The 112723-nt window shown below is 59.3% G+C and carries 110 protein-coding genes and 4 pseudogenes (2 of these 114 running past the window's edge); 66 read left to right on the top strand and 48 right to left on the bottom strand.

Features of this window, described 5'->3' with window-relative positions; all coding sequences use genetic code 11:
* Positions 1-12: the final stretch of a GNAT family N-acetyltransferase gene (locus tag ACA059_RS11935; RefSeq protein WP_497633940.1), read on the top strand. The gene continues 669 nt to the left of window position 1, outside the view; only the last 12 of its 681 coding nucleotides appear in the window; its start codon lies off the left edge, out of view; it ends in the stop codon at positions 10-12.
* A gap of 382 nt (positions 13-394) precedes the next feature.
* On the opposite strand, the gene ACA059_RS11940 is transcribed toward ACA059_RS11935, so the two are convergent.
* The gene (locus ACA059_RS11940) at positions 395-1075 is read right to left on the bottom strand and encodes a TetR/AcrR family transcriptional regulator (RefSeq protein ID WP_497633941.1); all 681 of its coding nucleotides are present in this window, start codon (positions 1073-1075) and stop codon (positions 395-397) included.
* Between the two features lie 86 nt (positions 1076-1161).
* On the opposite strand from ACA059_RS11940, the gene ACA059_RS11945 reads away from it, so the two are divergent.
* Positions 1162-1821 carry an NAD(P)H-dependent oxidoreductase gene (locus ACA059_RS11945; RefSeq protein ID WP_497633942.1) on the top strand — a complete coding sequence of 220 codons (660 nt, stop codon included), beginning with the start codon at positions 1162-1164 and terminating at the stop codon, positions 1819-1821.
* Here ACA059_RS11945 and ACA059_RS11950 read toward each other — a convergent pair.
* Both ACA059_RS11950 and ACA059_RS11955 read right to left on the bottom strand, forming a co-directional pair.
* On the bottom strand, positions 1778-2899 hold the full coding sequence (locus ACA059_RS11950; protein WP_497633943.1) for a DmpA family aminopeptidase: 1122 nt from the start codon (positions 2897-2899) through the stop codon (positions 1778-1780). The genes ACA059_RS11945 and ACA059_RS11950 overlap by 44 nt on opposite strands.
* A 176-nt stretch (positions 2900-3075) precedes the next feature.
* Entirely contained in the window at positions 3076-4179 is a 1104-nt protein-coding gene (locus ACA059_RS11955) for a polyamine ABC transporter substrate-binding protein (RefSeq protein WP_497633944.1), read from the bottom strand.
* Positions 4180-4290: 111 nt separating this feature from the next.
* Between ACA059_RS11955 and ACA059_RS11960 the strand changes: the two genes are divergently transcribed.
* A complete protein-coding gene (locus tag ACA059_RS11960) occupies positions 4291-5064 on the top strand; it encodes a helix-turn-helix transcriptional regulator (RefSeq protein WP_497633945.1) in 774 nt (257 codons plus the stop codon).
* Positions 5065-5161: 97 nt separating this feature from the next.
* Here the strand turns inward: ACA059_RS11960 and ACA059_RS11965 are convergent, their stop codons facing one another.
* The gene (locus ACA059_RS11965; RefSeq protein WP_497633946.1) at positions 5162-6100 is read right to left on the bottom strand and encodes a class I SAM-dependent methyltransferase; all 939 of its coding nucleotides are present in this window, start codon (positions 6098-6100) and stop codon (positions 5162-5164) included.
* 166 nt (positions 6101-6266) lie between these two features.
* Here ACA059_RS11965 and ACA059_RS11970 point away from each other — a divergent pair, with 166 nt between their 5' ends.
* The 5 genes from ACA059_RS11970 to ACA059_RS11990 all read left to right on the top strand — a co-directional run bounded on the left by ACA059_RS11970 (position 6267) and on the right by ACA059_RS11990 (position 9370).
* Positions 6267-6887, top strand: a complete 621-nt coding sequence (locus ACA059_RS11970; RefSeq protein WP_497633947.1) for a cytochrome b/b6 domain-containing protein — start codon at positions 6267-6269, stop codon at positions 6885-6887.
* Positions 6884-7669 (top strand): molybdopterin-dependent oxidoreductase, encoded by a 786-nt coding sequence (locus ACA059_RS11975; RefSeq protein ID WP_497633948.1) that lies wholly within the window; start codon positions 6884-6886, stop codon positions 7667-7669. Before ACA059_RS11970 ends, ACA059_RS11975 begins: the two co-directional genes overlap by 4 nt.
* Before the next feature lie 71 nt (positions 7670-7740).
* A complete protein-coding gene (locus tag ACA059_RS11980; protein WP_497633949.1) occupies positions 7741-8022 on the top strand; it encodes a pentapeptide MXKDX repeat protein in 282 nt (93 codons plus the stop codon).
* Positions 8023-8204: 182 nt separating this feature from the next.
* Positions 8205-8612 (top strand): response regulator, encoded by a 408-nt coding sequence (locus ACA059_RS11985; protein ID WP_497633950.1) that lies wholly within the window; start codon positions 8205-8207, stop codon positions 8610-8612.
* An 89-nt stretch (positions 8613-8701) separates the two neighbouring features.
* Positions 8702-9370, top strand: coding sequence for an HAD-IA family hydrolase (locus ACA059_RS11990; protein ID WP_497633951.1), 669 nt, complete (start codon positions 8702-8704; stop codon positions 9368-9370).
* 106 nt (positions 9371-9476) lie between these two features.
* Here ACA059_RS11990 and ACA059_RS11995 read toward each other — a convergent pair whose 3' ends face one another.
* Together ACA059_RS11995 and ACA059_RS12000 are read right to left on the bottom strand one after the other, a co-directional pair.
* Positions 9477-10136, bottom strand: coding sequence for a methyltransferase family protein (locus tag ACA059_RS11995; protein WP_497633952.1), 660 nt, complete (start codon positions 10134-10136; stop codon positions 9477-9479).
* 135 nt (positions 10137-10271) lie between these two features.
* Positions 10272-11219, bottom strand: coding sequence for a GlxA family transcriptional regulator (locus ACA059_RS12000; RefSeq protein WP_497633953.1), 948 nt, complete (start codon positions 11217-11219; stop codon positions 10272-10274).
* Positions 11220-11342: 123 nt separating this feature from the next.
* On the opposite strand from ACA059_RS12000, the gene ACA059_RS12005 reads away from it, so the two are divergent.
* Positions 11343-12134 carry an SDR family NAD(P)-dependent oxidoreductase gene (locus ACA059_RS12005; protein ID WP_497633954.1) on the top strand — a complete coding sequence of 264 codons (792 nt, stop codon included), beginning with the start codon at positions 11343-11345 and terminating at the stop codon, positions 12132-12134.
* A gap of 67 nt (positions 12135-12201) precedes the next feature.
* A complete protein-coding gene (locus tag ACA059_RS12010; protein WP_497633955.1) occupies positions 12202-13131 on the top strand; it encodes a pyridoxal-phosphate dependent enzyme in 930 nt (309 codons plus the stop codon).
* 52 nt (positions 13132-13183) lie between these two features.
* Here ACA059_RS12010 and ACA059_RS12015 read toward each other — a convergent pair whose 3' ends face one another.
* Positions 13184-13501 (bottom strand): DUF2388 domain-containing protein, encoded by a 318-nt coding sequence (locus tag ACA059_RS12015; RefSeq protein ID WP_462051406.1) that lies wholly within the window; start codon positions 13499-13501, stop codon positions 13184-13186.
* Positions 13502-13616: 115 nt separating this feature from the next.
* A pseudogene (locus ACA059_RS12020) lies at positions 13617-13817 on the bottom strand (RidA family protein); the annotation flags it as partial.
* 5 nt (positions 13818-13822) lie between these two features.
* Here ACA059_RS12020 and ACA059_RS12025 point away from each other — a divergent pair.
* The 5 genes and pseudogenes from ACA059_RS12025 (at position 13823) to ACA059_RS12045 (ending at position 17812) form a co-directional block, all read left to right on the top strand.
* Positions 13823-14200, top strand: a complete 378-nt coding sequence (locus ACA059_RS12025) for an amino acid ABC transporter permease (RefSeq protein WP_497633956.1) — start codon at positions 13823-13825, stop codon at positions 14198-14200.
* Positions 14201-14794: 594 nt separating this feature from the next.
* Complete coding sequence (locus ACA059_RS12030) at positions 14795-15163, top strand: DUF6124 family protein (protein ID WP_497633957.1); 369 nt, start codon at positions 14795-14797, stop codon at positions 15161-15163.
* Positions 15164-15490: 327 nt separating this feature from the next.
* Complete coding sequence (locus ACA059_RS12035) at positions 15491-16429, top strand: cyclase family protein (protein WP_497633958.1); 939 nt, start codon at positions 15491-15493, stop codon at positions 16427-16429.
* Positions 16430-16666: 237 nt separating this feature from the next.
* A pseudogene (locus tag ACA059_RS12040) lies at positions 16667-16810 on the top strand (hypothetical protein); the annotation flags it as partial.
* 72 nt (positions 16811-16882) lie between these two features.
* A complete protein-coding gene (locus tag ACA059_RS12045; RefSeq protein WP_497633959.1) occupies positions 16883-17812 on the top strand; it encodes a LysR family transcriptional regulator in 930 nt (309 codons plus the stop codon).
* Here the strand turns inward: ACA059_RS12045 and ACA059_RS12050 are convergent.
* From ACA059_RS12050 to ACA059_RS12060, 3 genes are all read right to left on the bottom strand, one after another.
* Positions 17805-18788 carry a cyclase family protein gene (locus tag ACA059_RS12050; RefSeq protein ID WP_497633960.1) on the bottom strand — a complete coding sequence of 328 codons (984 nt, stop codon included), beginning with the start codon at positions 18786-18788 and terminating at the stop codon, positions 17805-17807. The genes ACA059_RS12045 and ACA059_RS12050 overlap by 8 nt on opposite strands.
* A 167-nt stretch (positions 18789-18955) precedes the next feature.
* Positions 18956-19270, bottom strand: coding sequence for an NIPSNAP family protein (locus ACA059_RS12055; RefSeq protein ID WP_046055817.1), 315 nt, complete (start codon positions 19268-19270; stop codon positions 18956-18958).
* Positions 19271-19283: 13 nt separating this feature from the next.
* Positions 19284-20450, bottom strand: a complete 1167-nt coding sequence (locus tag ACA059_RS12060) for an iron-containing alcohol dehydrogenase (protein WP_497633961.1) — start codon at positions 20448-20450, stop codon at positions 19284-19286.
* Between the two features lie 154 nt (positions 20451-20604).
* Between ACA059_RS12060 and ACA059_RS12065 the strand changes: the two genes are divergently transcribed.
* The 4 genes from ACA059_RS12065 (at position 20605) to ACA059_RS12080 (ending at position 25006) form a co-directional block, all read left to right on the top strand.
* Positions 20605-21393 (top strand): SDR family oxidoreductase, encoded by a 789-nt coding sequence (locus tag ACA059_RS12065; RefSeq protein WP_497633962.1) that lies wholly within the window; start codon positions 20605-20607, stop codon positions 21391-21393.
* A 327-nt stretch (positions 21394-21720) separates the two neighbouring features.
* On the top strand, positions 21721-23034 hold the full coding sequence (locus ACA059_RS12070) for an MFS transporter (RefSeq protein WP_497633963.1): 1314 nt from the start codon (positions 21721-21723) through the stop codon (positions 23032-23034).
* Between the two features lie 16 nt (positions 23035-23050).
* The gene (locus tag ACA059_RS12075; protein WP_497633964.1) at positions 23051-24166 is read left to right on the top strand and encodes an NAD(P)/FAD-dependent oxidoreductase; all 1116 of its coding nucleotides are present in this window, start codon (positions 23051-23053) and stop codon (positions 24164-24166) included.
* A gap of 243 nt (positions 24167-24409) precedes the next feature.
* Positions 24410-25006 carry a DinB family protein gene (locus ACA059_RS12080; RefSeq protein WP_497633965.1) on the top strand — a complete coding sequence of 199 codons (597 nt, stop codon included), beginning with the start codon at positions 24410-24412 and terminating at the stop codon, positions 25004-25006.
* Here the strand turns inward: ACA059_RS12080 and ACA059_RS12085 are convergent.
* On the bottom strand, positions 24927-25847 hold the full coding sequence (locus tag ACA059_RS12085) for a LysR substrate-binding domain-containing protein (protein ID WP_497633966.1): 921 nt from the start codon (positions 25845-25847) through the stop codon (positions 24927-24929). The two genes, ACA059_RS12080 and ACA059_RS12085, sit on opposite strands and share 80 nt — an antisense overlap.
* A gap of 186 nt (positions 25848-26033) precedes the next feature.
* Entirely contained in the window at positions 26034-26939 is a 906-nt protein-coding gene (locus tag ACA059_RS12090) for a LysR substrate-binding domain-containing protein (RefSeq protein WP_497633967.1), read from the bottom strand.
* Positions 26940-27057: 118 nt separating this feature from the next.
* Here ACA059_RS12090 and ACA059_RS12095 point away from each other — a divergent pair, with 118 nt between their 5' ends.
* The 3 genes from ACA059_RS12095 to ACA059_RS12105 are packed head-to-tail and all read left to right on the top strand — an operon-like array spanning position 27058 to position 29312.
* Entirely contained in the window at positions 27058-28074 is a 1017-nt protein-coding gene (locus ACA059_RS12095; RefSeq protein ID WP_497633968.1) for an aldo/keto reductase, read from the top strand.
* 2 nt (positions 28075-28076) lie between these two features.
* Positions 28077-28874: an SDR family NAD(P)-dependent oxidoreductase gene (locus ACA059_RS12100; protein ID WP_497633969.1), complete on the top strand. Its 798-nt coding sequence runs from the start codon at positions 28077-28079 to the stop codon at positions 28872-28874.
* A 27-nt stretch (positions 28875-28901) separates the two neighbouring features.
* Positions 28902-29312, top strand: a complete 411-nt coding sequence (locus ACA059_RS12105) for an SRPBCC family protein (protein ID WP_497633970.1) — start codon at positions 28902-28904, stop codon at positions 29310-29312.
* A gap of 50 nt (positions 29313-29362) precedes the next feature.
* Here the strand turns inward: ACA059_RS12105 and ACA059_RS12110 are convergent, their stop codons facing one another.
* Together ACA059_RS12110 and ACA059_RS12115 are read right to left on the bottom strand one after the other, a co-directional pair.
* Entirely contained in the window at positions 29363-30664 is a 1302-nt protein-coding gene (locus tag ACA059_RS12110; protein ID WP_497633971.1) for an ATP-binding protein, read from the bottom strand.
* On the bottom strand, positions 30661-31401 hold the full coding sequence (locus tag ACA059_RS12115; RefSeq protein ID WP_033060285.1) for a response regulator: 741 nt from the start codon (positions 31399-31401) through the stop codon (positions 30661-30663). The genes ACA059_RS12110 and ACA059_RS12115 overlap by 4 nt, the downstream gene beginning before the upstream one ends.
* Before the next feature lie 305 nt (positions 31402-31706).
* Between ACA059_RS12115 and ACA059_RS12120 the strand changes: the two genes are divergently transcribed.
* The 3 genes from ACA059_RS12120 (at position 31707) to ACA059_RS12130 (ending at position 33663) form a co-directional block, all read left to right on the top strand.
* Positions 31707-31970, top strand: a complete 264-nt coding sequence (locus ACA059_RS12120) for a DUF2790 domain-containing protein (RefSeq protein WP_497633972.1) — start codon at positions 31707-31709, stop codon at positions 31968-31970.
* A 48-nt stretch (positions 31971-32018) separates the two neighbouring features.
* Positions 32019-32231 (top strand): hypothetical protein, encoded by a 213-nt coding sequence (locus ACA059_RS12125; protein ID WP_497633973.1) that lies wholly within the window; start codon positions 32019-32021, stop codon positions 32229-32231.
* A gap of 220 nt (positions 32232-32451) precedes the next feature.
* The gene (locus tag ACA059_RS12130) at positions 32452-33663 is read left to right on the top strand and encodes a cytochrome c biogenesis protein DipZ (protein ID WP_497633974.1); all 1212 of its coding nucleotides are present in this window, start codon (positions 32452-32454) and stop codon (positions 33661-33663) included.
* A 9-nt stretch (positions 33664-33672) separates the two neighbouring features.
* On the opposite strand, the gene ACA059_RS12135 is transcribed toward ACA059_RS12130, so the two are convergent.
* Positions 33673-34665, bottom strand: a complete 993-nt coding sequence (locus ACA059_RS12135; protein WP_497633975.1) for an AraC family transcriptional regulator — start codon at positions 34663-34665, stop codon at positions 33673-33675.
* Positions 34666-34848: 183 nt separating this feature from the next.
* Here ACA059_RS12135 and ACA059_RS12140 point away from each other — a divergent pair, with 183 nt between their 5' ends.
* Together ACA059_RS12140 and ACA059_RS12145 are read left to right on the top strand one after the other, a co-directional pair.
* On the top strand, positions 34849-35118 hold the full coding sequence (locus tag ACA059_RS12140) for a DUF4242 domain-containing protein (protein WP_033060295.1): 270 nt from the start codon (positions 34849-34851) through the stop codon (positions 35116-35118).
* A 37-nt stretch (positions 35119-35155) separates the two neighbouring features.
* Complete coding sequence (locus tag ACA059_RS12145; RefSeq protein ID WP_497633976.1) at positions 35156-35971, top strand: class I SAM-dependent methyltransferase; 816 nt, start codon at positions 35156-35158, stop codon at positions 35969-35971.
* Between the two features lie 136 nt (positions 35972-36107).
* On the opposite strand, the gene ACA059_RS12150 is transcribed toward ACA059_RS12145, so the two are convergent.
* Positions 36108-37034, bottom strand: a complete 927-nt coding sequence (locus ACA059_RS12150; protein ID WP_497633977.1) for a universal stress protein — start codon at positions 37032-37034, stop codon at positions 36108-36110.
* Between the two features lie 337 nt (positions 37035-37371).
* Between ACA059_RS12150 and ACA059_RS12155 the strand changes: the two are divergent.
* Positions 37372-37977, top strand: a pseudogene (locus ACA059_RS12155) (type 1 periplasmic-binding domain-containing protein); the annotation flags it as partial.
* Between the two features lie 6 nt (positions 37978-37983).
* Positions 37984-38748, top strand: coding sequence for an ABC transporter ATP-binding protein (locus tag ACA059_RS12160; RefSeq protein ID WP_497633978.1), 765 nt, complete (start codon positions 37984-37986; stop codon positions 38746-38748).
* Between the two features lie 14 nt (positions 38749-38762).
* Here ACA059_RS12160 and ACA059_RS12165 read toward each other — a convergent pair whose 3' ends face one another.
* The 3 genes from ACA059_RS12165 to ACA059_RS12175 all read right to left on the bottom strand — a co-directional run bounded on the left by ACA059_RS12165 (position 38763) and on the right by ACA059_RS12175 (position 41272).
* Positions 38763-39203 (bottom strand): hypothetical protein, encoded by a 441-nt coding sequence (locus tag ACA059_RS12165; RefSeq protein WP_497633979.1) that lies wholly within the window; start codon positions 39201-39203, stop codon positions 38763-38765.
* A gap of 147 nt (positions 39204-39350) precedes the next feature.
* Complete coding sequence (locus tag ACA059_RS12170) at positions 39351-40250, bottom strand: carbohydrate kinase family protein (RefSeq protein ID WP_497633980.1); 900 nt, start codon at positions 40248-40250, stop codon at positions 39351-39353.
* A gap of 71 nt (positions 40251-40321) precedes the next feature.
* Positions 40322-41272, bottom strand: coding sequence for an AraC family transcriptional regulator (locus tag ACA059_RS12175; RefSeq protein ID WP_497633981.1), 951 nt, complete (start codon positions 41270-41272; stop codon positions 40322-40324).
* Between the two features lie 287 nt (positions 41273-41559).
* Between ACA059_RS12175 and ACA059_RS12180 the strand changes: the two genes are divergently transcribed.
* The 5 genes from ACA059_RS12180 (at position 41560) to ACA059_RS12200 (ending at position 46926) form a co-directional block, all read left to right on the top strand.
* Complete coding sequence (locus ACA059_RS12180) at positions 41560-42867, top strand: ABC transporter substrate-binding protein (protein ID WP_497633982.1); 1308 nt, start codon at positions 41560-41562, stop codon at positions 42865-42867.
* A gap of 224 nt (positions 42868-43091) precedes the next feature.
* Positions 43092-44018: a carbohydrate ABC transporter permease gene (locus tag ACA059_RS12185; protein WP_497633983.1), complete on the top strand. Its 927-nt coding sequence runs from the start codon at positions 43092-43094 to the stop codon at positions 44016-44018.
* 10 nt (positions 44019-44028) lie between these two features.
* Positions 44029-44859 (top strand): carbohydrate ABC transporter permease, encoded by an 831-nt coding sequence (locus ACA059_RS12190; RefSeq protein WP_033055010.1) that lies wholly within the window; start codon positions 44029-44031, stop codon positions 44857-44859.
* A gap of 130 nt (positions 44860-44989) precedes the next feature.
* Complete coding sequence (locus ACA059_RS12195; RefSeq protein WP_497633984.1) at positions 44990-46087, top strand: ABC transporter ATP-binding protein; 1098 nt, start codon at positions 44990-44992, stop codon at positions 46085-46087.
* Positions 46088-46152: 65 nt separating this feature from the next.
* A complete protein-coding gene (locus ACA059_RS12200; protein WP_497633985.1) occupies positions 46153-46926 on the top strand; it encodes an L-iditol 2-dehydrogenase in 774 nt (257 codons plus the stop codon).
* Between the two features lie 113 nt (positions 46927-47039).
* Here ACA059_RS12200 and ACA059_RS12205 read toward each other — a convergent pair whose 3' ends face one another.
* Positions 47040-47237 (bottom strand): hypothetical protein, encoded by a 198-nt coding sequence (locus tag ACA059_RS12205; RefSeq protein ID WP_497634659.1) that lies wholly within the window; start codon positions 47235-47237, stop codon positions 47040-47042.
* A 196-nt stretch (positions 47238-47433) separates the two neighbouring features.
* Here ACA059_RS12205 and ACA059_RS12210 point away from each other — a divergent pair, with 196 nt between their 5' ends.
* The 3 genes from ACA059_RS12210 to ACA059_RS12220 all read left to right on the top strand — a co-directional run bounded on the left by ACA059_RS12210 (position 47434) and on the right by ACA059_RS12220 (position 50274).
* A complete protein-coding gene (locus ACA059_RS12210; protein ID WP_008155471.1) occupies positions 47434-47664 on the top strand; it encodes a hypothetical protein in 231 nt (76 codons plus the stop codon).
* A gap of 262 nt (positions 47665-47926) precedes the next feature.
* On the top strand, positions 47927-49081 hold the full coding sequence (locus ACA059_RS12215) for a GNAT family N-acetyltransferase (RefSeq protein WP_497633986.1): 1155 nt from the start codon (positions 47927-47929) through the stop codon (positions 49079-49081).
* Positions 49082-49155: 74 nt separating this feature from the next.
* Positions 49156-50274 (top strand): glycosyltransferase family 61 protein, encoded by a 1119-nt coding sequence (locus ACA059_RS12220; RefSeq protein ID WP_497633987.1) that lies wholly within the window; start codon positions 49156-49158, stop codon positions 50272-50274.
* A 32-nt stretch (positions 50275-50306) separates the two neighbouring features.
* Here ACA059_RS12220 and ACA059_RS12225 read toward each other — a convergent pair whose 3' ends face one another.
* Both ACA059_RS12225 and ACA059_RS12230 read right to left on the bottom strand, forming a co-directional pair.
* Positions 50307-51524 carry a DUF3422 domain-containing protein gene (locus ACA059_RS12225; protein ID WP_497634660.1) on the bottom strand — a complete coding sequence of 406 codons (1218 nt, stop codon included), beginning with the start codon at positions 51522-51524 and terminating at the stop codon, positions 50307-50309.
* A 256-nt stretch (positions 51525-51780) separates the two neighbouring features.
* The gene (locus tag ACA059_RS12230) at positions 51781-53460 is read right to left on the bottom strand and encodes a thiamine pyrophosphate-binding protein (RefSeq protein ID WP_497633988.1); all 1680 of its coding nucleotides are present in this window, start codon (positions 53458-53460) and stop codon (positions 51781-51783) included.
* Positions 53461-53808: 348 nt separating this feature from the next.
* Between ACA059_RS12230 and ACA059_RS12235 the strand changes: the two genes are divergently transcribed.
* Positions 53809-55818 carry a putative bifunctional diguanylate cyclase/phosphodiesterase gene (locus ACA059_RS12235; RefSeq protein ID WP_497633989.1) on the top strand — a complete coding sequence of 670 codons (2010 nt, stop codon included), beginning with the start codon at positions 53809-53811 and terminating at the stop codon, positions 55816-55818.
* A 12-nt stretch (positions 55819-55830) separates the two neighbouring features.
* Here ACA059_RS12235 and ACA059_RS12240 read toward each other — a convergent pair whose 3' ends face one another.
* On the bottom strand, positions 55831-57084 hold the full coding sequence (locus tag ACA059_RS12240; RefSeq protein WP_497633990.1) for an MFS transporter: 1254 nt from the start codon (positions 57082-57084) through the stop codon (positions 55831-55833).
* Positions 57085-57290: 206 nt separating this feature from the next.
* Between ACA059_RS12240 and ACA059_RS12245 the strand changes: the two genes are divergently transcribed.
* From ACA059_RS12245 to map, 3 genes are all read left to right on the top strand, one after another.
* The gene (locus ACA059_RS12245; protein WP_497633991.1) at positions 57291-57761 is read left to right on the top strand and encodes an Lrp/AsnC family transcriptional regulator; all 471 of its coding nucleotides are present in this window, start codon (positions 57291-57293) and stop codon (positions 57759-57761) included.
* A 133-nt stretch (positions 57762-57894) separates the two neighbouring features.
* A complete protein-coding gene (locus ACA059_RS12250) occupies positions 57895-58158 on the top strand; it encodes a ParD-like family protein (RefSeq protein WP_497633992.1) in 264 nt (87 codons plus the stop codon).
* Positions 58158-58949: a type I methionyl aminopeptidase gene (map, locus tag ACA059_RS12255; protein ID WP_497633993.1), complete on the top strand. Its 792-nt coding sequence runs from the start codon at positions 58158-58160 to the stop codon at positions 58947-58949. Before ACA059_RS12250 ends, map begins: the two co-directional genes overlap by 1 nt.
* A 103-nt stretch (positions 58950-59052) precedes the next feature.
* Here map and ACA059_RS12260 read toward each other — a convergent pair whose 3' ends face one another.
* Both ACA059_RS12260 and hisD read right to left on the bottom strand, forming a co-directional pair.
* A complete protein-coding gene (locus tag ACA059_RS12260) occupies positions 59053-60444 on the bottom strand; it encodes a GntP family permease (RefSeq protein WP_497633994.1) in 1392 nt (463 codons plus the stop codon).
* A 119-nt stretch (positions 60445-60563) separates the two neighbouring features.
* The gene (hisD, locus tag ACA059_RS12265) at positions 60564-61871 is read right to left on the bottom strand and encodes a histidinol dehydrogenase (RefSeq protein ID WP_497633995.1); all 1308 of its coding nucleotides are present in this window, start codon (positions 61869-61871) and stop codon (positions 60564-60566) included.
* A 216-nt stretch (positions 61872-62087) separates the two neighbouring features.
* On the opposite strand from hisD, the gene ACA059_RS12270 reads away from it, so the two are divergent.
* Positions 62088-63161, top strand: coding sequence for a LacI family DNA-binding transcriptional regulator (locus tag ACA059_RS12270; RefSeq protein ID WP_497633996.1), 1074 nt, complete (start codon positions 62088-62090; stop codon positions 63159-63161).
* A gap of 163 nt (positions 63162-63324) precedes the next feature.
* Entirely contained in the window at positions 63325-64308 is a 984-nt protein-coding gene (locus ACA059_RS12275) for a GlxA family transcriptional regulator (RefSeq protein ID WP_497634661.1), read from the top strand.
* A 72-nt stretch (positions 64309-64380) separates the two neighbouring features.
* On the opposite strand, the gene ACA059_RS12280 is transcribed toward ACA059_RS12275, so the two are convergent.
* Positions 64381-64821, bottom strand: a complete 441-nt coding sequence (locus tag ACA059_RS12280; protein WP_497633997.1) for a hypothetical protein — start codon at positions 64819-64821, stop codon at positions 64381-64383.
* 780 nt (positions 64822-65601) lie between these two features.
* Here ACA059_RS12280 and ACA059_RS12285 point away from each other — a divergent pair.
* Positions 65602-66477, top strand: a complete 876-nt coding sequence (locus tag ACA059_RS12285) for an alpha/beta fold hydrolase (RefSeq protein WP_497633998.1) — start codon at positions 65602-65604, stop codon at positions 66475-66477.
* Here ACA059_RS12285 and ACA059_RS12290 read toward each other — a convergent pair.
* The 5 genes from ACA059_RS12290 to ACA059_RS12310 all read right to left on the bottom strand — a co-directional run bounded on the left by ACA059_RS12290 (position 66451) and on the right by ACA059_RS12310 (position 69610).
* The gene (locus ACA059_RS12290) at positions 66451-67218 is read right to left on the bottom strand and encodes a metallophosphoesterase (RefSeq protein WP_497633999.1); all 768 of its coding nucleotides are present in this window, start codon (positions 67216-67218) and stop codon (positions 66451-66453) included. The genes ACA059_RS12285 and ACA059_RS12290 overlap by 27 nt on opposite strands.
* A gap of 10 nt (positions 67219-67228) precedes the next feature.
* Entirely contained in the window at positions 67229-67732 is a 504-nt protein-coding gene (locus tag ACA059_RS12295) for a GNAT family N-acetyltransferase (RefSeq protein WP_497634000.1), read from the bottom strand.
* 85 nt (positions 67733-67817) lie between these two features.
* Entirely contained in the window at positions 67818-68204 is a 387-nt protein-coding gene (locus ACA059_RS12300) for a DUF488 domain-containing protein (protein ID WP_497634001.1), read from the bottom strand.
* A gap of 16 nt (positions 68205-68220) precedes the next feature.
* The gene (gene pcsA / locus ACA059_RS12305) at positions 68221-68937 is read right to left on the bottom strand and encodes a phosphatidylcholine synthase (RefSeq protein ID WP_129436727.1); all 717 of its coding nucleotides are present in this window, start codon (positions 68935-68937) and stop codon (positions 68221-68223) included.
* A gap of 247 nt (positions 68938-69184) precedes the next feature.
* Positions 69185-69610 (bottom strand): GNAT family N-acetyltransferase, encoded by a 426-nt coding sequence (locus ACA059_RS12310; protein ID WP_497634002.1) that lies wholly within the window; start codon positions 69608-69610, stop codon positions 69185-69187.
* A gap of 171 nt (positions 69611-69781) precedes the next feature.
* Here ACA059_RS12310 and ACA059_RS12315 point away from each other — a divergent pair, with 171 nt between their 5' ends.
* Positions 69782-70507, top strand: a complete 726-nt coding sequence (locus ACA059_RS12315) for a tellurite resistance TerB family protein (RefSeq protein ID WP_497634003.1) — start codon at positions 69782-69784, stop codon at positions 70505-70507.
* 192 nt (positions 70508-70699) lie between these two features.
* Here ACA059_RS12315 and ACA059_RS12320 read toward each other — a convergent pair whose 3' ends face one another.
* Positions 70700-71152, bottom strand: coding sequence for a cupin domain-containing protein (locus tag ACA059_RS12320; protein WP_497634004.1), 453 nt, complete (start codon positions 71150-71152; stop codon positions 70700-70702).
* 194 nt (positions 71153-71346) lie between these two features.
* Here ACA059_RS12320 and ACA059_RS12325 point away from each other — a divergent pair, with 194 nt between their 5' ends.
* Genes ACA059_RS12325 through ligD form a run of 3 tightly spaced genes read left to right on the top strand, consistent with a single transcriptional unit; the run spans position 71347 to position 76326 of the window.
* Complete coding sequence (locus ACA059_RS12325) at positions 71347-72732, top strand: iron-containing redox enzyme family protein (protein WP_497634005.1); 1386 nt, start codon at positions 71347-71349, stop codon at positions 72730-72732.
* Between the two features lie 10 nt (positions 72733-72742).
* Positions 72743-73738 carry a methyltransferase gene (locus ACA059_RS12330; RefSeq protein ID WP_497634006.1) on the top strand — a complete coding sequence of 332 codons (996 nt, stop codon included), beginning with the start codon at positions 72743-72745 and terminating at the stop codon, positions 73736-73738.
* A complete protein-coding gene (gene ligD, locus ACA059_RS12335) occupies positions 73735-76326 on the top strand; it encodes a DNA ligase D (RefSeq protein WP_497634007.1) in 2592 nt (863 codons plus the stop codon). Before ACA059_RS12330 ends, ligD begins: the two co-directional genes overlap by 4 nt.
* Positions 76327-76443: 117 nt before the next feature.
* On the opposite strand, the gene ACA059_RS12340 is transcribed toward ligD, so the two are convergent.
* The 3 genes from ACA059_RS12340 to ACA059_RS12350 form a co-directional block, all read right to left on the bottom strand.
* Positions 76444-77118 (bottom strand): DUF3313 domain-containing protein, encoded by a 675-nt coding sequence (locus tag ACA059_RS12340; protein ID WP_497634008.1) that lies wholly within the window; start codon positions 77116-77118, stop codon positions 76444-76446.
* 47 nt (positions 77119-77165) lie between these two features.
* Positions 77166-78434: an OmpP1/FadL family transporter gene (locus tag ACA059_RS12345; RefSeq protein WP_497634009.1), complete on the bottom strand. Its 1269-nt coding sequence runs from the start codon at positions 78432-78434 to the stop codon at positions 77166-77168.
* Between the two features lie 69 nt (positions 78435-78503).
* The gene (locus tag ACA059_RS12350; protein ID WP_497634010.1) at positions 78504-80117 is read right to left on the bottom strand and encodes an arylsulfatase; all 1614 of its coding nucleotides are present in this window, start codon (positions 80115-80117) and stop codon (positions 78504-78506) included.
* Positions 80118-80467: 350 nt separating this feature from the next.
* On the opposite strand from ACA059_RS12350, the gene ACA059_RS12355 reads away from it, so the two are divergent.
* The 3 genes from ACA059_RS12355 (at position 80468) to ACA059_RS12365 (ending at position 83004) form a co-directional block, all read left to right on the top strand.
* Entirely contained in the window at positions 80468-81286 is an 819-nt protein-coding gene (locus tag ACA059_RS12355; protein WP_497634011.1) for a DUF2092 domain-containing protein, read from the top strand.
* 16 nt (positions 81287-81302) lie between these two features.
* On the top strand, positions 81303-82118 hold the full coding sequence (locus tag ACA059_RS12360; RefSeq protein WP_497634012.1) for a hypothetical protein: 816 nt from the start codon (positions 81303-81305) through the stop codon (positions 82116-82118).
* A gap of 67 nt (positions 82119-82185) precedes the next feature.
* Positions 82186-83004 carry a transporter gene (locus ACA059_RS12365; RefSeq protein WP_497634013.1) on the top strand — a complete coding sequence of 273 codons (819 nt, stop codon included), beginning with the start codon at positions 82186-82188 and terminating at the stop codon, positions 83002-83004.
* 38 nt (positions 83005-83042) lie between these two features.
* On the opposite strand, the gene ACA059_RS12370 is transcribed toward ACA059_RS12365, so the two are convergent.
* The 6 genes from ACA059_RS12370 to ACA059_RS12395 all read right to left on the bottom strand — a co-directional run bounded on the left by ACA059_RS12370 (position 83043) and on the right by ACA059_RS12395 (position 89400).
* Positions 83043-83498, bottom strand: coding sequence for an outer membrane lipoprotein (locus ACA059_RS12370; RefSeq protein ID WP_497634014.1), 456 nt, complete (start codon positions 83496-83498; stop codon positions 83043-83045).
* Positions 83499-83687: 189 nt separating this feature from the next.
* Positions 83688-85274: a class I adenylate-forming enzyme family protein gene (locus ACA059_RS12375; protein ID WP_497634015.1), complete on the bottom strand. Its 1587-nt coding sequence runs from the start codon at positions 85272-85274 to the stop codon at positions 83688-83690.
* A 42-nt stretch (positions 85275-85316) separates the two neighbouring features.
* Positions 85317-86093, bottom strand: coding sequence for an SDR family NAD(P)-dependent oxidoreductase (locus tag ACA059_RS12380; protein ID WP_497634016.1), 777 nt, complete (start codon positions 86091-86093; stop codon positions 85317-85319).
* A gap of 72 nt (positions 86094-86165) precedes the next feature.
* On the bottom strand, positions 86166-87323 hold the full coding sequence (locus ACA059_RS12385; RefSeq protein ID WP_497634017.1) for an acyl-CoA dehydrogenase family protein: 1158 nt from the start codon (positions 87321-87323) through the stop codon (positions 86166-86168).
* A gap of 10 nt (positions 87324-87333) precedes the next feature.
* Positions 87334-88581, bottom strand: a complete 1248-nt coding sequence (locus tag ACA059_RS12390) for a thiolase family protein (protein ID WP_497634018.1) — start codon at positions 88579-88581, stop codon at positions 87334-87336.
* Between the two features lie 33 nt (positions 88582-88614).
* Positions 88615-89400 (bottom strand): enoyl-CoA hydratase/isomerase family protein, encoded by a 786-nt coding sequence (locus ACA059_RS12395; protein WP_497634019.1) that lies wholly within the window; start codon positions 89398-89400, stop codon positions 88615-88617.
* Positions 89401-89745: 345 nt separating this feature from the next.
* Between ACA059_RS12395 and ACA059_RS12400 the strand changes: the two genes are divergently transcribed.
* From ACA059_RS12400 to ACA059_RS12415, 4 genes are all read left to right on the top strand, one after another.
* Positions 89746-91896, top strand: coding sequence for an alkyl/aryl-sulfatase (locus tag ACA059_RS12400; RefSeq protein ID WP_497634020.1), 2151 nt, complete (start codon positions 89746-89748; stop codon positions 91894-91896).
* 10 nt (positions 91897-91906) lie between these two features.
* Complete coding sequence (locus tag ACA059_RS12405) at positions 91907-93376, top strand: coniferyl aldehyde dehydrogenase (RefSeq protein WP_497634021.1); 1470 nt, start codon at positions 91907-91909, stop codon at positions 93374-93376.
* A gap of 179 nt (positions 93377-93555) precedes the next feature.
* Positions 93556-95328 (top strand): arylsulfatase, encoded by a 1773-nt coding sequence (locus ACA059_RS12410; protein WP_497634022.1) that lies wholly within the window; start codon positions 93556-93558, stop codon positions 95326-95328.
* Positions 95329-95883: a DUF2889 domain-containing protein gene (locus tag ACA059_RS12415; RefSeq protein ID WP_497634023.1), complete on the top strand. Its 555-nt coding sequence runs from the start codon at positions 95329-95331 to the stop codon at positions 95881-95883.
* A 49-nt stretch (positions 95884-95932) separates the two neighbouring features.
* On the opposite strand, the gene ACA059_RS12420 is transcribed toward ACA059_RS12415, so the two are convergent.
* From ACA059_RS12420 to ACA059_RS12430, 3 genes are read right to left on the bottom strand one after another with little or no spacing between them, the layout of a single operon-like run.
* Entirely contained in the window at positions 95933-97060 is a 1128-nt protein-coding gene (locus tag ACA059_RS12420) for a CaiB/BaiF CoA transferase family protein (protein WP_497634024.1), read from the bottom strand.
* A gap of 39 nt (positions 97061-97099) precedes the next feature.
* Positions 97100-97459 (bottom strand): hypothetical protein, encoded by a 360-nt coding sequence (locus tag ACA059_RS12425; protein ID WP_497634025.1) that lies wholly within the window; start codon positions 97457-97459, stop codon positions 97100-97102.
* The gene (locus ACA059_RS12430) at positions 97428-99095 is read right to left on the bottom strand and encodes a GMC family oxidoreductase (RefSeq protein ID WP_497634026.1); all 1668 of its coding nucleotides are present in this window, start codon (positions 99093-99095) and stop codon (positions 97428-97430) included. Before ACA059_RS12430 ends, ACA059_RS12425 begins: the two co-directional genes overlap by 32 nt.
* A 209-nt stretch (positions 99096-99304) precedes the next feature.
* Here ACA059_RS12430 and ACA059_RS12435 point away from each other — a divergent pair, with 209 nt between their 5' ends.
* The 5 genes from ACA059_RS12435 to ACA059_RS12455 all read left to right on the top strand — a co-directional run bounded on the left by ACA059_RS12435 (position 99305) and on the right by ACA059_RS12455 (position 107658).
* A complete protein-coding gene (locus tag ACA059_RS12435) occupies positions 99305-100354 on the top strand; it encodes an AraC family transcriptional regulator (protein ID WP_497634027.1) in 1050 nt (349 codons plus the stop codon).
* A gap of 391 nt (positions 100355-100745) precedes the next feature.
* Positions 100746-102575 carry a DUF1302 domain-containing protein gene (locus ACA059_RS12440; protein ID WP_497634028.1) on the top strand — a complete coding sequence of 610 codons (1830 nt, stop codon included), beginning with the start codon at positions 100746-100748 and terminating at the stop codon, positions 102573-102575.
* Between the two features lie 32 nt (positions 102576-102607).
* Complete coding sequence (locus ACA059_RS12445) at positions 102608-103972, top strand: DUF1329 domain-containing protein (RefSeq protein ID WP_497634029.1); 1365 nt, start codon at positions 102608-102610, stop codon at positions 103970-103972.
* A gap of 152 nt (positions 103973-104124) precedes the next feature.
* The gene (locus ACA059_RS12450) at positions 104125-105201 is read left to right on the top strand and encodes a WD40/YVTN/BNR-like repeat-containing protein (protein ID WP_497634030.1); all 1077 of its coding nucleotides are present in this window, start codon (positions 104125-104127) and stop codon (positions 105199-105201) included.
* Between the two features lie 27 nt (positions 105202-105228).
* Positions 105229-107658 carry an efflux RND transporter permease subunit gene (locus tag ACA059_RS12455; protein WP_497634662.1) on the top strand — a complete coding sequence of 810 codons (2430 nt, stop codon included), beginning with the start codon at positions 105229-105231 and terminating at the stop codon, positions 107656-107658.
* A 46-nt stretch (positions 107659-107704) separates the two neighbouring features.
* On the opposite strand, the gene ACA059_RS12460 is transcribed toward ACA059_RS12455, so the two are convergent.
* Together ACA059_RS12460 and ACA059_RS12465 are read right to left on the bottom strand one after the other, a co-directional pair.
* Positions 107705-107986 carry a DUF3303 domain-containing protein gene (locus ACA059_RS12460; RefSeq protein WP_497634031.1) on the bottom strand — a complete coding sequence of 94 codons (282 nt, stop codon included), beginning with the start codon at positions 107984-107986 and terminating at the stop codon, positions 107705-107707.
* A 229-nt stretch (positions 107987-108215) separates the two neighbouring features.
* A complete protein-coding gene (locus ACA059_RS12465) occupies positions 108216-108617 on the bottom strand; it encodes a hypothetical protein (RefSeq protein ID WP_497634032.1) in 402 nt (133 codons plus the stop codon).
* 117 nt (positions 108618-108734) lie between these two features.
* Here ACA059_RS12465 and ACA059_RS12470 point away from each other — a divergent pair, with 117 nt between their 5' ends.
* The 6 genes and pseudogenes from ACA059_RS12470 to ACA059_RS12495 form a co-directional block, all read left to right on the top strand.
* Positions 108735-109505 (top strand): DUF2092 domain-containing protein, encoded by a 771-nt coding sequence (locus tag ACA059_RS12470; protein WP_497634033.1) that lies wholly within the window; start codon positions 108735-108737, stop codon positions 109503-109505.
* A gap of 1 nt (position 109506) precedes the next feature.
* Positions 109507-110100, top strand: a complete 594-nt coding sequence (locus ACA059_RS12475; protein WP_497634034.1) for a hypothetical protein — start codon at positions 109507-109509, stop codon at positions 110098-110100.
* A 47-nt stretch (positions 110101-110147) separates the two neighbouring features.
* Entirely contained in the window at positions 110148-110540 is a 393-nt protein-coding gene (locus ACA059_RS12480) for a GFA family protein (protein WP_497634035.1), read from the top strand.
* Positions 110541-110573: 33 nt separating this feature from the next.
* Positions 110574-111032 (top strand): metallophosphoesterase family protein, encoded by a 459-nt coding sequence (locus ACA059_RS12485; RefSeq protein ID WP_497634663.1) that lies wholly within the window; start codon positions 110574-110576, stop codon positions 111030-111032.
* 85 nt (positions 111033-111117) lie between these two features.
* Positions 111118-111498: a RidA family protein gene (locus ACA059_RS12490; protein WP_497634036.1), complete on the top strand. Its 381-nt coding sequence runs from the start codon at positions 111118-111120 to the stop codon at positions 111496-111498.
* A gap of 209 nt (positions 111499-111707) precedes the next feature.
* Positions 111708-112004: pseudogene (locus tag ACA059_RS12495) on the top strand (winged helix-turn-helix transcriptional regulator); the annotation flags it as partial.
* On the opposite strand, the gene lipA reads toward ACA059_RS12495, so the two are convergent.
* Positions 111979-112723, bottom strand: partial view of a lipoyl synthase gene (lipA, locus tag ACA059_RS12500; protein ID WP_497634037.1) — the 3' portion only. Its footprint extends 272 nt past the window's final position; only the last 745 of its 1017 coding nucleotides appear in the window; the start codon falls outside the window, past its right edge; its stop codon occupies positions 111979-111981. The pseudogene ACA059_RS12495 and the gene lipA overlap by 26 nt on opposite strands.

Genomic DNA, 112723 nt, shown 5'->3' on the forward strand with positions numbered 1-112723 from the left:
CGACTGGGGTGAAGTGAAACGTTAGACCGCATTCGTCCAGGCAACTCGGTCAATTGTGGGAGCGAGCTTGCTCGCGATAGCGGTTGATCATTCAACATCAATATGGACTGATCCGCCGCCATCGCGAGCAAGCTCGCTCCCACAGGGGATTTTTTTTGTCTTTTAGATAGCGCAAAGCCCGGCCAAATGCCGGTTTTTTTTGTGTCTGGAATTCGTGCAGATAAAAAAGAGCCTCAAAGCTCTTTGATGGGGAGGAAGTAGAGCCCTCGAGGCTCAAGATGCGCATGAAACAAGTGGTGAGCTTGGTAGGGGTTCATTTCACTCACCTCTTACGCAACGGCTTGAGCAAACAAGCGGCTGCGTAGAATCATCGTAGAAAGTTGGGGGTTGGCGCTCAAGTACCGCTAGTCGAATCCATCATTGCGGCGTCAGTTTCCGCGATGTTTCCAGCGTCGCCACGGGCACTTCTTTCGACCATCGCGATGATGGTTTCATACAGTTCGTCCTGTGCCTGCACGGCGCTGATTTCTCCATTCGCCGCGGCGTGTGACAAGGCTTCCGCCGCACCGAGCATCGCCCGCAATCCCGCTGCCTTGATCTCACCCGCGCCAGCAAAGGGGGCGAGGGCGGCTCGGCATTTGTTCAGGAAAATCGCTTCGTATTCACGCTTGATCTTCTCCAGTTCCGGGGAGCTGGCCAGTGCCGCGATGACGCCGGGAATCTCGTTGCCCTGAAGCAGCACGCAGTCGACATATGACGAAGCGATCACCCTGGCGGTGCCGGGTAAAGTCGGTTCGCTGCTCTGAAGCGCAGCATCCATCAGCGCTGTCTGTCGAGCGTCAAAGTCCTGATAGAGCGCCGCCAGTAACCCGGGTCGTGTCGTGAAGTGATCGTACACCACCGGTTTGGTGATCCCGGCTAGCTCGGCAAGGCGCCCCAATGTCAGCGCGTCCGTACCTTCTTCCCGAACGAGTTGCCAGGCGACGTCCAGCAACTGGCGTTGGCGGTCCTCCCGGGACATTCGTCGTCGCGGTTGCGGCGTGGAATCTTGCGCGTCTGTTTCGGTGGTTGACATGGCTATGTACCAAAAGTAACTTAATGATCGTAACTTACCAGGAGTATATAAGGTCCGCCTTGTGCTCTCAATCAGGAGTTTCCAGCATGCACGCGCTTATCGTTGTGGCTCATCACGATCCTCGTTCGCTTACCCATAGCCTGGTTGCGCAAGTCGCTCAGGGCATAGCCCTGGACGATCCCGGTCATACCGTTGAAATCGCCGACCTCTCAGCCGAAGGGTTCGATCCGAGGTTCAGCGTCGCTGATCTGGCGGTGCATCACCGGGAAGCGCCGCCCCCTGCTGATGTGATTGTCGAGCAAGCGCGGGTAGACCGCGCCGATGCGCTGGTGCTGATTTATCCGGTCTACTGGTGGTCGATGCCGGCGTTGCTCAAGGGCTGGATTGATCGGGTGTTCGCCAACGGCTGGGCGTTCGATTTCACGGCGGATGCCAAGCTGGAGAAGAAGCTTGGTCATCTGCGGGTTCACCTGATCGGTGTGGGCGGTGCCGACGCTGCAACCTACGCCCGGCACGGTTATGCCGAGGCTATGAAGACGCAGATTGACCATGGGATTTTTGATTATTGCGGTGCTCAGGTGGTGACGTCCGAGCTGCTGCTCGAATCGGAAATTCAGGACCCAGCGGTGCACCTGGACGCCGCGAAAAGCCTCGGTCGCGAGCTCTTTGCGGCATCCAGACACCTCCATCCTGTTAGCCCTGTTAGCCCTGTTCACCCGGCCAGCCCGCCCGACGCAAGGCGTTGAGCAGCGTCCCGGCGTCCAGTCCTGGCGCCGCATGGCCATTGCCTTCGGCGGTGTCGGAGGCCAGCAAGGCATTGATGATTGCTTCTTCTACGGCTTCGGTGGCGGCCAGGAACAACTCGCTGATGTGGTCGTTGTTGACCATGCTCAGGTTGTCGGTGGTCGGCGCACGTTTGCTCTCGTAAGCGGCGGGCGGCACGTGCTGGTTGCCGGTGGCGAAGGCGATGAAGATGTCACCGCTGTGGTCTTCATTGCCGCCGCCGGTGCGGGCAAGACCGAGGCTGGCGCGCTGCGCGAGGCGCGTGCACTGGTGCGGCAGCAACGGTGCATCGGTGGCCAGGCAGACGACAATCGAGCCCATGCCCGGATGCGGCAAGGACGCCTTGAGGAACGGCGAGTCGGCCTTTTCCATGTAGCGCCCGACCGGGTAACCGTCAACGCGCAGTTCGTTGCGGATGCCATGGTTGGCCTGGACGATGGCGCCGACGGTCCAGCCGCCCTGAGCACGGTTCAGCTGCCGCGAAGCGGTGCCGATTCCACCCTTGAATTCGTGGCAGATCATGCCGCTGCCACCGCCGACGGCGCCTTCGATCACCGGACCGCCCACCGCCGTGCGCAGGGCTTCGGCCACATGTTCAGGCTTCACGTGGAAACCGTTGATGTCGTTGAGCAGACCGTCGAAGGTTTCCAGCACCACTGGCATGTTCCAGTAGAGTCGCCCGTCATCGGGCTGGTTCTGGCGATCCAGTGTCACCAGCGCATCGCGCACCACACCCAGGCTGTGGGTGTTGGTGAAGGCGATCGGGCTGGTCAAAAGGCCTGCTTCGCGAATCCATTCAAGACCGGTCGCGTCGCCGTTGCCGTTGAGCACATGGACGCCGGCAAAGCACGGTTGCAGGCTGGTGGAACCGGCACGCGGCTCGATCACGGTGACGCCGGTCAGGATGTCGCGGCCGTTGGCGGTGCGTCCTCGCACATTGCTGTGGCCGACCCGTACGCCGGGCACATCGGTGATGGCGTTGAGCGGGCCGGGTTGCAGTTGGCCGAACTGGATACTCAGGTCGCGGGCACGTGGCTTCATCGTTTCTCTCATCTTCAATTCGTGGCAGAAAAAAGGGGTACTAACCCTATCCAATCAAGGCGCGAACCCTGTGGGAGCGAGCTTGCTCGCGATAGCGGTGGATCAGTCGCCATCAGTGTTAAATGTGATGGCCTCATCGCGAGCAAGCTCGCTCCCACAGGTGTCTCACATCAGGCTTACTGACCGTTTTTGACTTTGCTCCAGATTCGCGTCCGCACGCGTTCGGTGGCGGGCGGCAGAGGCTGAAGGGTGAATAACGTGGCCATGGCTTCGGCCGACGGATACACGGCAGGATTGTTGCGGGTCGCTTCGGCCACCAGTGGCGTCGCGCTGCGGTTGCCATTGGGGTAGGAGAGGTGATCACTGACCGGCGCGATGACTTCGGGGCGCATCAGGTAGTCGATGAAGGCCAAACCCTGTTCCGGGTGCGGCGCGTCCTTGAGCAACACCAGGGTGTCGAACCACACCGGCGCGCCTTCCTTCGGCAGGCTGTAGGCGATCTTCACGCCGTTGTTCGCCTGCTCGGCATTGGTCTTGGCTTCCAGCATCGCGCCGGACCAACCCACCGCCACGCAGATGTTGCCGTTGGCCAGGTCGCTGATGAACTTGGACGAGTTGAAGTAGGCGATGTGCGGACGCAGCTTGAGCAGCAGCGCTTCGGCCTTCTTGTAGTCCTCGGGGTTGGTGCTGTTAGGTGGCAGACCAAGGTAGTGCAGGGCGACCGGCAGCATCTCGGCCGGCGAGTCGAGCATGGCCACGCCGCACTCGCCGAGCTTGGCCAGGTTCGCTTCGTTGAACACCAGGTCCCAGGAATCCACCGGCGCCTTATCGCCCAGCGCGGCGCGGACCTTGTCGATGTTGTAGCCTATGCCATTGGTGCCCCACAGATACGGCACGGCGTATTGGTTGCCCGGATCGTTGTTGGCCAGTTTCGCCAACAGATCAGCGTCCATGTTTTTGAAATCGGGCATCTGAGCGTGGGGCAGAGGCGCAAGGGCACCGGCCTTGATCAGCGTCGGCAAGCTGAAGTTGCTGGCCACCACCACGTCGTATCCGCTGCGGCTGGTGAGCAATTTGCCCTCCAGAACTTCGGCACTGTCGAAGGTGTCGTAGACCGGCGCGATCCCGGTGTCACGCTTGAAATCCTGCAGGGTCGTGGGGCCTATGTAGTCATACCAGTTGTACACGTGAACCGTCGGGCCGTCGGCGGCAACCGCCGATAGCGAGACTGACAAACAGGCGCCCAGTCCAAGATTGAAATGCGAACGGTGACGACTCATGATGCGGCACTCCTGGCCTGCTGCAGGCCGGTGATGATCAGGTGCTTGCAGCGTATCGGCAGGGAGTGGACTCACCCATTCCCATCATGGGTTACTCGAAAGGGGTAGGGCGTGGACGCGTTGTTGAAAGAGTTACCGGTGCACCAGGGGCTGGCGCGGGTATTTGGTGCCTTGGGGCAGGACGGGTTCTGGCGTGCGCTGGTCGACACGCTGCGGCTGCTGGTGCCGATGGACAACGCACTGGTCGCGGTAATGCGGGCCGGGCGGGTGCCGCGTCTGCTGATCGATTTCGACTCAAAGGGCGGTGCCAGCGAGCATGAAGAACTGGCGGATTACAGCGCCGGCATGTACCTGCTCGATCCGTTTTATCAGGCCGCCTGTGCCGGCATTGCCGACGGTTTGCACAGCCTCGAATCGGTGGCCCCCGACCAGTTCCAGCAGAGCGAGTACTACCTGAGCTACTTCCGCACCGTGGTAGGCGGTGATGAGTTGCAGTTCATGGTCAACATCGATGGCGCCGTGCTCGGTTTGTCGTTGGGACGCTCGACTCGATTCACGCTTGAGGAACAGGGCCGCCTGCTTTGCGTGCGCGATTGGGTGCTGGCGGCGATGCGCCGTCACCTGCAATTGATGCCTCTGGAAGGACCGGCCGCCGAGGCGGTGGCCGGGGATCTGGCGACCCTGCTGGATCGTTTCGACGCGCGCCTGTCGGTGCGGGAAATCGAAACGGCGCGCCTGATTCTTCAGGGGTTCTCAAGCAAGGCCATCGCCCAGCAGATGGGCATTTCCCCGGAGACGGTGAAGGTGCACCGGCGCAATCTCTATCACAAGCTCAATGTGAATGGGCATGGTGAGTTGTTTGCGTTGGTGTTGCAGCCGCGTTGAGATCAAGATCAACAGATCGCAGGTTTCGCCAGCTCCTGCGTTGGGATGGCGTACACCCTGTAGGAGCTGGCGAAGCCTGCGATCTTTTGATTTTCAGCTAACCCAGCCTGAACACCAACGCCTTCAACCCGCATTCAACATCGGCGTCCGGAAACTCCGGCGGATTGTCCAGCCGTTGCTCGAAACGCAGGCTCGGTGCTTCGCGGGTGACGCCGTCGATAAGGAAGTCCGCACCGAACGCCGGATCGTTCATACACGCCAGAACCGTACCCTGAGGGCTGAGCAATTCCGGCAGTCGGCGCAGCACGCGCTGGTAGTCCTTGGTCAGCAGAAAACTGCCTTTCTGAAAGGACGGTGGGTCGATGATCACCAGGTCGTAAGGGCCCTTGCCGATCACCTTGCCCCAGGATTTGAACAGGTCATGACCGAGGAACGTCACCTTGCTCAGGTCGTGGCCGTTGAGCCGGTGATTGTCGCGACCACGACTCAGGGCCGGGCTGGACATGTCCAGATTGACCACGTGCGTCGCACCCCCTTCGATGGCCGCCACCGAGAATCCGCAGGTGTAGGCGAACAGATTCAGCACGCGCTTGCCCTGAGCGTTAGCCCGCACCCAGTCGCGGCCGTAACGCATGTCGAGGAACAGGCCGGTGTTCTGTTTGCGACCCAGGTCCACGCGGTAATGCAGGCCGCCCTCGGTGATCGTCATCTCGTCGATCGCATCCCCCAACAGCCACTCGGTGGTGCTTTGCAGCAGGTAGCGATGTTGCAGCAAGAGCGTATGCGCGCCGGATTGCGTCCACGCAGGCGATTGCGTGAGGTCCATCAGCTTCTGTTTCAACGCTTCCAGCTGCGACGCTTCGGGTTCCTTGAACAGCGACACCAGCACCACGCCCTGCAACCAGTCGACCGTCAATTGCTCCAGCCCCGGCCAGCACCGGCCCCGGCCGTGGAACAGCCGGCGGGTTTCTGCGGGGGCAGTTGCCAGGGCCGTCAGTAAATGGTCGTGGAGGGTGGAGAGGGCGTCTGAGTTCATCGGGCAACGTCGGCAATTTGGAGGGGCGGCATTTTAACCACAATTGCGCTGCAAGGACCGCTGCAGGGCGCAGAGAGTTATCACGTTTAATTTAACTTTACGTGAGGATTTGGCGATCTGTCGGCTCGCATAATCGGCTCCAACGATCAACCGCCGGGAGCCCATCATGTCGCAGTTACCTGCCTCACCCGCCGTTAGCAGCCATCCCCGCTGGCTTCGGCTGACCCATTGGCTGAACGCCCTGGCGGTGCTGGTCATGGTCACCAGCGGTTGGCGAATCTATAACGCTTCACCGCTTTACGACTTCAGTTTTCCCAAAACGATCACCTTGGGTGGATGGCTCGGTGGCGCGTTGCAATGGCATTTCGCGGCGATGTGGCTTCTGGCCGTCAACGGTCTTGTCTACCTGATCATCAACCTCGTCAGTGGTCGTCTGAAACGGCGCTTTTTCCCGGTTTCACCTAAAGGTGTCCTGCATGACTTGTGGGCCGCGTTGAGAGGGCGGTTGGGGCATGCCGATCTGGGTCATTACAACCAGGTGCAACGGGTGGCGTACCTGTTCGTGATGGTCGACATCACGCTGCTGGTGATGTCCGGGCTGGTGTTGTGGAAGTCCGTCCAGTTTCCTCTGTTGCGTGAGCTGCTGGGCGGTTACGAAGGCGCGCGGCACGTGCACTTCATCGCGATGTCGCTGTTGGTGGCCTTTGTCGCGGTTCATCTGGTGATGGTCGCGCTGGTTCCCAAAACGTTGTGGGCCATGATTACCGGTCGCAAGGAGGTCGTATGAAAAAGCGCATTCAAGGCTCAGGGCTGGACGAGTCGTCCATCCTGACGGATGCCAGGAAAATCATTGCCCCACAGATCGAGGACCGCTCACGACGCTCGTTCCTGATGCGCGGCCTGACCCTCGGCGGTGTGGCCATGTTGTCCGGCTGCAACCTCACCGACAACGAAAGCGTCGAAACCGCGTTGTCCTCCATGTCCCGGTTCAACGATCGGGTGCAGGGCTGGTTGTTCAACCCCAATGCACTGGCGCCGACCTATCCCGAGTCGATGATCACCCGGCCGTTTCCGTTCAATGCCTTTTACGGCATTGACGAGGCACCCGTCGTCGAGGAAACCGATTATCGACTGGAAGTGACCGGGATGGTCGCCGACAAGCGCAGCTGGCGCCTGGAAGAACTGCGCGCCATGGCCCAGACCGAACAGATCACCCGGCACATCTGCGTCGAAGGCTGGAGCGCGATCGGGCGCTGGGGCGGCGTACGGTTCAGCGACTTCCTGACGCGGGTCGGTGCCGACACGGACGCCAAATATGTCGGCTTCAAATGCGCGGACGACTACTACACCAGCATCGACATGGCCACCGCACTGCATTCGCAAACCTTGTTGACGCTGACCTATGACGGCGCGGTGCTGCCTCGCCAGTACGGCTTCCCGATGAAGCTGCGCATGCCCACCAAGCTGGGCTACAAGAATCCCAAACATATTCAGGCGATTTTCGTCACCAACACCTATCCAGGTGGCTACTGGGAAGACCAGGGCTACAACTGGTTCGGTGGCAGCTGATGGCACCTGGCTACTTCACTGCGCAGCGCCCGCTGCGCTCATTCGCAACCTGTGCTTCAAGGAGTTCCATCATGAAAAAGTTAGCGACCACCGTACTCTCCATGTGCCTGGCGTTTGGCGCCGCCAGCGTGTTTGCCGCCGATGCAACAACCAATAACGGCATGAGCAACGACAGCATGAGCAAGGATTCAATGTCTAAAGACGCCATGCACAAAGACACGATGAAAAAGGACGCCATGTCCAAGGATTCCATGAGCAAGGACACGATGAAGAAAGACACCATGTCCAAGGACGGAATGAAGAAGGACGCGATGTCCAAGGACACCCTGAAAAAAGACGCTCCGTCGTACTGATTCGCACACCCTTCTTCGAGGCCAGCCCCTGGTTTTCAGGCGCCCATACAGCGCTGTTTGGCGCCTGACTCGTCGCCCGATTGCATCAAAAATGAATTTTCCGCCGAGCCCGCTGCTCATACTTGATAGGTAGCGGATTTGAGCCCGCGAAATCATTTATACGATCAGGGAGTGGCAAAGTCATGTGTCCAGAATCGATGGCAGGCGATCACCTTGCTGGCGGGTTGATTCTTGTGGTTGAGGATGACCCGCTGATCCTGGAGTTTCTCTGCGAAATTCTTCAGGAGGAAGGCTTTGTGGTTGAACCGCATGTCAGTGCAGACGCCGCATCGGAATATCTGGAACAGCATGCCAGCCAAGTGGTGCTGTTGCTCACGGACATCACCATGCCAGGCAAACGCAATGGCGCGGACCTGGCCAACGAGTTCGGCGACCGCTGGCCGGACAAACCGATCATGATCATGTCCGGTTTTGAAACACCGGAAAGCGCCGGGGTCAGGCATGCGGTTTCGTTCATCAAGAAACCGTGGGCGCTTGGGCAGTTGCTGGACTGTGTGGAAGGTGCCTTGAAGTCGAAGATGCTTCGCTGAAACGTTATTGCAACGCTTGAACTCAGCCACCTCGCAAATGCTACATTGCTCGGCGAACCCGCCTGGCACTTGCGAGAGGAAGCTCCCCCTTGTCTGCACAAGAATCTGTCTTCAACACCCCGTACCGTGCTTTTCTGTTTGATATGGACGGCACCGTCCTCAACTCCATCGCCGCTGCCGAGCGGATCTGGGCGGCCTGGGCCTTGCGCCACGGCGTCGATGTCGACACCTTCCTGCCCACCATCCATGGCGTTCGCGCCATCGACACCATCAATCGTCTGGCGTTGCCCGGGGTGGCTGCCGAGGCTGAAGCGGCGTTCATCACCGAGGCGGAAATCGAGGACGTCGAGGGGATCATCGAGGTGCCTGGCGCGGCGAATTTCCTGAAGTCGCTGCCCGCCAACCAGTGGGCAATCGTCACCTCGGCGCCGAAGGCACTGGCGCTGCGGCGGATGGCCGCGGCGGGCATTCCAGAGCCTTTGGTGATGGTCACTGCCGAAGACGTCAGTGCCGGCAAACCTGATCCAGCAGGTTATCGACTGGCGGCCAAGCGTTTGGGCGTGGAACCGGCCGATTGCCTGATTTTCGAAGACGCCACCGTGGGCATTCTCGCGGCCGAGGCAGCGGGCGCGGGCCTGATCGTGGTGACCGCGACCCACGACCATCCGCTCCAGACCTCGCACGCCACGCTCGCCAGCTATGAGTTAGTTATCACGCTAGTGGACCCCGACGGGCATGTCCGCCTACAGAAAATCTAATGTGGGAGCGAGCTTGCTCGCGATGGCGGAGTGTCATTCAAAACAAATGTTGAATGTCAGGCCCCCATCGCGAGCAAGCTCGCTCCCACATTAGGGTTGTGTTGTTTCAGTAAACCCCGGGAATCAACCGCCAACTGCGGGCGCAGTAAGCCTCGTATTCGCTGCCGAACTGCGTCCTTAACAGCCCTTCTTCGGAGTGAATGCGGGCGATCAGCGGGATCAGCGTCAGCGCGGCCAGCAACAGGCCAACGCCGGAACGAAAAGCCAGTGCCCAGCCCACGGCAGTGATCATCAGCCCCAGATAACTGGGGTTGCGCAAGGTGCGATAAATACCGTCGGTGACCAGCGTGTGCCCCGGCTGAATCGCCACCAGTCCACTGAAACGCTTGCCCAGCACAAACACCGGCCACAGCCGCAGCGTGCCGCCGATGATGAACAGCAACGCCCCGAGCCAGCGCACACCTTCGCCACCAAAGGTCCAGAAATCGATCCGGTCGGTATAGGCCGGCAGGTACCCGCTCAATAAACCGATCACCCCGAACGCCGGCAGCACCCAACGATTGGCCCGGTCTTCACGTTCGCCGGAACTCAGGTTGACCTCGGTGAACAAGGACGCGATGGCCATCACCAAAGTGGCAAGCACAATGACCACCAGCGGTGCATGAGAGAAAAACGCCGAGAATCCGCCAAGCCCCCACACTGCGAGCCCAAGGTAGGCGAGGGTAGAAACAATGGCGAAAAACGCCAGTTTGGCCGAGATTTTCATCTGCACCTCCACAAACGGACCTGACACCGTTCATTGTAGGAGCTGCCGAAGGCTGCGATCTTTTGATCTTGGCTGTCCTCAATACCGCTCAAGATCAAAAGATCGTCCGAACGCGGCCCGAACCTGCGGCAGCTCCTACGTAGCGGTGTCGGCCCTGGCATTACGCCGAATCACCTGCGGCGGTTGCCCGAACGCCCGAAGGAAGGCTTCGCGCATGCGGCGACAGTCGCTGAAGCCGGATTCTTCGGCGATCTGATCGAGGGTCAGTCGCCCGCGTTCCAGCATCTGCCGTGCCGTTTCCAGGCGCAGGTTCTCGATGGCTTTGGCCGGTGATTGACCGGTTTCCGCCCGGAAGGCCCGGCTGAATTGCCGAGGGCTGAGGCGCGCGACCTCCGCCAGTTGCTCCACCGACAACGTCTCGGTGAGGTGTTCTCGCGCATAGCCAAGGACGGTTTGAATGCGATCGGATTTCGCTTCCAGTTCCAGCAGCGCCGAGTGCTGCGACTGGCCGCCCGCGCGGCGGTGGTACATCACCAGTTTCTGCGCCACGGAACGGGCCAGAGCAGCGCCGTGATCCTTTTCCACCATGGCCAGCGCCAGGTCGATGCCGGCGGTCATCCCGGCGGAGGTCCAGATCGATCCGTCGACGACGTAGATGCGGTCTTCTTCGACCTTGATCGACGGAAACCGCACTTGCAGCTCCCGGGCATAAGCCCAGTGGGTGGTGGCCCGCCGTCCGTCGAGTAGACCGGCCTGTGCCAGGACGAACGCCCCGGAGCAGATCGACGCCGTGCGCCGCGCGGTTTTAACGCTGTCGCGCAGGTAAGTCAGTACGCCCTCGGGTGCCTGCTCGAGGATGGCATCGCCGCCCACCACAATCACCGTGTCGAACACCCGCTCACCAAAGGCCTCGGTGCCGACGCTCAGCCCGCCGGAAGCGCGCAATGTTCGGCCGTCTTCGGACAGTACGCTGACGTCATAAAGCGCTTCGCCAGCGCTGAAGTTGGCGTACTCGAACACCGGCATGGCCGCCAGCGCCATGGACTGGAACCCTTCAAACACTACAAACGCCACGGAAGTCATCGAGATGTCCTCAAAAGGTCATGTCCGAAAAACGTACTTTAAACGTCATTTGAGACGGGCGTTAGACCCTTTATAACGGTTCACACCCGGCGACGTTATCGCCTCACTGTGAAGGAAATCGACATGGCCCTCTCATCCAAAGGTACCGCTCTGATCACTGGCGCTTCTTCGGGCATCGGCGCGGTGTATGCCGACCGTCTCGCCCGGCAAGGTTACGACCTGATTCTGGTTGCCCGCAGCCAGGCAAAACTGAACGCCCTCGCCAACCACCTGAGTAACGAAACCGGTCGCGCCGTGGAAGTGGTCGCCGTCGATTTGAAAGACAAGGCCGACGTGCGGCGGGTCGAAGAAATTCTACGCTCCGACGCCAGTATCACCCTGTTGGTCAACAACGCCGGGGTCGGCGCTGTCATGCCGCTGCTCGGTAGCCCCGTGGATGACATGGAAGACATGATCACCCTCAACGTTACCGCTTTGATGCGCCTTGCTTATGCGGTGGTGCCAGGCTTCGTCGCTCGCGGCACCGGGACGGTGATCAATATCTCCTCGATCGTCGCCATCGCCCCGGAAATTCTCAACGGCGTGTATGGCGGGACCAAGGCGTTTGTCCTCGGCCTGAGCCAATCGATGCACCGCGAGCTGGCCGACAAAGGCATTCGTATCCAGGCCGTATTGCCCGGTGCCACCGCCACCGACTTCTGGAGCGAGGCCGGCAACCCGGTGGAAAACCTGCCGCAAGAGATCGTGATGTCTGCCCAGGACATGGTCGATGCCGCGTTGACGGGCCTGGCGCAAGGCGAAGTGGTGACCATTCCGGGCCTGCACCAAGGCGATCAGTGGGACGCCTACGAAGCCCAGCGTCAGAGGCTTTCAGGTTTATTCGGCAACTCCACGGCAGCACCGCGTTATCGCTGAAGCGGTAGCCTCCGGGCAGGGTGAACTAAGCTTGGATGAGGACCGTTCACCCTTAAGGAGCTCCACCATGCTTCACATCAGAACGCCCTTGATTCTGCATCCAGACCTGTCGACCCCAGCCCGACGAATCTGGCTCAAGCTGGAAAACCTGCAACCCAGCGGCTCATTCAAACTTCGCGGTATAGGGCTCTTGTGCAGTCAGGCGGCAGAGCAGGGTAAGCGCAAAGTGATCTGTCCTTCCGGCGGCAATGCCGGGTTTGCCACCGCCGTGGCTGCTTCCAGCCTGGGGTTGAAAGCCTGCATTGTGGTGCCGCACACCACCCCTGAAACCACTCGCGCAAAAATCCGGAAAACCGGTGCCGAGGTGATCGTCCATGGCAAGGTCTGGGACGAAGCCAATTTACGGGCCAAAGAACTCGCGCAGGGCGCGGACACCGAATACGTGCCGGCCTTTGATCACCCAGTGTTGTGGGAAGGACACAGCACGATGGTCGATGAAATCTTCGAGGATTGTCCTCAGGTCGATGCACTTGTGATGTCGGTAGGGGGCGGAGGGTTGCTGGCGGGGATTCTCACCGGATTGATCCGCCACCGTCGCATGGACTGCCGGATCATCGCGTGTGAAACCCAGGGTTCTGCGTCTTTTGCCGCCGCGGTCAGTGCCGGACATCCGGTCGTATTCCCCCGGATCGATACGGTCGCCAGGTCGCTCGGTGCGACTCTGGTGGCCGCCTGGCCGGTGCAGCACATCCTCGATTTCCCGCACGAATGTGTAGCGCTCAGCGATGACGAGGCGATCATGGGCGTGGTGCGTTACGCCAATGATCTGCGTCAGTTGGTCGAGCCGGCGTGTGGGGTTTCGTTGGCGATTGGATACCTGGATCATCCGGCGATTGCCGGTGCCCATGATGTGGTGATTGTGGTGTGCGGCGGCGTGAGCATCAGCACGCAATTGGTGGCGGGTTGGGCGCGTTTATCAGGCGTGGAAGCAAGGTAGGGCTGCAAACGCTATCTGGGTGCTGCGAGCCCCACCACTAATTTTTTAGCCATCATTGACCCGCAGCAGCACCATCCTGGACGAGGATCGCTCTGGCCAGGTCTTCGTCGCTGGCGTTGAGGCCAGGATTGTCCTGACGAATCTGTTTTAAGACCGACTCCAGATAAACCCCACGAATAGCGCCGCCGCTGGCAACGAAGCTGGAGGCGTCATCCCGGGCAGGGATCATGAGTTTGTGGTCCTTGAACGTCGAGTACAGCGATGCGGAAACCCCGGCTGACGTGGCGACATCGCCCGCATCCACTTTGGCCATAGCGGAGCCAAAGGGCAAACACAGCAAAAGGGAAGAGATGATCATCAGACGGCGCATGACGGTGTCCTCTGAAAGCGTGAAGCAAAAAAGGAAGTACCTCATCTGTAGGATGCGTGGCGGTCGTCAGGAGTTCCCTGCCGATGCGTTCAGTCCAACGCCTGCCTCTGAAAAATCAGCCCCTCGCCGCACACACGATGATCTCCACCAGTAACGCCGGATCAGCCAGCTTGGCTTCGCCGCAGGCGCGAGCCGGAGCGTGGCCTGCCGGTACCCAGGCGTCCCACACGGCGTTCATCGCCTCGAAGTCCGCCATGTCGGCGAGCCAGATGGTGGTTTGCAGCAGCTGTTGACGGGTCGAGCCGGCGGTTTCAAGCGGCCATGATTGGTTTGGGGCTGAATGCTGCGGCGTACCTGTCGGAGATTTACCGCTCGGGTCTGGAGGCCGTGCCCAAAGGGCAAGTGGAAGCTGCGAAGGCGATTGGCATGCCGCACCTGAAGGTGTTGCGCTGGGTCGTGTTACCCCAGGCCATCCGCATCGTGCTCGCGCCGATCGGTAACGTCGCGATCTCACTGTTGAAGGACACCTTGGTGGCCTCGCTGATCGCGGCGCCGGACCTGATGTTGCGGGCTCAGGACTTGAGTTCCGTGTACTTCATGCCGCTGGAAATCTACATCCTGGTGGGCGCGATCTACTTTGCGCTGTGTTATCCGCTGTCACTCGGCGTGCGATTGCTGGAGCGCAAGACCAGGCACTGATCGGGATAGAGGTTGACCACAAATTCTGTGGCCACCCGAGATTCAATGTGGGAGCGGGCTTGCTCGCGAAGGCGTCGTGTCAGTCGACATCTGCATCGACTGACACACCGCTTTCGCGAGCAGGCTCGCTCCCACATTGGTTTTATGTTGTTCGCGAGATTTGTGGCCGACACCGGACCCTGTGGGAGCGAGCTTGCTCGCGATAGCGTCAGCCGGCACACCGCATAAACACGTTTAACGACGCGCGTTTAAAGACACTCGGTGTTACGTCATAAGCGGCTACAACACCTTGCGTCGTTACCTACGCGTACGCCAGAATCCGCCGGCTTGTGCGGCTATGGGGCGGGCTATATCGTTTCCCGGTCACTGCAAAACAGTGATCGGGTTTGGTAGCCCGCCTGTTGTAGCCGTATGGCAACACCTTATGCAGTCTCCTTTTTTTGGGGCTTTGCTTTTTATGGTGGTCATGCGTGGGGCTCCTTTGTGAGCGCCGGGTTCCTACTACAGCCGGTCTACCAACCCACGTATGGCCGCCACCCATCGTTTGGTAGCGAGGGTGATGGCTCCTTAAAATTTGTAGTAGGAGTTTCATCTATGTTCAAAGTCACACCCAACCCCCCGAATACCAGTCCGTTACCCTACGACGCCTTTCTTGATCTTGACCCCAAGAAAATGAACGAGGCGGCCGACCGCGCACTCAGCTTCTACCTCGACCCCGGGGCGTCGAAAACGCAGATACCGCCCCGCAAGCCCAGCACCATTTTCACCATCGACGCAGCGGTGGATGACGAAACGTTGCTCGTCGAGGCCTGTGAATCGTTGGCATCAGCCAGCGCCATGGTCAACGATCTCACCGACTTAACGGACGGCCCGCGACGGCAAACGATGCTGGTGCTGCAACGGGTGATCATGTTGGGTGAGTTAGCGGTCAATCGGGTTTTGGATAACCACAAGCCTGGGTAGCAGCCAGGCGCGCCCGTGAGGGAGCGTGCTCCCTCACGACACTTACTTCTGATGGAACATTCTGTGGCGAGGGGGCTTGCCCCCGTTGGGCTGCGAAGCAGCCCCAAATCGGCCATCGAGTACTTTCTGATACACCGCGACAGCTTTACTGGGGCGCTGCGCAGCCCAACGGGGGCAAGCCCCCTCGCCACAGGGGTTCAGTGTTAGAAGTACCAGCGCCACCATCACTCGTGACAATCCAGAACAATTGTATTGCCGGTACCTGTCTGTTTCCCCACAGACGGGCTGCGTACCTTGGGTCCACTGCAACCTCACAAGGACCCCCTCATGCTGAATCGATTGGTACTGCCGTTCGCCCTGTTGTTCACCCTCAATGCCGCCCAGGCTGCGGATGCCGAAAAATGGTATCCGTCGAAATACGGCGCCAACGATGAAATTGGCGCGCTGAATCTGCTGAACGCCGAGTCGGTGATTAATGCCTCGAAACTGATCAAGACCGGCAAAACCTACCCCTTGGCCGTGCCCATCGACAAAACCCTGCCGGCCTTCCGTCATCGCAGTTTTCACCTGACCAACATCCAGCCGGGCGAAGCGGGCGGCACGACGATGGGGCCGAACAAATTCACCTTCAACGATGAACTGGTGGTGGGCTGGACCGGTGTCGGCACTCAGCTCAACGGCATTGGCCATATCGGTATCGACAACGTCTATTACAACGGCAATCGCGCAGCGGATTTCGTGACCGTCGAAGGGGTGAAAAAGCTCGGCATCGAAAAGGTCCCGCCGATCGTCACCCGTGGCGTGGTGCTGGACATGACCGCCGTGTACGGCAGCGCCATCGTGCCGGAGAAAACCGAGTTCAGCGTCGCCGATATTCAGAAGGCGCTGGACCTGCAAGGCATCAGCATTCAGAAGGGCGACGTGGTGCTGTTCAACACCGGTTGGCTGGAACTGCTGGGCAAGGACAATGAGAAATTCCTCGCCGTGGAACCGGGCATCGGTATGGAAGCGGCCAAGTGGCTGGCGGACAAACAGATCGTCGCGTTCGGTGGCGACACCTGGGCCTCGGAAATCTACCCGGCCAAAGACGGCCAGGAATTCCCGGTCAACCAATTCATGCTGGCCAAGAACGGCATCTACAACCTTGAACTGATCGACAGCCGCGCGCTGGTTCGGGACAAGGCCTGGGAGTTTATGTTCGTGCTCGGGCAGCCGCTGTACAAGGGCTCGACCCAGGTCAACATCAACCCGGTCGCGATTCACTGACACCGATTGCACTCCGATGACGGGTCAGGGGATGACAAACGCTCATCCCCTGGCCCGTTGTTGTCATTTGTTTGCCCATAACCCCGGCCCATAGAGTGAAGCGTGCGCCTTGGGCGTATCCCTTCAATTCGAGTGATCGCCTGCCGAACGCAGGCGAGGGAGTTTTTGATGTCCGATATTTTGGGCCAGCAGTTCATCGACGGGCAGCGTAGCGCCCTGGGCCGCGAGACGCTGCACAGTTTCGCCATTGATCGCTTTCTGCGGCCGGTCTGCTACCAGAACTATCCTGATGAATACCTGCCCGAGGCGCTGCAAAACAGTAACCCGTTGGGCCTCAATCGACTGGTCGACGGCCAGTGGAGCAGGGCGCCCCTGAGCTGAATATCTGCCCACGCCGGCAGATGCCGGCGTGGGCCTTGACGGATTTGTCCTTTGAATCGAGCACACACAGACATGGTTCCTTCCCTTGGCAGCATCGCTTCGCGCTTGCGACTCAAGCAACTTCGGTTGCTGATCGCGCTGGATGATCGCGGCTCGTTGCACAAAGCCGCCGAGCAGATTTCGATTTCCCAGTCCGGCGCCACCAAGGCGTTGCATGAGGTTGAGTCGTTGCTCGGCATGCCGCTGTTCGAACGCCAGCCCAAAGGTCTGGTGGCCAACGAAATGGGCCGTTGCATGATTCGTTATGCGCGGCTGATCTACAGCGATGTCGAACACCTGCGCGAAGAAATGCTCAGCATCATGCAAGGCCAGGGCGGGCGGCTCTCGGTGGGGGTGATCATGGGCGCGGTGCCGTTGCTGACCCGAGCCCTGACCGAGTTGCGCCTGAAGCAGCCGGAGCTGTCCGTCGAACTGGTGGAAAACACCAGCGCCACGTTGCTTGGATTGCTGGATCAGGGACGGCTGGATCTGGCGATTTGTCGCACCAGCGTCGGCCAGCGCTCGGACGCTTACGACTGCATCGAACTGAGCGAAGAACCCTTGGCGGTGGTCGCCAGCAAAGACCATCCGCTGGCCAGTGCCGAGTCATTACAGCTGTCGCAGTTGAGTGACTATCGCTGGGTGGTCTATCCAAAAGACATGCCGATGCGTCAGGCCCTGGAGCGTGAACTGAATGAGGCAGGGCTGGAGATTCCGCGTTATCCGCTGGAAACCTCATCCACCTTCGCCACCATTTTGCTGGTGCAACAGGACCCGACCTTGTTGGCGGTGATTCCGGTGGAAGTGGCCAGGTTCTGCGAGCAATTCGACTTGCTGGTGAAGCTGCCGGTGTCGATGCGTGCATTGATCGAGCCTTACGGCGTGATCAGCCGGGCCGGCGCCGATCTTTCCCCGGCGGCGACCCTGCTGATCAACGAACTGCAGCAGGACCTGATTACTTGATCACGATCGGATTCACCGGTGCACCGGTGCCGCCAACAACCTTCAACGGCGCGGCGGTGTAGAGGAACTGCCACTGGCCGTCTTCGGCGCAATCGCTGGCCAGATCATCGAGCATCGCCACTTCGGTGAAGGTCACGCCGAGGTTGCGCATCAAGGCATTGTGCAGCGGGATCAGCACGCCCGAGGTGGGGTCGACCGCCACTTCGTTGGCCATGGTGTCGGTCACCAGGTTGGGGATTTCCATCTGGTGAAACCATTCCACCAGCTCGCGGCTGAAGGTCAGGCCCGGCTCGGCGAAATCCTTGTAGAACTCTTCCGGCTCACGCTCGTAGAACGAGCCGATCCAGCCAGTGCGGATGATCAGGATGTCGCGCTTCTGGATCTCGATGCCCTGGGCTTTTGCTGCGGCCAGCAGGTCCAGGTGAGTGAACGTCTCGCCCTTATCCAGCACCGCTTTGCCGCGATGCCGGGCCATGTCGATCAACACGGCGCGCCCGACAATCCCGCGTTCGGCAATCGGCAGGATGCTGGCCTTGTCCATGCTGCCGATGGTGCTCATGGCGTCATAGCCATTCCACAGTTTGTTGTCGTGCCAGACGTGGCCCAGCGCGTCGTATTGGGTCGAGCCTTGCAGGTGCATGAAGATCACGTCGTCGGCGTATTCCACATGGCCGTCGAAATGGGTCTTGCCGGCCAGGAAATGGCCCTTGTCCAACACGTTGACGCGCATCGATGGACGTCGGCCGGGCCACAACGGTTCGCCTTTGGGGTGGCCGATCTGCACTTGCAGGGTGAAGGTCTTGCCCTGGCGTACCGAGGCGATACCCCGGAGGATTTCTGCGCTTTGCAGGTAATTCAGGGCGCCGACTTCATCGTCCGGCCCCCATTTGCCCCAGTTGGTCGGCAGGCCTTCGAGCAAGGCTTTGATGTCGGGAGAACGGTCAGCGGCGGTGTTGTTGGGATTGTGGTCGCACATGAGGTTGTCCTTGGGATTTAACAGACGCCAGGAATCTGCCTTTGTAGGAGCTGCCGAAGGCTGCGATCTTTTGATCTTGATTTTTATTGCCCTTGAAGGCGCCAAGATCAAGAGATCGCAGCCTGCGGCAGCTCCTACAGGGGATTGTGTTGATCCGAAGGCTGAGGTTATTTGATGGGTGAGAAATCCGCGGCGATCAGCAGTTTCGATTCCATCTTTTCCAGCATCGGGAACGCCTTCGGCACGAAGCCTTCGAGCCAGTCCGGGTCTTGATACAGCGCGGCCCGTTTCTTGATCCGGTCATCGAGACTCTCGTAGGCCCAGATGTGGATGACCTGATTCAGCTCGCCGATTTCGGTGTACCACCAGCCCACCAGCGTGGTGTAGCGGGAGATCACCGGCAGGCCGGTTTCTTCGAAGTGCTTGAGGTAGGTCTGCATTTTTCCGATTTGAATCGTGTAGGTGCGCATTTCGTAAAACATGGGAGTCGTCTCTTTAGGAATGAGTGCCGTGCCAGGCGTTGCTGATGATTCGTTCGATATCGGCGGCGGTGGTCAGGCGTGGATTGACCAGCACGTTGCCGCTGCGCATCGAGTCGCTGACCATTTGCGGCATGTAGTCCAGGTCCACCCCCAGGTCCTTGATGTTGTCGGGAATGCCGATGGCCTTGTTCAGCGCCACCACGTGCTCCACCACTGTGTGCCCGGCGCGGGCAACGCTCAGGCCATCGACGTTCTCGCCCATGGCCATGGCGATTTCACGAAACAGCTCCGGGCAGGCCGCCAGGTTGTATTCGATGACGTAGGGCAGCAGCGTCGCGTTGGCGATGCCATGGGGAATGTTGAACACGCCGCCGAAGGTGTGGGAGATCGCGTGCACGTTGCCCAGTTTTGACTGAGCGAACGCGACGCCGGCGAGGAACGAACCGAGCAGCATCTGTTCCCGGGCGTGGAGGTCGGAGCCGCTGAAAAATGCCTTCGGCAGGTGGGTGCAGATCATCTTGATCGCTTGCAGCGCCAGGGCCTGGCTGACCGGGTTGGCCTGCTTCGACACGTAGGACTCGATGGCGTGGGTCAACGCGTCCATGCCCGTGGCAGCGGTGATCGATGGCGGCAGTTTGAGCGTCAGTTCGGCGTCTAGAATCGCCAGTTTCGGAAACAGCGCCGGGCTGATGATCACGGTCTTGAACAGGGTTTTGGTGTTGGTGAAGACCGTGGAGGCCGTGCATTCGCTGCCGGTGCCGGAGGTGGTCGGAATGGCGAAAATCGTCAGCGGCGGGTGCAGCAGTTTGTCGTAGCCCTCGTAGTCGAGGATGTTGCCGGGGTTGGTGGCCATGGCCGCGACACCCTTGGCAGTGTCGATGCTGCTGCCGCCACCGACGCCGATTACCGAGTCGCAGTCGTGGTTTTTCAGGAACGCCACGGCGCGTTCCAGCACGTCGGTGGTGGGGTTCGGTTCTACGCCGGAAAACACTTCGTAGTGAATATCACTGTCGGCCAACGAGGCGAAAAAACCTTCCATCACGCCCGACGCCATCAGCCCTTCGTCGGTGACCACCAGCAGTTTTTTTCGAACATGCGGCTTGAGCAGCGCACCGGCCTGACGCACCAGGCCGTTGCCGCTTTTCAGGGTCGTGGGGAAATAAAACTGGAACGGGTTCATGGGTGTCTCCGGTTCTTATTGGTCTGGAGACAGTAATTAGCGTGGGAGGCGGCTGATAATGAAAAGGTCTGATCCGGTGATCACCCTTTGTCATCCCCTGAGGAGTTGTATTGCAGTGGTAACGTAAGGGTTTCGAACCGACAGGAGCATCGTCATGGAATTGGGAATATCGGGTCGCTGGGCCATCGTCTGCGCCGCCAGCAAGGGGCTGGGTCTGGCCTGTGCGCGCGCCTTGGCGAAGGAGGGTGTCAATCTGGTGATCAACGCCCGTGGCAACGAAACCTTGCAGGCTGCGGCCGAAGAATTGCGCAACCTGGCACCGGGCATCGAAGTGCGCACGGTGGCCGGGGATATCAGCACGCCTGCGGTGCGCGAGCAGGTGTTGGCGGCGTGTCCGCAGGTAGACATCCTGGTCAATAACGCTGGCGGCCCGCCGCCGGGCGACTTTCGCGACTGGCAGCGCGAAGACTGGTTGAAGGCGCTGGACGCCAACATGCTCACGCCCATCGAACTGATCAAGGCTTGCGTCGATGGCATGGCCGAGCGCGGTTTCGGGCGCATCGTCAACATCACCTCTGGCGCGGTGAAGGCGCCGATCGATGTGCTGGGTCTGTCCAACGGCGCCCGTAGCGGGCTGACCGGTTTCATCGCCGGGCTCGCGCGTCAGTCGCGTCTGGCCGGGCACAACGTCACCATCAACAACCTGCTGCCAGGCCCGTTCGAGACTGAGCGCCTGCACAAAACCCTCAGTGCCGCCGCCGAAGCCAACAGCACCACGGTCGAGAGCATCAGCGAGCAGCGGCGCAAGCACGTGCCGGCCCAGCGTTTCGGCCAGCCCGACGAGTTCGGCGCTTACTGCGCGTTCATCTGCAGCGCCCACGCCGGTTTCCTCACCGGGCAAAACCTGTTGCTGGACGGCGGCAGTTACCCCGGTACGTTCTGATCGATTGGGGGGATGACATTCGGTGATCCCCCAATCAGATCCCCTCATTATTCAGCTGTCGGGTGCGTGATTAGAGTGGGGCCGCTAGCCCAATGCCAGGCAGACAAGACGCAGAACCTGTGGAAGCGAACTGTGGCGAGGGAATTTATCCCCGTTCGGCTGCGAAGCAGTCGTCAATCCGGACAAACCGGTCTGTCTGAAGGGACGGGGGGCCGCTTCGCGACCCAACGGGGATAAATCCCCTCGCCACAGTTCGCTCCCACAGGATTTGCGTTTTGACTGACAGGTGTTGGGTCGCTTGCATCCACAAAAACAAGAGCGCCCCTCATGAACAATCCGAGTGCCGAAACCCTGCGGCTGGCAGCCGCGTCTGCAACCGAGCGCCCCACCAGCGTGCGCTGGCGGATCTTCCTCATCATGTTGCTGCTGACCGCGATCAACTACATCGACCGCGCCTCACTGTCGGTGGCCTTGCCGCTGATTTCCAGTGAGTTCCAGATCCCGCCAGCGTTGGAGGGTTTGATGCTCAGCGCGTTTTTCTGGTCCTACGCATTGATGCAGATTCCCGGCGGCATGCTGCTGGATCGTTTTCAGACCCGCCGTGTGATCGTCATTGCGACCGTCGCCTGGGGCGCCTTTCAGGCCCTGGCCGCCGGCGCGCACAACTGGATCACGCTGCTGATCACCCGCATGGGCCTGGGCATTGCCGAGTCGCCGATCATGCCGGCCGGGGCCAAACTCAACGGCGCCTGGCTGACGCCTAACGAACGTGGGCGCGGCGCAGTGCTGGTCGACGGTGGTGCACCGCTGGGCAGTGCCTTCGGCGCGATCATCATCGCCGGCCTGATCGGCTGGTTCGACTCCTGGCGTATCGCCTTCGTGATTGCCGGCATCGGCACCATGCTCGCCGGTGTACTGGCCTGGAAATACATCCGCAACCATCCCAGCGAACACCCTGGGGTCAATGCTGCGGAACTGGCGCACATCACTGAAGGCAATATCAAAGTCAGCCAACCCGGCGCGGTCACCAGCATTCCTCTCAAAGAGCTGCTCAAGGATCGCTCGGTGCTGGCGATGTTCGCCGGTTATTGCTGCATTCTCAGCGTGTTCTACGGCTTGCTGACCTGGATGCCGAGCTACCTGCACCAGACTCACGGCCTGAACATTTCGAGCATGGGCGGGGCGACGTTCCTGATCTTCATGTGCGGTTTTGTCGGCGAGCTGGTCGGCGGTTATCTGGGGGATAAATGGAAATCCAGCGGCGCCTCGCCCAACCTCGTCATGCGCAGCATGTTCAGCGGTTCGGCGCTGGTGGCGGCCCTGTGCATGCTGGCGGTGGCGTATGCGAGCGAGGCCAGCAAAGCGATCGGCTTGCTCTGCGTGGCGATGTTTTTCATTCGCTGGTGCGGCATGTACTGGTGCATTCCGTCGATCCTCGGCGGCACCTCGAAAACCGGCGTGCTGGCCGGCACCATGAACTTCTGCGGGAATATGGCCGGGGTGATCGTGCCGATCCTGATCGGGCTGATCGTGCAGTTCACCGGGTCGTATTTCCTGGTGCTGATCTTCTTCGTGGTCATGGCCATGCTGCTGGCGATATTCTCCAGCCTGATCGATTATCGGGAACGAGGGTTGGCGTGAAAGGAGCGGAGGGCAGGTGAGCGTCGATATCGAGTGTGTGGTGGTCGGGGCCGGAGTGGTCGGGCTGGCGGTCGCCACAGCCCTGGCCCGCAGCGGGCGGGAAGTGTTCCTGGTCGAGGCGGGCGAGGGGATTGGCGTGGGCATCAGTTCGCGCAATTCGGAAGTGATCCACGCCGGCATTTACTACCCGAACGGCAGCCTCAAGGCGCAAATGTGCGTGGAGGGCAAACAACGCCTTTACGCCTTTTGCGATGAGCGCGGCGTCGATTATCGGCGCCTGGGCAAGTTGATCGTCGCCACCGATGACGGTCAGTGCGCGGCCTTGCGCAAGTTGCTGGAGCAGGGCCACAGCAATGGCGTCGATGACCTGCAATGGCTGGACGCCGAACAGGCGCGGGAACTTGAACCGGCAGTGTCCTGCGTCGCTGCGCTCTGGTCGCCGTCCACCGGGATTGTCGATTCCCATGCCCTGATGCTGGCGCTTCAGGCGGATGCCGAGGCCAGCGGCACTTCGCTGGTTTTTCATACGCCACTGGCGTCGGCCCGTTGCACCGAGCATGGTTTCGATCTGCAGATGGGTGGTGCCCAACCGATGGCCTTGAGTTGTCGCGAGTTGATCAATTGCGCCGGATTGTTTGCGTCTGAGGTGGCGAGCCGGATTGAAGGCTTACCGTCGCAGCACGTTCCCGAGGCACGATTGTGCAAGGGCAGCTATTTCAGTTTCAGCGGCCGGGCGCCATTCCGGCATCTGGTGTATCCGGCACCGGAAAGTGCGGGGCTGGGCGTGCACATGACGCTGGACCTGGGCGGCCAGGCGCGCTTCGGGCCGGACGTCGAATGGGTCGATCACGTCGATTATCGTGTGGACCCACGCCGAGCCGATGGCTTCTACGAGGCGATCCGGCGCTACTGGCCGGCATTGCCCGATAACAGCCTGCAACCGGCCTACAGCGGCATCCGTCCGAAAATCACCGGACCGACCGAACCAGCGGCCGACTTTGTCATCAGTGGTCCGGCCGAGCATGGTGTGCCGGGGTTGGTGAACCTGTTCGGAATCGAATCACCGGGTTTGACCAGTTGCCTGGCGCTGGCTAATCGGGTGGTGGACCATCTAACTCCGCATTCTTTGTAGCAGCCGCGCTGTGGCGAGGGGATTTATCCCCGTTCGGCTGCGAAGCAGTCGTAAAACCTGAACGCACGATTTATCTGATGCACCGCGTTGTCTGAATTCACGACTGCTTCGCAGCCGAACGGGGATAAATCCCCTCGCCACAGCGCAGCACAGGTCGCGAAGTGACCGGTAATCAGCGTTTGCAATGCCGCTCGCCCTGAGGGCTATGCTTGGCAGTGCGCCCATCACAATGGGAGACCTCCGATGATTAACGTACGCACTGCCCGCATGCTTGCCGATTACAAACGCTGGGCCAATCAACGCCTCTTTGACAGCCTGGCCGCACTGCCACCGGGTGAGGTCAATAAAGAGCGCGTGTCGGTGTTCAAGAACATGATCGGCACCCTGAACCACCTCTACGTGGTGGACTGCATCTGGCGGGCCCACCTCGAAGGCCGAGGGCACGGCTTTAAAACTTCACACGATCTGCTGCACCCCGACCTCGCTGAGCTGCGCATGGCGCAAAAGGACATCGATCACTGGTACTGCGACTGGAGCGAACGGCAGACTGATGCTTCGCTGGATAAACCCGTCGAGTTCAGCTTTGTCTCGGGGGAAAGCGGCATCATGAGCGCCGGCGCGATACTGATGCATGTGGTCAATCACGCCAGTTATCACCGCGGCTGGGTGATCCAGATGTACTTCGAAATTCCGGTGATGCCACCGGTCACTGACCTGCCGGTGTACCTGCGCGAAACCGACCCCGCGTCTTTCCAATCGATTAATGCCCCGGCAGTGGAGCGCCCATGTGTTGGGCAATTCGCGAGCGCAACCAACGTTCTGCCGGATCGTTATCGTTGACGCCGTTCCAGACCATGGACAGTTCGGACAGTACGATGTCAAACGGCGGGTCGTCGGCACGCAGCTGGCTGCTGCCTTCGATCAGCGCGCACGCCGCGTAGTCCGGCACCGTGGCCAGCAAATCGGTGCCGGCCAGCAAGGCGCGCAGGCCGGCAAATTGCGGCACCGCCAGCACCACCCGGCGTGAGCGGCCGATGCGCGCGAGGTCATTGTCGATGGCACCGGTCAAATCCCCGGAAAATGACACCAGCGCGTGAGGGCGTTCGCAGTATTCATCCAGGGTCAGGGTGCCGGGACGATTGTCGCCGCGCAGGATCTTGACGCTCAGGTCACGCAACTTTTTGCGCTTGGCGTTGGCCGGCAGTTCCGTGGTGTAGCTGATCCCGACGGAGATCTCCCCGGAGGCGAGCATCGACGACATCAGCAAGTAATTCACCCGACGCACCACCACCACGACGTTCTGCGCCTCTTCACGTATTTGCTTGAGCAGCGGCGGAAACAGGCCGAACTCGGCGTCGTCGGACAGGCCGATGCGAAACACGTCGCGGCTGGTGGACGGGTCGAAATCCTTGGCCCGGCTGACCGCGCCAGAGATGGTGTCCATCGCCGGCTGCAATTCCTTGAGGATCGCCAGGGCCCGCTGGGTCGGCTCCAGCACCCGACCGTTACGTACCAGCAGCGGGTCGTCGAACAGGTCGCGCAACTTGGCCAGTGAGGCACTGACGGCGGGCTGACCGAGAAACAGCTTCTCCCCGGCCCGGGTCAGGTTCTTTTCGAACATCAGGGTTTCGAAAATCACCAGCAGGTTCATGTCGACGCGGCGCAGGTCGTTGCGGTTCATGCGGGCTTCTCGCAGGATTTCGGGGTCTTTTCAGTAAAGCACCAAACCTGGGTGAGCAACCAAACGACATCTCCAGCGGATCAAAAGATCGCAGCCTCGTTGCACTCGACAGCTCCTACAGGGTTTGGCGTACACCTGTAGGAGCTGTCGAGTGCAACGAGGCTGCGATCTTTTGATCTTGAAGTCTCAGAGTGAGTCAGCCGAACCCGGTTCCGTCAGCACTTTCCTGAACGTTTCCACCAGCGGTCGCAAATTAATCCGGTGCCACGCCGCCCACAGCGGTCTGGTGAAGCAAATCCACGGCACTTCCCGCAGGACCACGCCCGGCGGTGCGTTGCGGCTCAAGCCTTTCTGAATCATGGCGATGCCTAGTCCCGAGGCCACCAGAGCCAATGCAGTGAAGGGGCCGGTGGCTTCCATGCGGATGTCCGGGGTGAAGCCGGCGCGGATGCAGGCGCTGACGAAGTCTTGGCGGTTGGTGACATTCTGGTGGTGCTGCACGCCGATCCACTCCTGATCGGCCAGGTCCGCCGGGGTCAGTGTTGTGTGGTTCGCCAAAGGATGATGTTCGGGCAGGGCCAGCAGCATCGGATCGTCCAGCACCTGAAAACCCAGCAGGTCCGGGTCGTCGGCGACGGGCGGTTCGCTGACCAGTGCGATATCCAGACTACGCTGACGCAGGCCTTCGAGTTGTTCGGCGGAATTCTGGTTGTACAGCGCGACGTGCACGTTCGGTCGGTCGATCCGCAGTACCCGCAAGGCATTTGGCAAGACGCCGGCGTGCATGGCGTTTTCGATGTAGCCGATGCACAAGCCGCCTTCTTCGCCACGACCGAGGCGCTTGCCGAGGGATTCCAGGCGATTGGCGTGGGTCAGCAGGGCACGGGTCTCGGCCAGAAAAGTCTGGCCATCGCGGGTAAGGCGAATGCGTTGCTGGCTGCGTTCAAACAGGGTCAGCCCCAGGCGCTCTTCAAGCTGGGCGATCTGCCGGCTCAGGGGCGACTGGGAAATGTGCAGGCGTTCGGCGGCGCGACCGACGTGTTCTTCTTCGGCGACGGCGACGAAGTAGCGCAACTGGCGGATGTCGATCATGTCAGACCTCTAGGGACTCAAGTGCTGCGCATTATGTCTTGGACGGTCCGACCCTTGCAATCTAGGATCTGCTCATCGGTCACATCAGCTGACCCCTGACACTCAAGAGGATTCACCCATGAGCTTGAAAGACAAACTGCCCGGCGCGCTGGGTTTCGGTACCGCGCCATTGGGCAACATGTTCCGCGCCATTCCTGAAGACGAGGCGATGGCCACCGTCCACGCTGCCTGGGATGCCGGCGTGCGTTACTTCGACACCGCACCGTTTTACGGTTCGGGCTTGTCGGAAATTCGTCTTGGCACCGCGCTGGCCCAGTACAACCGCGACGACTATGTACTCAGCAGCAAAGTCGGCCGAGTGATTCTCGATGAAATCGAAGACGCCGCGGCCCGTGACTTGGGCGAAAAAAGTGGAGTGTTCGAACACGGTCGCCCGAACAAGATCGTCAACGACTACAGCGCCGACGCCACGATGCGCTCCATCGAAGACAGCCTCAAGCGCCTGCAAACCGATCGTCTGGACATCGTCTGGGTACATGACATCGCCCAGGACTTCTACGGCGATCAATGGTTGGAATACTTCAACCAGGCCCGCACTGGCGCTTTCAAAGTGCTGACCCGCTTGCGCGACGAAGGCGTGATCAAGGGCTGGGGCCTGGGCGTGAACAAGGTTGAACCGTGCGAGCTGACCCTGGATCTGACCGAAGCCCAGCCGGACGGTTTTCTGCTGGCCGGTCGCTACACGCTGCTCGACCACGACCGTGCCTTGCAACGTCTGATGGACGCCGCGCTGGCGCAGAACGTCGAGATCGTGGTCGGTGGTCCTTACAGCTCGGGCATTTTGGCCGGTGGCACACACTTCGAATACCAGAAAGCCAGCCCGGCGATCATCAACAAAGTCGAGCAGATCAAACGCATCGCTGCCGCGCATGGTGTCGACATCAAGGCAGCTGCGTTGCAGTTCTCGTTGGCTAACCCGGCCGTGGCGGCGGTGATTCCGGGGTCCAGCCGTCCGGACCGGATTGCTGAAGACGTGGCCGCGATGTCGGCTGTCATTCCCGCTGCTTTCTGGCAGGCGATGCGCGACGCGAAACTGGTGTCTGAACGTGCGCCATTGCCGATCATTGGAGGTTGAGCATGAAAATCGATCTGACTGGAAAACTCGCCATTGTCAGCGGCAGCACCGCCGGCATTGGCCTGGGCATCAGCAAGGCGCTGGCCGAATCCGGCGCCACGGTGGTGGTGATCGGCCGTGAGACGGCCAAAGTCGAACAGGCGCTGGCGAGCATTCGCCAGAGCGTGCCAGACGCGCAGTTGCGTGGCCTGACCGCAGACCTCGGCACGGCTGAAGGCGCCGAGTTGTTGTTCGCCGCCGAACCACGGGCGGACATCCTGGTGAACAACCTCGGGATCTTCAACGACGTGGATTTCTTCGACGCACCGGACAGTGAGTGGACGCGTTTTTATGAGGTCAACGTGATCTCCGGCGTGCGCCTGTCACGGCATTACGTGCCAGACATGGTCAAGCAGGGCTGGGGCCGGGTGATCTTCCTGTCCTCGGAGTCCGGGGTCGCAACACCGGCCGACATGCTCAATTACGGCGTGACCAAAAGCGCCAACCTCGCGGTGTCCCATGGTTTGGCCAAGCGGCTGGCGGGCACTGGGGTGACGGTTAATGCAATCCTGCCTGGCCCGACGTTGACCGATGGCCTGGAGCAGATGCTCAAGGACGCCACTGACAAATCGGGGCGCAGCGTTCGGGAAGAAGCCGATGCCTTCGTGCGCAAGGCCCGGCCGACGTCGATCATCCAGCGTGTGGCGGATGTCGAGGAAGTCGCCAACCTGGTGGCCTACATCGCCTCGCCGCTGTCGTCGGCCACTACCGGCGCAGCTTTGCGGGTCGACGGCGGTGTTGTCGACAGCATGGCGATCTGACCCTTATTGATTGAGAGAGAATATTTCATGGCTACAGCATCAGCATTCATCGACATCCCGGCGACCGCCGACCAGGTTTGGCAATTGATTGGCGGCTTCGACACGCTGCCGGACTGGCTGCCGTTTATCCCGAAAAGCGAGCTGAGTGAAGGCGGCCGGGTGCGTAGCCTGCAAACGGCGGACGGGGCGGTGGTGGTTGAGCGGTTGGAGGCGTTTGATAACGCTGGGAAGACTTACAGTTATTCGATTTTGCAGGCGCCGTTTCCGGCTACTGACTATCTGGCGACTATCAGTGTTGAAACGCAGGGGCAGGGCGCGCGAGTGAGCTGGTCTGGGCGGTTTACGCCTGTTGGGGTGAGTGATAAAGAGGTTGAGGAGTTGTTTGCCGGGATTTACCAGGGCGGTCTTGAAGCCCTGCGGGCCAACTACCCGGCCTGATTGACTGCCGATCGTTCCCACGTCGAACCGTTCGCGTGGGAACGATCATGCTACTGAGCCGGCAATTTGAGCTCCGCGCACAACCCACCTCCCTCACGATTACTCAACGTCAACGATCCCCCTATCGCCAACGCCAACTGCTGTGCAATCGCCAATCCCAACCCGGTCCCGCCGGTGCTGCGGTTACGTGAGTTCTCCACGCGATAAAACGGTTCCATCACCTGGGCCAATTCCTCCTCGGCAATCCCCGGCCCGCGGTCCATCACTTTCACCGACAAACTGCCGTCAGTCTTCGCTTCCACCCTCAACTCGGCGGCGCCAGCGAACTTCAATGCGTTGTCCGTCAGGTTCACCAGCACCCGCCGCAAGGCGTGCGGTCGGGTGTTGATCACCGCGTCACTTTTACCGCCCAGTTGAACGTCTTTGCCCATGTCCTGATAGTCGAACACCAGGCTGTCGAGGAACGAATCCAGATGGGTGCGGCGACTTTCCTCGGTGGCGCCATGAACGCTTCGGGCATAGGCCACGCCTTCGCGCACCAGGTGTTCGATCTCGCCAAGATCATTCCAGAGTTTGTCTTTCTCGGCGGAGTCGTCCATGAATTCGGCGCGCAGTTTCATGCGGGTGATCGGGGTTTGCAGGTCGTGGGAAATCGCCGCCAGCAGTTGCATGCGTTCCTTGAGGTAAGCGGCGATGCGCGCCTGCATCGAATTGAAGGCCATGGCGGCATGGGCGACTTCGGTCGGGCCTTTTTCGTCCAGGTGCACCGCGTGGGTGTTGGGGTCCAGGGTCTCTACCGCTTGGGCGAGGCGGGTGAGGGGGCGAATGGCGATTCTCACGGCCAGCCAGGTGCAGATGAGCATGAGTGCCAGTTGCCCCAGCAACACGATGGGTAACCACGGCGACAACGGCACCATCGAGGGTCGCACGTCGATGGTCAGCGGGCTGCCGTCCGCCAGTTTCAGGTGGACTTGAAAATGTTTATCCGGCCCGGGGATGTCGGTCACCGTCATCGGGTAATCCTTGCCGATGGCCTCTTTGATCGACGTCATCGCTATGGGTGAATCGCTCATGGGCATGCCCGGCGAGCCTTCGTTCAACAAATAGCGGTAGTTACGTCGATCCAGTTGTTGCAGCCAGCTCATGCGCTCTTCGGCCGGCAAGCGGTCGAGGATGGCGATGGAGGTCGAGACGTCGGTTTCCAGATTGCCCAGCATGGTGTTCTTCGTGCTTTCGTACCGCTCGTAGTACTGCGCTCCGAAAGACAGCGCCTGCGCGAGAATCAAGCCGATCAGGAAGATCAGCGACAGTCGCGAGGCGAGGGTGCGAGGCCAGCGCATCGAGAGGTTCATGAGGGCGCCCCGAGGACTTCCACCGGCAAGGAAAACACATAGCCTTCGCTGCGCACGGTTTTGATGTAGGCCGGTTCGCGGGCATCGTCCAGCAAGCGCTGGCGCAAGCGGCTGACCAGCAAGTCGATGGAGCGGTCGAACAGGTCGGCATCGCGGCCTTGGGTCAGGTTCAGCAATTGATCGCGATTGAGCACCCGCTGAGGATGATCGAGGAACACCCGCAGCAACCGATATTCCGCGCCACTGAGCGCGACCATCGTGCCGTCCTCATCGAGCAAGTGCCGGGCCGAGGTGTCCAGGCGCCAGCGCCCAAAGGCCAGCAGGCGACCGCTTTCGGTGACCACCAGGTTGGGCGGCAGCATCCGCGTGCGGCGCAGCACGGCGTTGATTCGGGCGAGCAGTTCACGAGCGGCGAACGGCTTGACCAGATAATCGTCGGCGCCCATTTCCAGGCCGATGATGCGGTCGGTTTCATCGTTGCGTGCGGTGAGCATCAGCACCGGCGTGGCCTTGTGTTTGCCGGCGCGCAACTCACGGCACAGCATCAGGCCATCGTCGCCCGGCATCATGATGTCGAGCACGATCAGGTCCACCGGCGTGGACTCCAGGAACGTGCGCATTTGTCGTCCATCCGCCACGACGGTGGTGCGCAGGCCGTTTTTCTTGAGGTAGTTGCCTACCAGTTCCCGGATCTCGCGGTCATCGTCCACGATGAGAATGTGATCGACGTGTTCCATTTGGCCAGGCCTCTGTAGATGGGGGATGTCGCGCAGTCTATCGAGCCTTGGCCCGCTCGCCCGCAGTCCTTTGTATTGCAGTGTATCTGGCATATCGGCGGATACACGTGGACGCAAAAACACCCATTTTCAGGGCATTTGTATCGCTGTGTATCCCGGCCCGGTTTTGATACGTACCGATTTACACGCGCCTGTTCCTGACACAGTCGGGATACCTCGCGAGCTTCTAATAGGTTCCATCGAGGCAAATCAAACCGCCTCGGCCCAATAAACGATTGCCCTATTGAAGCCTTGAGGAAACCACCATGAACACCAAAGCCGTCTACGCCGCTTGCCTGTTTGCCGCCCTGAACATCTGCACCTTGTCGGCCCGTGCCGAAGCCGATGTCTCCGCTAAAACCTACACCTACGGCACGCACCTGGACATCAAGAAAGTGGTGTCGCTGAAACAGGACGCCTCGACTTCCTGTGGGGTTGTGGATGCCCAGCTGACTTACCTGGATTCCCATAACAAAACCCAGGTCCTGGACTATCGCAAATTTGCTGATGGCTGCAACTCAGACAACTGAGTCCGGCGCTGACCCATTGCCCATCCCATTTGAAACAGGAAGAACATCATGAACAACGTCACCCGCTTTTTGACTGCCATTGCCTTCTCCGTGGCTGGCGCCGCTGCCCATGCCAACGCTGCTGTTGAACAGAAAAGCTGTGGCAGCGCGACTTGCTTCCAGCTGACGCCGGTGGCGGAGAAGGGTGGGAACGCCTTTTTGGCAGAGAACGGTGGTAACCGGACTCCGCAGGGGCAGTTGCTGGATAGCCAGACTGCTTGAGGGTGTCCGTGAGAGCCACCCCTCACCCCAGCCCTCTCCCCAGTGGGGAGAGGGGGAAAGGGGGCAGATCTCCAAGCTTTTCAAAATCTGAGTTCGACTCGCACTTTCAGGTCGCAGAATTTCTACCAAACCACTCGGTCAGTCCCCTCGCCCCTCTGGGGAGAGGGTTAGGGTGAGGGGTGGATTTCGAATCCTAACCACCATTTTCAAGGTGACAGCCATGTTTCTCATCGCTTTCCTCGGCGGCATATTGACCGTCCTCAGCCCTTGCATCCTCCCGGTCGTGCCGTTCCTGTTCGCCGGTGTTAAACGCACACGTTCCTCGATCTTGCTCACCCTCGGCGGTATGGTCCTGACCTTCGCCCTGATTTCCAGCCTGGCCGTGGTCAGCAGCGAGTGGGTGGTACACGCCAACAACACCGGCCGTCATGTGGCCTTGATCGTGATGGTGCTGTTCGCCCTGTCGCTGATTTCCGCCCGTGTCGGTGACTGGCTGGCCCGTCCCTTCGTGACGCTGGGCAACCGTCTCGATCCGGACACCCGCAAAATGTCCGGTCCGTTGAGTTCGGTCATGATCGGCGTTGCCACCGGTCTACTTTGGGCACCGTGCGCCGGGCCGATCCTCGGGGTTATCCTCACGGGCGCCATGCTGCAAGGTGCAAATGCTCAAACCAGCCTGTTACTGGTGGCGTACGGCCTGGGCAGCGCATTGTCCCTGGGCACCTTGATCTTCGCCGGTCGCGGCCTGGTCAATCGCTTGAAGTCGTCGATTCCGATCACCGGGTGGCTGCGTCGTGGTACGGGTGTTGCGGTGCTGGCGGCAGCGGCGGTGATTTCCACCGGGGCCGACAAAACACTGCTGGCCGGCACATCGTCCGAAGGCGTGAGCAGCATCGAGAAAGGTGTGTTGGAAACCGTACCGAAAGTCGTCGATTACTTCGTCAGCAAGGTCAGCGCAGACTCGTCCATGGACAACGCCAAAGGCGCCATGCCGTCCATTGCCGGCGCAGTGCAATGGCTTAACTCGCCAGCCCTGACCAACGAGTCCCTGAAAGGCAAAGTGGTGCTGGTGGACTTCTGGACCTACGACTGCATCAACTGCCAGCACACCTTGCCCTACGTGAAGGATTGGGCGAAGAAATACGAGAAGGATGGCCTGGTGGTGATCGGCGTCCACACCCCTGAATACGGTTTCGAGCGCATCATCGACAACGTCAAGGATCAGGTGAAAAAGCTCGGCATCACCTACCCGGTGGCCATCGACAACAACTATGCGATCTGGCGCAATTTCGACAACCAGTACTGGCCGGCTCACTACCTGATCGACGCCAAGGGCCAAGTGCGTTACACCCACTTTGGTGAAGGCAGCTACGAGACTCAGGAGAAAGTGATTCAGCAGTTGCTGGAAGAGGCTAAAGCACCCGCCGCATAAACCTACAAATCAATGGCTCACAGGCCCCACGCCGTGGGCCGTTGGTTTTTTCTCCTGACTGCGCCGCCACGCCGCCGGTGGCGCGCCATACTCTCGACGAAACGCCCGACTGAACGCCGTGTCAGTCTGGTAGCCCACCTCTTCGGCAATCCGCATCAACGAGCTGTTACTGCTGCGTAACAGGTTGGCCGCCAGCAACATCCGCCATTGCGTCAGGTACTGCATCGGCGAACTCCCCACCAGTTGCTGGAAGCGCTCCGCCAACACCGATCTTGAAGTGCCGGCAGTGCGCGCCAGTTCATCCAGCGTCCAGGCGTGACACGGTTTTTTGTGCAACGCGTTGAGGGCGGCGCCAACGATCCGGTCGCCCACACCCGCCAGCCAACCGGTGCGGCCTTCGCCTTGTTCGTGCATGTACAGGCGCAGCACCTCGATGAACAACACCTCGGCCAGTTTCGCCAGCACACCTTCGCCGCCGGGGCGGGGCGAGCGCGCTTCGGCCAGTGCATAACGGACCGACGATTCCAGCCAGATACCGGCATTCGAGCCGCGCACATTGACCCGGACCACCGCCGGCAACCCGGTCAGCAACATGCCGGCCAGACGGGTATCGCACGCCAGATAGCCGCACACCAACCGTGTTACCGCGCCGCCACCGCCATAGCTCAATTGCCGTGGACGCCGCGCCAGCACCACGTCCAGCCGCGCACCCGTGGCAGGCGCGAGCCCCGGTTTAGAGCTCATGCGATGGGCATCTCCCTGAGGGAAAACCACCACATCGCCGGCCGTCAGCAGGAGCGGGGGATCATCACCCAATTCGACATAACACTCGCCTTCGGTGATCAAGTGGAAGATCACCACGCGTTCGGCGCCGGGCTCCAGAAACGGCGCCGCCGTGTCAGCGCTCGGCGACTGGTAGCACCAGGGGGCAGTGAACCTGGCATTGATGAAAATCGCGCCGACCAGGCGGACGACGCGCAGGGTCTGTGACAAGGCATCCATGGTAGTTTTCCCGTGTTGGCGGGGCGGCTTTTGATTGTGATCCTGTCGACGCGGAGCGTGAAATCTCCGGACGATCGGGCAGGGTTGGCCGACGATCGGGCAGGACGCCAGCGTTGCCCGGCGCGATAGTTGACCTACAGGGTCCGCCGACCCTGTCATCAATAACAAGAATGAGAGGTTGCCATGCCGAAGTTCGTCATAGAACGCGAGATTCCAGGTGCTGGAACACTGTCAGAAAGGGATTTGAAAGCGGCTTCGCAAAAGTCCTGCAGGACGTTGCGCGACTTGCCAGAGGTGCAGTGGCAGCAGAGTTATGTCACCGGTGACAAGCTCTACTGCGTGTACATCGCGCCCAACGAAGAGTTGATCAAGGAACACGCCAGGCAGAGCGGTTTCCCGGCCAACCGCATTTCCCAGGTCACGGCCATCATCGATCCCACCACGGCCGAGTAAGCCGGGTTGCGTTCCAACCCGCAACGGAGCGGAATTCATGAGTACACCCATTGATCTTACTGCCTTGAAAAACCGTCAGATGGCCTCTTGGGCCAGTGGCGACTATGCCGTGATCGGCACCACTTTGCAGATTGTCGGTGAGCAGCTCGCCGAGGCCTGCGACCTGCTTTGCGATGAACGCGTGCTCGACGTGGCCGCCGGCAACGGTAACGCGACGCTCGCCGCTGCGCGCCGTGGTTGCCACGTCACTTCTACCGACTACGTGGCCGCGCTGCTGGAACGCGGCGAAGACCGGGCCAGGGCAGAACGCCTGGAAGTCTTGTTTCAAGTGGCTGACGCTGAAGCCTTGCCGTTCGAGGATGCCAGCTTCGATGCCGTGCTTTCGACCTTCGGGGTGATGTTTACGCCGGACCAACCCAAGGCCGCCGCGGAACTGGCGCGGGTCTGTCGCCCCGGAGGGCGGATCGGCCTCGCCAACTGGACGCCCGAAGGTTTCGTCGGCCAGATGTTCAAGACCCTCGGCCGCCACCTGCCGCCGCCACCGCCGGGCGCTCAACCGCCTTCGCAGTGGGGCACCGAAGCCTGGCTGCACACGCAGTTCGACGAACGTGACTTTCTGCTCCAGGTGACGCGCAAGACCTTCAACTTCCGTTACCGCTCGGCCGCGCATTTCATCGACACGTTCCGCACTTGGTACGGCCCGGTTCACAAGGCGTTCGCGGCACTGCCTCCTGAAGGCGCCCAAGCGCTGGAAAGCGACATGACCGAATTGATCAACCGCATGAACAGAGCGGGAGAGAAATCGCTGGTGGTGCCGAGTGAATACCTGGAGGTGGTGATCACCCGGCGTTGATCTCATTCACCTATTTGAAGAGAACACTGTAGGAGCTGCCGAAAGCTGCGATCTTTTGATCTTGACCCTGTCGCGTCGAATGAAGATCAAGAGATCGCAGCCTGCGGCAGCTCCTACAGGGGCAGCGTGATCGCAGCTATTCATCCAGCCGTTCGGTGTACACCACCCAAACGCTGCACGGCATTTTGTATAGCAGATGCTCCACCGTACTGCCGATCAGCCGGCCCATGCCGCGATGGCCGATCCGGCCCATGACAATCACGTCAACGTCATAGGCATCGACATAGCGGGTGAGGACCTTGGCCGGGTTGCCCATGATCATGTGCCGCTGCTCCGGCGCGATGCCGTTGCGCTCGGCCAGGTCGTTGAAGGCATCCTCCTGGTAATCGAACACGGTCTTGGCCTTGCCCGACGAGAAGAACGCCGAACCGTTGTCGAAGCCGAATTCGTCGGCGCTGATGGATGAAAGGTCATAGGCGTAGACCACATCGAGCTCGGCATTACAGGCGCTCGCCAGTTTCGCCGCCTCGTGAAGGATTCGGTCGTTGAAGGTTTTGTAATGGTCATCGCGATGAAAGGGGTCGACCGCCGCGACGATCTTTCGCGGCAAGGCGTGCACGGCGTGGCTGACGAAATGCAGCGGCACCGGGCATTCGCGCAACAAATGCACATCGAGCGGGGTAAACATCAGCCGCGACAGCAGCGATTCGTGCTCCAGCGCCTTGATCAGCACATCCATCGGCTGCTCTTTGATGTGAATCAGGATTTCCTCCAAGGGGCGTTCGACCCAGGCCACTTCGGTGGTGACGCTCACCCCGATTTTGCGCAAGGGGCGGGCCTGTTCCTCAAGCCATTGACGGTGGCGCTCGACGTAGCCCACGCGCATCTGTTCCAGAGCCTTTTCGTTGACCAGACTGGCGGTCGCCAAGCCTTCAAGGTAATCGAAGGCGACGATGTGCAGCGCGGCGTCTTCGGCCTTGGCCAGCGCAGCGGCCCTGTCGAAAGCGGGGCTGTGTTCCATCAGCGGTGATGCAACCAGCATGAAGCGGGATTGACCAGACATGACGAACCTCCCATGGATTAGCCGCCCGACGTGCGGCTCGTGCGACGCACATCCAGTCTCTAAGTATTGACCATGATCAACCTCCCGTCCGTAAACCGGTTGCAGGCTGAGGTTCGTGCTGAACTCAAGCGCACGTTTGTCCAGCCTGGGGATTGTTTGCACATCAGCGGGGCGGGGTGATGAAGGTTGCGATTACGCCTTGAAGTTGTCCGAAGCTGACCGACGCTCAAGTGTTTTCTGCCGAGTCTCTGGCATTGAGTCGATCAGCTTCCACCCGGTAAATCCCGGCTGCTTAAAAAGAAACCTCTGTCGGTTGCGACAACCGCAGTACCGACAGAATCCGGTGGCGCTGAAGTCGGCGCAAAAGGTCGGTTACCCGGCGGATCACATCATCGGCAATATCTGGAGCAACTCGGAAGAAGACGTGGTCCCCGCCGGTGCTGCCGCCAAAGGGTTCATCTCGATCACCACCCACCCTTCGGGTACCGATTTCCCGGTGCTGCAAGGTATCAAGCAAAACGTGGTGGACGCCGGCAAAGGCAACCTTGCCGATCCGAAGCGCTTCGGCACCGTGTACTACAACCTCGGCGTGGTGAACGGCATTCTCAACGTCGAAGCCCTGCGCCTGGCTCAGGAAAAATACGGCGACAAACCGCTGACCGGTGAGCAAGTGCGCTGGGGCTTCGAACACCTGAACCTCGACGATGCACGGTTGCAGGCCTTGGGCGCCAAAGGGCTGGTGCAGCCATTGAAGCTGTCGTGTGCCGACCATGAAGGCGGCGGCGCTGTGCGCTTTCAGCAATGGGACGGCCAACGCTGGAACCTGATCAGCGACTGGGTCCAGGCTGATCGCGCATTGCTGCGGCCGATCATCGAAGCCTCCGCCGCCCAATACGCCAAGGAAAAGGCCATCACCCCGCGCAACTGCAGCCAGGAGCAATAAGGTCCGATGAGCCAGAGCCTACAAGCCGACCCGCCCTTGCTGAGCCTGGAGCAGGTCGAAGTTTTCTACGAACAGTCGATTCTCGCCTTGCGCGGCGTCACGCTGCAGGTCGGCAAGGGGCAAATGGTGGCCCTGCTCGGGGCCAATGGGGCGGGCAAGAGCACGACGCTCAAGGCGATTTCCAGCCTGGTGCGGGCCGAACGCGGCGAAGTGGTCAAGGGCCGAATTGTGTATCAAGGGCAAGTGATTACCGATGCCGACCCCGCTAGCCTGGTGCTGGCGGGGTTGGCCCAGGTGCTTGAAGGGCGGCATTGCTTCACCCACCTGAGCGTCGAACAGAACCTGCTGATTGGCGGATTTGTCGGGCGGCCGTCACGCAAGGTGCTGAATCAGCGTCTGGAGCGCATCTACGGTTACTTCCCGCGGTTGCGCCTGCTGCGCAAGCGCTTGACCGGCTACACCTCCGGAGGGGAACAGCAAATGGTCGCCATCGGCCGGGCACTGATGTCCGAGCCGCGCCTGTTGCTGCTGGATGAACCGTCCATGGGCCTGGCGCCGCAGGTGGTCGAGGAGATTTTCGAGATCCTCGCCCGGCTCAACCGTGAGGAGGGTTTGAGCCTGCTGGTGGCCGAGCAAAACATCAACATCGCCCTGGATTACGCTCAGTACGCCTTTGTGCTGGAGAACGGCCGGGTGGTGGATGAAGGTTCGGCGGCCGAGTTGGCCGAGCGCGAGGATATCCAGAACTATTACTTGGGGGCCGTGGGGTAGGGCACTGTTGAACACTAACTGCACATGACGCTAACGGCCTTCGCGGCGCGTTGCAGTTCTTGTTTAACGTCGACCGGTATCCGCTGTTTCACGAGTCGTTGTTCGAGGAATGTCTGATCGCCTCGGGTATCAACCTGAGCGTCAATCGCCGCATCCTCTGCTTCTATGGTGGCAGCGTGAGCCTCTATGACCGAGTCGACCTCAGCGTCGCTCTTGGCGGCGTCGAGCGCACCAATGAGTGTCGCCACTTCGTCTTCTTCAGCCTTGCCATAGTCTTCTACAGACAGTCCCGCAGCCAACGCCCGCGCCCGGATCTCCACGCCTTTCAGCGTCTGCTTGGCCTGCCCGCAGAGCATGTCTTGTTTTTGGCTCTCGACGATTTTCCATTGGAAAAATCCATACGTCATCGTGCCGATAATCGCTACGGTGATACCACCGATCAGGATCCGTTTCATGGCTACAGTCGTGACTCTGGGGGTTGAGAGTTCGGTGGGCATCGCTTCGTTCTCTATCAGGAAATGAAAGCGTAGCACCGGAACCGGCCTGGCCCCGTCCAACGTCAATGCAAATTACAGTAGTGAAGGAGCGGCGTGTCTTCAAGATTATGGCGCATTAAGTAACCCTTTCACATCGGCCAACGTTGGAGCATGGGCTCCGGCATGGCGGCAGGCTAGAGATGCGCAAGCTGATGAAAATCGCAAGCGATCCGCCAAATCGGTCATTCCGAGCAACTCCGATGCCAGCCAACCGGCCATGCAAGCGTCTCCTGCACCTACCGTATCGGCCACGTCTACGGCGATAGCCGGCTGCTCGTACCGCCTGTCGGGGGTATAGAGAACCATGCCGTGTTCACCTCGGGTAAACAGGATTTCAGCCACTGGATTCAGTGCGCGAAGCTCATCCAATGCCTGGTGTTCGGTCAGCCCTGGATAAAGGTGCCGAAGGTCTTCGTCGGAAAGTTTAATCATGTCGGCCAGGGCGGTCATCGTCGGGAACGTCTGCTGCCGATAACGGCTGTCCATCAAGTTACGCCAGTTCGGGTCATAGCTAATCCGTTTACCCACGTCTTTGGCCTGCTGAGCGAGTTTTACCAATCGGTCGCCAAGCGGCTGACGAGTCAGGCTGATACAGCTGAAATGGCACACCTGGGCATGGTCAATCCATCCATCTGGCATCAGACCCGGATCGAAAAACTGATCGGCATCTCCAGCAAAAAAATATCGTGGAGGGCGGCTCGATGGAACGATGGCCACCAAGGGGTCTCGGTCTACTCGTTGGATAAATCGCCCGTCCAGACCTGCCGCCTCTGACTGCCTGGCGATCTCATCGCCCAGGGAGTCCGTGCTGATAGAGCCTGCGAAAGTGCTGCTGACGCCCAAGCGACTCAGCGCTCGTGCAACGTTCCAGGGCGCGCCGCCTGGATAGCCTTTCCATTGTCCGGGGATGCCTTGGACAAGATCGGTCAGGGCTTCGCCAAATACGACTGCGCGAGGCAATACCATGGTCATTTCCTCAATATTTCTCAGAGCGATTACTGCTGGCTGATCAGAGTCGACCGCCGGACATCACTCACTCAATGGGTTCTGGTGAAAGGCAGGGAGGGGTGAGCACCGTTGCGATTGAACAACGTCATCGCCATTGCTCGACGATATTCGCTGGGTGTCTGTTCCATTTCGATGCGAAAGTGCCTGTTGAAGTTAGAAAGGTTTTCATAGCCAACCTCAAAGCAGATGTCCGCCACTGACCTCTCTGTTTGCAATAACAGCCTGCAGGCGCGCTGAACCCTGAGCTTGCGCATGAGATCGATGAAGCCGTGGCCGGTAATCCTTTTGAAGAAACGCGAAAAACCGGGCTCGCTCATTTCCAGGCGCTGAGCGATAACCGACAGGCGAATGTCGCCTGTGAGCTCAGTCAGTAGATAGTCAAATGCTTTGTTGATGCGCTCGGAACTGCGGGCATCCAGGGTGGGCGCGTAGCACGCGCTGGCGAGCAAATGAACGTCAGGCGAGGGCGCTTTCATCAGCGCGTTGATCAATTGCAGGAACAGAATCAAACGCTCGAGCCCTTGCGCCGGGCCTATGTCCTCCAGCAGTCGCGCTGCCTGTGCAGCCGTTGCCCCGGTGAATTCCAGGCCGCGACGTGCTTGTTCGAAAAGGTGTTGAAGCTCGCCCAGCTCAGGCATCGTTGCGCGTAAGGCCAAAATGGCTGCGCCGTCAAACTGCAACACCACATCGCGCCCCGCCAGGTATTCACCTGGCGCGAGATCCCCTATCCAGTCATGGGGAAGGTCGGGGCCGATGAGCGCCACGTGACCTGCACCGAACGCACCGATGTAATCGCCCGCGACGAGCTTGCCGCTGCCTTGGCGGATCAGATGAATTTCGAATTCAGGGTGATGGTTCCAGCGAGCCAGGGAGTAGGGGTAGTCGTGTTCATACCAGCGAAAGCAATGATCGGGCTCTGGAAGAATGACCTCCAGCTCGGCGGGTCGCTGCTCAAACAGGGCTGCTCGGGAATCAGGCATCTCATGCCCCTTTTTTGTTCTTCGAATGCGACCAACATACGCCTACTCGTCCGGCACCTGCTAGCTCACGTATTGCCTGCAACTGATACTTTTTTGATCCCGGGCTGCCAGGCCGCGCCCGGTTAAAAAAGTATCAGATGAGCGTCCGCTATGCGTTTGTCCGGGCTTTTTCAAGCTGTTGTAATCCAGTCGTCCACCATTGCCGGTCAGACGTATTTGATCAGCGGTGGTTAACAAACAAAAATAATAGCTCCCGTCGTTCAAGGCGCGGAGCGGAGAGCACTACGATGAACATCCCGAAAGCGCTTTTCCTTTCCGCTGGCCTATCCTTCGCCCTTGTCAGTCAAGCCGCTGAAACAGTGACCATTGCCACCGTCAACAATGGCGACATGATCCGGATGCAGCGGCTCTCCAAAGTGTTTGAACAGCAGCATCCTGATGTGAAGCTCAATTGGGTGGTGCTGGAAGAAAACGTCCTGCGTCAGCGCCTGACCACAGACATTGCCACACAAGGCGGCCAATTCGATGTGCTGACGATTGGTACCTATGAAACGCCGCTTTGGGGCGCCAAGAGTTGGCTCGAGCCCATCACGGGGCTGCCACTCGAGTACGACCTGGAAGACATCTTCCCTTCGGTACGCCAAGGCCTGTCGGTCAACAACACGCTCTACGCGTTGCCTTTCTATGGCGAAAGTACGATCACCTATTACCGCACCGATCTGTTCAAGCAAGCAGACCTGAGCATGCCCGAGCATCCGACCTGGACCCAGCTCGGCGAATTTGCCTCCAGGCTCCACCAGCCTGACAAAGGGCAGTACGGCATGTGCCTGCGCGGTAAGGCCGGTTGGGGTGAGAACATCGCGCTGATGAGCACCATGGCCAACGCCTTTGGTGCCCGTTGGTTCGATGAACAGTGGCAGCCGGAACTGTCCAGCCCAGAGTGGACGGCAGCGGCGCACTTTTACGTCGATACGCTCAAGAAGTTCGGGCCGCCAGGCGTGTCGAGCAATGGTTTCAACGAAACCCTCGCACTGTTCAACAGCGGTAAATGCGCGATCTGGGTGGATGCCAGCGTCGCGGGCTCGTTCACCACCGATAAAGAGCAGAGCAAGGTCGTCGACAGTGTGGGCTTTGCGCCTGCACCGACTGAGGTGACCGACAAAGGTTCGTCATGGCTGTATGCGTGGTCGCTGGCGATACCGGCAACCTCCAAACACAAAGACACCGCAAAGGCCTTTATCACGTGGGCAACGTCAAAAGAATACATCCAGCTTGTCGCTAAAACAGACGGCATCACCAACGTGCCGCCAGGCACTCGGCAGTCCACCTACAACGAGGACTATTTGAAGGCCGCACCGTTCGCGCAAGTGACCTTGCAGATGATGCAGCACGCCGATCCTGCGCACCCATCGATCAAGGCTGTTCCTTACGTTGGCATCCAGTACGTCACCATTCCCGAATTCCAGGCGATCGGCACGTCTGTAGGGAAACTGTTTTCGGCGGCGCTCACCGGGCAGATGTCGGTTGATCAAGCCCTCGCCGCCGCACAGACCTCCACCGAACGTGAAATGAAGCGCGCCGGTTACCCCAAATAGTAACGGTGCGGTGGGTGCGACTGTCCTGATTGTCTGGACACCGTTGCCTCCATCGCGGACAAGCCACGCTCCCACAGGTTTAACGCAATCAATGTGGGAGCGAGCCTGCTCGCGAAAGCGATGTTCCAGTCGCCAAAGATGCATCGGATGTACCGGTCTCTTCGCGAGCAGGCTCGCTCCCACATTTCGATCTTTGTATGTCTGTTCCTAATCGGTTTGAAGCCATGAATATTTCAACTGCCAAAGCTCACATGGACATTCCCCAACCGGTGCGTAAAAGCCGGTTGGCCAACCCCGGCTGGTTTCTGGTCAGCCCCTCGGTGGCGTTGTTGCTGCTGTGGATGATCGTGCCGCTGGGCATGACCGTTTACTTTTCGATGATCCGCTACAACCTGCTCTATCCCGGTGAAAACGAGTTCGTGGGACTGGAGAACTTCACCTACTTCCTCAGCGATTCGGGGTTCCTGCCCGGCGCCACCAACACCTTGTTGCTGGTCGGCAGCGTGCTGCTGATCAGCGTGGTGTTCGGCGTGTTGATCAGTGCGCTGCTGGAGGCCAGTGAGTTTCTCGGTCGCGGCATCGTACGGGTGATGCTGATCTCGCCGTTTTTCATCATGCCCACCGTCGGTGCGCTGATCTGGAAGAACCTGATTTTCCATCCGGTGTCGGGGATTCTCGCCTACGTCTGGAAGCTGTTCGGCGCGCAGCCGGTGGACTGGCTGGCGCACTACCCGCTGCTGTCGATCATCATCATCGTGTCCTGGCAATGGCTGCCGTTCGCGATCCTGATCCTGATGACCGCCATGCAGTCCCTCGACCAGGAACAGAAAGAAGCCGCACGCCTCGACGGTGCCGGGCCGATCGCGATTTTCTGGCACCTGACCCTGCCGCACCTGGCTCGCCCGATTGCGGTGGTGGTGATGATCGAAACCATCTTCCTGCTCTCGGTGTTCGCCGAAATCTTCACCACCACCAACGGCGGCCCCGGCTACGCCTCGACCAACCTCGCCTACCTGATCTACAACCAGGCGCTGGTGCAGTTCGACGTCGGCATGGCGTCCGCCGGTGGCTTGATCGCGGTGGTGATCGCCAACATCGCGGCCATCGTGCTGGTGCGGATGATCGGCAAAAACCTGACAGACAAAGCCTGAGGCCTGCGCCATGACCCTTCAACAATCCCGCCGTCTGCAAAGCCTGCTGCTCGGCACCCTGGCCTGGGCCATCGCGATCCTGATCTTCTTCCCGATCTTCTGGATGGTGATGACCAGTTTCAAAACCGAAATCGATGCGTTCGCCACGCCGCCGCAGTTCATCTTCACGCCGACGCTGGAGAACTACCTGCACATCAACGAGCGCAGCGATTACTTCAGCTTCGCCTGGAACTCGGTGGTGATTTCCTTCAGCGCCACCGCTCTGTGCCTACTGATCGCGGTGCCGGCGGCGTACTCGATGGCGTTCTACGAAACCAAGCGCACCAAAGGCACGCTGCTGTGGATGCTCTCCACCAAGATGCTGCCACCGGTGGGCGTGCTGATGCCGATCTACCTGCTGGCCAAGAGCTTCGGCCTGCTCGATACGCGCATCGCCCTGATCGTGATCTACACGCTGATCAACCTGCCGATCGTGGTCTGGATGATTTACACCTACTTCAAGGACATCCCCAAGGACATCCTCGAAGCCGCGCGCCTCGACGGTGCCACGCTGTGGCAGGAAATGGTCCGGGTATTGTTGCCGATCGCCAAGGGCGGCCTGGCGTCTACGGTGCTGCTGTCGCTGATCCTGTGCTGGAACGAGGCGTTCTGGTCCTTGAACCTGACTTCGTCGAAAGCCGCGCCGTTGACCGCATTGATCGCCTCCTACTCAAGTCCCGAAGGTCTGTTCTGGGCCAAGTTGTCGGCGGTGTCGACGCTGGCCTGCGCGCCGATCCTGATCTTCGGCTGGATCAGCCAGAAACAATTGGTCCGCGGCCTGTCGTTCGGCGCCGTGAAATGAATCAAAAGCAAAAGATCGCAGCCTGCGGCAGCTCCTACAGGAGCACCGCATCGGCCGGACGTTCCGTGTAGGAGCTGCCGCAGGCTGCGATCTTTTGATCTTAAAAAACAACAATCGGAGGAGCGCCACCATGGCCAACCTGAAAATCAAGAATCTGCAAAAAGGCTTCGAAGGCTTTTCCATCATCAAAGGCATCGACCTGGAAGTGAACGACCGCGAGTTCGTAGTGTTCGTCGGTCCATCGGGCTGCGGCAAATCCACGTTGCTGCGGCTGATTGCCGGCCTGGAAGAAGTCAGCGGCGGCACCATCGAGCTCGACGGCCGCGACATCACCGAAGTCAGCCCGGCCAAGCGCGACCTGGCGATGGTGTTCCAGACCTACGCCCTGTACCCGCACATGACGGTGCGCAAGAACATGTCGTTTGCGCTTGATCTGGCGGGTGATAACAAGCAGGACGTCGAGCGCAAGGTGACTGAGGCTGCACGGATCCTGGAGCTGGAACGCCTATTGGAGCGCAAGCCGAAGCAACTGTCCGGCGGCCAACGTCAACGCGTGGCTATCGGTCGCGCCATCGTGCGTAACCCCAAGATCTTTTTGTTCGACGAGCCACTGTCCAACCTCGACGCCGCTCTACGGGTGCAGATGCGCCTGGAGCTATCCCGGCTGCATAAAGAACTGCAGGCCACGATGATCTACGTGACTCATGATCAGGTCGAAGCCATGACGCTCGCCACCAAGGTGGTGGTGCTCAACGGCGGTCGTATCGAGCAGATTGGCTCACCGCTCGAGCTTTATCACCAACCGGCCAATCTGTTCGTAGCAGGTTTTTTGGGCACCCCTAAAATGGGCTTTCTCAAGGCCACCGTGGTTGCCAACAGTCATCAGGGCGTAGAGGTCGAACTGGCCTCCGGTCGACGTCTGCTGATCCCTCGTGATGGAAGCACGTTGGGCAAGGGCAACGAGGTCATCGTGGGAATACGTCCCGAACACCTCAGCCTGGATGATCAAGGGCAACTGCCCATCACCACGGACGTCACCGAACGCCTGGGCAGTGACACCTTCTGCCACGTCGTCGCCAAGTCCGGTGAAGCACTCACCGTACGAGTCAATGGCGACTGCGACGTCGCTTATGGAGAGCAGCGGTGGGTCGCGCTGGACGTTGCGCATTGCCATTTGTTCGATGAACACGGCAAGGCTGTCGCCCCGTTGGTGCGTCGCGCCGCCTGATCTCAATCCTCTTCAATGCCCTCGGTTGGGCGTACCCGACATTCAAGAAAACGGATGAACACTCAATGAAACGACTAGAAGGTAAAAGCGCGCTTGTCACCGGATCCGCCCGAGGCATCGGCCGTTCTTTTGCTCAGGCCTATGTTAATGAAGGGGCAACGGTAGCCATCGCTGACATCAACCTTGAGCGCGCCCGGGCCACGGCTGCCGAACTCGGACCAAACGCTTACGCTGTCGAGATGGACGTGACCGATCAAGCGTCTATCGATGATGCGATTGCAGCTGTGATTTCACAGACAGGCAAGTTGGATATCCTGATCAACAACGCCGCATTATTCGATCTCGCGTCCATAGTCGACATCACCCGCGACAGCTTCGAGCGTTTGTTTTCGATCAATGTTGCAGGAACACTGTTCACCCTTCAGGCGGCTGCTCGTCAGATGATCAGGCAGGGGCATGGCGGCAAAATCATCAACATGGCCAGCCAGGCAGGTCGCAGAGGGGAGGCACTGGTGGGTGTGTATTGCGCGACGAAAGCGGCAGTGATCAGCCTGACACAATCAGCAGGTCTGGATCTGATCAAGCATGGGATCAATGTGAATGCCATCGCGCCAGGTGTGGTAGACGGCGAGCACTGGGATGGCGTCGATGCGATGTTCGCTCAATACGAGAATCGGCCATTGGGCGAAAAGAAAAGGCTCGTGGGTCAAGAGGTGCCTTTCGGACGGATGGGGACTGCTGATGACTTGACGGGAATGGCTATATTCCTCGCGTCGTCCGAGAGTGAATACGTGGTGGCTCAGACCTACAACGTCGACGGTGGAAACTGGATGAGTTGACGTCAAAGCAGCACAGGCACTTGCAACGGTTACGCGCCCAACAAGGTTAAAAAGCGGCCAACTCGACCCACGTCTATGGCCGCTTTTGACGCTAGCCAGCGTCAAGCATCTGGCTAGTTACCGTCCGCCACTTTCCGTTCTATCTCAGCTATTTTCCGACTGAGCTCCTCAGCTTCCTGCTCTTGGGTTCTAGTTGAAGAGGGCGTAACGGTTTCATCCATATCTTTGGCGTCCGTGTCCTCCTCAAGATCTCTTTCGGCGTTTGACGTTGCGTCCGGTTCGACGTCGTTAACACTGTTATCGCTGTTCATATCACTGACCTCCATTGACCTGAACATTGGATTCAATGCCATGGCTTGAGTTCGAGATTTTTTGTCGGCGTCGATCAGCTTGGGCAACTAAACGTACCGGCGGTCAGACTGCCTGAATTTTCCCTCCTGGCGGTACTCCACCGTCCGAGGAGCAGTCGCTCCTTAATAGCGGTGTAATCCGCCGGGGGAACACGTAATGCCATCGGTCGAAGACTTCAGAATCCAGTCTCACGCATTCCTGATCGAGCTGGACGCCGCAACGATGGGCATGATGACGCTGGTCTCTTCCAAATGTGTTTCAGGACCAGAATGGGAAGAGGCGACCAAACGGCATCACGATGCTTACGAGATCTGGAATGCCTTTCTTAATGTCTCTCCTTCAAGCACTGACGTCGTCACTCCGTTAAATACTTCGGGCGCTGACTAAGGACGGCTGGACGAAAACACGACAACTCCCTACTGACGGCGCTTCTATTGGGCCTGGAAGAAAAATTGGCGTCATGAAATAGACGACTGGCGCCACCCCATGTCGCTTGCAAAGTCTCTACCTTGATCTTTACTAGTCACTGAACGTGAGAGCGTTCCTCATCAAATATGTCTTTTATATCAAGGTTTAAGCACGCCTCTTGAAGTTCCGCCTTGATCTTTTTCTGATCTGCCCAAAAGAAAGTTCAAAGGATGACGAAGAAATGAAAGAGAACTTGGCGGCAATTATCCGCAAACTCATATCTCCTTCAATGCGGTATGAGATAAGAAACGCTTCAAACTGGTTGCGAGACATCCTTGGACGTGCGTGTTTCTGGCGCTGGGAGATTGCCAGGTTCAGAGTGCAGAACGAAAGTCCTTACGAAATCCTCTATATCGGAAGGAAAAAGAAGCGGGAGATGGCCAAGCTTCTCATAAGGGGAAAGTCCCAAGGTGATTCCCCCATGGTCGACGGCGAAACGGAACCTGGCGCGTCGAATCATGTGGTCGTGGTCAGTGAAATGCCGACCTCGGGGGCCTTGTCTGTACCCCTGTATCTGAGCGCCGTCGTACCGCTGGGGCGATCCATCGAGGAGATCACCACAAAATACGATAGCGAATTGCGTCGAAATATACGCAAGAACCGACCGCGCTACCGAATGGTCCAGACGCTGTTGGAGGAAGACATTGAAAAGGCAGACAGGGAAATGCTTAGACCTTATGCCACGGCAAGGCAAGGCATCCACGCTGCGCAATTTGCCACGCAGGAGGTTTTCAGGATCGCCAAGACTGTCGGCCGGCTCGACCTGATCATGCTGGAGGACGAGGTTGTTGCATGTCACCTTGGCTGCGTAATAACCCGGGGCGGAAAGCGCTACTGGAGCACGCTACGTTTCGGATACACCGAGGCGATTTTTTCAGATGCCAAAAGACTGCGTGAAGTGAACTCGATTACCACCTTCATGGCACTTGAATGGGCGATAGACAATGGCTTCGATTATTACGACATCGGTCTTTGCCTGGCACGGCCAGATGACGGACTTCTGAAATGGAAAAGAAGGCGCGGCGGTGATATTGATTCCCTGGGAAACCACGCTTATATGTTTGTCCGGCTGCCCAAGACAGGGGCCGCCAAATTCCTCTGGGACACGCCGCTATTCGCTGTCGAAGGAAAGGAATTGACCCTTCACCTTGGCTTGCCGGACGGCCCAAGCGATGAGGAGGTCGCCAGCCGTTATCATGAAATGGTATTTGGCGGGCTGCACAAGATTTATCTTTATTGCGCCAAGAGCTCGGGCGAACAGTTTCTCGAAACCTTGCGTAGTCGCTACGCCAGTTTGCAGACCCCACCCATTATGAAAAGGATTGCATCCAGCTGAGCTATTTCCACGACTGAAATAAATAGAGCGCTTCGCGTCTGATTATTGACCCTGTCCCGCAGGGAGGACTTTTCATGGAAAGCGATGTCTCGCAAATAAGCACTTCGACCACTGGCAATCGAAAAAAATGGACCCTTGCCGCCTACAGGTATATGGCAAGAAAAAGACTCGCACGAAAGGCGGAGATCAGCTTAAAAAGCCTGGCGGTGAAAACCTGGGATATTGCTCCGGGTGGGATATCGCATTCTCCACCGGCTTTCTTCCTGCCCAATCAAATGGACCGCGTCACAGGATGGGAGGCGAAGCGCTTTTATCCTTTCGAACATCCCGCTCGCACAATGGAAGGGCTGGGCGACGTAGTACAAGGCCCTACACGTGGCTACCTGATCAAGGATGTCTGGCTGATCGATGGCGCGCTCTACAAGGACAATGCAAGTTTCTGGCTGTCTCTCAAGCCCGGTTTGTTCCCGCGAATTGTCGTTGAAAACGAGATCGATCGCGGTGCCGCCTACTGCACGCAAAATGGAAATACATGGTTTGGTACATGGTTGATGGAAGACTGCCCGACCTATTCATTGGCATGCGACGAAGGCGTCCCGGTAACCACCGCGCCATCCGCCAGGTTTCCTCTATTTACCCAGGCTCCCGCCTATGAGGACTGGTTTGGCATGAAACCGGTTCGCTTGAACGGTGCGTTCTTTCGTGAGCTCGTGCTGTTCGACGATGTGAGCAACAATCAAAGCAGGCATTTACGTTTCCGTGCCATGGGTGAAAAGCTACTGTCGCACGTGAGCTATGACGCTCACCCTGGCGTGTTCATTCTGCGGGGTGGCGACGGTGACTTGCGCTTCTTGCGCAATGAAATGGAGCTCGCTGAACATCTGCGCAAGACCAGGGATTTTCGCATAATCAATCCTTTGAAAACCGATGTCCCGACCATCGTGGCGACATGTGCCGGCGCGCGGACCGTGATGGGGGTCGAAGGGAGCCAGCTTGTACATGGTGTCAATGTACTGCCGCAGGGTGGTTCGTTGCTGGTACTGCAGCCACCGAACCGTTTCGTCAGCTACTTCAAGTACCTGACGGATCGCGACAACCAGAATTTTGGCTTTGTGGTCGGAACGCCAGAGGGCGATGGCTTCAAAATCGACATTCAAGAGGTTGAGCGCACACTGGACCTGTTCCCATCCTGATGGGTGATGGCGCCTCCCTGCGATTCACCGTATCAGTGCTCTTTGACTTTCTTGATGCGGAAAATAATCAGCGCAAGGATGGCGATCGCGAGGGGCGTCATGGCCAGCATGGCCTCTCGCGGGGCCACCTCGGCGCCAAGCAGGTGCAACCCTGAGTAGCCAAGCTTGAGCAGGTTCAGCAGGTAGTAAGTAATGGCGATAATCGACAGACCTTCCACGGCACGCTGGATCTTGATCTGGGCGTCGGCGCGGGCGTTCAGGCTTTTGAGAATTTCCGAGTTCTGTTCTTCCATTTCCACCTGAACCCGGGCTTGCAACAGGTCGCCCAGGTTGGCCACGCTTTTGGCCAGGTGCTCCAGGCGTTGTTCGGTGGCGGTGCAGTACCTGACGGTGGGTTTGAAGCGACGTTCGATGAACACCCCGAGGCGCTGGCAATCGCCGACGTGGCTTTCTCGCAATTCGCCCAGGCGCTCGTACACGAGTTGGGCATAGGCTTGGGTGGCACTGAAGCGGTGGCGGGTTTTCGCGGTACTGCTGACCACTTGGGCTGACAGGTTGGAGATGTCCGCCAACAGGGCTTTCGCGTTGCCGCTGTCAGCGTCGGCGTTACGCTCGGAGAGGGTAACCAAGGTCTTGTCAAAGACATCAAGTTGCGCGCTCAAGGTCTTGGCCGTGGTCAACGACAGCGAGGCCATCATGCGATAGGTCTCGATTTCCAGCAGACGGCGGATCATCCGCCCTTGGCGGTAAGCGTTGAGGCGCCGGTTGACGAACAGGATGTGGTTGTTACCGTCCTCGCTGAGACGAAAATCGCTCCAGACCACCGCATCGCCACCGCCCACGCAGGAACCGCACGGGTCCTTGAAACCGTAGCCGGCGAGGTCCAGGCCGGCTTCGCCACGCACGACGATCTGCACCGAGTTGATCAGCTGCGGCAAATGCGCTTCGACCTTTTGCGCCAGCACCTCGGGCAGCGATGTCCAGGACAGGTCATCGCAGGATGAAGTGACCACCAGGGTCAGGGTGAAGAACTCGGCGTGGCGTTCCCATTTCAGGGCGTGGCCATCGAGTTGGGTGATGCCTTGAGCGGCATGAGGATCGATCGGAGCAGGGCAGCAGCGCTCCAGCAGCGCATTGCACTCCGGTTCCCCGCCAAGGAAGGCCAGATGAAACACATGGGCCGGTTCGTCGAAATACAGTGACGGGCGCGCGTGCAGTTCGTTGTGCAGGGTTTGTCTTTGCGGATGCATGCTGTTCAGGCCCTGTTGGTATTGTTCTTGGCGCTTGCGATAAAAGGCCTTCAGGGCATTCATCGACTGCTGTTGTTGATGGGACAGGTCGATGAACTCACGAGTCACAAGCAGCAATCCATGGGTTTTCGCTGGGTGGTAACGCACCGCTGTCAATTCAGTAGCAGGCAGGCGAACCATTGTGTGGGAGGGAAGAACTAAAAAAAGGCGCCTTTTACCGCGTGAACCAGGCGCCCAAAACAGAAGAAATTACCGCTCACTTGTTGCTTGATTGCTCTCTGATCTGAGTCAGGCTGAGTCGAGGGGTCAATGCTTCAGGGTCGACTCTGACCTCAATCAAGGATGGCCGGGACATACCAAGGCAGCGTTCAAACGCTGGGGCAAACTCCGACGTGGCGGTGACCACCTCGCCATGTAGTCCATAGGCTTGGGCCAGTGCGGCGAAATCCGGGTTGAGCAATTCAGTGCCTGACACGCGTCCAGGGTAATTGCGTTCCTGGTGCATTCTGATGGTTCCGTACATTCCGTTGTTGATCACAACGAAAATCACATTGGCGCCATATTGCGCTGCAGTCGCTATCTCCTGACCGTTCATCAAGAAGCAGCCATCCCCGGAAAACGAAACCACCACTCGATCCGGGCACGTCAGTTTGGCGGCCACCGCCGCAGGAACGCCGTAGCCCATGGAGCCATTGGTAGGGCCTAACTGAGTGCGGTATTGGCGGAACTGATAGAAGCGTTGAAGCCAGACGGCGTAGTTTCCGGCGCCATTGGTCAGGATCGTGTCGTCCGGAAGACTGCGATTCAACCACTCAATGATTTCGGCCATTTGCACATCGCCAGGGGAGGGCGAGTGTTGCAGATTTTCGCGGTAGTTTTTGTTCAGGGTGCGCGTCCATTCACTCTTTATTTGGCTGGTCACCGCTGGAAGCTTTGCGGCTGATTTGGCAAAGGTCGACATGCTGCTGTTGATCGCTAACGCAGGTTGGTAAACCCGCCCCAGTTCCTCGATGCCTTGGTGAATATGGATCAAGGTTTGCTTCGGTACCGGGATGTTCAAGGCCGCATATCCGCCCGTTGAAACCTCACCCATTCTTGAGCCCACGACCAACAACAGGTCGGCGTTTTTTACCGCTGAGGACAACTGCGCCGACGCGGCGAAACCAAGATCGCCGACATAGTTCGGGTGTCGATTGTCGAACAGGTCCTGGCAGCGAAAGGAGGCGGCAACCGGGATATTTTGCTGTTCAGCAAAAAGCCGGATGTCGTGCACGGACTCGGTGTCCCAACCGCTGCCCCCCAGCACCATCAATGGCCGCTCTGATCGCTCAAGCAGTTGCTGCATGGCGGCCATTTGCTCGGCTGCCGGGGTCATCAATACGCGTTTAAAAGGCCCGGCATCACTGACTTCCGCCATTTCGGTCAGCATGTCTTCCGGCAGTGCGACCACTACAGGCCCAGGTCTGCCATTGACCGCTCGGTGGAACGCCTGGCTGATCAGTTCGGGAATTCTGCGGGTGTCGTCTATTTGCACGACCCATTTCGCCAAGGGGCCAAACATCTGGCGAAAATCAACTTCCTGAAAGGCTTCGCGACACTGCTGATCGCGAGCGACCTGGCCAATGAACAGAATCATCGGCGATGAATCCTGGAACGCAGTATGAACGCCAACCGACGCGTTCGTTGCACCCGGGCCTCGTGTCACGAAGCAGATGCCTGGCTCTCCAGTGAGCTTGCCGTAGGCTTCTGCCATATAGGCCGCCCCACCTTCCTGGCGGCACACCACCAGATCGATTTCTTCTTGCACGTCATGCAATGCATCGAGAACCGCGAGGTAGCTTTCTCCCGGAACACAAAAAGCTCTTTTGACGCCATGGATGCGTAAGGCATCCACCAATATCTGACCTCCGCTACGACGAGAAATGGTTTTATTCATTGTTATCTCCTGAGTCGAATGGTGCGGTGTGAAAGGGTGAATCGCTCTCTTTCTGGCGGGTACTGACTCGATCAATTGGAAGAACAACGGCTAACGCCTGCGCCACGAATTCTGAGTATCATCAAGTAGGGGTACAAACGATGATTGCTCAGCACTTCATTCCCTCAGCTATTGAAGTCCCTTGGGCAAGCGTTAGAGGTGCGTCCTGGAATCCACGGCTGGTTTTAGAGACATCAACACTGCACAGCCACTATCGATTAAACAAGGTCAGTTTCGTTTTCGACTAAGCTCAAGGTTTGGTGGACATTGCCAATGAATGGAAGCAGCCACGTCTACATGAGGTAGCGCATGAGCAATTTACCGCCAGCAAGTCCAGAGCATCCTGAAACCTTTGCACATGTCATCGCCGTATCCAGGCTTATACGTTGGAGTAACACCATACCCAGCAGGTGGGCGCGCTATGGTCTGGTTGTTGTACTGCTGACAATCAGCGGCTTTGCGGTGTGGTCTTCAATCACCACCGGCCGCCTGGGGCAGGAGGCGATCGCCTCGAGCGTTCTGTCCGACCACTACACAGCGGCTGCGACTGCGGTGGCTGCAGCCGAGTCGCTGGAGCGTCTGTATCGCTTGGAACCGGGCCCGCAAGTGCTTCGTCGTTTCAATGAAACCGTGCAGGTGCTGACGCATGCACTCGAGCGTATTCACCGCTCCGGATCGCCTGTGGACCGCCTCCTTGTCGAGCACGTTCGCACGGCACTGACTCTCTACCTGGAAAGCGTCAACAAGTTGTTCAAGGCCGTTGACGGTGGGAATGATGCCGAGGAGCGCCGGATCGACAATGACGAGGGCGACCCGCGGTTTGAAAAGATTGAAAGAGTCGTTTTGCAAGCCGCTGCCGATCACCACGAGGAGTCTATCGTGGCGCTGGAGAAGCTGCGCAGACGGGAGGCTTTCAACGCGAATAGCACGCCAATCGTTTTTATCGCCGGGCTGTTTCTCGTGGGCCTGTTCGCCCAAGTGCTGCGGCGCACACGTGTCGAGCTCGACAGTCAACGCAAGGACGCCTTGCACGCATCGCTGCATGACAAGCTCACCGGGCTGGCCAACCGGACCCTCCTGGCCGACCGTTTCGAGCAAGCACTGCGCCTTGGCCGCCGTCAGGGGGCAACCACCGGCCTGTTGCTGATCGATCTTGACCGATTCAAGGACGTCAACGACACCCTGGGGCACCACTACGGGGACGGCCTGCTCGACCAGATCGGCAAGCGGCTGATCAGTGAAGCGCGGGAAATCGACACGGTCGCCCGGTTGGGAGGTGATGAGTTTGCGATTCTGCTTCCCTCCGTCGAAGGCCTGGAGGGGGCTTTGAAAGCAGCGCAACGGCTGCACACCGCGATTACCGCATCGTTCGAAATCGATGGGATCGAACTGGATGTCGAGGCCAGCTTTGGGGTAGTGGTTTCAGGTCTGCACGGTGACGATCCTTCGACGCTCATGCAGCGCGCCGACATCGCTATGTATGCCGCCAAGAAGCAGGGCAAGGGCATACTCGCCTACGACCCGGGAGGGGATCGGCGCTCTCCGGAACGCCTGGCAATGCTCGGCGAATTGCGGCGAGGTCTGGATCGCGGCGAATTGTTCCTGGAGTACCAGCCCAAGGTCAGTCTGAGCACAGGAGAAGTCTCCGGCGTCGAGGCGTTGGTGCGCTGGCAGCATCCGGTGCGCGGTCTCGTGAATCCGGATGAGTTCATTCCGTTTGCCGAACTCACCGGGATCATCGGCTCCCTGACTCAATACGTGCTGAACCTCGCGCTGTCTCAAGTGCGGGCCTGGGCCGATGCCGGGATATGCATACCGGTTGCCGTGAACATTTCTGCGCGCAACCTGCTGGACGACAAGCTGGTGTTTCAGATCGTCGATCTGCTTGAGCACCACAAACTGACCGCCAATATGCTCGTTCTCGAAGTGACCGAGTCCGCCATCATGCTCGATTCCGATGCTGCTCGTACCATCCTGAGACAGTTACATACGATGGGCATCCATATCGCCATCGATGATTTCGGCGTCGGCTATACGAGTCTGGCTCAGTTGAAGGATTTGCCCATCAGTGAACTCAAGATCGACAAATCCTTTGTACTGGCCATGCAAAGCGATCAAGCCAATGAGTTAATAGTACGGAGCGTTGTCGATCTTGGTCACAATCTTGGCATGGCGGTCATCGCCGAAGGCGTAGAAACATCCGACGTGCTTGATGCTCTGTGCGGTTACCACTGCGACATGGTCCAGGGTTTTCACGTCTGCCGACCGGTAAGCGCCGAAGCGTTCATGCAGTGGTATGAAGAGCGAGAGCGCAAGTAGTTCAGCCGCCTCTCACCGGATCGGGGTACATAAGGTTTCAGGCTCTGGTATAGAGGGGACGTGATCGTCTTGTGCCAAGCCAGTCGCGAGCAGTAGGCCAATCAAAGAGGCCAGTCCAGACGCCACCCAGGTCCAATGCCACCCACCAGCGTAACTGGCCAACTTGGCCAGCAGTGGTGGCATTACAAACATGCCCATTGATGAAATCTGCTGCACCCAACCCACCGTCGTCGACACGGTTCGTTCACTGGGTGCAACGTTCACTGCGATCATGAATAGCGTCCCGGGGATTACCCCGCCGACGGCTGAAAAGACCAGTACGGCGCCATAACGCACGACAGGCATGCCTTGAGTGAACTGGCCGAAAGCGAACAGCGTCATGATGGCCATGCAAGTGTATCCCACCAACAACAGCCGTCTGGCACTGATACCCCGATGCAGCAACAGCGCTGCCGAGGCACTTCCGCCGATATTGACGAACGCGGCCAATGCCGTCAGCGCTCCTGCCATCGGCCCCGACAAACCGGAGTCGGCATAGATAGACGGCAGAAAGCCGATGACGGCAATCCACTGCCCCGCGTACATGGCAAAGGCGATGCCTACACGCCAGGGGCCGCTCGCCTTCAGCGTTGTCCATAGTCGATGCGTCCAGACTTCACTGGGGACCGCTGTCCACCGCGCAGAGGCAGTCTCTGGTGGCCGGCGCTGTCGATCGGATGGCACGGCTCGCACAAGCCAGATAATCATTGCAGCCGAACAGATGGCCGGAACGCCCCACCACCCTTGCCATCCCATCGTTTCTATCAATGTGGGGCCGGCGATAAAAGCAATGGAAGTACCGATCGCTACGTAGCATCCCCACAACCCCAGATGTAAAGCCAGGCGCTCGCGAGAAACCAGTTGTCGTATCAATCCAGGTGTCGGCAATGTTGTGAGCAAGAAGCCCAAGCCTTCCAGGGCTCGAAGCATCAGCAGCTCATCGGGCTGCCGCGCCCCCATACCAATGACACTGGCGACGCACAGGATCATCTGACCGCTAATGATACTTCTGCGCAGCCCCAGGCCATCGCTGAATACACCGATCATAACGCCGGCAAGCATACCCGCCAGTTGCGTCAGCGATAGCAGGAACCCTGCCTGCACCATCGTCAGGTTCAACGAGGCCTGGAGAGCGGGAATGGCCGGGGAAACCTTACCCAAGTGCAGGGCGGCGACCACGCCCGAGAGGATGACGATGCAGGCCGGGGAGAAACTGATTTTCTGCATGAGATCTCCACCGCGACAGCGCGCACGAGCCTAGGCGCGGAGCACTTTGCGGTTCGCGTTCCTACCGAGGCAGATCGCCTGGTTTGGAGGGAAAAGAGTGACGGACAAACTGAGTGGCTAGTTTGCCGACTGGCGCAGAAATTGTTTGATCAGTATTCCGTGGTGTTGCACTACTATGAAATCCTGAATTCACAAGTAGGCTTAAAATGGAAAAAACCATTCAGCTCGATAATCTGGACCGACGTATCCTTCGTACCTTGCAGTCCGATGCCAGCCTCAATGGAACAGCGCTGGCTGAAGCCGTGTCCAGTTCGCCAGCCTCCTGCTGGCGAAGAGTCCGGGCATTGGAAGAGGCACGCATCCTTGGGGCTACCGTTCGCTTGATTGATCGACGGGCAGTCAATCGCGATGTCGATGTGATCTGCTCGCTGCGGCTCAAGTCCCACGGCGAGCAGGATGCCGAAGCCTTCGAACGCTTCGTTGCAGACCAGGAGAACATTCTCGAGTGCTATACCTTATCGGGTGAATGGGATTACCTGCTTCGGATCGTCGCGGCTGATATTCGAGACTACGAGCAATTCTTGATGCACACCCTGTTGCGACATCCCTCTGTCGCGAATGCCAGCTCACAGTTCGCGCTATCGCGGGTGAAGTACACCACTAGCGTGCCGGTCTGAACCAGACCACCATCGGCTGCACCTGACCCGCCTTCAATCCAGGCTGCCTCAGCGCGTTTTGTCCGTGAAATTGCAATTTCACACGACTACCGACTAATATACGATCCATATACATTTCATATTGGATTGGACAGTGGGTATCGTAAAAATTTCAGAAGCCATGCACGAGAATCTGCGCGTCGCCAGCGATGCGTTGAGTCGCTCGATCAACGCACAAGCTGAGCACTGGATGCGCATCGGGATGCTTGCGGAGTTACATCCCAACCTGGACCACAGCGACATCTGCCGCGTGCTGATTCGTGCCGAACTGGCTGGCGGCCTCGATGTAAAACAGCTTTGCGCACTCGCCGATTTTTCGCAAAGCGCCCAGGTTGATGCAGCGTCCGGAGCCAAGTAATGAAGACCAATGTGACGCTCAATACCCCGGCAGAAATAGCCATGTCTCGTGCCGCGGGCACGCTGGCCGCCGAGGTCCTGGCCATGATTGCTCCCCACGTCAAAGCGGGGGTCACCACCGACGAACTGGATCAGCTCTGTCACGACTACATCGTCAACGTGCAGAAAGCCATTCCGGGCAATGTCGGCTATCACGGTTTCCCGAAAACCGTGTGTGCATCGGTCAACCAAGTGGTCTGCCATGGCATTCCTTCGGCCACGCCACTAAAGGATGGCGACATCGTCAATATCGACATTGCCGTTATCAAGGAGGGTTGGTACGGCGACACCAGTCGCATGTACTTCGTGGGTGAGCCCGGCCCGGATGCCCGACGCCTGGCAAAGACGACCTATGAAGCGATGTGTGCCGGTATTCGGGTCGTCCGCCCCGGCGCTACGCTGGGTGACATTGGCCATGCCATTCAGACGGTGGCCGAAAGAGACGGATTCAGCGTCGTGCGTGAATACTGCGGTCACGGTATCGGCAAGATTTATCACGATGAGCCGCAGGTCCTTCACTACGGCTACCCAGGCCAGGGCCTGAAACTGAAAGCCGGCATGATCTTCACCATTGAACCCATGTTGAACGCTGGAAAACGCCATGTGAAAACGCTGGCTGATGGCTGGACCGTGGTCACCAAGGACCACTCACTCTCGGCTCAGTGGGAGCATATGGTCGCGGTTACTGACGACGGCTTCGAGGTTCTGTCCCCTTGGCCCGATAGTGTCGATGGGTATCCCGCCATCGTTTAGGCGCTCTGTCCATCACACACAGCTTCTGATCATCGGCGTGTATAGATCACAAAAAAACGGCAACCCTGAGGGTTGCCGTTGTCTTTTGTACATTCAAGTCAAATCAGACAATCCCGGTCATGTAATACACACCGATCACGAAAAACGCCGCCAGTACCTTGAAGAGGGTCATGCCGAAAATATCCTTATAGGCCTGACGGTGGGTCAAACCGGTGACCGCCAGCAACGTGATGACCGCGCCGTTGTGAGGCAGGGTATCCATGCCACCAGCGGCCATGGCCGCCACGCGATGCATGACTTCCAGGGGGATGTGCGCGGCGTTGGCTGAGGCGATAAAGGTGTCTGACATGGCGGCAAGCGCAATGCTCATGCCGCCTGATGACGACCCGGTGATACCCGCCAGCAAGTTGATGGTGATGGCCTGATTGACCAAGGGATTGGGAATGACCTTCAGCGCCTCAACGACAGCGACGAAGCCAGGCAACGCCGCGATGACTGCACCGAAACCATATTCGGACGCGGTATTGAGGGTCGCAAGCATCGCACCGCTGACGGCGGTACGGCTGCCTTCGGCCAGCTTGCGGGAGATGGTGCTGTAGCTGAACACGAAGACCGTGACAATCCCGACCAGCAACGCCGCCTGGACCGACCAGATGGCGATCATCTTCGACACCTGTGTCTGGATCGGCGCCTTCAACCCTGGCAAGTCAATGTCATAAACGCTGCCATACCAGTGTGGAATCCAATGGGTAAAGGCCAGGTTCATCACGCCGACCAACAGCAAGGGCAACAGCGCCACCAGCGGATGGGGCAGGGCGATGTCCTGGGGTGTTTCCGGCTCATTGCGCAGATCAGTGCCGTAGCCTTCGCCCGCACGCTGGGCTTTGCGACGCTGGCGTTCGAGATACAGCATGCCGCCGATCAGCACGAACAACGATCCCAGCACGCCCAGCCAGGGTGCGGCCCAGGACGTGGTGCCAAAAAACGTGGTCGGGATGATGTTCTGGATCTGCGGCGAACCCGGCAACGCATCCATGGTGAAGGTGAACGCACCCAGGGCAATCGTTGCCGGCATGAGTCGCTTGGGGATATTGCTTTGACGGAACATCTCCGCCGCAAATGGATAGACCGCAAACACCACCACAAACAGCGAAACGCCGCCGTAGGTGAGCAGCGCGCAGACCAGAACAATGACCAGCATGGCCTGGCTGCCACCGAGCAGGTGAATGACTGACTTGACGATCGAACGGGAAAAACCGGACAGCTCAATCAATTTGCCGAACACGGCGCCCAGCAAAAATACAGGAAAGTAGAGCTTTATAAAGCCAACCATCTTGTCCATGAAAATATCACTGAACGCCGGGGCTACCGCGCTGGGGTCAGTGAGCAAGACGGCAGCAAGTGCAGCGAGCGGCGCGAAGATAATGACGCTATATCCCCGATACGCTGCGAGCATTAAAGCGAACAGCGCCAACAAGGCGATGATGACACTCATGGGATGTCCTTCGAGGCTGAGCCTGTCGCGCAGAGGGGGCGAGGAATGGGCTGCGCACTGGCTGTGATTTTTTGTTGTTGGGCCGCGCAACGGTCGCGGCCCTTTTTAGCCAGGTGTTGTTACTCTGCGATACCGGCGTACGGCACATCCTTGTGACCGTAACGACGGACACGAATGTTGGCCTGTTCGCCGTGTCCGGAGAATCCTTCCAGCGCACACAGGCGTGAGCAGTACTCACCAATGAGCGCCGATGCTTCGTCGGTCATGACCTTCTGATAAGTACAGGTCTTGATGAACTTGCCGACCCACAGGCCGCCGGTGTAACGCGCGGCTTTCTTGGTGGGCAGGGTGTGGTTGGTGCCGATGGTCTTGTCGCCGTAAGAGACGTTGGTGCGCGGGCCGAGGAACAGCGCGCCGTAGTTGCGCATGTTTTTCAGGAAGAAGTCCGGGTCATGGGTCATGACTTGTACATGCTCGAACGCCAGGTCATTGGCGATGGCCAGCATTTCCTGTTCGTCTTCAGCCACGATCACTTCGCCGAAACTCTCCCAGGCCTGGCGGGCAATGCCGGCAGTCGGCAGGATCTGCAGCAGGCGCTCGATTTCAGCCATGGTTTCGCGCGCCAGTTTTTCCGACGTCGTCAGCAAAATCGCAGGCGAATCCGGGCCGTGTTCGGCTTGACCGAGCAGGTCAGTGGCACAGATTTCACCATCGACCGTTTCGTCCGCGATCACCAGCGTTTCGGTGGGCCCCGCGAACAAGTCGATTCCGACCCGGCCGAACAATTGGCGTTTGGCCTCGGCGACAAAAGCGTTGCCTGGGCCGACCAGCATGTCGACTGGAGCAATCGACTTGGTGCCCAGGGCCATGGCGCCGATCGCCTGAATCCCGCCCAGGCAGTAAATCTCATCGGCGCCCGCCATGTACTGCGCGGCAACAATGGCCGGGGCCGGTTTGCCATGGAAAGGCGGGGCGCAGGTGATGATGCGCGGTACACCGGCCACCTTGGCGGTGATCACCGACATGTGTGCTGAAGCCAGCAGCGGATATTTGCCGCCCGGCACATAGCAACCTGCGGCATTCACTGGAATGTTTTTGTGGCCGAGGATTACGCCTGGCAGGGTTTCGACTTCCAGGTCTTGCAGGCTGTTGCGTTGGTGCTGAGCGAAATTGCGCACTTGGGTCTGGGCGAATTCGATGTCGGAGATGTCGCGTTTGGTCAGCTGCGCCATGCACGCATCGATCTCGGCGCTGGTGAGTCGGTAATCCTCCCGATCAAGGTTATCGAAACGGATAGAGAGGTCTCGAATCGCAGCATCGCCGCGCTCTTCGATATCGGCCAGGGTCTTTTCGACGGTGTCACGCACTTCGCGGGCTGCCGATTTGATGACGGATGCTTCCGCGCCTTTTTTGAGCCAAGTTGCCATGGGATGAGTTCCTGAGTGTTGTTGTTTTTGGATTTGCATACGTATGCAATGAAGGGCAATCCTAAGCCATTCCGAAGGGCGATGAAAAGGGGGAGGGGGAAAAAACCGAAAATTGCGCAGGGTGAGGTTGAAGCGTTCGCTCGCGAAACGGCCAGGCAACACACGTCGCGGTGAATGGCAGGTATGATCGGCATTTCAAAATTGGGCGCAGACGCAATGGCAGATTCCAACGAGCAATCCCGGCATCCGATCACGGCCCATGATGTGGCCAGGTTGGCCGGTGTCTCCCAGTCTGCGGTCTCGCGAACCTTTACCAAGGGCGCCAGTGTTTCTCCCAAGACGCGCAAGAAAGTCGAGGAAGCGGCAGCGACCTTGGGTTACCGCCCCAATCAATGGGCGCGCTCGTTGATCAAGCGCCGATCCAACTTGATCGGCGTGGTCGCGCCCAGCATGGAGAACCCCTTTTATTCAGCGGTGCTGGAGGCTTTGTCGGCGGCGTTCGAAGAGCTGGGTTATCGCGTGCTGTTATTCTCCACCGCGAATCACGAAGACTCCGACCCGGTGCTCGAAGAGGTACTCGGCTACCGCGTTGAGGCCCTGGTTCTGGTATCGGCCAGCCTGTCTTCGCGTTTTGCAGAAGAGTGCAAACAGATCGGTTTGCCCGTCGTGCTACTAAACCGTAGAAATGACAGCAGCAGCATTTCCAGCGTGACCAGTGACAATGCCCAAGGCAGCATGGAAATTGCGCAATTTCTGGTTGCCGGCAGCCATCGTCAGTTGGCTTTTATGGCCGGCAAGGAAAGCTCATCGACCAGCCGCGATCGGGAAAAAGGTTTTGCGGACACGCTGCAACGTCTCGGGCATCCAGTGCCGCAGCGCGAAGTGGGTCATTACACGTTTGACGGCGCAATGGACGCCACTCGCCGTCTGCTGTCGAGCGCCAATCCACCCGACGGCATTTTTTGCGCGAATGACATTATGGCGTTGGGCGCCATTAACGTGGCTCGCGAGGAGTTCGGGCTCAAACCGGGCAACGACATTTCAATCGTCGGTTTCGATGACATTGCCCTGGCATCCTGGCCGGTCTTTTCGCTGACGACTTACGTTCAACCGGTTGGCGATATGGTGAATCGCGCGGTCGGCATCATTTGCGCGCAATTGGAGAACCCTGATACGCCTGCGATTCAAGAGGTCCTCCGAGGTCAGTTACTTGTCCGCAAAAGTTCGAAAATCCCTGAGTCCGGCATGCAACAGGGATCGGATTGCCTTGTGTGGCAACCGCTTGAATAGGCCGGCGAACATCACCGCGATGCCTGATCAGTCGCATAATGGCGTTAGTGGTTTTGAAGCTTTTGCAGTTAGCATTGCGCGTCATTTACGAGCCAAACGACAGGTTCGTTAACGTAACCGAGTGGATCAAACATTGATCGAACGACGCCAATTTAGCGGAGGCATGAAGGGGAAAAATCTCCGCTATCTGAATGAGAACCCCAACGAGACGACACAAATGGTTCGGGCAGGATTTTTGTTGCTCGAACACTTCTCGCTACCCGCATTCACGCAAGCACTGGATACGATTGTCACTGCGAATCTTCTGCGACCCGGGTTGTTTTCTTCCCGAACGTTCGGCTTGACCGATGAGGAAGTCATCAGTGACCTGGGCCTGGTCATTCGGCCGGATACCCGTTTCGATGGCTCAGCGATCCAGGACCTGGATCTTCTGGTCATTTGTGGCGGCTACAGGACAGAGCTCAAAGCGACGGATGAACTCATCTCCCTGTTGAGGGCTGCATCAGACTTGGGCGTCAGTCTGGCCGGGTTGTGGAATGGCGCATGGTTCCTGGGAAGGGCAGGCTTGCTTGACGGGTATCGTTGCGCGATTCACCCCGAACATCGCCCCGCACTCGCGGAAATCTCCAAGGCGACGCATGTCACCAGTGAGCCCTACGTCATTGATCGAGACCGGCTGACGGCTTCCAGTCCCTCGGGGGCATTCCACATGGCGCTGGACTGGATCAAAGGTTTGCACGACAAAGCCCTCGTCGAGGGAATTGAGGACATCCTGGCTTTCGAGGAGTCGCGTTATCGGCGCATAAAACCGACTGAAAATATCTGTGTGAGCGCGCCATTACGCGAGGTGGTGAAACTGATGGATGCCAACCTCGAAGAGCCTCTGGAGTTGGAGCAGTTGGCGGTTTACGCCGGCCGTTCGCGTCGACAACTCGAGCGCTTGTTCAAGGAGCAACTGGGCACAACGCCGCAACGGTATTACATGGAGCTGCGAATTACCGAAGCGCGTCGACTGCTCCAGCACACAGAGCTGTCCCAGGTGGACGTGTTGGTTGCGTGTGGCTTTGTATCGCCCAGCCACTTCAGCAAGTGCTATAGCTCGTACTTCGGATACAGGCCTTCCAAGGAAACGCGACTCGTCAAATAGAACGGCTTTTTGAGTCTGTGCTTACCCGTGATTGGCGCAGAGTTGCGCGACCCTTTGCCAATCATATTTTGGTTACGGACGGCGGCTTGCCCGGTAGGTATATCGCAAACCGATCAACAGAAGCAGGGTGATCAGGCCGAGGGCTAGCCCACGAGTAATCGCCGGTTTAACGAAGGGCACAGAGTTATCTTGTTGGCAGGCTGCGCTATCGGCTTCCGCGACGGTGATTTGCCCATAGTCTGTCAGGTGCAGCTTTTCGCGATTCAGGATCGCCGACTGTTGCTCCAGATCCAAAGCCTGATACTTCCAGAGCGTTGGCGATCCTTCTCGGCAATAGGTAAACGTTTTCGGGTTTGACGCGGCAATAATACAAGCGTCGTTGATGCCCCGTTTTTTCAGCGTTTCAGCAGCCGACCTTGTGAAGTCCAGGTCGAGGACGGGAATAATCCCTGTAGCAGAAGCCGCGACCGAAACCAAAAGGGTGCCCGCGACGAAGAGTGTTGAAATTTTCAAGGTAGGGTTCCCCTTGTTGTTTATTATTTTTTGATTGACGCGCGGAGCGTGGCCAGCCTGCCTTTAATGAAGTTTGGCAATTAATAAGCCTGCCAGCTTTGGCGGGCGAAAGTCCCCAACCTTGGGGGGATTCCTGAAAGTGGGGCGGCCTGTCGTCTAGATGCTTACCACAATCAACACCCTGTTCAGGTCCTGTACAAACGCCATGATCGTCACCAGACTTGGGGTCTGCATCATCATCAGCGATCTTCTACTCAGCCCTATCAGGCATGAACACTCGAAATTCCGCAAAGATGACCAGGTGCCGCAAAAGATGCCAAAGCAAGGCCTGGGCCAATAGCCAAGTATTTCGACGGGACCGATGACTCGGGGGCGTCCCCCGGGAAGTGATCCGCGAACATGGGATGGCCGCCCGCGGAGCTTTCGCGAGTCGCTTCGTCTTGGGTGACATCGTTCGACCATCACGCCGTCTTCGACGCAATAACTCGTCTGCGTTCTTGCAGACGGGGAAATCCCTGCTTAACTCTGAACATATGGTCAGTCAGTGACTAATTGGTCACGACAGCCATCCGAGCACCCTCGCGCTGTTGTTGCTTGTCCGTGTTGCCAGATTAAGCCCGAGGAGGCCTATGCGTTGATGCTTGAAAACAACCCTGAGTTATTGATGTATTGGCCTGGCACTTCGCTGTCAGGCCCACGTGTTCTGCTGTCTGCGATAGGGCCCTGTGGGCATCCCAAACGCTGTGCGCTTAGTCCAATGGGTTCAAGGAAGTAAATGTCATGATGCCGAAAACTGCCATTGTCGAGATCTGCGAGAAGTACAAGGTTTATACCGAGCACTATCTCAACACTGCCGCTGACAAGACCATCATTCTGGTCAACGGCTCACTGGCAACGACCGCATCTTTTGCCCAAACGGTGCGTTACCTGCAGCCGCGATTCAATGTGGTTCTCTACGACCAGCCCTACGCCGGTCAGTCGAAGCAACACAACCTCCACGGCCAACCGATCCGAAAGGAAGACGAGGCCGCGATACTGCTGGATTTAATCGAACACTTTGGTGCACACCACGTGCTGTCCTTTTCCTGGGGCGGTGCGGCTACCTTGCTGGCGCTGGCTCAACGGCCGCGACGAATCGAGAAGGCGGTGATCAATTCATTCGCAGCGCGTATCAATACACCGATGCGCGATTACCTGGAGAGCGGCCTGAACCATCTCCAGGCTTGCGACCGCCTCAATGTCGGTCGCTTGATCAACAGCACAATCGGCAAGCACCTGCCATCGCTGTTCAAACGCTTTAATGACCGCCATGTCAGAAGCCTGGCCGAGCACGAGTACAGGCAGATGCATTTTCACGTCAATGAGGTGCTGACCCAAGACACCCATTGCTATGTCGCCTGTGCCAATGCCATCGAAATCCCGCTGCTGTTTGTCAACGGCGAATGGGATGAGTACACCTCGGTCGAAGATGCCCGGCTGTTCGCCGATCATGCGTCTCAGTCCCGGTTCCATACCATCAAGAATGCCGGGCACTTCCTCGATATGGAACATCCGGCGGCCTGGCAAGACACCCGGCAGGCCTTGCTCGGTTTTCTGGATCCAGCTTGCAGGAGGCAGGGCCGTGTTGCCTCAGATATCCAGGTCAATCACGTATGAGCCATTGAATTCCGGATTTTCATTAATGCCATTTTTTGCATAGCCCCGGGCGTTGCAAATGACGCGAGTTTTGCCCACCTGGTAGTCAAAGCTCCCATGGGTATGGCCATGCAGCCAAAGTGCCGGTTGCCAGACTTTTATCCGGTCTTCGAGGTCTGAAACAAAACTCGCGTTAATCGGCGAATTCTCAAACAGCGGGCCTATGCTCAACCGTGTCGGTGCAAAATGCGAAACCACCACCGTGGGAGTGGTTCTGTCGCGGGTGAAGCAGTCTTCCAGCCAGGCGACTGTCTGTAAAAAAACCAGTTGGGAAACTGCCGGGCTGAACAGGTCTGGAAAATCTGGCGAGATTTTTATGTGGGTGAAGTCCCGCATGAGCTTCGTAGCCAGATCAACGCCCTGTGCCCGATCCTCTGCGGAATCGAAAAGTCGATAGTCAGACCACAAGGTGCAACCCAAAAACCGCACGCCGTTGTGGAGATACTCCGAGCGTTCCAATACGTGGATCTGTGTGCCTTCCGACAACCTGTTCAAGTGCTGGTAGGTAGAGATCAAGTCACTGCCGTAAAACTCGTGATTCCCTGCCACGTATACGATTGGAACAGGGCACGATCTGGCCCACTCAATGGCCGCAGCCGGTCGGGAGATGTCTCCAGCGAGGACGACAATATCGGCATCCACATCGGGAAAAGGTAACGCGTTGACTGACAAATGGATGTCTGACAGCAAGGCGATGCGCATCGATCGACTCCTACTTATTTTGAATGTCAGCCCAATTAACTGACGTCGAGGCGTCGACAATGGACGTCAAACGCCGCTCCATAATGATCGTGCGCTCGTCCCCGTGAAACTCGTCGCGGATTTTTCGATAACCCAGCTTGAAGTAAAAGGCTTCTGCGGTAATGGAGGAGGGGACGCGCAATACTTCGATTTTAGCGTCTTGGGCGACAGATTGAAGGGTTGCCATCAACTGCCTGCCGAGTCCGCGCCCCTGATGGCCTGGGTCAACGAATACGCTGCGTACAACGTCTTGATCAAGGCTGGCCGTGGCGACTACACGCTTATCGAGGGTGGCGACAAAGACCTGACGTTGGCTCAACAACACGCGGATGGCCTCGGTAGAAAAGCTTTTCTCTACCTGGGTGATGACGTCGGGCGGGTAGTCCAGGGCATTGGACTGGCGCAGCGATTGAATGATGACCTGGCTGATGGCTGTGGCATCGTCAGGGGTGGCGAGTCGAATCTGGTTATTCATTTTTAAGACCTCGATCCTTGTGTCCTTACCAAAATCCTTTAGTCCAATCTTGAGCGGTCAATGTCGCAATAGCCTGCGCCAGCGACTATTTGAGCTGCGCACCACGCGCCGTTAACAACTCCCGCAATACCGACCGATGGCAATGCGCTTCATCTTCGCAATAACAGCCAATGGCCAGTGACGTTTGGTGGGACAACGCCGCCAACAAATCGAGCAACTGGCTGGGCGCCGCGTGGGTCATTTCGGTCTTGAACTTGCGCTTGAAGGCTTCCCACGCCTTGGCGTCTTCTGCCGCTTTGGCTTCTGCGACCAGTTCTGCACTGGGAGACAGCAGCGGCTGCCACACGTCATAAAAATCCCGACTGGCAAACTCGGCTTTCGGCACGCTACGCGGTGGGCGACGCACCGTGCCCAGGCGCAGGCCTTCATTGGCTGCGCGCGGTGAACCGAGGCGCACGATATGGATGGCCACGCTCTACATTCCTTTATTACCGCGAGCTTTCGAACCACTCCAGCGCCGTGCGCCAGATGCAGATCCCCAGGAAGTAAGCCGACATCAGCAGCCAAAGCCCCATCACCAGCGGGTTGATCACCGGATGGTTGACCACCAGCGACAAGCTGCACAGCAGCCAGATGGCCGTTACCGCGATGTTGATCGGCATGAACTTGCGCACGCGAAACGGGTGGAGGAACTTCATCCGGGTCACGGTCAACAGCGCCAGGCCGATGATGGTGAGAAAGGTGATCCACGGCGACGGGGCGATGATGTACAGGCACAGGGCGACCACGTTCCAGGCGGCAGGGAAGCCCTGGAAGTAGTTGTCTTTGCTCTTCATGTTGACGTTGCAGAAGCAAAACAGCGACGAGACCAGAATCAGCGACACGGACAGCAGCAGCGTGTAGTCCGGCAAGGGGATGTAACGATAAATGAACAGCGCGGGGATAAACACGTACGTCAGGTAGTCGATGACCAGATCGAGGATCGAGCCATCGAAACTTGGCAGTACCGACTGGACATTGACCTTGCGTGCCAACGCGCCATCCAGCCCATCGACGATCAGGGCGACGCCCAGCCACAGCAGGCAGTTTGTAGCCTGGTTTTCCAGCAGGGCGAGGGTCGCGAGGAAGGCAGTGACCACGCCGGTGGCGGTAAAACCATGGGCGCCCCATGCTTTGAGCCTGGCGATGTGTAGGGTCGATATCACGGGGGCGTTCTCCAAAAAGTGAAGCAAGCCTGTTATCACCCCTTCAATTGGGGGTGTCGGCAAACCAAGTCAGGTTGCATGTATCGACCGGGTATCCGGGGATAAGGTTCACCATCTGTAAATCTTAGCTGGGCCGCAAAAAAATACCCCGGATAAATTCGGGGTATTAAATGAAACATCGGCGCAGGGCGATACGTTTTACTCAAGCGCAGTGATCGGCGGATTGATCGGCTGCAGACAGGCTCATTCACAGCGCCTTGCTCATGAACACCCGACTCGTGCCTGGCGGGTCGCAAGGCACTTCGCCGAAACGCTGCCAGCCGTGTTTTTCATAGAACTGCGGGGCCTGGAAACTGAGGGTATAGAGCACCGCCGAGCGGCAACCGCGACGACGGCCTTCGTCCTCGTACGCGTTGAGCAGTCGAGAACCGATCCCGGAGCCTCGTAGTGACTCGGGCAAGTAGAACAGATCAAGAAACAGCAGTCCGAGCGACGTACGCCCAGTGATACCGCCCAGCACTCGATGGGTGTCCGGATCGCGGACCGTGACCGCCAGCGACTGGCGGTCATTGACTCCGGTCATCTGATCATTGAAGGCACTCAGCCCGGCGCTGAGTACGTGCTCGACTTCAGGTTCGATGATATCGCTGACGACAATCAGAGTGCGGTCCATGTGTTCGTTGATCCTGTGGGCATCGGGTTTGCGAGGGTAGAACACTCGCAGCCGAGGGTCATCGGGGTCAAGTGCGATAAGGGTTTCACGTCAGCCAAACGGTGGTGGCGCATTTGTCGGCGAGGACTATCGTTGCCTGACTGGATCACTCCAACCGATGAGGACATCGTTATGAACACCAGCGATTTGCTCGAACAACTTCTGCGGGCCGGCCAGGGCTCAATGTCGCAACAGGGTGGCGGTGGCGCGTCGGCCCAAGGTGGCCTCGGCGGTCTCGGTGGATTGCTCGGCGGCCTGTTGGGCGGTGGTGCCGGGTCAAGTGCTGGGGGCGGTGGCCTGGGTGGTTTGCTCGGTGGTCTGCTGGGCGGTGGCTCAACCATGGGCGGTTCGACCCAGACTCGGTCGGGTGGTGGCACCAGTTACGCGGCGCTGGCTTCGCTCGGAATGATGGCATTCCAGGCCTATCAAGCCTGGCAACGCAGCCAGGCCTCGGCGCCGCAACAGGCACCGCGTACTGTCGATCTGTTGTCCGGTCCGGAAGTCGAGGACCACAGCCATGCGATCCTCCGGGCATTGATTGCGGCGGCCAAGGCCGATGGCCGGATTGATGACGCCGAGAAGCAGATGATCAGCACCGAAATCGGCCGCCACACGGATGACCCAGAGCTCCAGCAATGGCTGGATGACGAAGTCGCACGGCCGCTGGACGCCGCCGATGTGGCGCAGTCGGCCACGGATTCCGGCATGGCGGCGGAGATGTACCTGGCCAGTGTGATGCTGGTGGACGATCAGCAGGATGCTGAACGCAGCTATCTGGATGAACTGGCTGCGGCATTGAGTATCGATCCAGAGCTGCAAGTGCATCTGGAGCAACAGGCCAGAGGTGGCACTGTTTGAGGTTCATCCACAAAAAAAAGTTGGCTGTCAGGTTGCCTTCGCGAGCAAGTCGAATCGTCGCACCGCCGCTCCCACATTAGATCTTCAGTGAATGTATTTTTTGTGTTCAATACAGATCCAGTGTGGGAGCGGCGGTGCGACGATTCGACTTGCTCGCGAAGAACGATGACGCGGTGATGCTGGTTGCAACGCCTACGAGGTCATGGGGGCTTTCGGCACCAGAAACGTAACGCCGAAACTCTCGGCGATTGCCAGGATCTGCGGCAAATCCTGCGGCACTTTGAGCTGATCCACCGCGGCAAAGAACTGACCACCGCGCGGATCAGACACCACGCCGATCATCTTCGCCGTCGCACTGATGTTCTTGTAAGCATGAATAGTCCCACCGGGAATATGCACATAGCCCCCGGGGGAAACGGTGGTGGCCTTGCCCGCAACCGTCACTTCCACCTGCCCGTCAATGACGTAGAACGCTTCGTCCCAAGGATGAAAGTGTGGGGGCGGCCCGCCGCCTTGCACGCCTTCCTGGATATGCATTTCAAAAGGTTTGCTCAGATCCCCGCCCGCAAGAATGGTGATGGCCTCACCCACGACATTGACCGGGTCGGGGGTTTTTTCGGGCTCGATGACATGAACCGTTCGCATGATTGCTCTCCGAAGGGTGTGTCCACACTCGCTGAGTATATTCACTTGATCTGGCGCCGGGTGCCGCGCCACACGCCCGTCTGTCCGGGCGATTTCAACGCCGATGGAATTTTTTTCCGGGGGTGTCGCTCTGCTGATGTAGAGACGTGCTGATTGAGCGTCCTGCCACTGGCCTCAGACCGAGAGACATGCCCATGACTGCCCTGACACGACTTGAATCCCTGCCGGCCCACGAACGCGCGATCCTGACCGTCGGTAGCCTGAAGCTTATCTATGAACAGCTACTGCTGAGCGACGATGCCGAACACCAGCGCGCACTCGGCAAAACCTTCCTCGAGGCTCAACTTGCGCAAGCAACGGACCTGCCCGAGGACATGCCGCACGACCTGTCGACACTGCAATCCTTTGTCGAACAGCACTTCGCCGAGGTGGCTCGCCAATACGCCGACTACCTGCAAAAGCGCAAAGAAGGCGGACCGCGGCAGTTCTTCACCAACAAGGCGCACGCATTGTTTTTCCTGCAAGCCGTTGCCCCGACCAAACTGGTGGACGGCGCGTGGCTGTATGGGCTGCTGCGGCACTGGCATGACCCGCGTTTCGAAGGCTTGATTTGCACCTATCTGGAAGAGCTGGGCGACGGCAACCCGGCGCAAAATCATGTGGTGATCTACCGCAAGCTGCTCGCCGAACATGGCTTGCTGGACAACGCGTTTATCCCTGACGAGCGTTACCTGCAAGGCGCGGTGCAATTGGCGCTGGGTTATTGCAGCGACGATTTTTTGCCGGAAGTGATCGGCTACAACCTCGGCTATGAACAACTGCCGCTGCATTTGCTGATCAGCGCCTATGAACTCAGCGAACTGGGCATCGATCCGTATTACTTCACCCTGCACGTGACCATCGACAATGCCAGCACCGGCCACGCGCAAAAGGCCGTGCAGTCGGTGCTGCAATTGCTGCCGGTGGAAGCCGACCGCGAAGACTTTCTGCGCAGGGTTGCGCTGGGTTATCGGCTCAACGATCTGGGGCAGGGCAGTCGCGCGATCATCGAGTCGTTCGACCTGCACGGCGAGTTGCTGAGCATGCTTGAGCGCAAGCGCCCGTTTGGTCAGCACATGCATTCCGACTACTGCCGGTTTGAAGGCAAGACCGTCAATCAATGGTTGTCGTCGCCGGAGCAGTTGCCAGGCTTCCTCAGCGCGATGGAAAACAAGGGCTGGATCAAGCGCCACCAGGACCCGCAAGCCAGCCGTTTCTGGCAATTGGTCGATGGCGACGGCGCGGCCATGTTCGGGGTGTTCAGCCCCTACGAAAAACAGCTGCTGCACGACTGGATCGCCGGAGACTGGCGACCTGAGCGAGCGCCGGCCGCGGTTCGACGCGGCAACCGTGCCGCGACCGAACCGCCCGTGCCCGTCAATGACCCGGATGTCCAAAGCCTGCACGCTACACTTAAAGGACTTGCCGCCGACGAGCAAATGCAAGTCTTGATTCCGTGGTTGTCTGCCCATCGGCACGCCCACCCCGCTGGCCTGATGGCCACGCGACGGTTCATCGAACTCAAATCCGGTTTTCGATAGGGAGCCCTTCATGAATCAGGAAGAACACCTTAGCGCCGCCGATCTGGCCTTACTGCAACTGGGGCGCCGCTTGCAGGCCGACGGTTATCGTTTCATCACGCCAACGCCGCTGACCCATCAGCGGGTCAATGATCGCTCCTTTGGGCAAAGCGCCCGGACCCTGCGCGAAGTGTTCGGCTGGTCACGGCCGTTTGAGCCTGGTCTGTTGTCGGTGGATGAACAGCGGCAGTTGCAACAGGCAGGCGTCCTCGAGGAATGCAATGGTCGACTGAAAAGTCATGTGCGTTGGTCAAGCCTCGATGACCTGTTGTTCGTGCATTCGGGTTACCCCACTGATGCCGCTGACGCGGTGTTCTTCGGCCCCGACACTTATCGTTTTGCACAACTGATTCACGCCCATCTGCAACAGAGCTTCGCGCCGATCAGGCGCGCCGTGGACATTGGTTGCGGCGCGGGTGTCGGGGCGATTGTGATTGCCCGCGCGCGCCGTGAAGCCGAGGTGTTGGCCGTGGACATCAACCCGTTGGCGTTACGCATGACGGCAGTCAATACCGCGCTCGCCGAGGTGGCTAACGTCAGCATCGAGGCCAGCGATGTGCTGCAGGACGTCGACGGCCACTTCGACTTGATCGTCGCCAATCCGCCGTACATGGCCGACCCGGCCGAGCGTGCTTACCGGCACGGCGGTGGGGCGCTGGGCGCGCAATTGTCGTTGCGCATTGTCGAGCAAGCCCTGTATCGCTTGGCCCCCGGTGGCTCCCTGGTGCTGTACACCGGCGTGGCGATGATCGATGGTCTCGACCCGTTTCTGGATGCGGTGACTCCGTATCTGGAATCGCCGATGTTCGGCTGGACCTACCACGAACTCGACCCCGATGTGTTCGGTGAAGAACTGTTGACCCCTGGCTATCAGCGGGTGGAACGAATTGCCGTCGTCGCCCTGATTGTCACGCGTATCGGCCCAGGCATCGGGGGCACCGTGACCTCGTCAGCAGGTGCGCCATGACCAGGAGCCTGGACGATTACAATCGCATGCGCGATTTCTCGGCAACCTCTGAACCGGCTGCCGGCAAACGTTCGGGCAAAAAAACCGCGAAAGACCATGCCTTGCAGTTCTGCATCCAGAAGCACGACGCCTCGCGCCTGCATTACGACTTTCGCCTGGAGCTCGATGGCGCGCTGAAAAGCTGGGCGGTGCCCAAAGGCCCGTCACTGGACCCCAAGGTCAAGCGCCTGGCGGTGCACGTCGAAGACCATCCAATTGATTACGCCACCTTCGAGGGCAGCATTCCCGAAGGGCATTACGGTGCCGGCGACGTCATTGTCTGGGACCGTGGGGTGTGGATTCCTCAGGACAATCCGGCCGAGGCGTACGCCAAGGGCAAGCTCAAATTCGAGCTGAAAGGCGAGAAGCTCGGCGGCCTGTGGAACCTGGTGCGCACGCACATGCCGGGCAAGCAGGAGCAATGGTTTCTGATCAAGCATCAGGACGGCGCGGCCAAACCCGAAAGTGATTACGACGTGGTCGCCGCCGAGCCCGACAGTGTGCTCAGTGACCGGACCATCGTTGCCAAAAAGCCGAAGACCGCTGCCAAATCCAAACCCGTCAAAAAAACCGCCGCCCCGGCGCGCAAGGAAAAATCGGCGCCATTGACGGGCGCCCGCAAAGCCAAATTGCCGGAGCTGCTCAAACCGGAACTGGCGACGCTGGTCGAAAAGGCCCCGGGCGGCGAGTGGAGCTACGAGATCAAGTTCGATGGCTATCGGATCATGGCGCGCATCGACCACGACGAGGTCAAACTGTTCACTCGCAACGGCCACGACTGGACCCACAAACTGCCCAGACAAGCCGAGTCGTTAGCGGCGTTGGGTCTCGAATCGGCCTGGCTCGACGGGGAAATGGTGGTCGCCGACGAGCAGGGTGTGCCGGACTTCCAGGCCTTGCAAAACGCCTTCGACTCGGGCCGCAGCGGCAACATCGTTTACTACCTGTTCGACATGCCTTACCTCAATGGCGTGGACCTGCGCGAGGTGCCTGTCGAGGAGCGAAGGGTCACGCTGTCGACAGTGCTCAACCCCAACAAAGATCCGCTGCTGCGCTTCTCCGATGCGTTTAGTGAAGAACCGGAAGCGCTGCTCAACAGCGCCTGCCAAATGCAGATGGAAGGGCTGATCGGCAAGCGTCTGGGCTCGTCTTACGTTTCTCGACGGAGCAGCGACTGGATCAAGCTCAAGTGCAAGCATCGGCAGGAATTTGTGGTCGTCGGCTTCACCGACCCGAAAGGCTCGCGCAATGCCTTCGGTGCGCTGCTGCTGGGGTTGCATGACCGCGACAGCGGTGAGTTGCGTTACGCGGGCAAGGTTGGCACCGGGTTCAACGAGACGACGCTCAAGCGCATTTACGAGCAACTGAAACCGTTGCAGACCAAAAAGATCTCAGTGGTCAATCCGCCGAGCGGTTTTGATGCCAAGGGTGTGCACTGGCTCAAACCCACGCTGCTGGCTGAGGTCGCTTTTGCCGAAATGACCAAAGAAGGTTCAGTCCGTCATGCGGTGTTCCATGGCCTGCGTGACGACAAACCTGCCGAAGACATTACCGAGGAGCGTCCGAAAGCCGTGAAGACTTCAGCCGCGAAAAAAACCACTGCCGAAAAACCTTCCACTCCTGCCAAAAAGAAAGCCGCGCCCGCGCCCTCACAAATCGGCCTGGGCGAGGGCAAAGTCCGCATCACTCACCCGGACCGGGTGATTGACGCCAGCAGCGGCACCACCAAAGTGCAACTGGCGGAGTATTACGCCAGCGTCGCCGAATGGATTTTGCCTGAGCTCAAGGACCGGCCGGTGGCTCTGGTGCGCGCCCCGGACGGCATCAACGGCGAACTGTTTTTCCAGAAGAACGCCGAACGCCTGGCCATTCCGGGGATCACCACCCTGGACAAGGCACTCACCGGCCAACCGGTGATGATCATCAACAACGCTGAAGCCCTGATCGGCGCCGTGCAGATGAGCACCGTCGAGCTGCACACCTGGAACGCCACCTCGGACAACTTCGACAAACCCGACCGCTTCGTCCTCGACCTCGACCCGGACCCGGCGCTGCCCTGGAAAAGCATGGTCGAAGCCACCCAGCTGACCCTCTCGGTACTCGATGAACTGGGGCTCAAGGCGTTCCTCAAGACCAGCGGCGGCAAAGGGATTCACCTGGTGGTGCCACTGACTCGCAAGCTGGGTTGGGATGAGGTGAAAGACTTCAGCCACGCGATCGTCAGCCACATGGCCAAGTTGCTGCCGGAGCGTTTTTCCGCTGTGTCAGGACCGAAGAACCGGGTCGGGCGGATCTTCATCGATTACCTGCGCAATGGTCTCGGTGCCACGACCATCTGCGCCTACGCCGTGCGCACCCGCGAAGGGCTGCCGGTGTCGGTACCGATCTTTCGCGAAGAGGTGGGCGAGCTCAAGGGTGGCAATCAGTGGAACGTGCACACTGTGCATGAACGCCTGGCCGAGGTCGGTGATGAACCTTGGAAGGATTTGAAGAAAACCCGTCAGTCGATCACCGCCGAGATGCGGCGGCGGGTCGGGATGAAGAAATAGCGGTTGGGGTGAACACGATCGGTGTAGGAGCTGGCGAAGCCTGCGATCTTGGCGACAGTGGTTACACCGACAACATCAAGATCAAAAGATCGCAGCCTGCGGCAGCTCCTACAGGGGTTACTTGATGAACGCCTGTAGATCGCTGGTCAGCTTGTCGATCGCCACTTTGAAATCCTTGGTGGTGATCTTCTGGCTGGCGTTTGACAGGGTGCTGCCAAAGACTTTGCGCACCACTTTGGCCACGGTCTGGTTGTTGCTGGCGTCGATAAATTCGGCCTCGATGAACAGTGTGGTGTCCTGATCGCGGTGACCACTGACAGCGGAAACACCCCCCACGACGGCGGCAACCGGCACCACTTCATACCACTTCATGCCTTCGTTTTCGGCACTCACCCCGGTGATCGCCGCGCGCATGATCAAGGTTTTTGAACCCTTCGGCGCTGATTTTTCGCTCGATACCACCCGATATTTCTGACCCAGCACACCTTTGGCCTTACTGGTCATGTAGCTCTGCAACTCGTCCAGGGTTTGCTGGTTAACCCGCTCAGTGGGCTTGGGCGCCGGGTAGAGCTCCAGCTTGTTGAAGACCACGGTGTTATAGGCCTCTGGATTCCAGGACGGGCTCACCCAGCGCATGGCTGTTTCGCCGCTGGTGGTGGTGACCTGCTGCAAGTTGTTGTAGTTGGACAGGAAGCCGGAATACTGCTCACGCTCGGTGACTTTCGAGGTGCAACCGCCGAGCAGCAGGCTGGCCAGCGCAGCGCCAATAAACAGTTTTCGGGACAGGTTCATAGTGGTGTTTGCTCCATGGATTAGTCGTTTTTTTCGGTCGCAGGGCATCAGAAACGCCAGGTCATATTGCCGGTCACGGCTTGAATCCAGGCATTGTCGAACTGACCGGAAGTTCGAATACCCGACGTGGATTTGGTCTGGTCCACCGGCATGTCGCCGAGCCAGACCATGGCCCAGCTGACATTAATGTCGGTGACCTTGTTCAGAGCATAGGTGGCTCCTGTCGCAATGCGCCAGGATTCGCCCATGGGCACGGTAAATGTTCGGTTGCCGTCCGAAACGGCACTGCTGTCATACGCCACACCAACGTTCCACAACAGTTGCGGCGTGGCCTGATACTGCGCGCCGAGCGCCAGTTGCCAGGTGTCTTTGAAATGGGCGTCGACCGTCGTCGATTGAGCGCCAAACGCAGTGGTGTCGACTTGTACCGCGATATCACCAAACTCTGACCAGTCCTGCCAGTTGACCGAGGCCAGCAGGGCCCATTGCGGGTCGAGTTGCTGGAACAGACTCAGCGTTGCAGTTTGCGGCACGGTCATGTCGAGTTGGGTGTTCAGGCCGTCCAGGCGCTCCAGAGCGGGCCCGTCGCCTTTGACGTCCAGCCCGTCCTCGAAGTCCAGATCGACCTTGCTGGTGTAGGCCAGGCCAATGCGGGTGCCGGGTTGCGGGGCATAGATCACCCCCACGTTCGCGCCGAAACCCCAATCGTTGTCTTTGTATTTGAACTGGCCGTCGCTGCGGTCGGTGAAGCCGAAAGGCGCGCGGTCGATCGCGGTTTGGGCTTGCAACATGCCGTACATGGCTTTCACGCCAACGCCCACCGACCATTGCTCGTTAAAGCGATAAGCCACGCTGGGCACAAAAGACAAACCGGCGAGGCTGGCGTTTTGTGCGAAGTAGCGCCCGGACCATTCGTTGTCATAATTGGCCGCCAGGCCAAAGTCAGCGTACTGGCCGAAGCCAACGCTCCAGTGGTCATCGAGTTGATGGCTGACGAAGAAGCTGCCACCGGGAATCGGGTCAAGGGCGTTACCACTGCCAGTGCCGGTGCCATTGGTGTTTGAGTCGCGATCGAAGCTCAGGTCGCCGTAGAGAATCTGCAAACCACCGGTGATCTGTGTGCCGGGCAGATAACTCATGCCCGCCGGGTTACTGGCGATGGTCGAGGGGCCTTGAGCACGGGCCGCGGCGCCGGCGTTGGCCAGACCGGCGTTATCGGTGCCAATTTCATAGAGCATGATGCCGCCGGCGTAAGCGTGCTGACTGCACAGGGCTAGCACAGTGAAGACGGGCAGCGTTGTCGTTTTTATCTGCATTGGTTTACCTCAGCAAATGTCCTTCCCGAACGCAGGTGGCCAGCATCGACCACCCCTAAGCTCGACTGCTTATTTGGCCATGGCTGCTCGGGCTGCTTCGATCTTCGCTTTGACAGAGTCGAGGTTGAAACTCGCGCCTTTTTGCATCGGCGGGAACTCAATCGCGGTTTCGGCCAGTTTGGCGACCTGTTGCTGAACAAACACGAAGCGCCAGAACTGGTACTTGAACCAGTCGAAGTACTGTTGCGACCCTTCAGCCGCCTGGTTTTCCGGCCAGCCGGTACGTTCGAAAGGGTCAAGGCGCAGGTTGGTCAGGATTGGCACGTCCACCGCCAGTTTGGCACCCATCCACCCCCCGGGCTGGTCGATAAAGCGGAACTTGTAGTCATCGATCCGCACGGCGCCCAGTGCACTCTCGCCGAAGTAGAAAACCTCATGGCGATTGGATGGACCTTTGCCCGTAATCATCGGCGTCTGGTCGTAGCCGTCGAGGTGGACCTTGTAGGTTCTGTCGCCCAGTTGCTTGCCCTTGAGCAGTTCAGCGCCAATGTTCGGGTTGCCTGCCGCCGCGACCAGGGTCGGGAACCAGTCCATCCCGGACATGATGCCGTTGGCTATCTGGTTGGCCGGCACTTTGCCCGGCCACCGAATGATCGCCGGCACCCGGAAGCCACCTTCCATGACCGTGCCTTTACCCATGGCAAACGGCGTTTGACCGCCATCCGGCCAGGTGAAGTTTTCCGCACCGTTGTCGGTGGTGAATATCACGATGGTGTTGTCATCCATGCCGTCTTTTTTCAGCTTGGCCATGACGTCACCGACGATGTCATCGAGCTGCGCCATGCCGGCTTCCTGTTCCGACCAGCCATTTTGCGCATTGCGCATGGCTTGGTACTTGTCGGAGAGGTGAGTGACGATGTGCATGCGCGTAGGGTTGAGCCAGAGAAAGAACGGTTTGTTGTCCTGCTTGGCCTTGTCGACGAAGGCAAAGGCCTTGTCGCGAATCTCGTCATCGACGGTTTTCATCCGGTCCGGATAGAGGGTGCCGGCGTCTTCGATTTTCTGTTTGCCGACCTTGCCCCAGCGCGGCATCACGGTCGTATCGTCAGTCGTCGTGGCCCAGCTGTGAACCATGTTCCGCGGGCCGACGGTGGGTAGAAGATCTTGCGGATAATTGGGGTGCGCCGGATCTTCCATGGCGTCGAGGTGATAGAGATAGCCGAAGAATTCGTCGAAACCATGCACGGTCGGCAGGAATTCGTTCAAGTCGCCCAAGTGGTTCTTGCCGAACTGGCCGGTGGCGTAGCCCATGGACTTGAGTGTGGTGGCAATGGTGACCGCTTCGGCGGGAATACCAATGGGAGAACCGGCCTGCCCGACAGTCGTCATCCCGGTACGGATCGGCAGTTCGCCGGTAATGAAGTTGGCGCGCCCGGCGGTACAACTGGCCTCGGCGTAGTAGTCGGTGAAACGCATGCCTTCAGCCGCGAGCTGGTCGAGGTTGGGTGTTCGACCGGCCATCATGCCCTGGTTGTAGACACCGATATTGGACCAGCCGATGTCGTCGCCCATGATCACCACAATGTTCGGTGGTTTGTCCGCCGCTTGGGTCATGCCGGGGAGAACCATTGCAGACAACAGCACTGATACAGCGAACAGCGAGGATAACTTTGTCCGGTTCATGTTGAGCTCCTGTGCACTAGCGTTAGTACTCTGAGACGAGCGCCCGACCGCTCATGAAATTTTGGATCCCCCGAAAAGAGAGTAGGTATGAATTGCGAATTATCCAGTAACTGATTTCCCGTCCGTGGACTGTTGTTTCATGGGGCTTACAGTTTGGTCGGCGACATCTCATCCAGATAGGAATGCCCAGTTCGGTCCGGGCGTCGGTTTTGCTTACTGATCGAATGGCGAGCATCATCAAACCGGGTTTTGCAGCCGGGAGTTCGCGTGGCACGGAAAATTAATCCGTTGCGGTTTTACTTCCGGAGCTACGCTTAAAACCCTGACCTGATCTCTGCGGAGAGCAAGCGATGTCACACCTTCTACAGCTCGTCCGGTTGTTCTCTCTCGGTTGGGTCATAGGCTTGTTTGCAGCTCCTTTGTATGCGGCCCAAACCCCTGCCGTTGATGCTCCAGCAGTTCAACTGGAGCCCAAGGCGCTGGAGGTCTTGAAGGCCATGAGCGCCAGGCTGGCAGGCGCCCAAGGCATGAGTTTCAAGGCCATCACCACTTACGAGAAGCCCAGCCGGCTGGGGCCACCCTTGGCCTATAACACCGTGGCACTCGTCAATGTGCAGCGACCCGATCGCCTGCGCGTGTTGACCTCGGGCGATGGGCCTGCGACCGAGTTTTACTACGACGGCAAGCAAGCCTATGCCTTTGAGCCGAAGGAAAACCTGTTGGCGCAGGCAGAGGCGCCTCCCACCATCGATGCAACCCTTGAGGCGGCCTACCAGCGCGCGGCAATCTATTTTCCCTTTACCGATGTCATCGTTGCCGATCCCTACAAAGATCTGCGAAGGGACATGCGCCTGGCGTTTTACATCGGTCAGTCCACGGTGGTCGGCGATACCACGACGGATGTGATTGCCTACGCCAATGACGTGGTGTTCGTCCAAGCCTGGATCGGCACGCAAGACAAGCTGCCGCGCATGCTGCGTGCGGTGTTTCGTGACGATCCTACCCAATCCCGGCATCAGGTCGCGTTCAGTGACTGGAAGCTTGGCTCGGCGCTGTCTGCGGACTTCTTCAAGCCAGAGCACATCGAGAATGCACACAGGATTCAGTTTGCTCCGCCACCCGACCTGCGCGCCCCGGAAGGGGTTAAAGCACCGGTCGCGAAACCCTGAGCGAGGAGACTGAACCATGAACAGATCTACCTTGAAATTCGCCGGCCTGTTAGTCGCGGCGCTCACCTGTAATCAAGCGGCGGCCTGGTCGCACGCTTCCAGCTTCGGGCGCTCTTCCGGTGGCGGTGGCTCCTGGAGTCACTCCGGTGAATACGGGTCGGCTTCGGGCGGCGGTGGCAGTTGGAGCGGAGAAAGCAATCGAGGCGGATCGGCGTCCGGCGGTAGTGGCAGCTGGAGCGGATCAGGCTATCGCGGCGGCTCGGCCTCGGGTGGTGGCGGTAGTTGGAGCGGCAAAGACGAAAATGGCGGCACCGCCTCCGGTGGCGAGGGTTCGTGGCATGGCACCGGAGCCGAAGGAGGTACGGCTTCCGGCGGTGAGGGCGCGTGGCATGCTCAGGGTGAATACGGTGCCACTGCCAGCGGCTACCATGCGAACGGATATGGTACGACGGCCTACCATCCGGCGACCTATGGCACCAGCTACTACCACCCGCCGACCGCTGTTTATGCCAGCAGCGGCTGCTACAACTGCGGTTATAACGAGGGCGTGAATCCCGCCGCCGCGGCAGCGGTAGGGGTGGTGGCCGGCGCCGCCATCGCCACAACGGCCAATCAAAATGCAAACAACAACGCCTACGGGGCGGGCTATAGCGCGGGAATGTCGGCCTCCGCACCGTCGACCATGCCCATGGGCACGACCTTTGTCAGTCTTCCCTCCGGATGTGGGCTGAGGACCGTTTCAGGCGGTACTTATTATCAGTGCGGAAATTCTTGGGTACGACCTGCCTACGGAGCCAACGGCGTTTTCTACACCGTGGTGCCAATGCCCTAATCAAGAGCGAGCAACCACAAGAGTGGCTCACTGATCGATAGCAGTTGATTCCGTCGGGAGTTAAAACATGCTGATCAATCAACCGAAGTACCTGCTGCTCAGTTGCAGTGTTTGCTTTGCACCTGTGGGGCTGGCCCCCGCGGAAGATTCTGCCGAACTGGCCAAAAAAGCCCTCAATCCGATTGCGGCGATGTATAGCCTGCCGATCCAGTACACATGGGACCAGAAGATGGGGCCGACGGGCGAGGGCATGCACAGCGTGACCAATATCCAGCCGGTGCTGCCATTCGAATTGAACAGTGAGTGGAACCTGATTTCGCGCACGATTTTGCCGGTGATAGATCAGCATGGCCTGGCCCCGAATGGCGCGGCGGACAAATCCGGTATCGGCGACGTGACCCAGAGCTTCTTCTTCTCCCCCAAAGCGCCGACGCACAATGGCTGGATCCTTGGGGGCGGGCCGGCGATCCTGATTCCCACCGGCAGCGATAGCCTGTTGAGCAGTCGCCAATGGGGACTTGGTCCCACGGTGGTGGCACTGAAACAATCGCACGGCTGGACCCGAGGCATTCTGGCCAACCACATCTGGAGCCTGGACGGTGAGGGGTCAAATGGTGCGCAGAAGGTTAACCAGACGTTCCTGCAACCGTTCCTGTCGTACACCACCGCCACCTACACCACCTTCGGGGTCAATACCGAGTCGGTTTACAACTGGCAAACCAAGGAGTGGGCCGTCCCGGTGAATGCGACCGTCACCCAACTGCTGAAAGTGGCGGGGCAACCGTTGACGATTCAGCTCGGGCCGCGTTACTGGGCTGACAGCCCGGAAGACGGGGCCCGAGGCTGGGGCGTACGGGCGGCGGTGACGTTTTTGTTCCCCAAGTAAGTACGGGGTACTTCCGCTGATTGTTCTGTTTGCGCAATTTAGCTTTGCGGAACAACCCGGGCGTCGTTTCCGGTGCCTTCGATGTAAACGTTCATGCCTTTGCTCAGCGCCGGGTTGATCGGCTGAGTCACCGATACCAGTACACCACTTCTCACCCGAACGATGATCTGTTGCGCTTCCTTGGGTTGGTCATAACGTTTTTTTTCCGCGTAGTTGCCACCGGCTGCACCGGCAAGGGCGCCGGCTACCATGGCGACATCCCGACCCGTGCCATTGCCGATCAGACTGCCGATGCCGACGCCGGCGAGCCCGCCAAGAATGGCCCCGACCCCGCTGTCGTGATTGGTCTGCATCTGTGTGAGCACGATCTGTTCGATCTTGCCCGAGCGAATCTCTGTCTCGCCGGGGCCTCCGCTGCCGGGGCCTACGGCGGCACAGGCACTGAGCACCAGACTTGCCAGTGCGATCGTTAGCCAGGAAGCAGTGGTTTTCATTGCCGAGCTCCGTCATCCAGGGAATGGGTTGATTCAAACGCATCGCATCACGTGAGAAAAAAGCCTAGCACAAGGTATTCCAGACGCTGGGGCCAATCAGAGGCATGACCAGCGACATGCGCACGCTCATGATGTAGGACATGTGTAGGGGCCAGCGCCTGCTCCAGCGAGCAGACGCTACGCCGCACCTCAACTGATCTTGCGCAACGAACCCTGCCAGTACTTTTCCCGTACTTGTCGGCGCAATACTTTGCCGACCACTGAGGTGGGAAGTTCATCGACAAACACCAGCGATTTCGGCGCCTTGTAGCCGCCCAGTCGAGTACGGGTCTGTGCGATCAATTCTTCAGAAGTGACCGCTTCCCCCTGACGCAGGATCACTTCGGCATGCACCGCTTCACCCCATTCCGGATGCGGAATACCGACCACTGCCGCCATCAGCACCGATGGGTGCGCTGCCAGCGCGGCCTCTACTTCCACCGCATAGACGTTGAAACCGCCGCTGATGATCATGTCCTTGAGCCGATCAACGATGTACAGGTAGCCGTCGCCATCGATGTAACCCAGGTCGCCGGACTTCCATGCGCCATCGTCGAATTCCGCCGACGTCGCTTCCGGGTTTTCGTAGTAGCCCTTGATGATCGCTTTGCAGCGAATGCGGATTTCTCCGGTTTCGCCAACCGGCAGCGGGTTGCCGTCGAGGTCGGCAATAAACACTTCGACGCCCGGGGTCGGGCGGCCCGCCGATGACAAGTGTTGCAGCGCAGTGGCATCACCGGGCTGGTGCGCGGCCTTGTCGAGCGCCGCGATGATCATTGGCGACTCGGTAGCGGCGTAACCCTGGACAAAAATCTGCCCGAAACAGGCCACCAGTTCCCCGAGTTTGTCCGGGCTCATGGGCGCCGCGCCATAAATCAGCGTGGTCAGGGACGAGAAGTCCTTCGGGTCAGCGCGCTGCAACTCCAGCAGACGGTAAAGTACGGTTGGCACCAGGAACGAATGGCTAACGCGCTCACTTTCGACAATCTGCCGCCAGCATTCCATGTCCAACTGGTTCAGTGTGATGTTGGTGCCACCGCCGTAAACCGTGGGAAAGAACAGCATTAGCGTGCCGTGGGACAGCGGCGACACATGCAGCAGCCGTGTCGCGCTGGACAATCCCAGGTCGGTGTTGATGAACGCCGCATCACGGCAGGCCATCCAGTTATCGATGGAGTACATCGCGCACTTGCCCTTGCCGGTGGTGCCACCGGTGAAGCGCAACATGCAGATGTGCTGGTCGGTATCGAGGGCTACGTCGTTGTCCAGGTCGGAGGCGGCTTCCACCATCGGCCAGAAGCTGTGCACGCCGGGGAGGGTGGATTGCTCGGCGGTGGGCGGGTCCATCACGACAATCTCGCAACCGCGGCTGCGAAGCATGCCGTAGTAGCTATCGAGCAAACGGGTTTCGAGAAAGACCACCCGTGGCTGGACCAGATCGATCTGCCGCGCGTGCTCCTCGAGCGGATCGCGCAGGTTGGTCATGACCACCGTGCCTTCCTGCTTGAAGGTGCTGGGAAACATCATCAGGCTGAGGTTGTCGTTTTCCAGGATCAGCATGAAGCGTTCGCCTGCGCGAACCTGCAGCACGCTGCGCAGAACATCGGCCACGCGGTTGGTCAGCAGGTGGTATTGCTCATAGGTATAACGTCGGTTGCGCTCGACGTTGACGATCGCCTCTTGGTCGCGATGACGCAGCGCGAGCAAGCGCATGATTCGGCTGAAGTTCATTTTCATGGTGTGTTGGCCCTGTATGACTGGCTCAAGAGAACGAGGCGTTTACCGGGCACGCATGCGCGAGGCGGCGTCGAGGCGGATGGTCTCGCCATTGACGTAGGCGTTCTCGATCAGGAAGGCACAGCAATGGGCGAACTCGCGCATGTCACCCAAGCGCTTGGGGGCTTCCATCTGTTCTTTCAGGGAATTGAGGATTTTCTCGTCGAGCCCGGCCACCATGGTGGTCAGGAACAGGCCAGGCGCGATGGCGTTGACCCGAACTCCAATCGCACCCAGTTCACGTGCGGCCGGCATGTTCATGCCGATCACGCCAGCTTTGGTAGCCGCATAAGCACACTGACCCACCTGACCTTCGTAGGCGGCACCGGACGACACGTTGATCACTACACCGCGTTCTTCGCCGGCTTCGGCTTCGTTGTTGGCCATGTGCTCGGCGCACTTGGACATGACGTTGAACACGCCATTGAGGTTGATCGCCGTGGCTTGGGCGAAGCGCGACAGCGGCGCAGCCTTGCCTTCCTTGCCCAGCACTTTGAAACCGGTCGGCACGGCCGCGCCGTTGATGCACACATGAATCGCACCGAATCTGGCGATGACGGCATCGACTGCGTTCTGCACCGAGGCTTCATCGCTGACGTCGGTCTGCACGAACATCGCGCGGTCGGCGCCGATCTCGGCGACGGCTTTTTCCCCGGCTTCGATGTTCAGGTCGAAGATCGCCACGCGGGCGGCTTTCTCGCCCGCCATGTAATGCGCGGTAGCCAGACCCAGGCCCGAGGCGCCGCCGGTGATTACGATGACTTTGTCTTGAATACGCATGAATGTGTCCCTGTTCGCTGCCCGGCCCGATGGGGCCGGGTTGTTATTGTTAGGAATCGAACGAGCGGTTGATCAGAACGCGTTGACCCCGGTCAGGGCGCGGCCAATGATCAGTTGCTGGATCTGTGTGGTGCCTTCCGGAATCGGCACGATGATCGCTTCACGGGCCAGTTTCTCGACCAGGAAGTCGGTGGTCACACCGGCGCCGCCATGAATCTGCACCGCTTGACGGGCGATGGTCACCGCGGCTTCACAGGCAAAGTATTTGGCCATGGCCGCTTCCATTTCTGCCGGGATGCCGGCACCGATCATCTCGGCGGCGCGGTAGGTCAGCAGGCGGGCCGCATCAACGTTGGTCGCCATCTCCGCCAGCATGGCGCTGATCAATTGGTGGCCGGCGATCAGCTTGCCGTGCTGTTTGCGCTCCTTGGCGTAACGCACGGCTTCTTCCAGCGAGCGACGGCCGATGCCCAGGCCTTGAGCGGCGACAAACACCCGCGAGCGCTCGAAGAACGACAGGGTGTTTTTCAGCGCTTCGCCTTCGTTGCCGATGATGTTGCTGGCCGGAACACGCACGTCGTTGAGAAAAATCTGCGCGGTGGACTGACTGTTCCAGGCCATCTTGTGGATGTTCTGGACTTCGTACGGATGCTCTTTGCGGTCCAGCAGGAAGTGAGTCAAACCTTTGCGCGGGTCATCGCCGGTACGGCAGGTGCAGATCAGGAAGTCGGAGTAGGAACCGTTGCTGATCCAGGTTTTCTCGCCATTGATGATGAAATCATCGCCATCGCGACGGGCGCGGGTCTTGATTTCCAGCACGTTGGAGCCGACGTCCGGTTCCGAGATGGCGACGCTGACGAACGAATCGCCGCTGATCAGGCCCGGCAGGTAACGCTCGCGCAGATGATCCGGGGCGAGTTTCTCCAGCATCTGCGCGCCAAAGGAGTTGATGACCACCGGCGTCGACAAATCCACCGAGCACGCGGCGACTTCTTCGAAAAGCATGATCATGGTCGGCCAGTCCAGGCCCAGACCGCCGTTGGCTTCGCTGACGGCGCCGGAGATCATGCCGAACTCGGTGAGCTGGCGCATGATCTCGGCCATTTTTTCCCGAGGGATAAACTTGTCGCGGTATTCCTTGTTGAACACCGGGTCGATCTTGTCGGCCAGGAAGCGACGGAAACTCTCGACGGCTTCGAGTTGTTCCGGGGTGCGCATAACGTGTCCCATGGGGTTCTCCTTAAATATCTTTGTTGGCGAGAATGTTGACGGCGACCACGGCTTCTTCGATGCCGAACAGGCCACCACCGTTTTCCTGAATGGCAACGCGGGCCCCATCGACCTGGCGTTTGCCGGCTTCGCCGCGCAGTTGTGTGACCAATTCATGGATTTGCCCCAGACCGGTGGCGCCGATCGGGTGGCCCTTGGATTCGAGGCCGCCGGACGGGTTGATCGGCATGAGACCGCCGACGGTGAAATCACCGCGCTCGGCCGCCGGGCCTCCTTCGCCGAAGGGCACCAACATCAGCGATTCGGCGTTGAGGATTTCACCGATGGCCGAGGCGTCATGGACTTCCGCAACGTCGACGTCGGATGGATTGATACCGGCCTGGGCGTAGGCTTTTTTCGCCGCCAGGTGCGCGACGATCTTTTCCGGCTCATCCAGGCCACGGTTGGTGCCGGTCTGCACCACGCTGGCCAGCACGCGAACGGCGCGGTCGCCGGCGTTTTTCAAACGCTTCAGACCGTCGGCGTTGCACAGCACCACGGCGGCGGCGCCGTCGCTGATCGGCGAACACATGAGGGTCGTCAGCGGGTAGCAGATCGGCGGCGAGGCCAACACTTCATCAATGCTGAACGCTTGTTGGAACTGGGCCAGAGGGTTGTGCACCGAGTGCTGGTGGTTCTTTGCCGCGACGGCCGCAATCTGCCGTTGGGTAGTGCCGTAACGCAGCATGTGATTACGGCAAATGGCGGCATACACATCCATGAACACGCTGTAAGGGCGTTCGGACACGGTGCCCGGCGGCGGCACGATGCCTTCGCCCATGGCCAGCAGGGTGTGCTTGTTCTGCTCGACGGTGGAGACGTCCCAGCCGCCGTCGAACACGGCGAACATCTTGGCTTTGTCCGGGATGTTCATTTTCTCGGCGCCGACCGCCAGGGCGATGTCGCACTGACCGGCGCGCAGTGCCAGGGTAGCGAGGTTGAACGCCGAAGAGCCGGACGCGCAGGCGTTCTCGACCGAGAACACCGGTACCCCTTCGATGCCGATGCGGCGCATGGCGATCGGACCCGGAATACCGGTCTGACCCTGCAACATGCCATTGGTCATGGTGCTGTAGTACACCGAGCCGACCTCAGCGGTGGTAGCACCGGCATCCTTCAACGCCAGACCGACGGCTTCGTCGACCATGTCGTAGACGCTGCGCTCCAGCAAACGTCCGAACGGCGTCATGCCGACGCCCACTACGTAGATATCGTTCATTGTCTGTTCCTGAGATGGCGGGGACGTGGCGGCCTAGCGGCCCTTGAAGTTCGGTGCGCGTTTTTCGCCAAAGGCCTGCAGCCCTTCCTGGAAATCGGCGGTGCGCAGGTGCTGGCGCAACATCACTTGCTCGTGCTGCAAGGCGTCGTCGCGGGACTTGTCGGCGGAGGCGCGGGCCACTTCTTTCATGCGGCGCAGGGCGATCGGGCTCTTTTTCGCGATCTGGTTGGCCAATGCCAGGGCGGCGTCGGCGAGTTCGGCGTCGGCGTGGACTTCACACACCAGGCCGTAGCCCTTCATTTCCGTGGCCGAGAGCGATTTGCCGGTCATCAGCAGGTACATGGCGATGTTCAGCGGGATTAGCCGTGGCAGCACCGCCGCGCCACCCGCGCCGGGGTAAACGCCGAAGTTGGCGTGAGCGTCGGCAAGGGTCGCGGTTTGCGCCGCCACCACGATGTCGGCGCACATGGCCAGTTCCAGGCCGCCGGCCATGGTCACGCCGTTGAGCGCGGCGATCACCGGTTTGGGAAAGTTGCGCAACTGACCGAAGACCTGATTGGCACGGTCGAGAAAGTCGGCGTCGCCCGCAGGCAGCGTGGAGCCGGCCAGGACTTCCTTCAGATCGGCACCGGCGCAGAAGGCCGGGCCGTTGCCGGTGAGGATGACCGCACGCAATTCATCGTTCAGTGCAATGTCGTTGAGGCAGCGTTCGAGCTCGGCGAGTGTCGCCAGGTTCAGCGCGTTCATGGCCCTTGGCCGATTGAGCGTCAGGCGCGCCACCGGGCCGACGATTTCGTACAGCAAGACATCTTCAATCATGACAACTCCCCTTATTGTTAGCGCTCTGTTGGCGTCGTTGATGGGGCCGATAGTAGGAATGCACGCGGTGCTGTCGCAGGTCATTGCAACGAAAGCGGTTGTCCGCAGGGGAGGGATGTAGCAGAGCTAAGGACACTGCAATCCTTGCGGGAGCGAGCTGTGGTGAGGGGATTTATCCCCGTTCGGCTGCGAAGCAGTCGCAAACCCGGTGAATACGGTTTTTCTGAAACACCGTAATCACAGGTTCAGGGTCGCTTCGCGACCCAACGGGGATAAATCCCCTCACCACAGGTCGCTCCCACAGGTTGTCCTCATGACTCAGTGACATTGGGTGTTACCTGGTCTGTGAAGACAGACGAATTGATCGAGAAGACCAGCAGCCCGGGCGCACTTGCTTGCACCATCGAAACGGTATTCGAACAACAACTACAGAGAGACCGTGCGATGAAGAAAATCCGTGTAGTGCTGACGGTGTCAGTATTGGCCGCCAGCATTGTCGGGGGCCTGCAATGGTCGCGGGGTCAAAGCGGCATTCATTTGCAACCGGTCGATAACAGCGCAGGGCAGGGCGGCCAGAAAGCCGCGACGGCGGCGACCATCGCCGTCAACGCGAACACGGCACACACCATGCCGGCCGTTGACCTGCAGGTGGAAGACGACATCCAGCGCGGCTTTATCGCCAGCCTGCCAGACGCCGAAACCACCGCCGCCGACGGTCACGTGGTGTACAGCCTTAAAGGCTACGAATTTCTAGGCAGCGCCGATGCGCCGGCTACGGTCAATCCGAGCCTGTGGCAGCAGGCGCGCAAAAGCATGGCCAACGGACTGTTCAAGGTCACCGATGGTTTTTACCAGGTGCGCGGTCTTGATCTGACCAACATGACCATCATCGAAGGCAACACCGGCCTGATCATCGTTGACTGCAACCTGGCCACTGAAGTGGCCCATGCGTCACTTGAACTCTATTACCAGCATCGGCCGAGAAAACCGGTGGTGGCGGTGCTCTACAACCACAGTCATGTCGATCACTTTGCCGGTATCCGCGGCATCGTCGATGAGGCGGACGTGAAGTCGGGCAAGGTGCAGATCATTGCTCCGGCGGGGTTCATGGCGACGGCGGTGGCCGAAAACGTGATGGCCGGCAACGCCATGAGCCGCCGCGCCGAATACCAGTTTGGTACGACGTTGCCCCGCAGTGCCCAGGGCCAGATCGACCTGGGAGGTGCCAAGGCCTTGTCCAACGGCACCATCACCCTGATCCCGCCGACCATCGAGCTCAGTCAGCCGGTTCAAACGCTGACCATCGATGGCGTAGAGATCGTCAACATGCTGGCTCCCGGCACCGAGGCCCCGGCCGAGTTCATCCACTATTTTCCGCAGTTCAAAGTGCTCGATACCGGTGAGTTGGCGCTGCCAACCCAGCATCAGTTACTGACGCTGCGTGGGGCGACAATCCGTGATGGCCTAGCCTGGTCGAAATACCTCAATGAGGCCCTGCATCGGTTCGCCCCGGGTTCCGACATCCTGGTGGGCCAGCATGGTTGGCCCGTGTTCGGGCATGAGCGCGTGGTCAACTATTTGTCCAAGCAACGGGACATGTACAAGTGGCTGCACGACCAATCGTTGCGCCTGATCAACAAGGGCTACAAACCGGTCGAGATTGCCGAATACATGCGCGACCACGTCCCGCCGAGCCTGGCCAGCGAAACCTTTACCCATGGTTTCTACGGTTCGGTGCAGCGCAACGCCAAGGCGGTGTATCAGCAATACATGGGCTGGTATGACGCCAATCCGGCCAATCTCGACGCGCTGTCTGACGCTGATTACGGCAAGAAATTTGTCGAGTATGGCGGTGGTACGCAGGTCGTGCTGGACCGCGCCCGCAATGACTTTGCCAACGGTCAGTACCGCTGGGTGGCACAAGCCATGAGCCATTTGGTTTACGCCGAACCGGACAACCGTGCGGCGCGAGAACTGGCGGCCGATGCCCTGGAGCAATTGGGTTACCAGACCGAATCGGCGGTGGAGCGTAACAGCTATCTGGCCGCCGCCATGGAGCATCGCAGCGGTGGTAAAAAACTCGCTTCAGCGCTGCGTACCGCCAGCCCCGACATGCTTCGGGCGCTGACCATCGACAACATTTTCGATTACCTGGGTGTGCGTCTAAAGGCCCCGGATGTAGAGGGCAAACACATTGTCCTCAACTGGAACTTCACGGATGTCGGTCCGTCGGGCAAGCGCTACACGCTCAATCTGGAGAACTCGGCGTTGACTTATATCGCCGATTACAACGCCGACAAGGCCGATGCCACCCTGACCCTGACACGCGAGACGCTGAACGCGATTCTGGCGGAGAAAGTGTCGCCGATCGAGGCGGTCTTCAAAGGGGACCTGAAGATCGATGGCAGCAAAATAGCGGTCTATGACGTGCTCGGCTCGCTGGACAAGTTCTCTCCTGACTTCGAACTGGTAGGCCCCAATGAGCCCGCACGATAGGAGCTTGAACATGCACTCCGCACTGCACGACCTTAAAACGCCTGGCGATAAACCCGCCAACGCCAAGTCTGCACCCGAGCGGGTCCGTGCTGTGCTCGCCCGCCAACAAGCCGCATCCCTAGCCGAAGGGCCACCGTCGGCTGAATTGCGCATCGAGCGCATCAACCGGGTCATCACTCTGTTGCTGAAAAATCAGCAACGGTTGTGCGAGGCGCTGGCCAGCGACTTCAGCTGGCGCAGCCATGACCAATCGCTGATGGCCGATGTTCTGTTGCCGGTCCAAGGCCTCAAGTACGCCCGTGACCATGTTCGCCGCTGGATGAAACCGCAGCGGCGCAAAGCCGAACTGGGCAGCGGCTGGCTGGGGGCCAGGGCGGAAATTCATTTCCAGCCATTGGGCACGATCGGCATTATTTCCCCGTGGAATTTTCCGATTGCCATCGCACTTGGGCCGCTGGCCGAAGCGCTGGCAGCCGGTAACCGGGCGATTATTCTGTTTTCTGACCAGTCACCGGCAACAGCGGGCGTGCTGATTGAGCTGCTGGCGCAGGCGTTCGATGACTGCGAGGTGGCTGCCTTTATCGGCGGCGCTGAACTGGGCGCGGCGTTTTCTGCCATGCCACTCGATCATCTGGTGTTTACCGGCAGCCCGCGGGTCGGGCGTCTGGTGATGCGCGCTGCGGCAGAAAATCTGACGCCGTTGACCCTGGAACTGGGCGGCAAATCCCCGACCATCATCGGTCGCGGCGCTGACCTGGAAAACGCTGCCAGACGCATCTGGGGCGGCAAGGGGGTCAGCAGTGGGCAGGCCTGTATCGCGCCGGACTATGTGTTTGTGCACGAGGATGACCTCGAGCGCTTATTGAGCTTCATGCAGGTCGAATTGCAGCGCCTGTTCCCGACGCTGCTGAACAATCCGGACTACACGGCCATGGCGACACCCGGGCAATACCTGCGGATGCAAACCTGTCTGCAAGACGCCCGCGAACAGTGCGTCAGGGTGATCGAGGTCAATCCGGGCAACGAGGACTTGAGCGCTTCACGCAAGATCGCGCCGACCCTGCTGGTTGATCCGCCGGACTCGACACTGGTGATGCAAGAGGAAGTCTTCGGCCCGCTGCTGCCGATTCGCGGCTATCGCCATATCAACGAAGCGCTTGAGTACATCAATGCGCATCCGCGGCCCTTGGCGCTGTATTACTTCGGCGACAACCGCGCTGAAGCCAGGCATGTGCTGGAGCGTACCCATTCGGGGGGCGCGTGTATCAACGAAGTCATGCAGCACCTGTTCCAGACGGATTTGCCGTTTGGTGGCTGTGGTCACTCGGGGTTTGGTCGTTACCGGGGAGGGTATGGGTTCAAGGCCTTCAGCCTGGAACGTTCGGTGTTCACTCCACCGCGATGGGACGTGATGGGTATTTTGCGCCCGCCCTACGGCCGGTTGTTTCGCCGGTTAATACGTCTTCTATTGAAACCCTGACTTGAGCCAAACACCGATCAACTGCGGGAGCGAGCCCTGTGGCGAGGGGGCTTGCCCCCGTTTGAGTGCGTAGCACTCACAGGATCTTGTTGCATCAGAGATTTTGGGGCTGCTTCGCAGCCCAACGGGGGCAAGCCCCCTCGCCACAGGGCTCGCTCCCACAAAAAAGGAAACCATGAATGATTCCGTTGAAGCCGCTTGCCCTGGCCCTGTGTTTTCTAGCCTTCGCCACCCAAAGTTTCGCAGCCCCCAAACAGCCGAACATCGTGGTACTGGTCGCCGACGATTGGGGCTACAGCGATGTCGGCTCCTTCGGCAGCGAAATTGCCACGCCCAACATCGACACCCTGGCCCGCGAAGGCGTGCGTTTCTCGGACTTTCACGTCACGGCCTCCTGCTCGCCCACACGTTCGATGCTGCTGACTGGCGTCGACAACCACCGCAACGGCGTCGGCAACATGCCGGAAACCATGCCCGAAGAACACCTGGGCAAGCCCGGTTACAGCGGCGTGCTCAACGACAATGCGATCACCGTGGCTAGCCTGCTCAGGGACGGCGGCTATCACACCTACATCACCGGCAAATGGCATTTGGGCAAAACCCCTGACACCTTGCCGAACAACCGCGGTTTCGACCGCTCGTTCATCCAGGCCGACAGCGGCTCTGACAACTGGCAAGAGCGGCCGTATGCGCCGCTGTACGACAAGGCTGCCTGGTTCGAGAACGGACAGCCGGCGCACCTGCCCAAGGACTATTACTCATCGACCTTTATCGTCGACAAAGCCATGGATTACATCGCCGCCGACCGGGAGGACGGCAAACCGTTCTTCGCGTATCTGGGTTTTCAGGCCAATCACGTTCCCATCCAGGCGCCCAAGGATGTCATCGACAAATACCGCGGTCGCTATGACGAAGGCTGGACCGCATTGCGCAAGGCCCGTCGCGACCGGGCCGTGGAGCTGGGGTTGATGCCTGCGGGAGTCGGTATGCAGACGATGGCCAGCACCGCCGACTGGGATGCATTGGATGAGAACGAAAAACGCTACGAAGCGAGGCGTATGGAGGTCTATGCCGGCATGGGCGAAACCATGGACCGGGAGATCGGCCGCCTGATCGCCCACCTTAAAGCCACCGGCGAGTACGACAACACCGTGTTTGTGTTTCTGTCCGATAACGGCAGTGAACCCACCGACCCTTACACCCTTCCAGCACTGCGGGTGTGGCTGGAAATGAACTACACCCGTCAACTCGATCGCCTGGGCAGCAAGGGTGCCTTCACCAGCATTGGTCCAAGTTGGGCCAGCGCCGGGGCCTCGCCCTTGAGCGGCTACAAGTTCTTTGCGGGCGAGGGCGGCTTGCGCACCCCATTGATCGTTTCTGGGGTGCCCGGCATCCAGGCCAATCACATTGCCAAAACCTTCACCCATGTCACCGACATTGTCCCGACCCTGCTGGAGGTCGCCGGTATCAAACCCCACGACGGCCATTACCAGGGAAAAGCCGTCGAGCCGTTGATCGGCGGCAGTCTGGTGCCGGTGCTACAAGGCAGAGCCGAGCGCGTGCATCCCGAGGATCAGGCCATCGGTTATGAACTGTCCGGCAGTGCAGCGCTGTTCAAAGGCGACTACAAACTGGTGAAAAGCCTGAAACCGGTGGGCAACGAACAATGGCACCTCTACAACATCGCCACCGACCCCGGTGAAGTGGTCGACTTGCAGCAGCAAATGCCGCAGCGCTTCCAGAGCATGCAGGCCGACTACGCCGAATACGCCCGCGCCAACGGTGTACTGCCGATGCCCGTGGGTTACGACTACATGCGCCAAGGGCAGTTGTATGCCTTGAAGCATGTGGTCATGCCCAAGCTCAAGGCTGCCGCGCCGCCGGTCGTTGCGATCATCGCGTTGCTGGTGGGCGTGCTGGTCTGGCGCCGCCGTCGCAAGAGGACGATTTGAATGATGAGCGAGGAAGTCGACGAGTGGGGGCGCCGGTTGATTCATCGGCGCAAGGTTGAGTGCCAGGGCTATTTGCGTGCGGATGGCCTGTGGGATATCGAAGGACGATTGAGCGACAGCAAGACTCATCCCGTGACCCTGGCGGAAGGCCGGATCGTGGCAGCGGAGCAGACCTACCACGGAATGATGATCCGTCTGACCCTGGACGATGACTTTATTGTGCGTGAGGTGCATGTCGCCATGCCCGACGTGCCCACCAGCCAGTGTCGCGGTGCAATACCGGGCTATGAAAAATTGCTCGGCGAGCGGATCGGGTCGGGGTTCTCGCGTCGGATCAAAGAGCTGTTTGGCGGGATCGGTGGCTGCGTGCATTTGACCGAGTTGCTGCTGCCGATGGCTACGACGGCGTTTCAGACCATCCCCATGGCCCGCGCCCTGGTCGCGCCGCGCACGGCGGCAGACACCGAGGCTTACAGCAACGCCACCGGTCAACTGCTCAATACCTGTTACGCGTTGCGTGAGGACAGTCCCGTGGCGGTGTTCCTGAAAAAATGATGTCAGGCGCACAACCTGTGGGAGCTCGCTCCCACAGGGACTGCGGTGTTTAGGTGATTATCAATCGTTCGACCTGCGCGTCGCTCAAACCGGCTTTGCGCAGAATCTGTGCGGTGTGTTCGCCACGCTGGGGCACTGAACCCACTGCTGAAGGCGTCGCTGAAAACCGTGGCGCCGGTGCGGCCTGCAGTACGCCGTTCTGACGCGAGTAAACGCCACGCTCGGCCATGTGCGGATGCGTCAGGGCTTCGGCCGGTGTCAGTACCGGGGCGAAGCAGGCATCGGTGCCTTCCAGCCGATCGATCCAGTGCTGGCGCGGTTGGCTGGCAAACACGGCTTCCAGTCGCTTACGCAACGGCCCCCACAAACGTGGATCGTAGGGGGCCTTGAAATCCGCGTCGTCACCCAGTCCGAGTTTTTTGAACAGCAGTGCATTGAACTGCGGTTCGAGGGCTTGCACGCTGACAAACAAACCATCGGCACACGCATAAGTGCGGGCCCAGTGCGCGCCATCGAGCAGCCCGCAACCACGCTCCAATGGCTGTTGACCGGCGGAATGCGCCGACAACAGCAGGTTCATCAGGTTGGCGCTGCCGTCGACAATCGCCGCGTCCACCACTTGGCCGACACCGTTGGTGCTGGCGTTGATGATCCCGGCCAAAATGCCCATCGCCAGGTACAACGCCCCGCCGCCCAGATCGCCCACCAGGGTAGGGGGCGCCATCGGTGGCTGGCCGGCCTCGCCACTGAACCATAAGGCGCCGGACAGCGCGATGTAATTGAGGTCGTGACCGGCGGCCTGCGCCAACGGACCTTGTTGGCCCCAACCCGTCATGCGCCCGTAAACCAGCCGTGGGTTACGCGCCAGGCACACGTCGGGGCCCAGGCCCAGACGTTCCATGACGCCAGGTCGCATGCCTTCAATCAACGCGTCGGCGCCCTCGATCAGGCGTAACACCGCGTCGATGGCTTCAGGGTCTTTGAGGTCCAGGGCAATCGATTGTTTGCCGCGATTGACGATAGCGTGCTTGCCCAGGTCGAGCATGTCAGCGCCCTTGGTCACCGAGCGCTCGACAAGGATCACCTCGGCGCCCATGTCCGCCAGCAACATGCCGCAAAATGGCCCCGGGCCGATGCCGGCGATTTCGACGATACGAACGCCGTCCAATACGCCCATGTGCGTACTCCTTTGGATGAATTTAGAGGTAAGAGGAGGTTAACGACGTAGAAACAACGCGGTCATCACGGCATGCAACACCACCGCAGGCCAAAGCAATAACCCGCCGCCGACCCACACGCCGATGTACGCCAGGTACAACGCAATCGCCCCGTTGTAGAGCAGCATCGAGCGCAACGCGGCAGGGTTGGCCGCTCGGGGCCAACACGCGATGCCGAGCGCAATCAGCGCGATGCCAAAACACCGGGCGATCAGGTTGGTCGCGTCCGTCGCGGGCATTCCCAGCAACAGGTTGCAGACAAGGCCCGGCGTGAGCAGCAGCGCCACGCCGGTCGCCAGTTCGACAACCGCTGAAACCACAAGAAGCTTATGCGGGGTAAGGGCGGGTACTGGATTCATGATCGTCCTTTGAGGAAAGAGAGGCGCTGGTTACGCGGTCCTGACGGATGAATTCGGCGGCTTTTTCGCCGATCATCACCGTGGCGGCGGTGGTGCTGCATCCAATGATAGTCGGCATGATCGAGGCATCGACCACGCGCAAGCCTTCCAGGCCATGGACCTTCAATCGGGCATCCACCACCGCCATCGCGTCGTCGCCCATTTTGCAGGTGCCCACCGGGTGATAGAGGGTGTCGGATCGGTCGCGCAGGACGCGTTCGATTTCGATTTCGGCGTCGGTGAACATCGGCTCCTCAATGACATCTTTTGGACTGAATGCCTGGAAGGCTGGCGTCGCCATCACCTTCTGGATGACGCGATAGCCTTTGATCAACGTCTTGATGTCGTCCGGGTGGGTCAGAAACGCCGGGTCGATCAGTGGCGGGACCATGGGGTCCGCGCTGGCCAGGCTGAGTTGCCCGACGCTTTTGGGGTGCAGCAGGCAGGCATGAATACTCAGGCCATGACCGCGATACAGCGTGCGGCCGTGGTCGGCAAACATGGCGATGGTCAAAGCCAGTTCAATGTCCGCCTGATCCAGCTCGGGAGAGGTCTTAACGAAGGCGCAGGCCTCGGCGAAGTTGGTGGTCAGCGGACCGCTGCGTCGCCGCCAGTAACGGATTGCCGCTTTGGCGATGTCCCAGGCACCCGCCAGCGACAGGCCGATCAGGTGACGGGACTTCACGCGGTAGGAATGCACGTAATCGATGTGATCCACCAGGTTCTGGCCCACGCCCGGCAGCCCATGGACCACCGGGATGTCGAATTTCAGCAACTCGCCAATCGGCCCCACACCGGACAGCAGCAATAGCTGCGGGGAATTGAAGGCCCCGGAACTCAGAATCAACTCGTGACGCGCTTGCAAGGTACGCTTGACGCCGTTCTGCATGAACTCGATGCCCATGGCGCGCTTGCCGTCGAAAAGGATGCGCGTGGCGTGGGCGTGGGTTTCGATGTGCAGATTCGTCCGGTGGCGGTTCGGCGTCAGATAGGCTTTGGCCGCGCTGCAACGCTGTCCGTCCTTTTGCATGACCTGCACACGACCGAAACCTTCCATGCTCGCGCCGTTCTGATCGGGGCAGGCCGGGTAACCCGCCTGTACGCCGGCCTCGACAAAGGTTTCGCCAAAGGGATTGGGCGAGGCGTGGAAACGCACATTCAGCGGGCCGTTCTGGCCGTGCAATTCGTCTTTGAAGTGTTCGTTGTGCTCGGCGCGCTTGAAGAACGGCAGCACCTCCCGGTAACTCCATCCAGGGTTGCCCAGGGCGGCCCAGCGGTCGAAGTCTTGCGGATGGCCGCGGTGATAGGCCATGGCATTGATCGAAGAACTGCCGCCCAGGGTCTTGCCCCGTGGCTGATAACCGATGCGGCCGTTCAAGCCGGCTTGCGGCACGGTCTGGTACTGCCAGTTGTTGATCGAGGTCGGCACCATCGCCGCGACGCCGGCCGGCATGTGCACCAGCGGATGGGTGTCGGGGCCGCCGGCTTCCAGCAGACAGACTGAAATATTCGAATCTTCCGACAAACGACTGGCGACCACGCAGCCGGCAGCGCCCGCGCCCACTACGATGTAATCGAATTGCGTGTTCTCGTTCATGCGTTCTTCTCTTTGTTCGATGCACAACTTCAACGCATTGTGTGCAGAACGCCGGGTCGCCACTGGTCAATAGAATGAATTCAACGGTCACTGGGACAGGTGACTATCGCGCCAAGCATCGGAACATCACGTACAAGCACTGAGCAGGTGATTGACCGATGCAGAACCGGGGGCGAGTATCGGTGCTCGCATCCCCAGCAGTCAGGCCCATGTCAGGTTCGAAAATGGATACGCCCGGTACCGAAATTCCGTTGCATGAAGACGCGCTGCAACCTACCACCATCGGCAGCTATACCGTGGCGATTGCGCAGGCGCTGGACGCCAGTGGCATCGACAGCAAACGGATTTTCATCGCCACAGGCATTCCGCTGAGCCAATCCACCGACCCGCTGGCCCGCTTGCCGGCCACCACCATGACGCGGCTGTATCGCGCCTGCGTCGATGTGACCAATAACCCGTATTTTGGCCTGACCGTGGCCAAGCATATCCATCTCACTCACTTGCATGCCTTGGGTTATTCCCTGGCCGCCAGCGGGTCCTTGATGGATTTCTGCCGGCGCCTGGAGCGCTATTTCCGGTTGGTGTCCCAGGTCGCCAAGGCCAATGTCAGCCAGACCGACGAGCACGTTTTGCTGCGCTTCGATCATTTGGTCGAGCTCTGTGGAGAGACGGAAGATGCGTTTTTCGCTTTTCTGATCCGGGTGATGCGGTTGCTTTACAAGCAGGAGTTCAAGCCCGTGCGCGTGGAAATGCGCCGCCCCATGCCGCATGAGGGCGCGGCCCCGTATGAAGCATTGTTCCGTGCGCCGGTGTTGTTCAGACAGGCCTCCAGCCTGCTGGTGTTCGACAAGGCGGACCTGCAGCAAGTGCTGACCGGCTCCTGCCCTGAATTGGCGCAGGTCAATGACAACATCGTGATCGGCTATCTGGCGCGCCTGGACAAGAACGATGTGATCACCGGGGTCACCCAGAAAATCATCGAATTCCTGCCCAACGGCGACTGCACTCGAGACAAGGTCGCCAGTGCGTTGTGCATGAGCCCGACCAAATTGCAGCTCAAACTCTCCCAGCGTGGCACCCATTTCCAGCAATTGCTCGATGACACCCGCAAGGAACTGGCGTGCAGCTATCTGAGCCAGGCATCGCGCCCGGTGACCGAAATTACCTTCCTGCTTGGCTTCAGTGACACCAGCAACTTCACCCGTGCCTTCAAACGCTGGACCGGGTTATCGCCGACGGATTATCGCCAGCAACTCTGAAACATCCTTCCTGCACAAAACCTCCCCAGGCCTCCGCAACGCCGATCAGCTAAGTCATAACGCGATCCGTAGCGCTGGCGTAGCCTGCGTCCGGCTGCGCAGCAGTCGTAAAACCTGAATTTACGGTCTTCCTGAAACACCGCATCGTCTGATTTCACGACTGCTGCGCAGCCGGACGCAGGCTTCGCCAGCTGCTACAAAAATTGCGCTACCGCTGAAATTGTTTAGCTGACCGATGATTTGGCCCAATTGACCGGCGACCCACCCACTGCTCGCGATACAACAGCCTCGACCGATCCGGTCTGTGCCCCATAGAGCCAAGGCACACCACCGGAACCGGCATTTTCTTGAATGACTTTTCGTGAAACCACAGAGAAGGCGAGCACGCTAGATGAATAACAACAATAAGATCTGCCATCCAAATCTGCGGCGCGGGCTTCTGGCTTCGGCGGTTCTCGCCGGGCTGGGGATGACGCCTGTGCAGGCGTTCGAGTTCGATACGGGGAATGAGGACGTGTCGGTACGCTTCGACAACACCTTGAAGTTCAACTACGCCCAGCGGGTCGAAGCCCCGAACAGTAAGTTGGCCAACGCGTGGAACAACAACGACGGTAATCGCAATTTTTCCTCCGGCAGCCCAGTAGCCCAGCGTCTTGATGTGCTGTCGGAACTGGACGTGGTGTACAAAAAACAGATGGGCTTTCGGGTCAGTGCCAACAGCTGGTACGACCATGCCTATGACGATATCGGCAGCGATAACGCGGCGACCAACCAGCTCAATAATGGCAAGCCCGATTCGCGGCACCAGAGCGGCTATGCCGACCGTTACTACAACGGCCCGTCCTCGGAGATCCTCGACGCCTTCGTCTTCGGGAGTACCGAGGTCGGCGACGAATCGCTGCTGAGCGGCAAGGCGGGCAAGCACACCCTGTATTGGGGTGAAAGCGTGCTGGCCTTCGCCCACGGCAACAGTTATGGCCAGTCAGGTCTGGATTTGTCCAAGGCACTCGCGGTGCCAGGGACCGAAGCCAAAGAGCTGTTCATTCCGCGTAATCAGCTGTCGACCAGCTTCACCGTCAACCAGGAACTGACCCTGGCCGCGCAGTACTTCCTCGATTGGGACGCCGCACGACTGCCGGAGTCGGGCACGTACCTGGGCTTCAACGACGGCATCCAGAGCGGCGGCCACAACCTGTCGCTGATCGCCGCGCAGAATCCTCGTTTCGGTACACCCGGTCCGTTGGGCGCCAATCAGTTCCTGCGACTCACCAATGGCCACACGTACACGCCTGACAACCACGGTGACTTCGGCCTGATGGCCAAGTGGAGCCCGGCGTGGCTCGACGGCACCCTGGGTGTTTACTACCGCAAAACCTCGGACATCCTGCCCAACCTGGTGCTGCAACCGACCGCCGTCGGGCCGGCGCAGCTGATTTCCGGCAACGCTGGCAGTTACAATCAGTTCTACGTCGACGACATCGACGTCTACGGTTTCAGCCTGGCCAAAAGCATCGCAGGCGTGAGCGTCGGTTTCGACCTCAACTATCGCCACAACATGCCGCTGTCCAGCGTGCCGGCCACTGTCAACCCGACATTGGGTGCAGCGGGGCGACCCGGTTTTATCAGCAGCTTTGACGGTGACAACGGCGTGGCGCGGGGCAACACCGTGCACGCGGTGCTCAACGGCCTGACCACGTTCGGCGATACCCCCCTTTGGGACTCCTCCACGTTGCTGGTCGAACTCGGCTACAGCCGCTGGCTGGACGTGACTGAAAACAAGCAACTGTTCAAGGGCGAGGACTGGTACCACGGCGTCGACAAGGTCTCCAAGGACAACTACATCCTGGGCATGAACTTCAACCCGACCTGGTACCAGGTGTTCCCCGGCATCGATATGTCCCTGCCGGTCAGCTACAACGTCGGCCTTGCAGGGCAGTCCTCCGTGCAACTGGGCGGCAACAAAGGCACCGGCAGCTATTCGGTCGGCGTCGGCATGGACGTGCGCAGTCAATACCGCTTCGACCTCAAATACGTCGACAACTTTGGTGACTTCGACACCTGCGACTCCGCCGGCAGTGCCGGGGCACGGGGTGATGGTGCCGCTCCTGGCGCCAATGGTCAGTACAACTGCGTTCCCGGTCAGACCACTGCGTTTGCCGGTACCGTGGCCCAGCTCAAGGATCGCGGCATGGTCACTTTCACTTTTAAAACCACCCTCTGATCCAAGAGCTGTGAGTCAACAGGAGACACCCTATGAATTTCGTCAAATCAGTATTGGCCAGCGCCCTGGCGCTAGCCGTCGCAGGCTCCGCTCACGCGGCAGTCAGCGCCGATCAGGCCACTAAACTCGGCAACAGCCTGACCTCGATCGGCGCCGACAAAGCCGCCAACGCCGATGGCAGCATTCCAGCGTATACCGGCGGGCTGACCGCGATCCCGGCCGGGTTCAAATCCGGTGACTCATTCCGTCCGGACCCGTTCGACGCTGAGAAGCCGCGCTTGGTGATCACCACAAAAAACCTTGCCGAGCAGAAAGACAAACTCACCGCGACGGCCCAGGCGTTGCTTACCCGTTATCCGTCCTATCGCCTTGACGTGTACCCGACCCACCGCAGTGTTGCACTGCCTAAAGGGGTGCTGGACAACACCGCGAAAAACGCCGTGACCGCCAAGACCACCGACGGTGGCCTGTCGCTGGAAAACGTGCTGCCGGGCGTGCCGTTCCCGATCCCGGCCGACGGTAACGAAGCGATGTGGAACCATTTGCTGCGTTATCAAGGCGTGGCCATGACCAACAAGTACGACTCGTGGAACGTAGACTCCTCCGGCGCCGCCTCCCTGAGTTCCACCGGTAACTTCTTCATCGAATACCCGCTGTATTCGCCGGCACGCCCGGTCGGCCCTGTATCGGCTGATGAGGTATTTTACAAAATCAAACTGGCTTACTCCGGCCCGGCCCGTCGCGCCGGTGAAGCGTTGTTGCTCATGGATTCGGTCAACCCGATGAAGCAGCCCCGTCGTGCGTGGCAATACCTGCCGGGACAACGTCGGGTAAAACTGGCGCCGGACCTGGCCTACGACACGCCGAACCCCGGCACCGTCGGCGCCGCGACCTATGACGACGCGTTCCTGTTCAACGGCGCAATGGACCGTTACGACTTCAAACTGGTCGGCAAGAAAGAACTCTACGTGCCGTACAACACCTACAAGCTGAGCTATCACAAGGACGCGGCGGACGTGATGACTGCCAACCACGTCAACCCCGACTTGCTGCGCTGGGAGCTGCACCGGGTGTGGGTGGTCGAAGCCACGCTCAAACCGGGCAAACGCCACATCTACAGCAAGCGCACCTTCTACCTCGACGAGGACAGCTGGATCGCTCTGGCTTCCGACGAGTATGACGGTCGTGGCCAGCTCTACCGTGGCGGCTTCTCGCACCTGACCTACAGCTATGACGTGCAGGCCCCGGACACCATCAACCACATGCTCTATGACCTGGTTTCCGGTGCGTACAACGTCAACGGTTTCTACGGTCCTTACGGTGGCCTGAAGTACATCGACCCACTGTCCAAGGCTCAATGGTCTGCCGAGTCGCTGGCCGGTACCGGCATCCGTTAACCCCCACGACCCTGTAGGACTGTAGGAGCTGTCGAGAGAAACGAGGCTGCGATCTTTTGATCTTGCTCTTTTAAAACAACATCAAAAGATCGCAGCCTCGTTTCACTCGACAGCTCCTACAGGGATCTGTGGTGTGCACCGAGATAATAAAAATGACGATGATCAAGTGGACCCTGTTTGCCGCATTGGCGGCAGCGATGGCCGTTCCGTTCACCCGCCCGGTGATCGCCAGCGAGTTTGCCGATGTGCTCGACACACCGGCGCTGCGCAGCAATATTGCCGCTCAGTCCACGCTCACCGGGCTGGCCCGGGCCGGCGAGCGGCTGATTGCCGTGGGCCAGCGCGGGCACATTCTCTGTTCCGATGACGCTGGCCAGCACTGGCAGCAGGCGCAGGTACCGGTCAGTTCAGACCTGGTTGCCGTGCACTTTCCGAGTCCGCAACAAGGTTGGGCGGTGGGGCACGATGGTGTGGTCCTGCACAGCAGTGATGCGGGCCAGACTTGGAGCCGGCAACTGGACGGGCGTCAGGTCGGGCCGATCATGCTTGACTACTATCAGCATCAACTTGCCAGCCAACCGGATGACGCGGGCCTGCAAGCGCGGGTCGGCGACGCTCAACGCATGGTCGATGAGGGCGCCGATAAACCCTTCCTCGATGTCTGGTTCGAAAATGATCGGGTCGGCTACATCGTCGGCGCCTTTAACCTGATTTTTCGTACTGACAACGGCGGCCTCAGCTGGACGCCGTTGCTCGAGCACACCGACAACCCCAATGCCCTGAACCTCTACGCACTGCGGCCAGTGGGTGACGATTTGTTCGTTGTCGGCGAGCAGGGTCTGGTGATGAAACTGGACCGCGTCAGCGGCCGCTTCAACGCCACCCTTACGCCGTACAACGGCAGCTTTTTCGGGATCACCGGCAAACCGGGTGCAGCGTTGGTGTTTGGTCTGCGCGGCAACGTTTTTCGCAGCACCGATGGCGGGACGAGCTGGAACAAAATCGACCTCGGCCTGCCCCTGAGCATCACCGCCAGCAGCGTCACCGCCGATGGCCGGATCGTTCTGGTCAGCCAGGCCGGCCATGTGCTGGTCAGCGTTGATGACGGTGCGAGTTTTCAAATCCAGACGCACACCGCATTGGCCCCGGTGGCCGCCGCGCAAGTGGCCACTGGCGACGCACTGGTGCTCGCGGGCGCTCGTGGTCTGCGGCAGTTACGCCTCGAATAAGCCCGGCATTACAAAGAGAACAACATGATGGGTCACTACGAACTCGAAACAATGCCGGTCATTCGCGAGCTCAAGGGCTTCGACGTCCGTTCCGGTAACCGCCTGGAGCGGCTGATCTTCAATAATCGCCTGTGGGTGGTGCTGGCTTGCCTGTTGGTGACGGTTGCATTGAGCTACTTCGCCACCACACGGCTGACGCTCAATGCCAGCTTCGAAAAGATGATTCCCCACAGTCAGCCCTTCATCAAAAACTACCTGGAAAACCGTCAGGCCCTGCGCGGTCTGGGCAACGCGGTGCGGGTGGTGGTGGAGAGCAGCAACGGTGACATTTTCGACCCGCACTATCTGGATGCCTTGAAGGAAATCAACGACGAACTGTTCGTCACCCCCGGCGTTGATCGTGCCTGGATGAAGTCGCTGTGGACCCCGGCGGTGCGCTGGACCGAAGTGACCGAAGAGGGCTTCCAGGGCGGCCCGGTGATGCCCGATTCCTATGATGGTTCGGCCCGGAGCGTGCAGCAGTTGCGCCAGAACATCGCGCGTTCGGGGATTGTTGGCAGTCTGATCGGCAACAACTTCAAATCGAGCATGATTTTTGTGCCGCTGCTGGAGAAAGACCCGGTCACCGGGCAAGGCATCGACTACCACCAGTTCTCGAAAACCCTCGAAGAGAAACTGCGCAACAAGTATGAGTTCGACGGTGTGGTTCGTGTCGCCGGCGAGGAAGGCAAAGGGGCGATCAAGATCCGCGTCATCGGTTTCGCCAAACTGGTGGGCGACCTGATCGATGGCCTGATGCAGGTCATGCTGTACTTCGGTGCCGCTGCATTGATTGCAACTGCAATCATCTTTTTCTTCACCCGTTGCGTGCGCAGCACGGCACTGGTGATCCTCTGTTCGGTGATCGCGGTCGCCTGGCAATTGGGTTTGGTCGCACTGTTTGGCTTTGCGCTGGACCCGTTTTCGATTCTGGTGCCGTTCCTGGTGTTCGCCATCGGCGTGTCTCACGGCGCGCAGAAGATGAACGGGATCATGCAGGACGTGGGGCGCGGCACTCATCAACTGGTCGCCGCACGCTACACCTTCCGCCGTCTGTTCCTCGCTGGCCTGACCGCGTTGCTGGCGGATGCCGTGGGTTTTGCGGTGTTGATGCTGATCGACATTCCGGTGATCCAGGACCTGGCGATCACCGCCAGCATTGGTGTCGCGGTGTTGATCTTCACCAATCTGGTGCTGCTGCCGGTGTTGCTGTCTTATTGGGGGGTGAGTCGCAAGGCTGCCGTGCGCAGCTTGCGGGCGGAGAGCGACGAGCTACGTGGCAAAGGCATGGGCGCGCTCTGGAGTTTTCTCGACAAGTTCACCGAACGTCGCTGGGCCACTGTCGCCGTCACTATCGCTGGCCTGTTGGCGGTGGGCGGGGTTGTCGTCAGCCATCATCTGAAGATCGGCGACCTTGACCCCGGCGCCCCGGAACTGCGCTCCGACTCGCGCTATAACCGCGACAACGCCTACATCACCGCCAACTATTCGCTGTCCAGCGACCAGTTCGCAATCATGCTCAAGACCCCCAGTGAAGGCTGCCTGAAATACGAAAGCCTGGTGGAAGCCGATCGCCTGGGCTGGCTATTGCAGCAGCAACCCGGCGTGCAAACCACCGTGTCACTGGTCAACGCCGTACGGCAGATCACCGCCGGTTCCTACGAAGGCAACCCCAAGTGGTTGACCATCGCCCGCAACCAGAACGTGCTGAACTACGGCGCACAGCAGGCTTCGGTCAGCAGCCCGGACTTGTTCAACAACGATTGTTCGATGATGCCCGTCGTCGCGTATCTGTCCGATCACAAGGCCGAAACCCTGGATCGCGTGGTGCAAGTGGCCGAAACCTTCGCCCGCGAACACAGTAATGGCGAGCGACAGTTCATGCTCGCCGCCGGGAGTGCCGGGATCGAAGCCGCGACCAATATCGTGGTGCGCGATGCCAACCGCACCATGCTGTTGTACGTGTATGGCGCGGTGATTGTGCTGTGTTTCATCACCTTTCGCAGTTGGCGGGCGGTGGTAGTGGCGGTGGTGCCGTTGATGCTGACGTCTATTTTGTGCGAAGCGCTGATGGTCTGGCTCGGCATGGGCGTGAAAGTCGCCACGCTACCGGTGATCGCACTCGGCGTGGGGATCGGCGTAGACTACGCGCTGTACCTGCTGAGCGTGCAACTGGCGCAGCAACGTGCCGGGCTGTCGTTGACCGAGGCCTATCGCAACGCTGTGGCGTTCACTGGCAAAGTCGTGGCGTTGGTCGGCATCACCCTGGCCGCCGGCGTCATCACCTGGGCCTGGTCGCCGATCAAGTTCCAGGCGGACATGGGCATCCTGCTGACGTTCATGTTCATCTGGAACATGGTCGGGGCGTTGGTACTGATCCCGGCGTTATCGCACTTTCTGTTGCGCAAAGTGCGATAGGTAGAGACCGGAATAGGGCGGCGAGCCCGGCTCGCCGCCCCAACGACTATTGCTTGCCGACAGCGGCCGCCAGCAGCGGCGCTATCTGTTCATCGGTCAGTGCCGCCTGGACCTCCATGGTCATGAGGTCGCTCCATTCCAGCACCCACTTCTGAATGGCTGCCGGATCACTGGCCTCTGCCACGCCAAAACCGGATGCACCTCCGACGGCGTGCCAGCGCCCCAGCATCTTGACGCCAGCGGGTGGAGCACCCCCGGTCTTGAGGAAACGCCCGATCGCGCTGTTACGATTTGCCGAACTGATAGACCAACTGACTATAAATAACATTGGCCACCTCCTGCTACGGATTGGCACCTGTTGCTGTTCGCGCACCTGGCGGGTGCCGGGACCACAGTCACGCTTGAGTGTCCAGCTTCATCCCTGACTGGCTTGAAACCATTGCTCCCATGAGAAGGCATAGCAGCGGCCAAGACTTTGCGTATGACCGCTGATCCTGTTTCGTTGCATGGCAACGAATTTTGCAGGTGCTTCGAGGACGATGTTCATGGTGCTGACTTCACGCATCGCGCAGCAGGTCGTTGGCGTTGAGCAGCGCGTAGGCAATCTCCGGGTGCTTCTCCAGTGCGCGACGAATCGCGGCCGGGATCGACTGACGGGTTTTGCGGCATAGCCCCGGTTGTTCGCCAAGGTTAATACCGATACCGCGCATGGTGCGTACTTCGTTGAAACTGGGGACGATGTCCACGCGGATGCCCAACTGCTCATACATCCGCCGTTGCAGGCGTTCCAGATCACTCAGGCTCTGGAGGTTTTCCAGGCGTTCAACCAGGCGCTTTTCTTCCGAACGGGTCAGAAACAGGATGCGCACGTCCGCCCCCGGTGTTTCCAGCAGCGGGTCACGCCCGCAGTCGCAGGCGCCGGGCGGGCAGGGTTGGCGGATCGGAGGCGGGGTGGTCATGGGGTTCAATCATAGAGTGCTCCAATCCGGTTTGCCCATAGGGTTTTTGCCCTTCTGGCGAACGGGTCACGCCGGGTCTAGGCTTAAAAGTCGTGCACAGGCTCAGGAGCGGGATCAATGAAAGCCAACGCGAGTGTTTTCTGCCTGTTGTTCACCCTTGCGCTGGCCCCGGGCGCTCGTGCCGACGATCCGCCAACACCGGACGCCACCCCGACGATCAACCCGCAAGTGGTCGATAAACTCATCGATATGGGCACCTACCTACGCAGTCTGCCGACGTTTCAGGTCGACGCCGAAGTGTCCCGGGATACCGTTCTGGAGTCCGGCCAGAAGATCAAGACCGAAGCCTCGACTGTCTTGAAAGTGGTGGGTCGCGATCGGATGTATGCCAAAACGGAAGGCGATGTTCGAACGCGAGAGTTCTTCTACAACGGCAAGAAACTGACCCAGTATTCACCGTTTCTGAAGTACTACACCACCGTGGATGCACCGCCTGAAGTCTCCGATACGCTGCACTTGATAGAAAACCATTACGGGATTCAGGTGCCCATGGAGGATCTGTTTCTGTTTGGCAGCGATCAGGCACAGATCGATGCGCTGAAAGAGGCGCTGTACGTCGGCCCGTCGACGATCAAGGGGCAACTGTGTGATCACCTGGCCTTTCGGCAGGAGGGCGTTGACTGGCAGTTGTGGATCACCCGATCCGACAAGCCGCTGCCATGCAAACTGGTGATCACTACCACCGATGAACCGGGGTTTCCGGAATACAGCGCGGTGTATCGCTGGAACCTGAAGCCGGGCATCAAGGACTCGATCTTCACCTTCGCACCGCGTAAGGGCGATGTGGCGATTCCTTTGAAGAAAGCCAGTGATCAGGGAGGGGAATGACATGAACAGGACGATGTCGTGGAGCCTGTTGTTATCGCTCGTAACCACCTCGGTACTGACGCTGAGCCTGGTCACTTATGTGGATGCCCGACCCCAGCGCGCCCAAGGGCAAGCTAGGGCATCGGTCAATCGTGCGCCGCCGCCCAGCGCCCAAAGGGCTCAGCGCGTCAACACCGGCAATACCGCGCAACGCGCTACCAACGTCAACGCGGGCAATCGGGCCAATGCTGGCAACACGGTTAATTCTGGCAATCGGGCCAATACCGGAAACACAGTCGGCAACCGAACCAACATCAACAACAGCACCCGTAACGTCAACATCGACAACAGCCGCGACGTGGACATCGACGTAGACGGGCGTGGCCGCTATGGCTACGACAATCACTACCATCCGATCGCCACGGCGGCGGCCGTCACCGCAACGGTCGCGGTGACAGCGGCGGTGGTCGGGTCGATCTTCACGCCAGCGCAATTGCCCCCCAGTTGCGTGCAAGTCATCCAGTACAACACGGCTTACATGCAGTGCGGTTCAACCTGGTATCAACCGCAGTATCAGGGCAGCGATGTGACTTATGTCGTGGTCAATGCGCCTTGAGTCGGGGGGATCACGTTCCGACTGCTTGATTTTAGAGGAGACGCAGCATGGAGCGATTCACGGGTGGTTGCCTGTGCGGCAACGTCCGAATTGAGGCGTCTGGACTCCCGTATCGGGTCGGCCTTTGTCACTGTCTCGACTGCCGCAAGCATCATGGGGCGCTTTTTCATGCTTCCGCGATATTCCCTCAGAGTGCGGTGACGATCGAAGGCGAAACACGCGACTACGCCGGGCGGTTTTTCTGTCCCCGCTGCGGCTCGTCCGTTTTTGCGCGCACCGACGACGAAATCGAAGTGAACCTGGGCTCCCTGGATGCCCCAGACCAACTGATGCCAACCTACGAAAGCTGGATCGTGCGTCGTGAGTCCTGGTTGCCGCCGTTTCCGCTCACGAGACGATACGAGCGCGACCGTGATGCTAAGGGTCGCTTTGAGGAGTAGGTTCCGATGCTTGAACCGGGTCTGGAGCGCTGCATGAAAGTGGGCGTGATTTCCGACACACATGGCTTGCTCCGCGCCGAAGCCCTTGCTGCGCTGCAGGGTTGTGAACGGATTATTCATGCGGGCGACATCGGCAACCCCGAAATCCTCGAACAGCTGGCGTCAATAGCCCCGCTGCACGTGGTCCGCGGGAACAATGATCTGGACGCCCCTTGGGCGGAAAATCTCGCCGACTGCCTATGTTTCGACCTGAACGGATGGCAGACCTTGCTGGTACATGACAGTGCCGATGTCCCGGCCGTGCTTGATGCAGGCATAAAGCTGGTGATCACCGGCCATTCGCACAAGCCCCGCATAGAATGGCGCGGCGAACAGCTCTACCTCAATCCCGGCAGCGCGGGAAGACGGCGCTTCAAGCTGCCGGTGACGCTGGCTCTGCTTGAGGTGCTTGAGACCTCAATTGAGCCGCGCCTGGTCTCGCTGCTGGAATGACTTTTCCCTGGATGGTAGTTTTTTCTGAGTTTTCCAGCCGCTATATACTCGACGGCCCCTTTACCACCTCATGCAAGAGATCCCTATGGCAAACCACGACCTCACCTTTCTCCCCGACCCCGATCCGCAATCCATCTCCTCGGATGTCGCCGGTTTCGGCGGCCTACTGGTCTCCACTCAGATCCCCACCCACGCCGACGGCAGCCTGGAACTGGGCGACATCATCCTGCAGAGCGAGTGCACGCTGCAGGCGCTCAAGGTTGCGCTGGAGCACGCCGGCAGTTCCATGGACCGGGTTCTGCATCTGACCATCTACCTTACCGACATGGCCGACCGCGCCGCCTTCAACGAGGTCTACCAGCGCTTCTTCGCCAAGCCCTGGCCGGTTCGGGCCGCCGTTGGCGTGGCCTCCCTGGCGGTTGAAGGCATGCGCGTGGAAGTCACTGCGATGGCAGCCAAGGGCTGAGTCCGCGGATTTATCCGGCGGTCCCGCTTAACGAAAAACACCTCCTGAGGATGCGCGAAGGCGTTGACAACGATTCACCCGGTGCGCCGCTCCAGGACCGGCAGCAAGCGATGAGCCAGTGGCATGTCGCGCATCATCAAGATGCATGGCAGCGCTGAGCTGGCCCTTGAGCGAGCGACGGCTCTTGCCCCACATTGACCAGCATGCGCTACAACGAGCGGCCGCCACGCTACGAATATCACCTCACCCCGAAAGGGCAGGCCTTCTATTCTGTGGTGCTTGCACTGCGCGCGTGGGGAGAAGGCTGGTGCAAGTCGCCGGAGGAGGAGTTGGCAGTCGTTTACACCCACAAAGCCTGTGGCCAACCCGCAGGGCTAGGGCCGCTTTGCGAACATTGCGGCGAACTCTTGCGCCGTGAAGAGCTGATCAGCGAGCCGAGCGCCGCCTATATCGAAGAACGAAACGCACGGCGTGAGGCTTTCAAAGGGGGGCGAATCCAGCAGTAAGGAGGGAATCCACTGTGTTCGTTACTCCCTGAACTTGTTGGTCCGCATGGTAGGACGAGCGCACCAGAGGACCGGATGCAACGTTCTTGAAGCCCATCCGCGTACCTTGTTCGGCGAACCAGGCGAACACGTCCGGGTGCACGAAACGCTGGACTGGCAAGTGACTGCGCGACGGTTGCAGGTATTGGCCGAGGGTAAGCATGTCGACATCGTGCTCACGCATGCGCTGCATGACTTCGATGACTTCCTCGTCGGTCTCGCCAAGGCCCAGCATCAGGCCGGATTTGGTCGGTACACGTGGGACCATTAGCTTGAACTTCTGCAGCAGGTCCAGTGACCACTCGAAATCCGAACCCGGCCGCGCGGCTTTGTACAGGCGCGGGACAGTCTCCAGGTTGTGGTTGAACACATCGGGTGGCTCAGTGGCGGTGATCGCCAGGGCGACGTCCATCCGTCCACGGTAATCCGGCACCAGGGTTTCCAGTTGCACGCCCGGCGACAGCTTGCGGATTTCGCGCAGGCAATCGACGAAATGCTGGGCGCCGCCGTCGCGCAAGTCGTCGCGGTCCACCGAGGTGATCACCACGTACTTCAGGCGCAGGTCGGCGATGGCCACGGCGAGGTTCATCGGCTCTTCGGCGTCCAGCGGTTTTGGCCGGCCGTGGCCGACGTCGCAGAACGGGCAACGGCGGGTACAGATATCACCCATGATCATGAAG

Source organism: Pseudomonas sp. LBUM1647, assembly GCF_059716175.1.

Coding starts and splice junctions, on each gene's coding strand:
- ACA059_RS11940 (WP_497633941.1), bottom strand. CDS start 1,075: ATGTCAACCACCGAAACAGACGCGCAAGATTCCACGCCGCAACCGCGA.
- ACA059_RS11945 (WP_497633942.1), top strand. CDS start 1,162: ATGCACGCGCTTATCGTTGTGGCTCATCACGATCCTCGTTCGCTTACC.
- ACA059_RS11950 (WP_497633943.1), bottom strand. CDS start 2,899: ATGAAGCCACGTGCCCGCGACCTGAGTATCCAGTTCGGCCAACTGCAA.
- ACA059_RS11955 (WP_497633944.1), bottom strand. CDS start 4,179: ATGAGTCGTCACCGTTCGCATTTCAATCTTGGACTGGGCGCCTGTTTG.
- ACA059_RS11965 (WP_497633946.1), bottom strand. CDS start 6,100: ATGAACTCAGACGCCCTCTCCACCCTCCACGACCATTTACTGACGGCC.
- ACA059_RS11970 (WP_497633947.1), top strand. CDS start 6,267: ATGTCGCAGTTACCTGCCTCACCCGCCGTTAGCAGCCATCCCCGCTGG.
- ACA059_RS11975 (WP_497633948.1), top strand. CDS start 6,884: ATGAAAAAGCGCATTCAAGGCTCAGGGCTGGACGAGTCGTCCATCCTG.
- ACA059_RS11980 (WP_497633949.1), top strand. CDS start 7,741: ATGAAAAAGTTAGCGACCACCGTACTCTCCATGTGCCTGGCGTTTGGC.
- ACA059_RS11985 (WP_497633950.1), top strand. CDS start 8,205: ATGTGTCCAGAATCGATGGCAGGCGATCACCTTGCTGGCGGGTTGATT.
- ACA059_RS11995 (WP_497633952.1), bottom strand. CDS start 10,136: ATGAAAATCTCGGCCAAACTGGCGTTTTTCGCCATTGTTTCTACCCTC.
- ACA059_RS12000 (WP_497633953.1), bottom strand. CDS start 11,219: ATGACTTCCGTGGCGTTTGTAGTGTTTGAAGGGTTCCAGTCCATGGCG.
- ACA059_RS12005 (WP_497633954.1), top strand. CDS start 11,343: ATGGCCCTCTCATCCAAAGGTACCGCTCTGATCACTGGCGCTTCTTCG.
- ACA059_RS12010 (WP_497633955.1), top strand. CDS start 12,202: ATGCTTCACATCAGAACGCCCTTGATTCTGCATCCAGACCTGTCGACC.
- ACA059_RS12015 (WP_462051406.1), bottom strand. CDS start 13,501: ATGCGCCGTCTGATGATCATCTCTTCCCTTTTGCTGTGTTTGCCCTTT.
- ACA059_RS12025 (WP_497633956.1), top strand. CDS start 13,823: ATGATTGGTTTGGGGCTGAATGCTGCGGCGTACCTGTCGGAGATTTAC.
- ACA059_RS12030 (WP_497633957.1), top strand. CDS start 14,795: ATGTTCAAAGTCACACCCAACCCCCCGAATACCAGTCCGTTACCCTAC.
- ACA059_RS12035 (WP_497633958.1), top strand. CDS start 15,491: ATGCTGAATCGATTGGTACTGCCGTTCGCCCTGTTGTTCACCCTCAAT.
- ACA059_RS12045 (WP_497633959.1), top strand. CDS start 16,883: ATGGTTCCTTCCCTTGGCAGCATCGCTTCGCGCTTGCGACTCAAGCAA.
- ACA059_RS12050 (WP_497633960.1), bottom strand. CDS start 18,788: ATGTGCGACCACAATCCCAACAACACCGCCGCTGACCGTTCTCCCGAC.
- ACA059_RS12055 (WP_046055817.1), bottom strand. CDS start 19,270: ATGTTTTACGAAATGCGCACCTACACGATTCAAATCGGAAAAATGCAG.
- ACA059_RS12060 (WP_497633961.1), bottom strand. CDS start 20,450: ATGAACCCGTTCCAGTTTTATTTCCCCACGACCCTGAAAAGCGGCAAC.
- ACA059_RS12065 (WP_497633962.1), top strand. CDS start 20,605: ATGGAATTGGGAATATCGGGTCGCTGGGCCATCGTCTGCGCCGCCAGC.
- ACA059_RS12070 (WP_497633963.1), top strand. CDS start 21,721: ATGAACAATCCGAGTGCCGAAACCCTGCGGCTGGCAGCCGCGTCTGCA.
- ACA059_RS12080 (WP_497633965.1), top strand. CDS start 24,410: ATGATTAACGTACGCACTGCCCGCATGCTTGCCGATTACAAACGCTGG.
- ACA059_RS12085 (WP_497633966.1), bottom strand. CDS start 25,847: ATGAACCGCAACGACCTGCGCCGCGTCGACATGAACCTGCTGGTGATT.
- ACA059_RS12090 (WP_497633967.1), bottom strand. CDS start 26,939: ATGATCGACATCCGCCAGTTGCGCTACTTCGTCGCCGTCGCCGAAGAA.
- ACA059_RS12095 (WP_497633968.1), top strand. CDS start 27,058: ATGAGCTTGAAAGACAAACTGCCCGGCGCGCTGGGTTTCGGTACCGCG.
- ACA059_RS12100 (WP_497633969.1), top strand. CDS start 28,077: ATGAAAATCGATCTGACTGGAAAACTCGCCATTGTCAGCGGCAGCACC.
- ACA059_RS12105 (WP_497633970.1), top strand. CDS start 28,902: ATGGCTACAGCATCAGCATTCATCGACATCCCGGCGACCGCCGACCAG.
- ACA059_RS12110 (WP_497633971.1), bottom strand. CDS start 30,664: ATGAACCTCTCGATGCGCTGGCCTCGCACCCTCGCCTCGCGACTGTCG.
- ACA059_RS12115 (WP_033060285.1), bottom strand. CDS start 31,401: ATGGAACACGTCGATCACATTCTCATCGTGGACGATGACCGCGAGATC.
- ACA059_RS12120 (WP_497633972.1), top strand. CDS start 31,707: ATGAACACCAAAGCCGTCTACGCCGCTTGCCTGTTTGCCGCCCTGAAC.
- ACA059_RS12125 (WP_497633973.1), top strand. CDS start 32,019: ATGAACAACGTCACCCGCTTTTTGACTGCCATTGCCTTCTCCGTGGCT.
- ACA059_RS12130 (WP_497633974.1), top strand. CDS start 32,452: ATGTTTCTCATCGCTTTCCTCGGCGGCATATTGACCGTCCTCAGCCCT.
- ACA059_RS12135 (WP_497633975.1), bottom strand. CDS start 34,665: ATGGATGCCTTGTCACAGACCCTGCGCGTCGTCCGCCTGGTCGGCGCG.
- ACA059_RS12140 (WP_033060295.1), top strand. CDS start 34,849: ATGCCGAAGTTCGTCATAGAACGCGAGATTCCAGGTGCTGGAACACTG.
- ACA059_RS12145 (WP_497633976.1), top strand. CDS start 35,156: ATGAGTACACCCATTGATCTTACTGCCTTGAAAAACCGTCAGATGGCC.
- ACA059_RS12150 (WP_497633977.1), bottom strand. CDS start 37,034: ATGTCTGGTCAATCCCGCTTCATGCTGGTTGCATCACCGCTGATGGAA.
- ACA059_RS12160 (WP_497633978.1), top strand. CDS start 37,984: ATGAGCCAGAGCCTACAAGCCGACCCGCCCTTGCTGAGCCTGGAGCAG.
- ACA059_RS12165 (WP_497633979.1), bottom strand. CDS start 39,203: ATGAAACGGATCCTGATCGGTGGTATCACCGTAGCGATTATCGGCACG.
- ACA059_RS12170 (WP_497633980.1), bottom strand. CDS start 40,250: ATGGTATTGCCTCGCGCAGTCGTATTTGGCGAAGCCCTGACCGATCTT.
- ACA059_RS12175 (WP_497633981.1), bottom strand. CDS start 41,272: ATGCCTGATTCCCGAGCAGCCCTGTTTGAGCAGCGACCCGCCGAGCTG.
- ACA059_RS12180 (WP_497633982.1), top strand. CDS start 41,560: ATGAACATCCCGAAAGCGCTTTTCCTTTCCGCTGGCCTATCCTTCGCC.
- ACA059_RS12185 (WP_497633983.1), top strand. CDS start 43,092: ATGAATATTTCAACTGCCAAAGCTCACATGGACATTCCCCAACCGGTG.
- ACA059_RS12190 (WP_033055010.1), top strand. CDS start 44,029: ATGACCCTTCAACAATCCCGCCGTCTGCAAAGCCTGCTGCTCGGCACC.
- ACA059_RS12195 (WP_497633984.1), top strand. CDS start 44,990: ATGGCCAACCTGAAAATCAAGAATCTGCAAAAAGGCTTCGAAGGCTTT.
- ACA059_RS12200 (WP_497633985.1), top strand. CDS start 46,153: ATGAAACGACTAGAAGGTAAAAGCGCGCTTGTCACCGGATCCGCCCGA.
- ACA059_RS12205 (WP_497634659.1), bottom strand. CDS start 47,237: ATGAACAGCGATAACAGTGTTAACGACGTCGAACCGGACGCAACGTCA.
- ACA059_RS12210 (WP_008155471.1), top strand. CDS start 47,434: ATGCCATCGGTCGAAGACTTCAGAATCCAGTCTCACGCATTCCTGATC.
- ACA059_RS12215 (WP_497633986.1), top strand. CDS start 47,927: ATGAAAGAGAACTTGGCGGCAATTATCCGCAAACTCATATCTCCTTCA.
- ACA059_RS12220 (WP_497633987.1), top strand. CDS start 49,156: ATGGAAAGCGATGTCTCGCAAATAAGCACTTCGACCACTGGCAATCGA.
- ACA059_RS12225 (WP_497634660.1), bottom strand. CDS start 51,524: ATGCATCCGCAAAGACAAACCCTGCACAACGAACTGCACGCGCGCCCG.
- ACA059_RS12230 (WP_497633988.1), bottom strand. CDS start 53,460: ATGAATAAAACCATTTCTCGTCGTAGCGGAGGTCAGATATTGGTGGAT.
- ACA059_RS12235 (WP_497633989.1), top strand. CDS start 53,809: ATGAGCAATTTACCGCCAGCAAGTCCAGAGCATCCTGAAACCTTTGCA.
- ACA059_RS12240 (WP_497633990.1), bottom strand. CDS start 57,084: ATGCAGAAAATCAGTTTCTCCCCGGCCTGCATCGTCATCCTCTCGGGC.
- ACA059_RS12245 (WP_497633991.1), top strand. CDS start 57,291: ATGGAAAAAACCATTCAGCTCGATAATCTGGACCGACGTATCCTTCGT.
- map (WP_497633993.1), top strand. CDS start 58,158: ATGAAGACCAATGTGACGCTCAATACCCCGGCAGAAATAGCCATGTCT.
- ACA059_RS12260 (WP_497633994.1), bottom strand. CDS start 60,444: ATGAGTGTCATCATCGCCTTGTTGGCGCTGTTCGCTTTAATGCTCGCA.
- hisD (WP_497633995.1), bottom strand. CDS start 61,871: ATGGCAACTTGGCTCAAAAAAGGCGCGGAAGCATCCGTCATCAAATCG.
- ACA059_RS12270 (WP_497633996.1), top strand. CDS start 62,088: ATGGCAGATTCCAACGAGCAATCCCGGCATCCGATCACGGCCCATGAT.
- ACA059_RS12275 (WP_497634661.1), top strand. CDS start 63,325: ATGAAGGGGAAAAATCTCCGCTATCTGAATGAGAACCCCAACGAGACG.
- ACA059_RS12285 (WP_497633998.1), top strand. CDS start 65,602: ATGATGCCGAAAACTGCCATTGTCGAGATCTGCGAGAAGTACAAGGTT.
- ACA059_RS12290 (WP_497633999.1), bottom strand. CDS start 67,218: ATGCGCATCGCCTTGCTGTCAGACATCCATTTGTCAGTCAACGCGTTA.
- ACA059_RS12295 (WP_497634000.1), bottom strand. CDS start 67,732: ATGAATAACCAGATTCGACTCGCCACCCCTGACGATGCCACAGCCATC.
- ACA059_RS12310 (WP_497634002.1), bottom strand. CDS start 69,610: ATGGACCGCACTCTGATTGTCGTCAGCGATATCATCGAACCTGAAGTC.
- ACA059_RS12315 (WP_497634003.1), top strand. CDS start 69,782: ATGAACACCAGCGATTTGCTCGAACAACTTCTGCGGGCCGGCCAGGGC.
- ACA059_RS12320 (WP_497634004.1), bottom strand. CDS start 71,152: ATGCGAACGGTTCATGTCATCGAGCCCGAAAAAACCCCCGACCCGGTC.
- ACA059_RS12325 (WP_497634005.1), top strand. CDS start 71,347: ATGACTGCCCTGACACGACTTGAATCCCTGCCGGCCCACGAACGCGCG.
- ACA059_RS12330 (WP_497634006.1), top strand. CDS start 72,743: ATGAATCAGGAAGAACACCTTAGCGCCGCCGATCTGGCCTTACTGCAA.
- ligD (WP_497634007.1), top strand. CDS start 73,735: ATGACCAGGAGCCTGGACGATTACAATCGCATGCGCGATTTCTCGGCA.
- ACA059_RS12340 (WP_497634008.1), bottom strand. CDS start 77,118: ATGAACCTGTCCCGAAAACTGTTTATTGGCGCTGCGCTGGCCAGCCTG.
- ACA059_RS12345 (WP_497634009.1), bottom strand. CDS start 78,434: ATGCAGATAAAAACGACAACGCTGCCCGTCTTCACTGTGCTAGCCCTG.
- ACA059_RS12350 (WP_497634010.1), bottom strand. CDS start 80,117: ATGAACCGGACAAAGTTATCCTCGCTGTTCGCTGTATCAGTGCTGTTG.
- ACA059_RS12355 (WP_497634011.1), top strand. CDS start 80,468: ATGTCACACCTTCTACAGCTCGTCCGGTTGTTCTCTCTCGGTTGGGTC.
- ACA059_RS12360 (WP_497634012.1), top strand. CDS start 81,303: ATGAACAGATCTACCTTGAAATTCGCCGGCCTGTTAGTCGCGGCGCTC.
- ACA059_RS12365 (WP_497634013.1), top strand. CDS start 82,186: ATGCTGATCAATCAACCGAAGTACCTGCTGCTCAGTTGCAGTGTTTGC.
- ACA059_RS12370 (WP_497634014.1), bottom strand. CDS start 83,498: ATGAAAACCACTGCTTCCTGGCTAACGATCGCACTGGCAAGTCTGGTG.
- ACA059_RS12375 (WP_497634015.1), bottom strand. CDS start 85,274: ATGAAAATGAACTTCAGCCGAATCATGCGCTTGCTCGCGCTGCGTCAT.
- ACA059_RS12380 (WP_497634016.1), bottom strand. CDS start 86,093: ATGCGTATTCAAGACAAAGTCATCGTAATCACCGGCGGCGCCTCGGGC.
- ACA059_RS12385 (WP_497634017.1), bottom strand. CDS start 87,323: ATGGGACACGTTATGCGCACCCCGGAACAACTCGAAGCCGTCGAGAGT.
- ACA059_RS12390 (WP_497634018.1), bottom strand. CDS start 88,581: ATGAACGATATCTACGTAGTGGGCGTCGGCATGACGCCGTTCGGACGT.
- ACA059_RS12395 (WP_497634019.1), bottom strand. CDS start 89,400: ATGATTGAAGATGTCTTGCTGTACGAAATCGTCGGCCCGGTGGCGCGC.
- ACA059_RS12405 (WP_497634021.1), top strand. CDS start 91,907: ATGCACTCCGCACTGCACGACCTTAAAACGCCTGGCGATAAACCCGCC.
- ACA059_RS12410 (WP_497634022.1), top strand. CDS start 93,556: ATGATTCCGTTGAAGCCGCTTGCCCTGGCCCTGTGTTTTCTAGCCTTC.
- ACA059_RS12415 (WP_497634023.1), top strand. CDS start 95,329: ATGATGAGCGAGGAAGTCGACGAGTGGGGGCGCCGGTTGATTCATCGG.
- ACA059_RS12420 (WP_497634024.1), bottom strand. CDS start 97,060: ATGGGCGTATTGGACGGCGTTCGTATCGTCGAAATCGCCGGCATCGGC.
- ACA059_RS12425 (WP_497634025.1), bottom strand. CDS start 97,459: ATGAATCCAGTACCCGCCCTTACCCCGCATAAGCTTCTTGTGGTTTCA.
- ACA059_RS12430 (WP_497634026.1), bottom strand. CDS start 99,095: ATGAACGAGAACACGCAATTCGATTACATCGTAGTGGGCGCGGGCGCT.
- ACA059_RS12435 (WP_497634027.1), top strand. CDS start 99,305: ATGTCAGGTTCGAAAATGGATACGCCCGGTACCGAAATTCCGTTGCAT.
- ACA059_RS12440 (WP_497634028.1), top strand. CDS start 100,746: ATGAATAACAACAATAAGATCTGCCATCCAAATCTGCGGCGCGGGCTT.
- ACA059_RS12445 (WP_497634029.1), top strand. CDS start 102,608: ATGAATTTCGTCAAATCAGTATTGGCCAGCGCCCTGGCGCTAGCCGTC.
- ACA059_RS12450 (WP_497634030.1), top strand. CDS start 104,125: ATGACGATGATCAAGTGGACCCTGTTTGCCGCATTGGCGGCAGCGATG.
- ACA059_RS12455 (WP_497634662.1), top strand. CDS start 105,229: ATGGGTCACTACGAACTCGAAACAATGCCGGTCATTCGCGAGCTCAAG.
- ACA059_RS12460 (WP_497634031.1), bottom strand. CDS start 107,986: ATGTTATTTATAGTCAGTTGGTCTATCAGTTCGGCAAATCGTAACAGC.
- ACA059_RS12465 (WP_497634032.1), bottom strand. CDS start 108,617: ATGACCACCCCGCCTCCGATCCGCCAACCCTGCCCGCCCGGCGCCTGC.
- ACA059_RS12470 (WP_497634033.1), top strand. CDS start 108,735: ATGAAAGCCAACGCGAGTGTTTTCTGCCTGTTGTTCACCCTTGCGCTG.
- ACA059_RS12475 (WP_497634034.1), top strand. CDS start 109,507: ATGAACAGGACGATGTCGTGGAGCCTGTTGTTATCGCTCGTAACCACC.
- ACA059_RS12480 (WP_497634035.1), top strand. CDS start 110,148: ATGGAGCGATTCACGGGTGGTTGCCTGTGCGGCAACGTCCGAATTGAG.
- ACA059_RS12485 (WP_497634663.1), top strand. CDS start 110,574: ATGAAAGTGGGCGTGATTTCCGACACACATGGCTTGCTCCGCGCCGAA.
- ACA059_RS12490 (WP_497634036.1), top strand. CDS start 111,118: ATGGCAAACCACGACCTCACCTTTCTCCCCGACCCCGATCCGCAATCC.